Raw genomic sequence first — 113,821 nt, 5'->3', positions numbered from 1 at the left:
CCGGCATGCCCAACTGGGGCACGTCAGGCGAGCTCAGCGACGGCGAGATCGACATGATGGCCCGCTATGTCATGCACGAGCCACCAGTGCCCCCGGAGTATGGCCTGCAGGACATGAAGGACACCTGGACGGTATTAGTCGCACCGGAAGATCGTCCCACCGAGCAGCTGAACGACCTGAACCTCGAAAATCTGTTCTCGGTCACCCTGCGTGATGCCGGCCAGATCGCCCTGATCGACGGTGACAGCAAGGAGATCGTCAAGGTCATCGATACCGGCTATGCGGTGCACATTTCCAGGATCTCTGCCTCGGGGCGCTACCTGTTCGTGATCGGCCGGGATGCCAAGGTCGACATGATCGACCTGTGGATGGAAGAGCCCACCACCGTTGCCGAAATCAAGGTGGGCCTGGAAGCCCGGTCGGTGGAGACCTCCAAGTTCGAAGGCTTCGAAGACCGCTACGCCATCGCCGGCACCTACTGGCCGCCCCAGTACGTGATCATGGACGGCGAGACCCTGGAACCGATGAAGATCGTCAGTACCCGGGGCATGACCGTGGGTACCCAGGAGTACCATCCGGAGCCTCGTGTTGCCGCCATCGTCGCCTCCCATCAGCACCCGGAGTTCATCGTCAACGTCAAGGAAACCGGCAAGGTTCGCCTGGTCAACTACGAGAATCTGGACGCCCTTTCCAGTGTCGAGATCGAGACCTCTCGCTTCCTGCACGATGGGGGCTGGGACAGCACCGGTCGTTACTTCCTGACCGCCGCCAACCAATCCAACCAGATCGTGGTGATCGACGCCAAGGAGCGCGAGCTTGAAGCCATCGTCGACGTGGGCAAGACCCCGCATCCAGGACGCGGTGCCAACTTTGTCGACCCCGAGTTCGGGCCGGTGTGGGCGACCAGCCACCTGGGCGACAACACCATCTCGCTGATCGGCACCGACCCGGAGGGTCACCCTGATCAGGCCTGGCAGGTGGTGCGCACCCTGGAAGGACAGGGCGGTGGTTCACTGTTCATCAAGACCCATCCTGAGTCCGAGCATCTGTATGTGGACACCGCGCTGAACCCGGCCGAAGCGATCAGCCAGAGCGTTGCCGTGTATGACGTCAATGCGCTGGAGGAGGGCTTTAGCGTGCTGCCCATCGCCGAATGGGCCGATCTGGGTGAGGGGCCCAAGCGGGTAGTTCAGCCGGAATACAACCGCGCTGGCGACGAGGTCTGGTTCTCGGTGTGGAACACCGCCGATCAGACCTCCGCCCTGGTGGTGGTGGACGATGAAACGCTTGAGCTTGAGGCGGTCATCAAGGACGAGCGACTGGTCACGCCGACCGGCAAGTTCAACGTCTACAACACCCAGCACGACGTCTACTGACGTCAGGGTGGGCCGCCGTGATGGCGGCCCGCCTGTCATTGAGCCTAGCTCGGGAGGTGACCATGACATCCGACGGCCTGGTGGCATGTCTGGACGACGTCGATCGCCGACTGCTTGATCGTTATCAACGCGGGCTGCCCCTGGTGGAGCGACCCTATGCGGCCATGGCCGAGTCCCTGGGGGTGACGGAACAGGCGCTGATCGAGCGTCTGGCCCGGCTGACCGAGATGGGCATCATCGGACGCGTAGGAGCGGTATTCAATCACCGTCAGGCCGGTGCCAGTGAGCTGGTGGCCGTGGCCGTGCCAGACCATCGCCGCGAGGCGGTGGCCGCCATCATCAGCGCCTGCCCCGGGGTCAACCACAACTACTGGCGCGAGCACCGCTACAACCTGTGGTTCGTGGTCACCGCACCGGATGACACCAGCCTCGAGCTCAGACTGACGCGGCTCGAGGCCCAGCTGCACACGCCGCTGCTGCGCTTACCCATGGTGCAGAGCTTTCATATCGATCTGGCGTTTGCTCTGCCCTGGACAGAACTGGAGGACGCATGACGGAGGTCACCGCAGGGCGATTCCAGGGGCTGTCTCAAGGGCTATCCCAAGGGCTATCCCAAGGGCTGTCCCGAGAACTGCTGGAAGGGCTAAGCGAACATGCCCTGGCGGGGGCGCCACACGAGCAGGACTGGCGTCACACCAGGCTGCGAGCCTGTCTGGAGCAGGGCCTGCCGCTGGTGCCTGAGCCGTTCAAGGCGCTGGCCGAGGAAACGGGGCTGAGCGTCGGGGAAGTGCGCGCGCTGATCGGCTATTGGCAGCACAGTGGCCTGATCAAGCGTGTCGGCCTGGTGGTGCGCCACCGCAGCCTGGGCCTCACCGCCAATGCCATGGTGGTGTGGAATCTGCCGGACGAGCGCGTCAATGAGGTAGGTCGCCGCCTGGCCAGTGAGCCCCAGGTCACGCTGTGTTACCAGCGCCTGCGCCGTCCCGACTGGCCCTACAACCTGTACTGCATGCTTCACGGGGTCCGTCGCGAGCGCGTCGAGGCCCAGATTTCAGCTCTGATCCAGCGCCACGCGCTCGAGCACGTCGAACACCAGGTACTTTTTAGCCGCCGTGCCTATTGTCAGCGTGGCGGTCGCTTTACCCCCGAGATGCCCTGAGCGGTATCGCCCCATCCACTACCGGAGGAGCCATGAAGATGACTGCCTCGAATCACGGCTCCACGGACGGAACCACCAGTGCCCACGTTGATGTGGTAGCCAAGCTGACCCAGCAAGAGCGCGACATCATCAACCGCCTGCAGCGGGGCGTACCGCTGACGCCAGACCCCTACGGTGACCTGGCCCAGGAGCTTGGCATCACCTCTCGGCAACTGCTTGACAGCCTGCGCGACTTGCTCGAACGCGGCGTGCTCAGTCGTTTCGGGCCGATGTTTCAGGCTGAACGCATGGGCGGCGCGCTGAGCTTGGCCGCCATGGCGGTGCCCGAGCACGATGTCGAGCGGGTGGCAGCGATCGTCAATGCCTGCCCCGAGGTGGCGCACAACTACCAGCGCGAACACCGCTTCAACCTGTGGTTCGTGATCGCCAGTGATGAGCCCAGGCGTACCGCCGAGGTGATCACGGAGATCGAAGGTGCCAGCGGTTACGAGGTCATTCATCTGCCCAAGGAGGAGGAGTTCCATGTCCATCTCCATCTACCGGTCTGAGGATCGCACGGCGGCCAGCACAGGCCGGCGTCTGGACGATGCTGACCTTGCTCTGATCGAGGCGACCCAGGACGGCTTGCCCCTGGTGGCGGATCCCTGGACCGCAGTCGGCGAGCGTATCGGCATGTGTGGCGAGGAAGTGCTGGCGCGCTTCCAGCGACTGCTGCTCACGGGAGTGCTGCGGCGCATGGCGGCGGTGCCCAACCACTACCGACTGGGCTACCTGGCCAACGGCATGACGGTGTGGGACATCGATGACGCGCGGATCGGTGATATCGGTCGTCGTCTGGCGCAGTGGCCCGGCGTCAGCCACTGCTACCGTCGACCCCGCCGCGGCCCCGACTGGCCCTACAACCTGTTCGTGATGCTGCATGGCCATCAGCGTGAAGAGGTCGAGCGCCAGGCCGAGCAACTGCGCGAGCTGATGGGAGATGCCTGCCGTGACCATCAGATCCTGTTCAGCACCCGCATTCTCAAGAAGACGGGACTGAGGCTGACGCGTCGGCAGCGGGAGGCATCATGTTCCGAGTAACCCGCTACATCGACAGCCTGCTGCATCCGGCACCGTTGCCTCCCGCGCGCAAGCCGCCGGGGCCGGTGGTGATCTGGAATCTGATTCGCCGCTGCAACCTGACCTGTCGCCACTGCTACACCGTGTCGGCGGATATCGACTTCGCCGGCGAGCTGACCACCGACGAGGCGCTGGGGGTGCTCGATGACCTCAAGGCGTTCCATGTGCCCGCGCTGATTCTGTCCGGGGGCGAGCCGTTGATGCGGCCGGATATCTTCACCCTGTCCCGCCATGCCAAGGCGTTGGGGCTCTATATCGGGCTATCCACCAACGGCACCCTGATCACCCAAGACAATATCGACGCCATCCAGGATGCCGGCTACGACTACGTCGGCATCAGCATCGATGGGCTTGAGGCGACCCACGACCAGATTCGCCAGCGCAAGGGCGCCTTCCGCGATTCCCTGGCCGCGGTGCGGCTGTGCAAGGATCGCGGCATCAAGGTGGGGCTGCGCTTCACCCTGACCCGGGACAACCATGCCCAGTTCGATGACATTCTGGCGCTGACCGCCGATCACGATGTGGACAAGTTCTACCTGTCCCACCTCAACTACGGGGGCCGCGGGCATCGTCATCGCAAGCACGATGCCTGGCACGACATGACCCGGGATGCCATGACGCGGCTGTTCGAGCGCTGCCGGGATGAGCTGGTCGCCGGTATCACCCGCGAGTACGTCACTGGCAACAACGATGCCGATGGGCCCTTCCTGCTGCGCTGGGCCAGCCAGCACTACCCGGACCGAGTGGCCGATCTCGAGGCGCGTCTGCGCGCCTGGGGCGGCAATGCCAGTGGTGAATACATCGCCAATATCGACAACCTCGGCAATGTTCATCCTGACTCCTTCTGGTGGGATCACCACCTCGGCAATGTCCGCAGCCGTCCCTTCTCCGAGATATGGCGCCAGGCCGACGACCCCTTGATGCTGGGGTTCCGCACCCGACCAAGGCCGCTCAAGGGACGTTGCGGTGCTTGCCGTTACCTGGCGATCTGCAATGGCAACACGCGGGTACGTGCCTTCAAGACCCAGGGGGATGCCTGGGCCGAGGATCCGGGCTGCTACCTCAGCAACGAAGAGATCGGCGTGGCTGACGCCTCTTCCTCGATGATTCTGACGTCCGCCTGAACGGGAGACCACCATGTTTATCCAAGCCCTCAAGGAGCAACTCGGTGAAGCGTCACTCTCCCCGGGAGAAGTCGCTATCGTGGGCGCAGGCCCCGGCGACCCTGGGCTTCTCACCCTGCGAGCTCTTTGCCTGCTCAACCAGGCCGACTGCCTGGTCTACGACCGCCTGGTGTCACCCGACATCATGACCTTGGCGCCGCAGGCGGCCCAGCGCTTCTATGTCGGCAAGGCGTCGCGCTGTCATGCCCTGACCCAGGACGAGACCAACCAGCTGCTGGTACGCCTGGCGGTGACCGGCAAGCGCGTGGTGCGTCTCAAGGGTGGCGACCCCTTCATCTTCGGTCGCGGCGGTGAAGAGGCCGAGATGCTGGTGGACAACGGTATTCCGTTTCGCGTCGTGCCGGGCATCACTTCGGCCCAGGGCTGCAGTGCCTACGCGGGCTTTCCATTGACCCATCGCGACTACGCGCAGGGTGTGACCTTTGTCACTGGGCATGCCCGTGCCGATGGCAGCCTGCACCTGGACTGGCCCGCGCTGGCCAGGCGTCGGCATACCCTGGTGTTCTATATGGGGCTGACCAATGCCGAGCTGATTCGCCAAGAGCTGCTGGCCAACGGCATGCCGTCACGGCTCCCGGTGGCGTTGATCGAACGCGGCACCACGCCCCAGCAGCGACGGATCATCACGACCCTGGACCGCCTGCCGGATACTATCCGCGACGAGTCGCTGACGCCGCCTACGCTGATCGTGGTGGGTGAAGTGGTGTCACTGGCTGCACGCCTCGACGCAGGCTGTCTGACGGAGGCGGTGGCATGAAGCTTGCCGGGTTGCTCGGTGTGGCGCTCATGGGTGTGATGCCTGGGCTGGCCATGGCGGCGACCACCGCCGGCAGTGTGGCACCGTCGCCGCTCTATCAGGAACACTGTGCCAGTTGCCATGGGGCCGACCGCCTGGGTGCCATGGGGCCGGCGCTATTGCCTCAGAACCTGGGGCGGATCAAGCCCGAGGAAGTGCGGCAGGTGATTGCCGATGGACGCCCGGCCACCCAGATGCCGGGGTTTGCCGATGTTCTGGACGCCGTACAGGTCGATACCCTGAGCGACTGGGTACTCAGTGATCCGCCGGTAACGCCGGACTGGACGCTGGACGACATCCGTGCCAGTCAGGTGGTGACGCAGCCCTTGGGGAGCCTCGACGACAGCCCCGAGTTCGATGCTGATCCCCAGAATCTGTTTGTGGTGGTGGAGACCGGCGATCACCATGCCAGCGTGCTGGACGGTGACAGCTTTGAACGTCTGGCCCGCTTTCCTACCCGCTTTGCCCTGCACGGCGGCCCCAAGTACAGCCCGGATGGTCGCTATGTCTATTTCGGCTCTCGCGATGGCTGGATCACCAAGTTCGACCTCTACCACTTTGAGGTGGTGGCAGAAGTGCGCGCAGGCATCAATATGCGCAATATCGCGGTATCTGCCGACGGCCTTTATGTGATGGCCGCCAACACCCTGCCGGGCAATCTGGTGCTGTTCGATGCCCACGAGCTTGACCCGTTGCGGGTCTATCCCGCCGTCGATAGCGAGGGTCATGGCTCCCGGGTCAGCGCCGTCTACGCTGCACCGCCTCGTCATAGTTTCATCGCCGCGCTCAAGGACGTGAAGGAAGCCTGGGAAATCCCCTGGCCGGTCGCTCCGGAGCCGGTGGTGGCTACCGGCCATATGGCCGAACCGCTCAGTGATGCTGGCCTACCCGAGACGGACAGCTTCGAGGTGCGCCGGATTCCCGTGCCGGACTACCTGGACGACTTCTTCTTTGACCCTGAGTATCGGCGCCTGATTGGTGCCTCCCGGGGCGGCAGCGGCGCCATGGTCATCGATCTGAACAGTGGCGCCAAGCTCGCCGACCTGCCGCTGTCAGGGATGCCGCACCTGGGCTCCGGGATTACCTGGGAGACCGGCGGTCGCCGGGTGATGGCGATTCCCCACCTGGCCAAGGCAGAAGTGTCGATCATTGATATGGACGACTACTCCCTGGTGAAGACGCTGCATACCGACGGCCCCGGCTTTTTCATGCGCAGTCACGCCAACTCCCGCTACGCCTGGACCGATGTCTTCTTTGGCCCGAACCGGGACCGCGTCCACGTGATCGACAAGGATCGCCTCGAGATCGTCGAGACGCTGATCCCTGAGCCCGGCAAGACCTCTGCCCACGTGGAATTCGACCGCAACGGCGAGACGCTGCTGCTGAGCCTGTGGGAGCGCGATGGCGCGGTGATCGCCTACGACGCCGACACCCTGGAGGAAATCACCCGCATTCCCATGGACAAGCCATCGGGCAAGTACAACGTGTGGAACAAGACCCACTACGAAGAGGGCACCTCGCATTGACTGGCCAGGCCCTCCGCCGGCGCCAGGCGGCGCCGCTGGGCCGGCGATCGGATGGCTGACAGGCTTGGCCGAAAGGCGCCTGCTTCAATCCAACGTTTAAAACAATCGTCGCAGTCAGGATTGACCCGCCAGGGTCGGGCTCGGATAGTGGAAAGGTGCATTACGCCCACACGGAGACCCCGCGTGACCAGTGCATCGGCTCACGCCGGGCTTCCATACACCTCTGGAGCTGAATCCATGCGACACAATAACAAGACGTTGCTGAACCTCTCTCTTGCTGCAGCTGCTGCAATGGCGCTTGGCGCTGCCAGCAGTGCCTCTGCGGCCACCCTGGACGACGTGTCCTCTCGCGGTGAGCTGCACTGTGGCGTCAACGTGGGCCTGTCGGGTTTTTCCTCGCCGGATGAAAACGGCAAGTGGCAGGGTCTCGACGTAGAAACCTGCCGAGCGATTTCCGCTGCGGTATTCGGTGACGCCGACAAGGTGGTCTACACCCCGCTGACTGCCAAGGAGCGCTTTACCGCGCTGCAGTCCGGCGAAATCGATGTGCTCTCGCGCAATACCACCTGGACCGCGACCCGTGACAACTCGCTGGGACTCAATTTCACCACCACCACCTTCTATGACGGTCAGGGCTTCATGGTGGCCAAGGATCTGGGTATCAGCAGCCTCGAGGACCTGAACGGCGCCTCTATCTGCATCCAGTCCGGCACCACCCACGAGCTCAACCTGGCGGATTACTTCCCGGCCAAGGGCATCGACATCAACACCGTGACCTTCGATACCCCGGACCAGACCGCGTCGGGCTTTGCCAGCGGCCGCTGTGACGTGCTCACTTCGGACACCTCTCAGCTCAGCGCCCTGCGCCTGCAGCTGCCGGAGCCTGACAGCGTCGAAATTCTGACCGAGCTGATCTCCAAGGAACCGCTGGGCCCGGTTGTCGCCCAGGGTGACGATCAGTGGTTCGATATCGTCAAGTGGACGGTCTTCGCCATGGTCAATGCCGAGGAGCTGGGGATCACCCGCGACAACGTCGAGCAAATGAAAAATGATCCGCCCAACCCCCAGGTGGCGCGTCTGCTCGGCGTTGATGGCACCTACGGTGAGCAGCTTGGCCTGTCCAATGACTGGGCCTACAACATCGTGTCTCAGGTCGGGAACTACGGTGAAGTGTTTGCCGATACCGTCGGCGAGAACTCTCCGTTGGGCATCAGCCGTGGCATGAATGCGCTGTGGAACGAGGGTGGCATCCTCTACGCGCCGCCGATCCGCTGAGACCAGGGCGGGCCTGACCAGGCCCGTCTTGACCCAGCGGGGTTGCTAGCGCCCTGAGCGAGGGCGGTGAACGGCCTCGCTCAGCCCCCCGTACGACGCGGCCCTGGCGAGTGCCGGGGCCGTCCGAGTTCCTGCGGATCGAGTGATGCCACCATGTCCACCCCCCCTATTGAACGGACGCCGCTGTGGCGGCGCCCCGCCTTTCGTGCGCTGATCATTCAGGCGCTGCTGCTGGCAGGCCTTGTGGCACTGATCGCGATGATGATTGGCAACGCCCTGACCAATCTGGAGGCCAGGGGTATCACCACTGGCTTTGCGTTTCTTGGCGAGCGCTCCGGCTTCTCGATTCCCCAGACGCTGATCGACTATTCCGGCGACAGCAGCTATGCCCGTACCTTCGTGGTGGGGCTTTTGAATACGCTGCTGGTGTCGGCGCTCGGGATCATTGCGGCCACCCTTATCGGCTTTGCCGTGGGCATCGCCAGGCTGTCGCCCAATTGGCTTTTGGCCCGTCTGGCCGCTGCCTTTGTCGAGATCTTTCGTAACATCCCCCTGCTGGTACAGATCCTGTTCTGGTACTTCGCGGTGCTTCAGGCCTTGCCCAGCCCACGTCAAAGCCTGTCGCTGTTCGAGGCCTTCTTTCTCAACGTGAGAGGGCTGATCGTGCCGGCACCGGTGCCGGAGCCGGGCTTTGGACTGACCCAGCTGGCTGTGCTGGTGGCAGTGGTTGCGGTCGTGGTGCTGGGACGCTACGCCAAACGCCTGCAGCAGCGCACCGGCAAGGCTCTGCCCGTCTACTGGCTCGGTGCCGGGTTGATCATCGGCCTGCCTCTGGTGGTATTTGTCGCCAGCGGTATGCCGCTCGGCTGGGAGACGCCTGCTCTCAAGGGCTTCAACTTCGCCGGTGGTGTCACCATCATTCCTGAGTTGATGGCGCTGTGGCTGGCACTATCGATCTACACCGCATCGTTCATCGCGGAAATCGTGCGTTCCGGCATCCAGTCGGTACCCAAGGGGCAGGTCGAGGCGTCCCGGGCCATCGGCCTGCCAGGCAATATCACCCTGCGCAAGGTGGTGATTCCCCAGGCCATGCGGGTGATCGTGCCGCAGTTGACCAGTCAGTACCTGAACCTGATCAAGAACTCGTCGCTGGCCACCGCCATCGGCTATCCCGACCTGGTGGCAGTGTTCGCCGGGACCAGCCTGAACCAGACCGGCCAGGCCATCGAGATCATTGCCATGACCATGGCGGTCTACCTGACCATCAGCCTGGTGGTGTCGGCGTTGATGAACGTCTACAACGCCCGCACCCTGTTGAAGGAGCGCTAAGATGACGGACCACCCCAAGCCTCCTTCCCAGTCGCCGATCCATCCGCCGAGCGACGATTCGCTCGTGCCGGGAGCGCTCTCCACCGAGCACACCATGATCGCGGCCCGGCCAGCCCCCGTGTCGCGGCACGGTGTCAGCGGTTGGCTGCGCAGTCGGCTGTTCTCCACGCCGCTGAATTCCGTCGTCTCGCTGATCACCCTGGTGGTGATGCTGTGGGCACTGGCGCCGCTGGTGCAGTGGGCCATCATCGACGCCGACTGGATCGGCACTACCCGCGACGCCTGTACCGGTGAGGGCGCCTGCTGGGTCTTCATCAGCGCTCGCTTCGAGACCATCGTCTATGGGTTCTATCCCGTGGCGGAACGTTATCGGGTGGATATCACCCTGGCGCTGCTGGTGGCGACCATTGCTTGGCTTGTGATCCCGCGGATGCCGGCCAAGCGCTGGGTCGTGATCTTTGCCCTGGTCGGCTTTCCGTTGGTCGCCTGGGTGCTGCTGCTGGGCGGCAGCTTCGGTCTGCCTGCCGTCCCTACCCGGCAGTGGGGCGGCCTGATGCTGACCCTGACGGTGGCCATCGTGGGGATTGTCGGCTCCTTGCCCCTGGGCGTGATCCTGGCGCTTGGGCGTCGCTCGCAGATGCCTCTGGTGCGCAGCCTGTCGGTGGTGTTCATCGAGTTCTGGCGAGGCGTGCCGTTGATCACCGTACTGTTCATGGCCTCGGTGATGTTGCCGCTGTTCGTGCCCAGCGAGGTGGAGTTCGACAAGCTGCTGCGGGCGCTGATCGGCATCATGTTCTTCTGGAGCGCCTACATGGCCGAGGTGGTGCGAGGTGGCCTGCAGGCCATTCCACGCGGCCAGGAAGAGGCGGCCAAGGCGCTGGGGCTTGGCTACTGGCGGCGGATGGGGCTGATCATCCTGCCCCAGGCGCTGAAGCTGGTGATTCCCGGCATCGTCAACACCTTCATCGCCCTGTTCAAGGACACGTCCCTGGTGTTGATCATCGGTTTGTTCGACCTGCTCGCGATCATTCGCGCCGGGCTCACCGATACCAACTGGCTGGGTTTTGCCACCGAAGGCTATGTGTTCGCTGCGTTGATGTTCTGGATCTTCTGCTTCGGCATGTCCAGGTACAGCCAGTACATCGAACGTCGCCTGCATACCGGGCACTGACAACAGCGGGCCGGAGGCACCGTGTGGGGTGTCTCCTGGCCGATACCAAGACAAGTGACAGGGGGACGCCGCCATGACGGCCCAAGCGACCAGTGCAGCCACCAACGATGCGCCGATGATCGAGATCAGCGGACTCAACAAGTGGTATGGAGATTTTCACGTGCTCAGGGATATCGACCTGAGCGTCAAACCCGGTGAGCGCATCGTGATCTGCGGCCCTTCCGGGTCCGGCAAGTCGACGTTGATTCGCTGCATCAATCATCTGGAGGAGCACCAGCAGGGCAGCATCACGGTGGGTGGGGTTCACATGACCCAGGACGTCAAGCGTATCGAGCAGATTCGCCGCCACGTGGGCATGGTGTTCCAGCACTTCAATCTGTTTCCCCATTTGTCGGTGCTCGACAACTGCTGCATCGCTCAGACCTGGGTACAGAAGAAACCCCGGCGCGAGGCCGAGGCGACCGCGATGGAGTTTCTCGAACGGGTGCAGATCGCCAACCAGGCCCACAAGTATCCCGGTCAGCTGTCCGGCGGCCAGCAGCAGCGCGTTGCCATCGCCCGTGCCCTGTGCCTGCGCCCGGAGGTGATGCTGTTTGATGAGCCCACCTCGGCGCTGGACCCGGAGATGATCAAGGAAGTGCTGGATGTGATGATCGAGCTGGCCCGGGAGGGCATGACCATGCTCTGCGTGACCCACGAGATGGGATTCGCCAAGACCGTGGCGGATCGGGTCATCTTCATGGATCAGGGGCAGATCATCGAACAGGCACCTCCCGAGGAGTTCTTCAACAACCCCCGGTCGGAGCGCACCCAGCTGTTTCTCAGCCAGATTCTGGGTCACTGACGGGGTCGCCCACCGCGTGGTCCTGGCGGCCGCCGGCGGCGGTCGTCAGGTGCTCGATGAAGCACCGAACGCGGGCCAGTTCGCCCAGTGGTTCCGGCGTCACCAGGTAGTAGGCGTCGGCACTGCTCATGACCCGTGGCGAGGCGAGGGCGAGGCGTCCATCGGCGAGCTCCGGCTCGATCAAGAGGCGTGGAATAAGCGCCAGGCCCGCGCCCTCGATGGCCAACCGAATCAAGGTATGAAAGGTGTCGACGCGTACGCCGTGGTAGCTGCGCTGACGGTGGATGCCCTGGTCAGCGAACCAGCGATGCCAGGCGTCAGGCCGCGTCGTCAGGTGCAACAGCCGAGCCTGATCCAGCTGTGGGGTACGCGGCAAGCGCGATGGTGCCCCAACCGCTACCACCTCCTCATCGCAGAGCCAGTGGCAGTCCAGCCCCGGCCAGCGCCCGTGGCCGTGAAACACGGCCACATCGATACCGTCGCCGGTCAGGTCGAAGGCTTCGCTACGGTCGCTCAGATGCAGGGTGATGTCGGGATGAGCCTGTAGAAAGTCAGGTAATCTCGGCGCCAGCCAGCGACTGCCGAAGGTGGGCAGGGTCGCGACTTTCAGCACGTCACCGGCACCGTGGTAGGTCAGGATGGTGTTGGTCGACATTTCCATCTGCGCCAGGATCTTGCGCACCTCTGAGAGGTACAGCGAGCCCTCCGGCGTCAGCACCAGCTGACGTCGCAGACGGCGGAACAGGGCGTGCTGTAACAGGGTTTCCAGCTGGGCGACCTGTTTGCTCACGGCGCTCTGGGTCATCGCCAGCTCCTGGGCTGCCCGGGTAAAGCTCAGATGGCGGGCCGCCGCTTCAAAGCACAGCAGGGTCGTGGTAGAGGGAAGGTGTCTGGGTTTCATAAGTTTCTGGACTGACAAGGCCGAGCATGACGATGGCCGCGGTCGATATGGCCCGCCAACTGCCCTGTCAGGGGTTCGGCGCGGTTTTTCGCATTCCTTTTTTTCATGCTAGCAGCGTTTTTTTTCGTTTGTCGCGGCTATTTGTCTCTGGTCTCATCGCAGGGTCCATCGCTCTAGTCAGGAGACTTGCCGGAATGTCAGCCGATATCGTGACCGCCAACGAGATTCGCCAGCGCTTTGCCAGCGCCATGTCGGACATGTATCAGGCAGAGGTACCACAGTATGGCGCCCTGCTGACCCTGGTGGCCGAGGTGAACCGGGACACCCTGGCCGCCGACCCGGCACTGGCCGCAAGACTTGAGGCCAGCGGTGAGCTGTCGCGCCTGGACGTGGAGCGGCATGGCGCCATTCGGGTGGGTACCGCCGAGGAACTGGCAACGTTGAGGCGGCTTTTCGCGGTGATGGGCATGTTCCCGGTGGGCTACTACGATCTGTCCGAGGCCGGGGTGCCGGTACATTCCACCGCTTTCCGGCCGATTGACGAATCCGCCCTGAGCCACAACCCGTTTCGCTTGTTCACCTCGCTGCTGCGCCTGGATCTGATCGAAGACGCCGAACTGAGGGACTTGGCCAGCGATATCCTGAGCCAGCGAGATATCTTCACCCCTGGCGTGCGTGAGCTGATCGCCATCCACGAGGCCGAGGGCGGGCTGACCGATGCCCAGGCTGACCGCTTCGTGGCTGAGGCGCTGGAGACGTTTCGTTGGCATCATGACGCGACGGTGGATCGCGCTACCTATGATCGCCTGCACGCGGCACATCGTCTGATCGCAGACGTGGTGTGTTTCCGCGGCCCGCACATCAACCATCTGACGCCCCGCACCCTGGATATCGATGAGGCGCAGCGGCGGATGCCCGCCCATGGCATGACACCCAAGGCGGTGATCGAGGGACCGCCTCGGCGCCAGGTGCCGATCCTGCTGCGCCAGACCAGTTTCAAGGCGCTGGAGGAAACCACGCACTTTCTCGGCGCTGATCAAGGGGCGCATACGGCGCGGTTTGGCGAGATCGAGCAGCGAGGCATTGCCCTGACGCCAAAGGGCAGGGCGCTCTACGACCGGCTGTTGGCCGAGTCTCGCGAGGCCACAAAGGGATTGGACAACGAGGCCCACCAGCGTCGCCTTGCCGAGGTCTTTGCGGACTTCCCCGACGATGACAGCGTGCTGCGCCGGGAGGGGCTGGCCTACTTTCACTACCGTGCCGTGGCGGAGCTTGACGACGGAGCCGGTCTCGAGCAGTGGATCGCTGCCGGCAAGGTCATGGCCGACCCCTTGACCTACGAGGACTTCCTGCCGGTGTCGGCGGCCGGCATCTTCCAGTCCAACCTGGGCGGTGAAGCTAGCGCCGTGACCCAGGGCAATGCCAATCGCGAGGCGTTCGAGTTGGCGCTGGGGGCATCGGTCATCGATGAGCTCGACCAGTATGCTCGCCGGGAGCGTGCGTCCTTGGCTGCCCTGGGCGTTGATGCCTGAGCGATCGATATCTGGCCGTTTGATGTGCCTGCACGATGTCTGTTCGATGTATGGGCGTGCCGTGAGCTGACTCGCGAGGCTTGCGCCACGACCCTGCGATATAAGGTAGGCTAAGGGACCCTGCCTCATCTTGCTGGAGTCCCTTGCCATGGATTGGCTTGCCGTCCTGTCGCCCTTGCCGCCGCTCGTCAGCCTGGGGCTGATTCTGCTGTCAGGGTTCACTTCGCTGATCAGCGCCTCCCTCGGGGTAGGCGGAGGCACGCTGCTGATCGTGACCATGGCGCAGGTGATGCCGGCAGATGCGCTGATTCCCGTCCACGGCATGGTCCAGCTCGGTTCCAATGGGGGGCGCCTGGTCATGAGCTGGCGTCACCTCCACTGGCCGCTGCTGCTGGCGTTTCTCCCGGGTGCGGTGGTGGGGGCCCTGGTCGCGAGCTGGCTGCTGATTCGCTTGCCGACAGGCCTGCTGGAACTGACCATCGCCGCCTTCGTCCTTTACACCCTGTGGGGGCCCGGCCTGCCCAAGCGGGCGCTAGGGCGCTGGGGTACCGGCATCGCTGGCGCTGTTACGACCTTGTTGTCCAGCTTTGTCGGCGCCAGCGGCCCCATGGTGGCGGCCTTCATCAAGCAGCATGGCAATCCTCGCCAGACCACCGTGGCCACCTTTGCGGCCTGCATGACCTTCCAGCATCTCACCAAGGCATTCGTCTTCGGGGCGGCCGGCTTTCTGTTTGCCGATTGGCTGGCGTTGATCGTCGCGATGGTTGCCATGGGCGTGGTCGGTACCTGGCTGGGACTGCGCCTGCTCAACCGCCTCTCTGAGCATCGCTTCGATCATGGCTTTCGACTGGTGCTGACGGCGCTGTCTCTGCGCCTGGTGTGGTTAGGTCTGTCACGCCTGCTGGCGTGAGCGATGAAGGCGCCCAGGGGCCCTTGGGGCGCTCTGTCCCAGTGCCTGCAAGGACAAAAGAAGCGAGCGATATACCGCCGAGTAGGTAGTCTCTCCAGGCCCCCAGGACGGCGAATTGGCATAGAGTGATAGATTCCTGTCACCCAGCCACAGCCTCTTTCGAGTCGTCTTGATGCGCCTGCCTTTCCATCGAGAACAGCCCATACAGCTACTGATCGCTGCCTCCATCGTCGGCATGATGCTGGTGCTGGCGGGGCTGTTGCTGTGGCAGTCGTGGTACCAGGCGAGAGCCTCGCTGGTGCAGTCGCTGGAGCGGACCAGTCAGCAGCTGTCGACGATGGTGGAAGTGCGAACCCAGGCTCTGCTGGAGCCCGCTCGCGCCATGCTCGGGGTGCTGGTCAGCGAAGCGGACGTGGACAAGTTCCACAGCACCAGCGGCGCCAATATGCTGCAGCTGCTGGCGGCCGCGGTAGGGGCCCAGGAGGTACTTGGCAGCGCCTACATCGGCAGCGACACCGGCGACTTCCTGATGGTGCGGCTGATCGAGCGTATTTCTCCCACGGCCATTCCTGCCGAGGTTGACCTGACCGGCGGTATCTACCTGACCCTGGTCCTGCACGGCGACTCCGGGGCCCCGCAGGGCTTGGCCAGTCGCCGGCAGGAGGAGGGCTACTGGCAGGTGCTGGATGGCCAGCTGCGCGAGATGCGTCGGTATCCGGTGGTCGACTACGGCTTCGACCCGAGGACGCGCCCCTGGTATCGCGACGCGGAAACCGATTTTCTGCCGCACCTGTCGGACCCTTATACCTTCTTCACCAACGGCGAGCAGGGAGTCACCCTGTCGCAACGTTCCCACAGTGGCCGGGCCGTGCTGGGTATCGACATGACCTCAGAGGACCTGGGCCGCGAGATTCAGCGATTTTCCACCGAGCCCGGGTCTCGTCTGGCCATCACCACGCCGGATGGGCTCTTGTTGGCGCATGACATCGACCAGGGCCAGGCGCCGCTGCCGGGTACCACGCTCAGCGATCTTGGCGATACCCCGCTGGTGACGCTGAGAGCGCTGAATGTCATTGAGCGGCCAGTGCGCTTTGCTCACGGCGACCAGCAGTGGTGGGGGCTGGCGCTGTCATTCGACATGCTGGGCAGTCGCCTGGCCTGGCTGCTGGTGGCCACTCCAGAGGCCGAGTTGATGGCCAGCATGCGGGAATCACTGTGGCATCGACTGTTGCTGTCACTCGGTCTGGTCTCGCTGATGGTGCCGATGGGCATCCTGTTGGCCCATCGCCTGGGACGACCGCTACGGGCCCTGGCCCAGCAGGTGCGCACTATCTCGGATTTCAACCTGGAGGCCTATCGTGGCGTGGAGTCATGGGTGAGTGAGGTATCGCACCTGTCCCGGGCTCTGGACACCCTGGTGCACCGGGCCGGCAAGTTTCAGCAGATCAACCGGATACTGGGGCGCGAGCAAGGCCTTGATGCCATGCTCGAGGCGATACTCGGGGAGCTGCTCAGCGTGACCGGTAGTCACCATGGCATGATCTATCTGGCCGACGAGGTACGGGCTGATCGCTTCGTGGCTACCGCCGAAGCAGGATGCGCTGACGCATCGGAGCCGCTGCCCGAGGTCCTCGAGATTGCCACGGCCAGTGGCCCACTGGCCGAGGTGCGCGAACAGCTGGAGGCGAGAGGGTATCTGGTGCAGTCGCTGCGTGATCGTGCCGACAAGCGCCTGGGCGTGCTGTTGCTGGCTCGCCCACGGCGCGATCACAATGATGGTCGCTGGCGCAACTTTGTCGCCGAAGTCTCCTCGGTTGCGGCGGTGGCGATCGATATGCGGCGCCTGCTGGAAGCTGAGGCTCGCCTGTTGGATGCGATGATCCAGCTGGTGGCCAAGGCCACGGATGCCAAGTCTCCCCATACGGGAGGCCACTGTTCACGAGTGCCGCAGCTGGCCGAGATGCTGATCGACGAGGTGGACAAGGCTACCCAGGGGCCTTTCGCCGCCATCAGTCTGAGCGATGACCAGCGGGCGACCTTTCATCTGGCCGCCTGGCTGCATGACTGTGGCAAGCTGACCACCCCTGACCACATCATGGAAAAAGCCACCAAGCTGGAGACCCGCTATAACCGGATTCATGAAGTGCGGACCCGCTTTGAAGTGCTGTGGCGGGACGCCGATGTGGACTATTGGCGGGGGCTGGCCGAGGGCCGTGATGCGACAACCCTGGCAGCGACGCGTTTACAGCGCCGCCAGGAGCTTAGCGATGCCTTCGCCTGTGTCGCCAGGGCCAACCAGGGCGGCGAGACGATGGGAGAAGCGCTGCAGCAGCGCCTGGTGGAGATCGGCAGCTGGTGCTGGCAGCGGCATTTCGATGATCGACTGGGGCTGTCCAAGGCCGAGCTGGCCCAGCTGGTCGATGAGCCGGTGCACCCGCTGCCAGCCCAGGAGCAGCTGCTCGCTGATCAGCCTCGTCATCGCCTGGCCTGGCAGCGCGCCTGTCCGCCGGTGCACCCGGAAGATCCCCTCAACCGCTGGGGCTTTGCCATGCAGCCCCCAGCCCTGGCCGAGCACCAGGGCGAGTTATACAACCTGAGCGTGCCTCGCGGCACCCTCAATGATGTCGAACGCTTTCGCATGCAGGAGCATGTGATCCAGACCATCATCATGCTCGAGTCGCTGCCGTGGCCGGCCCACCTGCGGCGGGTGCCGGAAATCGCCGGCAATCATCATGAGCGCATGGACGGCCGCGGCTACCCGCGCCAGGTCAAGCTCAGCGAGGCCAGCATTGAAGAGCGCGTCATGGCGCTGGCCGACGTGTTCGAGGCGCTGACCGCCTCTGATCGTCCCTACAAGGTCGGGCTTTCCCTGTCCCGCGCGCTGGAGATCCTGGCGGACATGGTCAGCGAGGGACACCTGGATGCCCAGCTCTTCCTGCTGCTGCTGGATAGCGGCGTATGGCGTCGCTACGCCGACAGCTTTGTCGCCAGCCGACAGCGCGATGATGTCGATCTGGCGGCGATCAAGGCGCGTGCCACACGGTCGGCGTCCTCCCACCTGGGGTGCTGACCCCCTAGCCTCCCCTTCATGGCGGTGTAAGCAGGCAAAAAGTATCGATGCTGCATATAGTTGTAGGAGCCCGTTGCGCCCTTGCGCGCGAGGATTCCCCCTAGGCAGCCGCCCCGGCGTACATACGAGGCTCGATCATGCACCGTCAGCGTTTCGTCGTCTCGATGCAGTGGCTGATCGGCGTCGTCATCGCGGCCGTCATGACGGTCATGGCGGTCGCGCTGCTGTGGTTTTCCTGGCATCAGTCCCAGCGCACCCTGGGCGCGACCCTGGAAGAAACGTCGCATCAGCTGGTCAGCACCCTGGAGGCACATACCCAGGCGCTGGTCAGGCCGTCCCAGGTCGCCATCGACATGCTGGCAAGTGGTACCACCGGTAGCGCCAGCGACTGGCTGGAGCAACGTCCGCTGATGGCGTCTGCGCTGGCCGCCCACCGCCTGATTGACGCCGTCTACATGGCCAATGGTGACGGCGATTTCGTGATGTTTCGGTCCGTGGAGCGGATGATGGAGAGCGTGCGGCCGGAGCTTGCCCATCACCCCGACGCCGCTTACCTGGCGTTGGTCGTGCCGGGGGATGCCAGCGCCGCGGACGCCAGCGAATGGCGACTGTACGATCAGCGGCTGAGTCCGCTTGGGCGAGAGCCTCTGGCTCAGTACTTCTTTGATCCGCGTACACGTCCCTGGTTTCAGCGGGCCAGCAGGGAAGGTACGTCTTACCTGACGGCGCCCTACGCGTTCTACTACACCGGCGAGATCGGCATCAGCATGGCACGACGTCATGCCGAGGTGGTGGTGGGGCTCGATGTGGCCTCCCAGGACCTCGGCCTGGGAATGGACAGCCTGCGGCTGACTCCGGGCACCCGCATGGCGATCGTGACGGACACGGGGCAGGCGCTGGCGACCACCACCAACAGCGCTGAAGACGACACTCTCAGTGCCTCAGCCAGCAACCCTGCCAGCAACCCAGCCAACTCCTCCTCCAGCGCATCCACGACCTCCAGCTCGCCCTTGAACGCGACGCCTGGCATTGCCCTGCTCGATCAGCCAGGGTCGAGCAGGGCGGTCACGGATGGCCGCCTGGCATCGATCGACGAGCTGAATTTTCCCGTGCTACGAAAGTTGAGAGCGCTGGAACACACGAGAGAGCACCTACCGTCGGGCGAGCAAAGCCCTGTGCGACTAGAGCACGAAGGGCGTCATTGGTGGGGGCTGGTGCTGCCGTTTGCGCGTCTGGGGGACCAGCCCACCCAGCTATTGGCGGTGGTGCCTGAGGATGAGCTCTCCGCCGGTGCGGGGCAGATGATCATCGAAAGCTCGGTACTGGCCGGCATGGTGACGCTAGCGCTACTGCCGCTGGGGCTGGTCCTGGGACGGCGTCTTGGGCGGCCGCTGCAGCGGTTGTCCGAGCAGGTGGAAGCGCTGGGCCGCTACGACTTCGCCGGTTGCCACGGAGTGAGCTCGCGAGTGTCGGAGGTCAGGGGGCTGAGTCTGGCCCTGGGGCGCTTGTCCCGGGGCGTGGAAGGGTTTGGGCGCATCACCCGCGTACTCAACAGCGAGCCGCAGCTGGCACCGATGCTGACCAGTATCCTCGAAGACTTGCTGCAGGGTGCTGGCAGCCGCTCCGGCGCCATCTATCTGGCCGATGAACATAACGAGAGGCGCTTTGAGCGCGTGGCGCAGTCGGGTGAGGCCCGTGACCCGGACAGCGACCCCAGGGCACCTGCGCTGGCACTTGAAGGGTCTCCCGAAGGTGCCCTGGCGCGGCTTGAGGCTGACTTTGATCAGCACGGCTATCTGCTGCAGCCGCTGTGCAATCGAGAGGGGGCGATTCTGGGACTGCTGGCGGTGGCCTTGCGTTCGACCGACGACGATGACCTGCACTGGCGTGCCTTTGTGAAGGAGGTGTCGTCCGCGGCGGCGGTGGCCATCGACCTGCGCAGGTTGCTCCAGGGCGAGGCGCGTCTGCTGGACGGCATCGTCAAGCTGGTGGCCCGTGCCATCGATGCCAAGTCACCGCATACCGGCAGTCATTGCTCGCGGGTCCCCGCCCTGGCGGAGTTGATCGTCAATGCCATAGAGCGAGCGGATTCGGGGGCCTTTGCCGAGGTCCACTTTGATCAGCGCCAGCGCAGTGCCTTTCATCTGGCCGCATGGCTGCATGATTGCGGCAAGCTGGCCATTCCCGACGAGGTGATGGAAAAGGCCACCAAGCTGGAAGCCCGACATGATCGCATTCATGAAATCCGCACTCGCTTCGACGTGTTGTGGCGAGATGCCGACGTGGCCTATTGGCAGGGCCGGGCTCACGGTGGTGATCCGGTCATTCTCGAACGGCGGCGGCATGCCCGCCAGCAAGAGCTCACCGCCGCCTTCGAGTGCGTAGCCGAGGCCAATCGTGGCGGCGAAGCCATCAGTGACGCCTTGCTCGAGCAACTGGCCACGATCGCCGAGTGGCGCTGGTGGCGCCACTTTGACGATCGCCTGGGGCTGTCTCGGGATGAGCTGGCACGCATGGCGCGGGAGCCTGTACGTCGTCTGCCCGCTGAGGAGCGCTTGCTCGCTGATCTGCCGCGCCACGAGATTCCCTGGCATCGCTCGCGGCCCGCGGTGGAACGCGGCGATCCGGACAATCGTTGGCAGTTTGACATGTCACCCTGTCCGCTGGCGGGTCATCACGGCGAGCTTTACAACCTGTCGGTTCGCCGCGGTACGCTCAATGATGTCGAACGCTTTCGCATTCAGGAGCATGTGATCCAGACGATCATGATGCTCGAGGCGCTGCCATGGCCGGCGCATCTGCGCCAGGTGCCCTCGATTGCCGGCAATCATCATGAGCGCATGGATGGTACGGGGTATCCTCGGCGCCTGAAGCTGAAGGAAGCGAGCCTCGAGGAAAAAGTGATGGTGATGGCCGATGTGTTCGAGGCGCTGACCGCTGCAGACCGTCCCTACAAGGCCGCCATGACGCTGTCGCGGGCGTTGGCGCTGCTGGCGGACATGGTGCGCGATGGCCATCTGGACCCCGACCTGTACCGGCTGCTGCTGGAGCAGCGAGTCTATCGGGATTTTGCCAAGCGTTTCCTCAAGCCGGGGCAGTGGGACAAGGTGGATCCACAGGCGCTGCTGGTGCGCGCGGGCCTCGAGGGAGACGCTGCGGATTGAGGGCTGGCGAAGGCGCCTGCACAAAATAGGCAATGTCATACCGCTATTGATGGCAAAGCCACGTTAATTGGGCCTGTACAGTCGGTGTAAGTGGGTCATAATGCCGTCAGTGCAGTCGGATAAATCGCAGGGGTTTTGGATAATGGTGACCACAAGGTATTCCGTGTGGCGGTCGCTGACCATGCTGATAGCGCTGGTGGTGACGTGCCTGATGGTACAGTCGGCTCACGCCGGCAATCCGCGCTACGCCGGTATCGTGGTAGACGCCGAGACGCATGAGATCCTCTATGCAGAACATGCCGACGAGTCGCGTTACCCCGCCTCGCTGACCAAGATGATGACGCTCTACATGCTGTTCGAGTCGCTCGAGGGGCGGTCCATGAGTCTGGGGCAACCGCTGCCCGTGTCGTCCCATGCGGCGTCAATGCCAGCGACCAAGCTATGGCTCAAGCCCGGGGATACCATTCCCGTGGAAAAGGCCATCCAGGCGCTGATCGTGCGCTCGGCCAATGACGTGGCCGTGGTGGTGGCGGAGTCGCTGGGCGGCACCGAGTCCCACTTTGCGGAAATGATGACGCGCAAGGCGCGTAGTCTCGGGATGAACAACACCACCTTCCGCAACGCCTCGGGCCTGCCGGATTCAGGGCAGGTGACTACCGCCCGGGACATGGTGATCCTGGCCCGGCGCTTGATGCTGGACTTCCCCCAGTACTACCCCTACTTCTCGCTGACGGAATTTACCTGGCGCGGCACACGGCATACCGGCCATAACCGGCTGTTGACCAAGTACCCCGGAACCGATGGCCTGAAGACCGGTTTCATCCGTGCGTCAGGCTTCAATGTGGCGACGTCGGCGACCCGCAACGGACGCCGCATGGTGGCCGTAGTCATGGGGGGGTATACCGCCGCGTCCCGGGATGAACAGATGATGAGTGTGCTGGATCGTGGCTTTCTGCGCGCTTCCCTGTCGGATGGCCGCGGCTTTCTTGCCAGCACCGATGTATCTGGCGGCGAGTTGATGGCACCACGTCAGCGCGGATTGATCTCAGCCCCTGTGCCAACGTCATCACGCCTGGCCCAGACCTCGTCCAATGTGGTGCAGCCGTCGCGGGTCGAGACCATCGTGCCGCCTGCCCAGGTTGCCAGTCGCCAGAGTGCAGGGACGCCCGTGCGCTTCGAGTCGTCGACGCCGGTGATCTCTGGCACCCGGCCCCAGACGGACCCGCTGCGTCGACTGATGGATGATGCCCCTAGCTCGGCCCCTGCGGTGGCGTCCATTCCTGTCGCCGCCTCGGTGCCGACCGCGACTCGCCCAGAGCCCAGGGCGACGGCGTCGTCGGCACCCAGCGTTGCGCAGACCGGCGACTGGGGGGTTCAGGTGGGCGCGTTCAGCGACATGGACAGCGCCCGCAGCCAGGCCAGCCAGGCGGCCAATCGCCTGGCAAGCGAGATGTCCCATGCTCGCGTGGCTGTCGCCAGGGCGGATAACGCCAACATCTATCGCGCGCAGGTCCTGGACCTTCAGGAGGGGCAGGCGCGTTCGGCCTGCCGTCGCCTGATGGAGCAGGGCATGGACTGTATGGTGGTGCAGGCGAGTCTGTAAGCACCTTGGTGCCAGCCCCGCCTGTCCTGTGAGGCCCGCTTCGGCGGGCCTTTTGCATGGCGCGTGACCCCGGTGTCTACGTACTTGCACAGTCATGGTGCAAGATGCTTGCCTCAAAAGCGTTATCCCCCTAACGTTATTGAGCACTGCCTGAACGGCGTTACGTACTGTTGTCCGTTCTTCTACCCGTTCTTCCATAAGCACTCCGCCGGCCACCGGGTCGGGGGCCGCCGTAGTACCGGAAAGCCAGTACCGGAAAGTCAGCACCGGAAAGTCAGCACCGGAAAGCTAGTACCGGAAAGTCAGTACCGGAAAGTCAGCACCGGAAAGTGAGCACCGGACAGTGGGTGACGGACAGCGAGTGACTGGCGATGACTGACCGGCGGCTTGTGACGAGTGACGGGTGCTATCCAGGCGGGTATCCAAGCGTCGCATTTTCAGTCCAGCAGGGAGGTCGAATGGCATCGTCAGTGAAGGGAATCGGGTTCATGTGCCTGGGGGTATTGTGCCTGGCATTGGGGGATGCCATCTCGAAGTGGTTGGGAGAGGTGCATTCGCCGGTCCAGATCATCTTCTTCCGAACCCTGGTATCGCTGCCGATGATCATGCTGCTGGCGTGGAGGGGAAGCGGACTTCGCACGCTGGCCACCCGTCGCCCTGGTGTGCACCTGGTGCGAGGGCTGATCTATACCGGCACGATGGGTTGCTTTGTGCTGGGGCTGACCCTGATGCCGCTGGCGGAAGGTACCGCCATTGCCTTCGCGGCTCCGCTGTTCGTGAGTCTACTGTCGGTGCCGCTGCTGGGTGAGAAGGTCAGCATGCCCGTATTGTGTGCCTCTCTGGTGGGTTTTGTCGGCGTTCTGGTGGTGGTCCGGCCAGGTAGCGACGGCATCTCTCTGGGCGCGCTGGCCATGTTGGGGGCAGCGGTGTTCTACGCCCTGATGATGATCACCGCACGTCGCTACGGCGCTCGTGAGCATCTCTGGGCGATGGTGTTCTACATGACCCTGGTGCCTTTTGTGATCACCGGGCTCGCGTTGCCGTTGGTTTGGCAGGCGCCGGAAGCGGCGCACTGGCCGGCCTTTCTGATGGCGGGTGTGCTTGGGGTGGGTGCCACGGCGTTCATCACGCTGGCATTTCGTCACGCCCCTGCGGCCATCGCCGCGCCCTTCGACTACACCGCCATGCTATGGGCGGTGCTGCTGGGCTGGCTGTTCTGGGGAGAGCTGCCGGATTGGGGCGTATGGGTCGGCGGCACCTTGATCATCGCCAGCGGCCTGGCGATTGCCTACCAGGAAGGGCGCACCAGCCTCAAGCGCCGCCCAACGGCATAAAACGATCGGTAGCGACTCGTCTGCTCCCACTCGCGCGAGGGCGCACCGCGTAAGCGAGGCTTAAGGGTTGAATGCCAGCCTACTTCCGCGCGATGTCGCGTACCTTCGACGGGAGTAGCGAGATGACAACGGCAGCAAGGACCCCGACCCCACAGCGCATCATGGTGTGGGATCCGCTGGTGCGAGTCTTTCATTGGGCGCTGGTGCTCGGATTTGCGCTCAACTACGCAGAGATAGGCCCTCACCGCTATATCGGCTATACCCTGGTGGGGTTGATCGGCCTTCGTATCCTGTGGGGCCTGGTGGGCCCCTGGTCAGTGCGCTGGACGAGTTTCTGGCCGACGCCAGCGCGACTCAAGGCAGCGATTCGCGGTCACGCGGCAGAAGGCGGTCGCATCACCCACACGCCGCTGGGGGCGCTGATGATGATCAGCCTGCTCGCCTTGCTGCTGGGGCTAGGAACGACGGGCATGCTGATGGTGCACACCGAACGCTTCCACGACCTGCATTGGATGGAGGAGCTGCATGAAGGGCTGGCGACCGCCGTTCTCTGCCTGGTGCCCGTGCATGTGCTTGGTGCGGTGCTGGAAGGCCGCAAACAAGGCGATAACCTGATCGCGGCGATGGTCCATGGGCGTCGGCGACCGCAACCTTAGTGGTTGCGGCGTGCCGGATCCCTGGGCGACTTACCCTTCCCAGGCCGCCAGCAGGTCCTGGGCGGCCTGGCTCGGGTCGGGTTGGCCGCAGATGGCGGAGACCACGGCCATGCCATCGGCACCGCTTGCCCGTATGGCGGCGGCATGTTCTCGCTTCAGCCCGCCAATCGCCACGCTGGGCAGCGGGCTGGCCGCCACCAGCGAGGACAGGCCATCAACGCCTAGCGGGGTCGCGTGGTCGCGCTTTGTGGAGGTAGCGAATACCGGGCCCAGGCCGAGATAGTCCAGCGCCCGCACGTCCAGCTGTGTCAGCTGTTCGGGACGCTGAACCGACAGCCCAATGATCGCCTCGTCGCCCAGCAGGCGGCGAGCCTCGCTCACGTCGCCATCGTCCTGGCCAAGGTGTACGCCGTCGACCTTGGCGGCCACGGCGACCTGAACCCGATCATTGATGACCAGGGGGATGCGGTGCTCGGCAAGCAGCGGTTTCAAGCGCAGTGCCAGGGCTACCAGTTCCTCATCGCTGGCCCCCTTGTCGCGAAGCTGGACCAGGGTCACGCCGCCGTTGACAGCCTGGATCACGGTGTCCTCGATTCCCCTCTCAGCGCACAGCTCGGGGTCTGTCACCAGATAGAGGCGCAGGGCCTGTCGGTCGAATCGGCGGGGAGATCGCGTCACGTGCAGCATCCTTGAAAAGAGTGAAGTGGCAGGCGGGAACAGCGGGTCATGGGAGAGTGCTGATCTCCAGGGGCGTGCGGTTGGCCAGAGCATCGGCAGACAGCTGGTGCAGCGCGTCAATGAAGGCCACCGCAAAACTACCAGGCCCCGACGGCGTCTGCCCGGCCTGAGCACCCGCCTCAGCGTAGCAGGTGAGGGCGCAGGCCGTAGCCAATAGTGGGTCCTTCTCACAGGCCGCGAAGGCCGCTACCACTCCGGAAAGAGCGCAGCCAAGGGCCGTGACTCGCGGCATCAGGGCATGACCTCCTGCAATGCGGACACATCGCCGGCCATCCGTGACCAGGTCGACCTCGCCGGTGACGGCGACCACTGTCTGCTGACGTCTGGCCAGGGCCACCGCCGCCGTGAGCGCCTCGTCACTGGCTGCGGTGGAATCGACGCCTCGGCCGCCCAGGGCGTCGCCGGCGAGGGCGATGATCTCTGAGGCGTTGCCGCGGATGATGGTCGGAGAAAACTCGAGCAGGCGGGCACAGGCGTCACGTCGAAAGCGTGTAGCGCCAATCGCCACAGGATCCAGCACCCAGGGGGTCTGTTGTTGTTGAGCGGACTCGGCAGCGCTCAACATGGCATCGACCCAGGGGGCAGAAAGGGTACCGATGTTGATGACCAGAGCATCGGCGAGCGCCGCGAACTCGGCCGCCTCCTCGGCGGCGTGCACCATGGCGGGCGATGCGCCCAGGGCCAGCAGCACATTGGCGGCGGGGTTCATGGCCACGTAGTTGGTAATGCTATGTACCAGTGGCGTGGACTGGCGCAGTCGCGTCAGCGTGGCGCCAATATCGGCGCCGGCAAGGGCGGATGTCATGTGAGGCCTTTGTCTCGGCTGCGCAGCGGATGCAGGGCATGCTGCGGCAATCAGATAACCAGGGCCTCATGATCCGGGCATGGCGCGCAGCTGTAAAGCCACGATGTTCTTACGCCGCTGGATGGAGCGTCATCAGGCCAGCAGTTGCAGGGCGACCAGTACACCCACCGCCGCGAGGGCCAGGTGCGTCAGCGAGAATGCTGTCTTGGCGTGGGCTGTCTCGGCAACGTGAGCCTCACGATCCAGGTCTGCCTCTGTGTGGGCGGCGCTGGAACGCGGCCACAGCGCCATGCTGCCCAGAATCAGGCTGAGCGTGCCAAGCGACAGGCTGATCGGCGACCAGAATGCCATCAGGGCCATGCCGCCGAGTATGGCAACGCTGACCGACAGCCATCCGCGCAGGGAGAGACGGGCGTGGGATCTGCTGACCTGTTGCAGGAAAGGCATGAAGACGGTTCCTTATCGTTGCTGGGTAAAGGGTCGATGCCATCGTAGCGGCGCCACCTTAACGAGTGCTTAAGCTTTGTTGACGACTATGTGACATCTTCTGATGCTCGAAACAGCATAGCGTTCATTCGTCTTGATGCGACCTTGGTCGATAAAGTCGGATGGTGGCGCATGCAACAGGGCGGCGGACGGCGCAGAACGCAAGAACGCAAGAACGCAAGAACGCAAGAACGCAAGAACGCGAGAAGGAGAGAAAGAGAGAAAGAGAGAAAGAGAGAAAGAGAGAAAGAGAGAAAGAGAGAGGTCAGCGCTGAGCCCCGTTCAAGGCGCGGCGGCGGCGGCGCCGACGAAACGCTCTTGCCAGTAGTCGAGGGTCAGCGATGTCGTGGTGACCTGGCGGCCCCGGCCCGGTGCATGAATCATGACGTCGTTACCGGCGAAGATGCCGACATGGCTGACCTCGGAGCCCTTGCCGGTGGCGAAGAACAGCAGGTCGCCCGGGCGTGGCTGGTCAATCGCCGGCAATTGGTGATATTGCTCCCGTGAGGACCGGGGGACACTGATGCCGGCCCGGGAGTAAGCCATCTGCACCAGGCCGGAACAGTCGAGTCCGCGTGGGTCATTGCCGCCAAAGCGATAGGGGGTGCCCAGGGAGCCCCTGGCTTCCGACAGGATCAGGGCACGCTCCATGGACAGCCCCTTGTTGCCGCCGCTGGTATCCAGCTGTGGCGACGCACAGCCGGCCAGTATCAATAGCAGCGTGCACATCAGGGACCATCTGGCCAGGTAAGGCGTCAATGTGCTCATTGCGGCGTGCTCTGCACAGACATGATGAGGCTTACGGTACTCTGTCATGACGTGCAGGCCAATAGTCCAGGGCTGGTCTGAAAAGGGCCTGCGCCTGGTGATACGGCGTTTAATATCGGCTTAACGTGCTCATTAGCCTAGCGTAAGCTGCTATTTCTCAACGATTTTTGCCTTGCCTCACCATCGCTCTTCGACGTCTCGGACAACGCCTCGCCTCAGCGGAAGGCAATACGAGTGCCGTTGGCCAGCATCTCATCCGGTGTCATGGCCTTGCCTTCCACCCCGATCATTTCATCGCCGCATTGATCCGACCAGGTCAGCACGCCGTGGGTAAGGCCGACGCCGCCCAGCAGCTCACGAATTTCTCCGGTGCCGAGGAAGGTGCGTGTGCGGCCCTTGTCGTCGGCCAGCTCCGATGCTCCGTTGGCATGGTGGAAGCGCACCGTGTAGATGCCATCCATGGACTCGACTTCGACGATCGGAGAAAAACCGTGGGCCAGCGCCCTGGCTAGCGCCTTGATGGTGATCTGGCGCTCGAGAGTGTAGTCGATATCAGCCATCTACTTGCCTCCTCCCACGGGGGGATATAGGGGACCGGAGGGGCTCTTGGTGAGGGGCGTTTCACCAGTGTGCCGTTTCCTCTTAAGACTGGATCAGCCCGGCATTCTTGGCAAACTCCAGCAAAGGAGCCGTTGAAGGCGCCGCCTTGAGGCACAGCGCTGAGAGGGTATGGTAGAGACCTCTATCGCAATCTACAGGTGCTTCATGCCGTACTACACGATGTCTGCTGCTGTGCTGGCTGCCTTGATGGCCGCTACACCATTGGCCGCCCAGGCGGAAGCAGAGCGCTCGACTCAGGAAGATGCCCAGGTTCGTTTTTCCGTTCCCGCCTGGCCGGGAGTGACGGTCAAGACGGCCCTGGCATCCACCCTGCTGGAGACGCTCGGCTATCAACCCGTACAGGAAGAGCTTGGCTCTACCATTACCTACCAGGCCCTGCGCCAAGGCGAGCTGGATGCCTTTCTGGCGGCCTGGCTGCCTGCCCAGCAGGGCATGTACGACGCCAGCTTCGAGGGCGACGAGCCCACCCTTGAGGATCTCGGCAACAACGTTGATGGCGCCCGGCTGGGGTTCGCCGTTCCTGCGTATGTGTACGACGCGGGTCTGACATCGGCAGAAGACCTGGACAAGGAAGAGTTTGCCGAGCGTCTGGATCGCACGATCTACTCTATCGAGGTCGGGTCCGGCATGAGCGACTCGCTGAATGCCGCAGTGGACGACGACAGCTATGGTCTGGGCGACTGGGAGCTGTCGGAAACCTCCACCCCCGGCATGCTCAGTGCCGTGGATGCGGCCATCGATCGTGAAGAGTGGATTGTGTTCGCGGGCTGGACGCCGCACTGGATGAACATTGAGTTCGACGTTCGCTACCTCGATGATCCGAACGACATGTGGGGGCCGGAGGGCGGTCGCAGCGACGTGCGGACACTGGTCCGCCGCGAGTTCGCGCAGAGCCATCCCAATGCCACACGCCTGCTGGACCAACTGGTCTTCAGCGCCGATGACCAGAGCGCGATGATTCGTGGATTCAGCTACGAAGAGCGTGAGCCGGAGCAGGTGGCGCTGGAGTGGCTACAGCAACATCCCGAGCAGACCCGGTCGTTCGTCGAGGGAGTGACCACGCGAGATGGCGAAGAAGCCTGGCCGGTGATTCAGCAGGCGCTGGAGATTCCTGACGCCTGATAGCGCTGGCTGGACTGCGGGCGCCTGGCGTCTCGGCAAGCCCGGCTGATGTGTTCAGTGCCTCGCTAAAGGACCGCCCTCGGGCGGTCCTTTGCATGCTAGCGGATGCGCAAGAGTGATCAGTGCTGATGGTCGTCATGCGCTGCATGATCATGATCATGATCGTGGTCATGGTCTGATGATTCGGAGGCATCCTGGTGCAGCAGGCCTTGGTGCAGCACCTCGGCGTTGTGCAGGATCATCCCCACGTAGTGGGAGGTCATGCCGTTTTCCGACAGCGCTCCGTTATACAGCGTACCGGCGATGGGCACCCCCGTTTCCTCGGACAGCTGTTCCATCAGCACCGGACTGGACATGTTTTCAATGAACAGCGCGGGGATCTGGCGCTCGCGAATGATGTCCACCATTTGGGCGATATCGGCGGCTGATGGTTCCGCTTCGGTGGAAAGGCCCACCGGCGACAGGAAGTCGATCCCGTAGGCACGCGAAAAGTGACCGAAGGCGTCGTGGCCGACAATGACCTGAGCATGGTCTGGCAGGTCGTCCAGCAGCGTCAGCACCTGTTGGTGAGCCGCCTTGATGTCCGCCATGTAGCTATCGGCCCTGGCGGTGTAGTGGGCGCTGTTGTCGGGATCTACGGCGATCAGGCCATCGCGGATATTGGCGACGTAGATCAGCCCTGCCGACAAGTCGAGCCAGGCGTGGGGATCATACTGTCCATGGTCGTGGCCAGCGTGGCCGTCATGATCCGCGTGATCATGCTCGTCGTGGCTGTCATGGCCAGCGTGGTCGTCGTGATCCGCGTGATCATGCTCGTCGTGGCTGTCATGGCCAGCGTGGTCGTCGTGATCCGCGTGGTCATGCTCGTCGTGGCTGTCATGGCCAGCGTGCTCTGCATGGTCATGCTCGTCATGGCCTGCATGCTCAGCGTGGTCGTCATGACCCTGGTGTTCGCTGTGGTCGCTCTGTTGATGCAGCGACTGGCCGCCATAGGCCAGCACTGGTACGCCCTCAGTGGCGACAACGGTCGTGCCTTGGTAGCCACTGGCGTCCAGCAGGCGTGTCATCCAACCCTCGAACTGCAGGCCGTTGAGCACCACAAGGTCGGCCTCTGCCAGGGCTCTGGCATCGGTGGGGCGAGGAGAGTAGACGTGGGGGTCGCTATCTGTCCCGACCAGGGAGGTGACCTCAACCCTGTCACCACCGACGTTGCGAACCATATCGGCCAGTACACTGAAGCTGGTGACCACCTGCGTAGGTTCGGCCGCCAAGGCCTGGGGGCCGAGGACGAGTCCCGCCAACGCCATCCAGGCGTGGCGTTTGATGAGAGCGTGAGGCAGTGACAGGGGCATGAGTGTCGTTCTCCGGTGGCGGTTGGATGGGCGTGGTCAGGTCAGGCGCGTTCGTCGGCACCCAGCGGCATGGCGCGGCGTCGCAGTCGCGCGGCAAGGCTGTGCTGGCGTCCAAACACCGCAGACAGCAGGTAGGCGACCCCCGCCAGTAGTATGATGGCAGGGCCTGAAGGTAGGCTGAGGTGGTACGACAGCAGCAATCCACCAAGGCTTGCACCCAGTGCAATGATCACCGACAGGCCCATCAGGCCTTCCAGGCGAGTGCTCCAGAAGCGCGCCGTGGTGGCCGGCAGCATCATCAGGCCAACCGCCATCAGGGTGCCCAGGGTCTGGAACCCGGCGGTGAGATTGAGCACCACCAGGCCCAGGAAGATCCCGTGCACCAGGCCGCCCTTGACTCCCTGGCTGCGTAGAAACAGCGGGTCGAGGCATTCCACCACCAGCGCACGAAAGATGACGGCCAGGGTGATCACGATCAGGCTGCTGATACTGGCGATCAGCACCAGAGCGGTGGTGTCCACCGCCAGGATGGAGCCGAACAGTACATGGGTGAGGTCGACGCTGCTGCCGCCCAGGGCGACCAGCATGACCCCTGCTGCCAGGGAGATAAGGAAGAAACTGGCCATGGCCGAGTCTTCGCGATGGCCGGTCAATTGAGACACGCTGCCCGCCAGCAGTGCTATCAACAATCCTGACAGCATGCCGCCAAGGCTCATGATCGGCAGCGAGAAACCCGCCAAGAGAAAGCCCAGGGCAACGCCGGGAAGAATGGCGTGGGACATGGCGTCGCCGATCAGGCTCATGCCCCGCAGCATCAGGAAGACCCCCAGTGGCGGTGCGGCTAGCGACAGGGCCAGGCTGGCGACCAAGGCGCGGCCCATAAAGGCATAGTCAAAAGGCGCAATCAGCCAGGTGTGCAGGGTCGATACAAGTGCGTCAAACATTCAGACAGATCCAGGAAACGTCAGGGGCAGGCGCGGTGGGCGCGTCAGCTGGCCGGTGTGGCGCTCGACCAGAGCGTCGGGGGTGGCCCAGCGGCCATGTCCCTCGGTCAGCACCAGCACGTCATCGGCCAGGCGCGATAGCTGCGTCATGTCGTGAAGGACGATGACTAGCGTGGCTCCCGCGTCGGCCATTTCGCGAAGCACCGTCATCAGCATTTCCACGGTGTCGACGTCGACGTTGGCAAACGGCTCGTCGAGCAGCAGCAGCTCGGCTTCCTGCATCAGCGTGCGCCCGATCAAGGCGCGCTGGCGCTGACCGCCGGATAGCTCGCCGAGGGGACGGTGTGCGAGGTGAGAGATGCCCAGTCGCTCCATGATGTCCCGGCCCCTGCGGTAGTGCGCACCACAGTAGCCCTTGAAGGCCCCGTGGCTCGGCCAGGTGCCGGTCATGATCAGTTCTTCGACACTCATCGGGAAGCTGAGGTCCAGTGCCAGCTGCTGGGGCAGCCAGGCGCGCCGGGCGGCGGGCACGTCACATTCCACTCGTCCGGCGACCGGCGTCAGTGTGCCCATGATGGCCTGAATCAGGGTGCTCTTGCCGGCACCGTTGGCGCCTATCAGCGCGGTGATGGCACCGTCTTGGAAGCGGCCTTCCAGGTGCTCGAGCACCGTTCGGCCGCCGCGTGCCAGCTGCAGGTCATGGAGGGTCAGGCGCGACATCAGTGCCACCACCCTGCTGACCAGCTAACGGCCAGCCACAGCGGCAGCAAGGGGATGGCGACCAGGCCGAGGCGACGCTTCATGGACAGCGACATCAATGAGAAATGGCAAGGCCCCTCGGGACGATGGCGATGGGACATGCGGAACTCCGGAGTGGTGACGGGCGTGCGGAATCGGCTGGAGGGTATAACATAACACTACCGCGGTTTCCATGACTTCACCGCGTTGGATCGCCGGATGCCGGCACATAGACGACACCCGCGCAGGGAACTTTCCCTGAATCGATACTGCAAAGAATGTCGTCTCACGATAAACTTGTACAAGGTGTCATGTGCGAGAAACCTCGCACAAAGGACGCACTGCAGACCTGGTCGAGCACGCACGCGCTGTGCTCCTGGGGTGGCGAGGGTTCCAGGGAGTGTATGACATGTCACGGATCATGCGGCGAATGATGCTGGCAGGGGTGGTCATGGGACTGGCACTGATGGCATCGACTCACTGTGTAGCGGGCGGCAGTACAGGCCTCTACGTGGGGATAGGTGCAGGCCAGATTCAGGGCGACGATGATTTTGACGATGAAGCGTCAGCGGCAAAGGTATTTGCGGGCTACAACTTTGGCTGGCTGCCTTTCCTGGACCTTGGTGCGGAGCTGTCGTACCTGAACGGCAGCGAGCTCGACGGCGATGTCGATGGCACCTCCGCCACGTTGGATATTGAAAGCCTGCAGGCCATGGGTATCGCAGGCTTCAGCTTTGGCCCCTTCGGCGTCTACGGCAAGGCAGGCATGGCCGACTGGGATGCCGACCGTAATGGCCGCGGAGTGAGCAAGGATTACTCCGGTACTGACCCTGTGTATGGGTTTGGCGCCAGGGTTCAACTGTTCGATGTGACCGGTCGACTCGAGGTGGAACGCATCGACGCGGATCGTATCGGGCATGTGGATACGCTGACCGGAAGCGTGGTCTACACGTTCTGACAGACACATCTTGTCTGCCTGGCGAGCGGTAAATTGACGAAGGGCCGGCGCGAAAGCGTCGGCCCTTCGCCGTAGTTGGTCGTCACTGCGGGCCCTGTACGGCGTAGCAAGAGCGTTGGGGAAGCAGCGAGCAGCAAAAAATCTTGATCTGGATCAAGCTGACAGCCGCGTAGGTGATCGCGCACAAATGTCTAAGTCAAAAGGGGTAGGTAGCGTTCAGTATACAGTGTGTATCTCGTCACACTTGGTGTCCTTATGGCTAGCCTGCTCCTTGTCTCACCCTCTTCCTTTACTGGGGCGCCTCGGCTGCGCGCCGTCTGTGTGCGGGTGGCTCTCGGCGCTCTCTTGCTGCTGGCGATCATCGGTCTGATCCCCCATGGAGAGGTCGTCGATGTGGCGATCTGGGTAGGGATGTGCAATGCCATGCTGCTGTTCGGCATGGATGCGGTGCTGGGGCTGTTGCTGGAGAGCCTGGGTATCTCGTCGGCGGTGACGGAACGGTCATGGCTACGGACCTTGCTGGCGGTGATGGTAGCCGTGGTCATGTGGGTATTTGCCATCTTCCTGCTGCCACTGGCGCTGGCCTGCCGCCACTTGCGCGGTCAGTCCTGCCACAAGGGCTACTGAGATCGGCACATCGTCGTTACCATAGGGCAATGTCGTGACGTCACCCGAGGTAGCCCATGAGCCCTGCACCCTTTGACCTAGCCTGTTCCAGACTCGATGCCATGCATGCCGATGATCCTCGCCGCATCGAGGTCGACGGTCAGCAGCAGCCGCAGGAGCTGTGGCACGCCGGTCGCATGTCGGCGTGGCTCGAGCGCCTCGATCCCAAAGCCCCCGAGCTGGTCCGGCTAGCGGTTCGCAACCAGCACCTCAAACGCTGGGAAGTCCCGCGCAGCGACTACGAAGAAGGTCGTATCGGCTACCTGACCTGGCGCCGCGACCAGGGCAAGCGTGCAGGTCTGCTGGCGGCCGAGGTTATGCGCAGCAGTGGCTACAGCGACGCCGATGCCGACGAAGTGGCGCGGATGATCCGCAAGCAGGGGCTGGGACGTGATCCTGGTACCCAGGCAGTAGAGGACTGCGCCTGCCTGGTCTTTCTCGAGAATTACTTCGCAGACTTTTCCCGCCAGGTCGACCACGACCACCTGATCCGCATCGTCCAGATGACCTGGAAGAAGATGTCCCCCGCCGCCCATCAGCTGGCGCTGGGCCTGCCCATGAGCGACGAAGCCCGCGCCATCGTCGAGGAAGCGCTAGGCTAAGAGGCGGATGACTCGTGCCGACGTGCGGCAGCGGTGACAGGCCCCGGGAGCGCATCTACACGCCCAGGGCTGTTGCTTCGCGTCCCCCTCAAAACCCCTTGGCCTGGCCTCTGGGGCGCGCCGGGGTGGGGGTGTCGCAGCGCAGGAACTCGCCGCCATCCGGTGGGCCGCAGGGTTTGCCATCGCGGGCTACGATCCGGCCTCGGTTCAATGTCATGACGACCTTGCCGGTGAGCTCGAGCCCTTCGTAAGGGGTGTAGTCCACGGCGTGGTGCAGGTCGGCGTTGCGAACGGTGACGCGGGCATCGGGATCCCACAGGGTCAGGTCGGCGTCACTGCCCACGGCGATGGTGCCCTTGCGCGGATACAGTCCATAGATCTTGGCCGGGTTGGTGGCGGTCAGCGCGACGAAGCGGGTGGCGTCGATGCGCTGCTTGATGACGCCCTCGGAAAACAGGATAGACAGGCGCGTCTCGAGCCCGGGAATACCGTTGGGGATGCAGGAAAAGCTGGCATCCTCGCCGTTCAGCTTCTTGCCTTTGTCGTCTTCGTAGCGGAAGGGCGCGTGGTCCGAGGAAAAGACCTGAAAGACCCCGCTTTCCAGCGCCTCCCACACCGCCTGCTGTGCGGCTGGGTCGCGCGGTGGTGGGCTGCACACGCACTTGGCGCCCTCGAAGCCATCCTGGTCCAGGTCGTCGGCGGTCAACATCAGATACTGGGGGCAGGTCTCGCCATAGACCCTGAGGCCTCGGCTCTGGGCCCAGCGGATCTGCTCGATGGCCTGGGGGCCGGAGACGTGCACGATCAGCACCGGGACGTCGATCAGCTCCGCCAGGGAAATCGCACGGTGGGTGGCCTCACGCTCGGCAATGGAAGAGTGGGCCTCGGCATGATAGCGCGGGGCGGTGTGGCCCTGGGTCTCCAGCAGCTCGGTCAGATAGGCGATGCAGTCGGCATTCTCGGCATGCACCATCACCATGGCGCCCTCGCGACGGGCCAGCGCCAGCACTTCCAGCACTTCGCGGTCGTTGAGCTTCAGATCATCGTAGGTCAGGTAGATCTTGAAGGAGCTGTAGCCTTCCTTGATCAGCGCCGGCAGCTCGTCGCGCAGTACTGTCTCGCTGGGGTCGGTGACGATCATGTGAAAGGCGTAGTCGATCATCGCCTGGCCATCGCTCTCTCGGTGATAGTCGTCCACCGCGGCACGCAGCGACTGGCCCTTGAACTGGGCGGCGAAGGGAATCACCGTGGTGGTCCCGCCCGCCGCGGCCGAGCGAGTTCCCGACGCGAAGCCATCGGCCATTACCGCGCCGTCGCCCAGGGGCTGGGCCAGGTGGCAGTGGGCGTCGATGCCGCCAGGCATGACCCACAGCCCGGCAGCATCGATGGTGTCACCGGTCACCTCAGCGGTGGCGGCGAGCCCTTCGCCCAGGGCGACGATGCGTCCGTCGCGAATGCCGATATCGGCGCTGAAACGGTCGGCGGCGGTGATCACGTTGGCATTGGTGATCAAGGTATCGAGGCGTTGCATCTTGCGTTCTCCCGAGGCCGACGGGGTCGGCAAAGGTCATTGTTGTTGGTGTAAATCGCTACCCCATTACCCCTGGCAACCACAGTACGATGGCCGGCCAGGCGGTGATCAGGGCAACAAAGCTGAGCATGACGGCCAGGAAGGGCAGGCTGCCCAGCATCACGTCGACGATGGAGCCGCGCCCGCGTACTCCCTGCACCACGTAGAGGTTCATGCCGATGGGCGGAGTGATCAGCGAGATTTCCATCATGATCACCAGAAAGACGCCAAACCACACCGGGTCGATCCCGAACTGCACCACCATGGGCACCACGATGGGCACGGTGGCGATCATCATCGATAGCGTCTCGAGGAAGCAGCCCAGTACCAGGTAGAACACCACCAGGGCCAGGATCAGCCCCAGCGAGGTCAGACCTAGCTCAGACACCCATTGGGTCAGGGCGAAGGGAATGCCCAGGATGCCGACGATGTAGTTGAGAAAGAAGGCCGCAGCGATGATCAGCATGATCATGGCGGTGGTACGGGCCATCGAGAGAAAGCACTCGTGCAGCATGGTGAGCGATAGCTTGCGATTGATCGCTGCCAGTACGAGGGCCGCGATGACCCCCAGGGCGGCCGCCTCGGTGGGGGTCGCCCAGCCGCTGTAGATGCTGCCGATGACGATGGCAAAGACGAAGGCCGGCGGCAGTAGGTCGACCAGCGAGCGTAGCCGCTGGGCCAGCGGCACCCGTTCTTCGCGGCTGCCTGCCACGCCAGGACGCAGCAGGCTGATGGCCATGATCACCAGCATGAAGGCGGCGGCCAGGGCGAGTCCCGGCACGATACCAGCAATGAACAGGGCGCCGATGGAGGTATTGGTGATGGCCCCGTAGATGATCATGTTGATGCTGGGAGGAATCAGGATGCCCAGCGTTGCCCCGGCCGCCAGGGTGCCCAGCGCCAGTCGCTCGCTGTAGCCGCGCTCATTGAAGGCCGGTAGCGCCACGGTGCCGATGGTGGCTGCGGTGGCCACCGACGAGCCGGACATCGCGGCAAACACGGAAGAGGCGCCGATATTGGTGTGGAGCAGGCCTCCGGGCAGACGATTGAGCCATACCGACAAGGCCGAGTACATGCGTTCGGTAATGCCCGCACGCAACAACAGTTCTCCCAGCAGGATGAACAGCGGAATCGCGGTAAGAATAAAGTCGTTGAGGGTGCCCCAGAGCAGGTCGCCGAAGGAATAGAGTAACGGGGTGCCCAGGTAGAGCAGGGCACCGAGGGCAGCGGTGACAAAGATGGCCACGGCGACATGGATACCTACTGCCATCATGGTGATCATCAGGGCAAAGCCCAGCAGCACTTCGGTGATGGATATCATGACGGTGTCCCCCGGTCATGGATCTGGGGGGAATGCCCTTTGTGCCGAGCCTGTCCTGCTGCGGCGACACTGCGTGCGGACCCAGCGTCCACGTAGTGGCGCTTCGCCTGGTCGAGCTCGTCATCGGCGCTGGGCGGGTCGCAGTCCGCATTCAGCTGAGAGAAGCGTCCGCGACACAGCTGGGACAGCGCCTTTCCGGCGGCGCGCAGCGTGACCAGGGCGAAGATCGAGAGCCCGATGAGCCACAGCGACTGCGGAATCCACAGCGGCGTCTGCAGCGGTGTACTGGCGAGGCTCGAGAACTCGATGGTTTCGCCCAGGGTAGCGGCCCCGCGCCACAGCATGAACAGCGAAAAGCCACATAACAGCAGCTGCGCGACGGCGTTGAGCAGCGCCCGCATGCCCTGGGGCAGCCGGGTCAACAGCACGTCGACCCGGGTGTGAGCACGCTGAGTCAGGGCAAAGGCGAAACTGGCGGCGACGCCGATGGCCAGCACATAGCCGCCTATCTCATCGACCCCTTGTAGCGAGAAGGCGAAGAACTTGCGGGCCAGCACCTCGAAGGTGATCAGTCCGGATAACACCAAGGCACCGTATCCGGCCGCCAGGGCGGCACCACGAGACAGGCGGACAAGGCGTGCATCGAGGCCCTGGGACCTGTCCGACGCTGGCGCATCAGCATGACGAAGGTGAGGCATGGGAGCTCCTTGGGGGCCGCCAGGCGGCCCCACCACCAGGAAAGGACAATGACGAGACGGCGTCAGGGGGCTTCAGCGGTCAGTCCGGTGACCTCGCCAACGCTTGCGTTCCAGAGCGCAGTACATTCGGGGTAGCGCGCATCACAGGTGTCCGCCCACACCGGCAGTACCGCCTCGGTGGTGATCTGCTCGATACGCGTGCGGGAGTCCTCGTCGATCTCCACCAGGGTCATGTCGTAGGCGGTGTGATTCTCGCAGCTCGGCTGGCCGGTGTTGCAGGCGATGGCATCGTCATTGACGCTATAGGCCAGCTCCCACATCTGGTCCTCCAGGCGGGCGAAGGCCTCGGTCAGGGAAGCCTGCTGCTCGGCGTCGAAGCCGTTCCAGGTATCCAGGTTCATGAAGTGCCCCTGGACCGAGTAGGACAGCGGCAGCGGCACGAAGTGGTCGGTCACCTCTGGCCATTTGCCGTTGCTGCCGGCGGAGGGTGCGGTGACGCCACAGTCGGCCACGCCGCGCTGGAGGGCCAGGTAGACCTCGCTGAATTGCAGCGTCACCGGCACCGCGCCGAGCCCTTCCACCAGGCGTGACATCGACGGGGTGAATACCCGCACCTTCTTGCCAGCCAGGTCGTCGGCGCTGTCGATGTCGCCATTGCAGAACATCATCTGCGGACCGAATGGCCACAATGTCATCAGCTTGGCGTTGAAGCGTTCCTGCAGGCGGGCGTCGAAGTCGGCACGGAAGGCGTCCACCGCCTCGCGTTGCTGGTCCAGATCGGCGGTGACGCCGGCCAGGTCGATACCTTCGAAGAAAGGCTCGTCTCGTGAGGCCATGCCGATCTGCACCGACATCACGTCAAAGGCGCCTGAGCGGATGTTGCGCAGGGCGTCGGCGGCCTCCACTCCGATGGCATCCATCGGGTTGTAGCTGACCGTCAGGTCGTCACGCGCGTCCAGCTCGGCGAAGAAGGGGCGTTCCACGCTGTCGACGTGAAGCTTGTTGCCGGAAAAGTTGCCGGCGACACGCAGCAGGGTGTCGGCCTGAGCCTGACTGGTGGCGATCCATAGGGGGGCAGCGACGAGCGCACCAAGCGCCAACCGGCCGGTTCGTGTTGCCAGGGGAAACGTCATCATCGGAGCACCTCAATGTTGTTGTTGGATAGGGTGTTGGGTGGTTCGCAGGACGGGCGTCAGCGCAGTCGAGGGTCGTGGAACAGCTGGCCCCAGCCGCGGATGTCGGCGGGGTTGCGGCCAGCCAGCGCCAGGCATTTCCATACCGTGACGCTGACCGAGTCATAGATCGGAATGCCGATCTCGGCCTCCAGCGCTTCGACAATGCCGGCACCACGCAGATTGGTGCAGAGAATGGTGATGGCATCGGGCTTGGCCCTGGCGACGTCGCGCACCATGTCGGCAAGGGTGTCTTCGCTGTACTCGGAAAACGAGAAGTTGCCGCGATCGTTCAAGTGGCGCTCGGCGACCACCTCGATGCCTTCCTGCCGATAGTTGGCGACGATCGCCGCCTGGATATCGTCCAGGTAGGGGGTGACGAGGCCTAGCCGCGTGACGCCGGTGCGCTGGAGCACCTCGTTGAGTGCCAGCACGCTGCTCGTTGCCGCAACGCCGGTGGCATGGGTGATGGCCTCGCATAGCCGACGATCGGCGTCGAAGCCCAGCCAGCTCGATGACGTGCCGTTCCAGGCGATGACGTCCATGTGGGCGTCATGCAGAAGGCGGGCGGCGTCCAGCTGCGGCTGTGGGTCGAACTGAGCGAGGGCCGCTTCGCTCAGCGAGATTTCCTTGACCGTGAAGCGCTGAAAGTGCGCGCTGACATGGGGCATCAGGTCGTGAAGAATCGCGCTGGTATAGGGTTCCAGTACGGTATTCGACGACGGGGTCAGCATCCCCAGGAGTGTGCGGTGCATGGGCGGTGGTTCCTTGCCGGGAGTGGCGATTGCCAGGTGTTGTTATTGTCGTGCAGCAGCGGATGCGGTCTGGCATCTGGCGTTGCGCTCCCGTCAGGACGCGACATGCTACACTCAGAGTCATTAAGGAATTCGGAATTCCAAATTTCTACGACCTTTTCAGCATTGCACAACGCCAAGTTTTTGCAAGTACACTGCGATGTCCTGGCGTAAGTGATGTGTGACGTCGACCGCTGTCAATGCAAGGAGTAAGCATGAACGAGCCCGCGAAAAAGGAGGTGCTGTCGGCGCCAAGAGCCGCACCACTCAAGCGTTCCAGCCTGTACGAGGCCGTTGCAGAACGCCTGCGTGACATGGTCATGGAAGGCGAGCTGGCGCCGGGCAGTCGCATTGCCGAGAAGTCCTTGTGCGAGGCGTTCGGGGTGTCGCCAACCCCACTGCGACAGGCGCTCAAGGTGCTGGCAAGTGAAGGACTGGTCGAGATGCTGCCCCATCGAGGCGCCCGGGTGACCACGGTGGACAGGGAGGAAGTGAGGGACCTGTTCGAAGTGATGGCGGCGCTGGAATCCCTGGCGGGCAACCTGCTGGTGGTGCGCGCCAGCGATATGGACATCGCACAGGTGCGTGCGCTGCATGATGAGATGATGGAACACTTCAACGCCAACCGTCGTCCGCAGTACTTTGCCCTGAACCAGCAGATCCACGCTCGCCTGGCCGAGCTGTCGGGTAACCGCGTGCTGAAGGATCTTGAGCAGTCGCTGACGCTGCGCATCACCCGCGCACGCTACGTGGCCAATCTGGATTCGGCCCGCTGGGAAGAATCCGCCAGGGAGCACACCTACTTTGTCGAGGCCCTTGAAGCGCGGGACGCCCAGGCACTGTCGGAGGCGCTGAGCCTGCATATGCGCAAGACAGGCCAGGCCATCCTGCAAGGCCTGCCCGCCAGCCCCTGAGCGCGGTCGTCGCGCGTCCGCTTTTTTCTCGGCTCTTTCTGCTCCTCACGGCCAGCTCCTCACGGCTAGCTCCTCACGGCTAGCTCCGTTCGCCCCCTCCGTGTCTCCCTGCCTCCTGCAGACGGTCTCTTCGGTCTGCGGGATGGCGGCCCTTTGGCGTCCGTGAACCGGGTCGTTCTGTGTAGTGGTTAATTTTTTAAAACAGTAATTAATTGAAAAATATAGAAATATAAAAAAATAGTATTCAAGATTTGGAATTTTCAAAGACATTCGACTAAGGTCAAAGCATGGTCGCTCGGGAGGCTCCATGGTGGGCCTGCCTGGTGGCTCTGCTTCGCTAGCGTGCTTCTGCATGACGCCAATAACGCCAATAACGCCAATAAAAAGGATTGCCTGATGTCGATGATCTTCCGCTCCCCCCTGATGACCGCTGGCGCACTCGCGCTGGGACTGTGCACACCCTTGCTGGCCCAGGCCGACAACCTGCGTTTCGGCGGTAACTTTGCCACCGACCACTCCAGTAGCCGCGCCATGGAGCGCTTTGCCGAAAACCTGGCTGAGCAGAGCGATGGCGAATTGACGGCCCAGCTGTTTCCCAACATGCAGCTAGGGGGTGCCGGAGAGAACCTTGATCAGGTCAGCTCCGGCGCCATCATGGGCAGCTGGATCGGTATCTCGTATCTGTCGCGGACGGTGCCGGAACTTGAGGCCCTGAGCCTGCCCTTTGCCTTCGACAGCCGCGAGGATGCCTTCGCCCTGATCGACGGTGAGGTCGGAGACCTGCTCAACGAGAAGTTGGCTGAGGCGGGATTCGTGGCGCTGGGTTACATGGAGCTTGGTTTTCGCCATGTCACCAACAACGCGCACCCACTGACCTCCATCGATGACTTTTCCGAGCTGAAGATTCGCCTGCAGCCCAATCAGACGCATCTGGATACCTTCCGTGCTATCGGGGCCAACCCGGTGTCGATGGACATCAAGGAAGTCTACGGTGCCCTGCAGCAGGGCGTGCTCGACGGTCAGGAAAACCCCTACAGCATTATCGAGACCAAGCGTCTGGACGAGGTCCAGTCCTACCTGTCCGACACCGGACACTTCTATGACTACATCGTGGTGGTCGCCAACCGTGACAAGGTCGAGGGCCTCAGTGACGACCAGCGCGAGATGCTGATGAGCGCCATGGACGAGGCGGTCGCCTGGCAGCGTGAAACCGCCGCGGCAGAAGACGACCAGGCCCGTGAGACCTTGATCGAGCGGGGCATGCAGTTCACTCCCATCAGCGACGAGACCCGTGAGCAATTGCGCGAAGCGAGCCAGGGCGTGGTCGACGAGTTGAGAGACAAGATCGGCGCCGAGCTGGTCGACAAGGTCATCGAGGAGCTGGGGGCATGACACGGGCCTGGCAACGTCCGGAGGCCCACGCCCATGCATCCGGCCGTCGCCACTTGCTGCAACTGCTGGCCTGGATGGATCGGGGCTCCTACTACGCCATCCTGTTGACCATGGGGCTGATGACGATCCTGGTGTGTGCCCAGGTAGTGGCACGCTACCTGCTGGGCACCAGTATCGACTCCGCCGATGAACTGTCGCGACTGTGCTTTGTCTGGGCGATCTTTCTGGCCATACCCCATGGAATCCCGCGCGGCGTGCATGTCGGCATCGACGCCCTGGTCAGCCACCTCCCCACCGGCGCACAGCGCCGGCTGGGCCGGCTGATGGCCGCCCTCGGCGTGCTGCTGATGGTGGTGCTGGGGGTGGTCAGTCTGGGAGCCGTGATCGACAAGTGGCCTCAGCTGATGCCCACCATGCCGGTCACGGCAGCCGTGTTCTACGTCGCGGTGCTGGTCTCGGCGATCCACTGTGCCTTGCACCTGCTGGCTCAGGTACTGGAACTGACGCCCCTGCAGGCGCTGCCAGGGGAGTCGCCGGAGCAGCCCTCGCAGGTGATCGATGGGCAGCGCTCATCGGCTGATCCGAATCAGGAGACGCGCCCATGACGACAGCGATTCTGGTGAGTTTTGCGCTGCTCGCACTACTGCGGATGCCGCTGGCCTTTGCCCTGGGGCTGGCCTCGCTGGTGGGACTGCTGGTGGGCGGTATGGACCTGGCGGTGCTGCCCCAGCGCATGATGCATTCGGTGGACAGCTTTCCGCTGATGGCGATTCCGCTGTTCATGCTGGCAGGGGAGCTGATGGTTGCTGCAGGCATCCTCCAGCGCCTGGTCGATTTCGCCAACTCCCTGATCGGCCGGGTGCACGGCGGTCTGGCCCATGTGGCCATCGTGGCCGGTATGGTACTGGCAGCGGTCAGTGGCGCCGCGGTCGCCAGTGCCAGCGCCCTGGGCAGCTCGCTGGTGCCGTCCATGCGTCAGCAGTACGACACGGGCTACAGCAGTGCGGTGGTCGCCTCGGCGGCCAATCTCGGCGCCATCATTCCCCCCAGCAACGCGATGATCGTCTACGCCTTGATGGCGGGCTCCAGCGTCTCGGTGGGCGGGCTGTTCATGGCAGGTATCGTGCCTGGCGTCGTGCTGGCGCTGGGGTTCATGGGCCTGGCCAGCTGGCTGTCGATGCGACGGGGCTATCCGTTGGCGGGGGGAGTCATCGGCCTGCGACATGTGCTGGTGCAGACCTGGCGGGCGCTGCCCATCCTGTTGATGCCGATCGTGGTGGTGGGCGGCATCGTGGCCGGCGCCTTCACTCCCACCGAAGGAGCCGGCATTGCGGTGCTCTACGCTCTGCTCATCGGCTTCTTCGTCACCCGACAGCTACGCCTGTCGCATCTGCCCAAGGCCATGTTCAACGCCGCGGTAACGGCAGCCATGGTGGGAGCGCTGATCGCCTTTGCCTCGACCATGACCTTCGCCTTCACCATTGATCTGGTGCCGATGCGCCTGACCAGCGCGCTGCAGGGGCTGACCAGCGACCCGCTGATGTTCCTGCTGCTGGTGATGGGGCTCTTGATCCTGGTCGGCATGTTCGTCGAGTCCAACGCCGCCTACATCATGCTGGTACCGCTGCTGGCGCCCATCGCCCTGTCCTACGGTATCGACCCGCTGCTGTTCGGCTTTCTGTTCGTGATGAACCTGGTGGTAGGCATGATGACGCCACCGGTGGGCGTGCTGCTGTTCGTGATGTGCGGCATTTCCAAGATCAGTCTGCACGAGCTGATGAAGAGCGCCTGGCCTTTCATCGTCTTTCAATACGTCGTCCTGGTGGCCTGCATCGCCTTCCCCTCCCTGGTGACCTGGCTGCCGCGAACGCTGGGCTATTGACCGGCCTAGGGCCACGCTGGGTCACCCTTGCCGGTGTTCGCTGTGGCCATGGCCATGCGTGACAACAACAAGAGACTGCTATGAAACTGCTGGTCATCAACCCCAACATCTCCGAGAGCGTCACGACGCTGATCGAGCGAGAAGCACGCCTCAGCCTGCGGGCTGGCGCCCAGCTCAGCATGGCCACCGCGCCCTTTGGCGTGGCCTATATCGAAACCCGTGCAGAGGCCTTGATTGGCGGCTATGCGACCCTGGGAGTTGCCGCCGAGCGCTACCCTGGCCACGACGCCGTGGTGGTGGCGGCCTTTGGTGATCCGGGGCTTGCCGCCTTGCGTGAAGCGCTGCCCGTGCCCGTGGTGGGATTGACCGAGGCGGCATTGATGAGCGCCTGCCAGCTGGGGGGACGCTTCTCCATCATCGCCATTTCCCAGCGCATTCAGGCCTGGTATCGCGAGACCGTGGAGAGCCACGGCCTGTCTTCGCGGCTGGCCAGCATCCGCGCCCTGGACCAGCCGCTGCCGGATATCGGCAACGTGCAGCTGGATCAGGGCACGCGCCTGATCGAGCTGGCAGAACGGGCGGTCAGGGACGACGGTGCCGATGTCCTGATACTGGCGGGCGCCCCGCTGGCCGGACTGGCCCGCGACGTCGCCGACCGACTGCCTGTGCCGGCCCTGGATGGAGTGAGCTGTGCCATCGTCCAGGCCCAGGCGCTGGTCGAGCTTGGTCGGGGCAAGGGTGGTGTCGCCAAGGCAGGTAGCTATGCCCCGCCGCCGAGCAAGGCGAGCCTCGGGCTCGGTGACGCGATGACGGCTCTGATCGGACGGCAGCCGACGTGACAGCCCGACTGGGCGCGCAGCACTGCGGCTGCCTTCCAGCAGCCCCTCGGGCGTCCTGACGTCATTCGCCTTGGCGTCGGGTCGCTCGCTATACTCCTCGCTCGGCCAATCTCTCCACCTGCTTCGGACATCGGTCAATGGATGCGACCCAGGATGACAGCTCCACCGCGCCAGCACGCTCAAGCGCGCTTCACCGGCGCAGGATACAGGCGCCATCGTTGGCGGATGAAGCCTACGAACTGCTCAAGGGGCTGATTGTTCAGGGCGAGCTGGCGCCGGGTGAGCGCCTGCTGGAGCCTGCGCTGTGCCGTCGCCTGGGTATCTCGCGCACGCCGCTGCGCGATGCCTTGAACCAGCTGGCCGGTGAGGGACTGGTGACCTTGCGGCGTAATCGTAATGCGCTGGTGACCCGGCTGGACGGCGCCGAGTTACGTCATCTGTTCGAGGTCGAAGCCGGGCTTGAAGCCATGGCCGTCGAGCTGGCCGCCCTGCGCATGACGGCGACCGAGCTCAAGCGCCTGACCAACCTGCAGGAGCGTCTAGAGAAGCAGCATGCCAAGGGGGACCGGGACGGCTACTTCGCGACCAACACCCGCATCCATGCACTGCTGGTCGCGGCGGCGCGTAACCCGGTGCTGGTGGAGACCCATCAGCGCCTGCTCGGTCGCCTGGAGCGGGCGCGCTACCTCGCCCTGGATAAGCTTGGCCGCTGGCAGGAATCCACCGACGAGCACCGCGCGATCCTCGACGCGCTTCACGCACGTGATCCGGATCTTGCGCGACGGCGCATGCACGATCACGTGATGCATACCGGGGTGGCCATCAGCGCCCTGCTGGCTCCCTGAGTGCCGGGTGCAACGTCAGTGCTTGAGCGCCAGCCAGTGGCCCCCACTATGGTCCAGTTCATCCAGCTCGGCGTGGTAGAGCTCTGACAGGGCGTCTGCCCGCAACACCTCCGACGGTGCGCCACTGGCAATGCGAGTGCCCCTGTCCATCAGCCACACCCGGTCGGCGTAGGCATTGGCCAGGTTGAGGTCGTGCAGCACGCAGATCACTGCCAGGTCCTGCTGTTGCGTCAGCCGCTCCAGGCAGCGCATCAGCGCCTGGCTCTGGCCAATGTCCAATGCGCTGGTGGGTTCATCCAGCAGCAGGTAGCGAGTGCCCTGACTGGGGCCCGCCAACTGGCACAGGGCGCGGGCAATCATCACTCTCTGCCGCTCCCCGCCAGACAGCGTCTGCACATTGCGCTGTGCCAGGTCGCTCAGCTCGAGTCGTTCGAGCCATCGCGCGACCTCATCTTCGTCACATTGGGCGCCAAGGCCGGCCAGCTGATCTACCCGCCAGGCAAACACCGGGCTTTCCTGCTGGGCCACCAGGGCGCGACGCTGGGCCAAGTCGTGGGGGTGCCAGTCATCTAGCGGGCGCTGATCCAGTGTCACGCTGCCCTGGGCAGGCTTGCGAAAACCGCTTAACAGCCCCAGCAGGGTACTCTTGCCCGCGCCATTGGGCCCAAGAATGGCCAGAAAGTCACCGCTGGCGACGCTGTCACTGAGGCGTTCCACCAGTGGCGGTGTGGTCAGGCTGGCAGCATGCAGTGTCAGCATGAGGGGCGCTCCCGGATCAGTAGCCAGAGAAAGTAAGGGCCGCCGATCAGGCTGGTCAGCAGGCCTACCGGAATTTCGGCCGGATTGGCCAGTCCCCGCGCGAGTCCGTCGGACACGATAAGCAGCAGCGCGCCCCCCAGCATCGAGGCCGGAATCAACAGCCGGTGGCCTGGGCCCAGCCACAGCCGCAGGCAGTGGGGGATCAACAGGCCGATGAAGCCGATGATGCCGGCCAGCGCCACGCTGGCTCCGACGCCCAGCGCGGTGGCCACCACCACCCGCCGACGCAGGCGCGAACTGTCGAGTCCAGCGGCGTGGGCGGTGATATCCCCCAGCTGCAACAGGTCCAGATCACGGGCGCTTCTGAGAAGTATGATGATGACGACCGGCGCCACCAGCCACAGGCCAATGACCGCTGGCCACAGGGCATTGGCCAGACTGCCCATGCCCCACAGGCTCAACTGCCGAAGCTGTTCATCGTTGGCGATAAAGGCCAGCACGCCGCCTCCGGCGGCGGCCAGGGTGTTGATCGCCAGGCCCGCCAGCAGCAGGGTGAACAGGGCACTGCTGGAGGCCGCGCCCATCAACCCACGCTGACTGATGGCGAAGACCAGAAGGCCGACGGTGAAGGCACCGACAAAGCCCGCGATGCAATGGCCATAGAGGCCAAAGGGCGAGCCTTCAGCCTCCAGCAACACGATCCATAGCGACACCGCCAGCCCCGCGCCGCTGGCCATGCCGAGCAACGTCGGATCTGCCAAGGGGTTGCGAAACAGGCCCTGCATCGCCGCGCCGCTTCCCGCCAGCAGCATGCCCACCCCCAGCCCGAGCAGCAGCCGGGGTAGCCGTAGCTGCCACCAGATGGTCAGGGCCTGCTGATCGACGGCAGGTGTCAGCTGGTCCAGTGACAGCCCCAGTGGGCCGGTACAGGAGAAGATCACCAAGGCCAGCAGCACGGCCAGGGCCAGGCCGGTGATGGCCCGGTGCGGGTTTCTATGGGGTCCTGGTTGAGGCGCGCTGGCGGCCGGGGCCGGGGTGACGGCAGCGGTGCTCCTGGCCGATGTCACCGCTGACTTGCGATGACCACCGGTGACGGTACGCCAGGGTATGGATCTCATGGCTGGTGGTCTGGCGTGAGTGACTCAAGCGCGCCGTGCAGTTGCACTAGCGCCGCAGGGGTGCGCGGCCCCATCGACAGCAGCGCACTGCTGTCGATGGCGACGAGGTGGTGCTGACGCCCGGCCGGTGTCTGTGCGAGCCCCGGCAGTTGCCATAGTCCTTCGTCGCCGCCCAGCGCATCGAGCCCCGCCTGGGGCACGATGACCACATCCGGCGCGGCAGGGATGATGCCTTCCGCCGAGACTGGCTTGTAGCCGGACATGGCGGCGAAGGCATTGGTGGCGCCGAGTGCCTCGATCAGGGGCTGGGCCAGGGTATCGTGGCCACCGACCATGGGTGTCATGCCGCCGTGATGCAGTAGAAACATCACCTTGAGACCACTTAACGGCGGCAGCGACGCCAGTTGTTCAAGGTCCTTGTCGAGTTGCTGGGTCAGCTGTTGACCCTGCTCCTCCCGGGACAGCGCCGTGGCGATGGTGTCTACCTTGTGGGCGATACCGGCAAGTCCCTGCTCGCCGGGTACACGGATCAGTTCGACACCGCTGGCGTCGAGCTGAGCCAGGGCCTGCTCGGGGCCGGCGGCATGTGCCGCGATGATGCGCTGGGCGCCAAGACCGAGCACGCTCTCCGCCGATAGCCTGCGCAGGTAGCCCACCGATGGCAGGTCGGCGAGGGCGGGTGGGTAGCTGACAGTGTCGTCCCGAGCGATGATCGACGCCTCGGCGCCCAGCGCCGCCACGATCTCCGCCACGTCACCTCCCAGCACCAAGGTGGCGGGGGGCTCTGCCTTGGCCTGGCTGAAGGCGCCAAGCCAACACACCAGGGCTGCGCTCAACAGGGTGCAGAATCGCCGGGGCAGGACAAGCGTCAACATGATGCGCTCCTTCAGGCGGCCTGGTGATGGACAAGGCGATCGAGCAGGGTGCGCCACAGGCGAGATTCGGGCTCACCTTCACTGCGCTCGGCGTAGATCTGAAGGGCCAGCTCACCGTGCTGGTCAAAGGCTTCGAGACTCGTCACACCGCCGTCCCGGTTGGGCTTGTGCACCGTCCAGACCTGGTCGATGCAGGTGTCGTTCAGGTGCAGGGTGGCGTCATCCATGAACAGGTTCAGCCAGCCTCGCATGCGTTGGGGAGGCACAATATCCCCGGTGCGAATCTGCACACAGCCACGGCTGCTGACGAACAGCATGAGCGGCAGCGCTTCAGCCGCTGCCAGGTCGAGCAGGCTAGCGACGCTGGATGTTGGCAGCGCCTGGGTAAATTCCCCTTCCATCAGGCGGTTGGCATCAAGGCGGCTGAGGTGGTGACGACGCAACAAGGCAAAGAACTGGTGCACATCGGTCATGCTGCCCCAGTCCTGCTTGAGGCCCTCGCGCGCGGCCGCCGGGATCTCGCTCGCGCTGGGTGTCGCTTCGTCGACGAAGCAGGGAGCGTCGCTGGTGCCTTCTTCCCATATCTCCTGCCAGCGCGAGAGATGACGTTCGCTGACCGAGAAGGCCTTGTGCACGGCGTGGCCGGATTGGTCGAATACCTGCAGGCTCCAGCGCTCACCCTCCGGAAGTTCATCACGAATCAGGCAGGCCCAGTGCCAGCGGGAGAAGATCAAGCGCAGGTCGAGGCCACGCGGCGCCAACAGCACCCCCGCATGGGGGCCGCCCTGCAAGCGGGGGTACTCGCCGGTCTGTTCCAGTACCGCGAGACGCGAGCGGGTCAACGCCTTGACCGGGCCCAGGGTGTGCAGCATCCCGGCGATGGTGGTCGCAGCGTAGGGCAGGGTCATGACGTCCTCGCCCAGACGCGAGGCTTGCAGGGCGCCTTCGCTGACGCCGATACACTCCGCCATACTGATCGCCGGGGTGCGTGGGTTGGTCTCTCGCAGTGCGCGGAAGGCATCGAGAATGGCGTTGCGTTGATCATCACTCATGGCGCATCTCCTACCACTGATAGCTGATATTGGCGAGCAGGCTGCGGCCGTCGCCGAGACTGCCGTCGGGGCGATACCACTGCTGGTCGGCGACGTTGGCCAGACGCAGCGAGGTCGATATCGCGTGACTTGGCTGCCAGGCCAGCTGCAGGTCGTTGAGCCCATAGCCAGGCAGGCGACTGCCGTCTCCGGTGTCATCGAAGTCGCGGGCAAAGCGCCCTCGCCAGCCGACCGTCAGGTCAGCATCGGAAAAGTGCCAGTCGGCGCCGAGGGTGGCCTCCAGCGGCGTCTGGCGCTCCAGGTCTTCGCCGCTATCACGGTCCTTGCCCGAAACGCGTGATACCGACACAAAGGTGTCCAGGGGCGGCAGGGCGCTGGGCTGATAGCCCAGTCTCAGGTCGTAGCCCCACAGGTGCGCGCGGGAGACGTTGACGGCCTGGGTAGTCCCGGCGAACAGGTCGACGCTGGTATCGATGAAGTCGTCGGCCTTGATATCGAAATAGCTGCCGCGCACCGACCAGTCACCCTGCTGCCAGCCAAAGCCGGTCTCCCAGGTATCGCTGGTTTCAGGGTCCAGGTCGGGGTTGGGAATCCAGAAATTGTCGGGTACGCAGAAGAAAGGACCACCGCAAAAGCCCGCGAAGTGGCGATCGTTGGCATACAGCTCATTGAGTGTCGGGGCGCGGAAGGCCTCGGCATAGCCGGTATAGATCACCCAGGCGTCGGTCGGACGCCAGGACAGACGAACCTTGGGGGAAAGCTCGTCTTCGTCGCTATCTCGGCCAGCATTATCCTCGGCGTCATAGCTGTCGTAGCGCAGGCCCAGGCCCAGGTCGAACTGTCCTATGCCGCCGTCGTGCAAATAGCGCCCTACCGTCAAGGTATCGTCGAGATAGACCGACGACGTATCGATATCGGCATCGGGGAAGCCCGTCGCACCGCCTGACGGGTCCTGTTCGGCGCGCTCGAACTCGATGCCAAAGGCCAGGGTCTGATCGAGCCATCCATGGCTCAGGTGGTGCACGCCATCGCTCTGGATGCCATAGCGCTCAAGGGTACGATCACTTTCGTCATCGATGTCCTGGCGGCTGAGGCTGAGGCGTGTTTCGAGGAAGCTTGTCTCGCTGGGTGTCCAGCGGTGGGCCAGCTGGGCGTTGTCACTGGTGACCTCACGGTCGATCAGTGGATTGCTGGGGTCAGGATCGATGACCTGCGGATTCGATGGCTGGCGGCTGTCCTCGTCGTAATGCTGCCAGCTGGCGGACAGCTCCTGGTGGTCGGCAAACTGCCAACTGCCCTTGGCCAACAGGCTGGTCAAGTCGGCATCTTCTTCTGCCTGCTGGCCGCCGGCACGGCGAATGTCGCCAGAGTCGGAATAGCCGATGGCCACCAACCCCTGACGCGCTCCTGTACCACTACCCTGCCGTCCAAACAGGGTTACCTGAGAGCCCAGCTCATGGGCGGCCGTCGCGCCGGAGACCGACAGCCGAGCGCCGCTGTCCTCCCCTGGTGCGAGCAGGTCCTCGGCGTCGACGGTGGTGACGCTGACCACACCCCCCATGGCGTTGCCCCCATACAGGCTGGACAGAGAGCCACGGGCAATCTGTACCTGCTGGATCAGCCCGGGGTCGAGAAAGACGTTGCCAATATGGCCGGTGTCGATGTCCTGGCGCACCCCATCCAGCCGGATCTGCACGCCGTTTTCATCGAAGCCCCGCATGGTCAGAAACTGGCCGTTGCGGCGGCCGCTCCCGGCAACATGAACGCCCGGCTGCTGTGCAATGACGTCTTCCCAGCGGGTTGCCGTCGACAGTGCCGGGTCATCGCGCTCGATCACGTCAATGATCATCGGCGCCCGATGGACGTCGCCAGGCAGGCGCGTACCGGTGACTACCATGGGATCGAAGGCAGGGTGAACCGCCCCGCTGCCGCCCGTAGGGGAAACGAGAGGCTGAGCCGATAGCGGTGATCGGGTCGGCTTCGGTGAGTCGGCGCTGTCGGCAAGGGCAAGCGTAGGTGCCAGCAGTAGCACGGGCAGCCAGCCAGCGCCCGTCGAGACAAGTTTCATGGGCTTTCCTGGTCAGTTTGCTGGCTTGGGCGATGGCCCTGGCTGGCAGATAGCGGATAGAGAAATGGGTGAGTCGATGTGTGAACGGTATTACGCCGCCTTGGCGGCTTCGGTCGTTACAAGGTCAGGATCAACTTGTTGTTACGTGTCCTGGTGAGCTGGTAGTGGCGCCCGTCCAGAACGATAAACAACCGACCATCAGCACCAAGCAGGCGTTCAGCCGAGACACAGTCGTCGGTCACGGTCACCTGACGTGACGTGGCGGCAGACTCCCGGGCGGGGCTGGGCGTGGTACTGGGTCTCAAGGGGTGTTTCATCATTTCATTCGTTGTAAATGATAATTCTTCGCATAAGATATCAATGCTCATTCCCTTGCACAAGCCTATCTCCCTTGCCTGTTAGCTGGCAGCGGGTTCAGCACAGCTGGAGTGGGCGATGGCAGAGCCGGGGAGAGATCCAGGATGGCGGCGCTAGATGACGTTGTCCTTGGATGGCGTTGACTTTGGATGGTGGGGCCATCAGCAGCGAAGGGGGTTGTGATGGCTCACTGCTGGCGGTGGGCAGGACGGAGATCAGGGCTTTCTTGACAGTCTTTAAGAACACGACCATATTGCAAACGGTAATGATTCTCATTGTTTTGAGTTGTCCGTCTGCAGGAGGTCGTCATGTCCTATCGCATCAAGACTGCACTTCACGGCGCCAATCCGACGCTGGAAATCTTCGACGTCAGCTCCGGCTCCATGCGTATGGCCTGGGAGTACCCCAAGGAGATGGCGAACGCAGACACCGATCCAGAGCTCGCCGCCATGCGTCGCGAAGAGGCCATTCACGAGCTGTTTCGGCGACTGTTTCTGCTGACCACCGAACAGTATCTGAAGGGGGAGCTTGGCAAGGGGGCATCTGGTAAGTGAGGTGTCTGTTTCGTGAGGTGTCTGCCCGGCGAAGTATCGCAGCGGCTCAGTGCGAATGAGGTGCCAACTGCATGGACGCCAGCGGCTGACATGGCTTGCCATGACGAAGCCACAGCACCTTGTCGGTTAGGTCCATGACCACGCTGAACAGGGTTTCCATTCGCTCGGCCTCGGGCACGCTGGGGTCGAAGTGGCGACACAGGCTTTCTTCCCCCGGGGAGTGGTCGCCCAGCAGGTCAAACAGACGATCGGGATCGAGCCCTGTCGCATCGTCATCGGCAGACGGCGGCGCTGCTACCAGGTGATCGATCTGCTGATCAAGACGGGTCAAGCGGGACCAGGAGTCGGGCTTGGGAAAGTCCTCGACCCAGTGGGTTGCGGCATCGCTGACCAGGTGATTGGTGTGGGTGATGGCACCGCGGCGAGGGGACAGCTGCCCCGGCGGGCCCGGATGAACTTCAAGCCCCAGGGCGCGACCATCGCCGTCGGCCAGCAGCAGGTGAGCCGGGGCGCAGACGCCGTCCTGGGCAACGGCCAGGGCATTGTCGAAGTCTTCGCTCTCGAGCATCTTGCGCAGCGCCAGGTGGATGGGCAGTCCCTCGCCACAGGTGGCTGAGCGAATGGCATTGAGGCCGACGCCGATGCCCTGAGTGTTGAGACCGATCTTGGCGACCATGCCAGCTTCACCAATGCTGATGAAGGCAGGTACCCCCGGCGCCTGAACATCCAGCACGACCAGGTGGTCGAGTTGGTCAGCGCGCCAGTCCCAGTTCTGGGCCAGCCATTGATGTCCCCCCCGGGCCAGGCTGAAGGCCGAACAGCCGCCGCTGGCACGGGTCAGCGAAATCTCGCTGCGACAGTTGAGGGTCAGGACATCCGTCAGCTCTCCCCCGATCCCCTGGGCAATGCCATCCATTTCCTCGAGGATCGCGGGAAAGCGTGACTCGATCATCGGCATGAAGCGCTCGGCATCGCGCCGGGCTTCATGCCATCTCAGTCCTGCCAGATCGTGGAACAGGCGATCATACACATCGATACTGGCGAGGATCGCCTCGCGATGCTGACGGCCATGTTCTCGCCCGATCTCGAGCCGACTGCCGGATAGTCGAGTGAGCTGCATCGTCCCTGTCCTGCCGCTGTGTGGTTACTGTCAGCGTAGCAGGTTATGGCGACGCTCAGGTCTTGTTGGCGGCGTTGTAGACGTCCTCGTCGAGCTCGCCTTCGCTCTTGCCGACCAGGGTGGTGACCATCAGGTCCCCCGCCACATTGACGCTGGTACGGGCCATGTCGAGGATTCGGTCGACGCCTGCCACCACTGCCAGAGCCTCCAGGGGCAGGCCGATCTGGGCCATGACGATGGACAGCATGACCAGGCCTGCGCCAGGCACGCCGGCGGTGCCAATGGAGGCCAGGGTGCCGGTGACGATGATCATGCCGTAGTCTGCCAGGCTCAAGTCCACGCCGATCAGCTGAGCGATGAACACCGCGACCACCCCTTGATAGATGGCGGTACCGTCCATGTTGATGGTCGCGCCCACCGGCAGTACGAAGCCGGCAACCCCCTCCGAGACCCCCAGGTTCTTGGTCGCACAGCGCAGCGACACCGGCAGCGTGCCGGAAGAAGACGCCGAGGAATAGGCCACCACCAGGGCGTCGAGTATGCCCTGCAGATAGCGCATCGGGTTGAGACGGCCCAGCAGCGACAGCAGTCCCGAGTAGACCACCAGCACATGGACCACGCTGGCAAGGTAAGCCACGCCGATCACCTTGACCAGCGGCAGCAGGACCTCAGCGCCGTAGCTGCCGGCGACGTGGGCGATCAGGCCGAACACGCCGAAGGGCGCCAGCGCCATCACCAGGCTGGTCAGCTTGACCATGGCCTCGGCGAAGCTTTCGAACACCTTGACCACCGGCTCGCCTTTTTCGCCGATCAGGGTCAGCGACACACCGAGGCCGATGGCAAATACGATGATCTGCAGAATATTGCCGCTGGCCAGGGCGTCAACGGGATTCTGGGGCACCAGACCGACCAGAATCTGGATCAGGCTGGGCGCTTCCTTGGCCGCTTCAGGATTCGCCTCGAAGGACATGTCCAGGCCGACCCCTGGCTCGAACAGCCAGGAGGCAGCCAGTCCGATGGCGATGGCGAAGGCCGTCGTCAGCAGATACAGGCCAATGGTCCGGGCGCCAATGCGTCCCATCTTCTGGGGATCACGCATGGCGGTGATCCCGACCACCAGGGTGGAGAACACCAGCGGAACGATCAGCATCTTGATGGCGCTGATGAAGATATCGCCGATGGGCTTGAACACGCTGGCACTTTCGCCCATCAGGGTGCCGACGAGGACGCCCAGGGCGAGACCAACAAGGATCTTCTGCCACAGCGGAATGCGCCGCCAGAGGCCGGGGGAGCTGCTGGTGTGGGACATGAAACGTCTCCAGGGAAGGGGGAGGCGACACCCGCCTGCCTCCTCAAGGTGAATCGAGCATCGGCGCCCGGAACGGCCTAGCAAGATAGTCTCGTTGGGCCGTTCCTATCAGGCGATCGACATGATGGATGCGGATTCTATCGAAAAAACGTCTGCCGCGTTTTCATCCCTGGGACCCCAAGCGCTCGGCGACGTGAATTGGGCAGCCCCGTTTTTCGCTGCTGAACCTTACCGTGTGCGCCTTACCCTTCGCTGTTGCCTTGGCCATTGCTCAATGTCCGCGAGAGCAGGTCGTGGAAGGCGGCCCAGGATGCCTCGTCAGCCCGCTGCTGGTAACGCTCGCTGTCGAACACGGTGAAGGCATGGGGGGCACCGGAATACACCTGAATCTCGTAAGGGGCGCCGGCGGCTTCCAGTTCCTGTGATAGGGCGGCCACCTGATCCATGCTGATGGAGGTATCGGCGCCGCCATGGGCGATCAGCAGCGGCGGGGTGTCGGCGGAGTAGCCCTGGCCCTCGGGGGTGTCGAGACCGCCATGAAAGCTGGCAAAACCGTGAATGGCGTCATCGGGATTAGCGCGGGCCATCTCGAGCACCACGGCACCACCGAAGCAGTAGCCCATGACCACGGTATCGGTTGCCGCACCTTCGTCCCGCGCCTTGGCCAGCCCCGCCAGGGTCAGGCCCCGCATGCGCTCGCGGTCGTCATACAGCGCTGCCATCTCGGCCTTGCGGGCGTCGATCTCGGCGGGACGGTTGCCCTTGCCGTAAAGGTCGATGGCGAAGGCGTCATAGCCGTCCTCGGCCAGCATGTCGGCGCGGCGCTTCTCATAGTCGGTCAGGCCATCCCAGTCGTGGATGATCAGCACGCTGCCCTTGGCGCTGGACGAGTCAGGGCTGGCGGGGGCGAAGTACCCCTGAAAGGACTCTCCGTCGACCTGATAGTCAACGTTTTCCCCCGCGACAACTGACGTCGCCGCCAGGAGCATGGAAACGCTGATCAAGGGTGGGGTGAGACGGGAAATTCGAGGCATGACGGACTCCTTGTGGTCGGAATAGCGCGCCTGGCTGCGTGCTTGGTGCCTGTCGAGCCTAGGGCGCACGACTCATGAGTATAGAAGTGATCGCCAAGATGCCAGTGTGGTGACGCTGGCTGGGTCGTCATCCATCCACAGCGTTGGCAAGGCAGACTTGAGTTTTTAATGCCTTCCTTCCAGATTGGAGGTATGAAGACTCTGGGGCCAGGCGTGCAATCCATGTCGCTGCGCTTCCAGCTTCATCTCAGGACAACCAGAGCGAGACCAACAATCATGAAAAAGCGCGTACTGGCGACCGCGGTGGCCGCTACCACCCTGGCGGTCGGTTCCATGGCCCACGCAGAGGTAAAGATCGGATTTCTCGGTGGTTTCACCGGCGGTATCGAGAGTCTGACGCCCCCCATCTATGACGGCGCCCAGCTCGCCGTGGACCACATCAACAACCAGGGCGGCATCCTCGATGGCCAGGAAGTGGTCATGCCGACCGGTGATACCACCTGTGGTGATGCATCGGCCGCCTCCAACGCAGCGGACCGCATGGTCAACACCGAACAGGTGACCGCCATTGTCGGTGCTCTGTGCACCGGGGCGACGATTGCCGCGGCCAATAATGCCGGTATCCCCGGCGGGGTGACCATGGTGTCGCCGGCCTCCACGGCGCCAGCAGTCACCGACCTGGACGACAACGACCTGGTGTTCCGCACCGTGCCGTCCGATGCCTTCCAGGGAGAAATGCTGGCCAAGCTGCTGCTCGACAAGGGAATCGAGGAAGTAGCGGTCACCTACGTCAACAACGACTACGGTCGTGGTCTTTCCGATGCGTTCAGCTCCGCATTTGAAGATGGCGGCGGCAGCGTGCTGGAAAACCTGGCCCATGAAGACAACCGGGCAGACTATCGCAGCGAACTGGGCACGCTGTCGGCGACAGGTGCACAGACTCTGGTCGTGCTGGCCTACGCCGATACGTCGGGTCAGACCGTGGTGCGTCAGGCCTACGAGAGCGGCATGTTCACACAGTACGTCGGGGCCGACGGCATGGTGGGCGACAGCCTGGTCGAGGCCATCGGTGCCGACGTACTCGACGGCATGATCGCGACGCGGCCAGGAAGTCCTGACCTGCCTGGCACCGAGATCTTCACCGAATTGGCCAATAACGCCGGCATTGACCCCACCGCGGTATTTGCCGCCCAGGCCTATGACGCCGCCTTCCTGCTGGGACTTGCGATTCAGCAGAATGGCAGCGCCGAGCGCGAGGGCGTATCGGCCGCGCTGCGCAGCGTGTCGTCGCCTCCGGGCGAAGTCATCCTGCCGGGTGAGTGGGAGAAAGCGGTGGAGCTGATCGCCGCCGGCACCGAGATCAACTATGAAGGTGCTTCTGGCACCCAGGACTTTGACGATAACGGTGACGTGCCAGGCGTGGTCCAGGAAATGACCGTGGAAAACGGGACTTTCACCGGCAAGGGCTTTGTTCAGTAGCCGCCTTGACGTAAAGTAAGGCGAGTCGTCGACGGACGACGCTGCATCCGGGCGGTCGCCTCCGCCCTATGACCGCGCCAATGCTCGCAACTGAGGCGCTTAAGGAAAGCCCCCGGCCATCTGGTTGGGGGCTTTATCATTATGGGGCGTTAGCCTCCTGGGCCCGCATGGTCTCCTGTAGCAGTGTGGTGGGAGCCTCCTCCTTCAGGGACCGTCACCTGCCAGCGAAACAGATAACACGACAAGGGCGGCCCGCAGGCCGCCCTTGTCAGATGCTGTAACGCGAAGCTGTCGTCGTGGTGCTATCAGTCGTGGTGCTTGACCTTCTCGGGCAGCAGGCCTTTCGGGGCCACCCGCAGCACGATGGTGATAAGCAGCCCTATGACGAACACTCGTGCCTGCAGGGCGCGACTTTCGAGGCTACTGGGGACCTCCCAGCCGAAGCTGGCCTGACCGAAATGCGCGGCAAGCTCCATCACGTAGAGCGCCAGCGGCTCCGACATGATCCAGATGATGTAGACCGCCACCGCCCCAAACAGCGTTCCCAGGTTGTTGCCCGGCCCACCAAGAATGACCATGACCAGCACCAGGAAGGTATGGTTGAGCGGCAGGTAGCCGTTGGGGTCAAAGATGCTGTTGAAGCTGCCCAGCGCCGCCCCCCCGATACCCATCAGCACACAGCCGAGCACGAAGATCTCGAGGCGGCGGCGGTTGATGTCCTTGCCCATGGCCGCAGACGATACCTCGTTGTCCCGAATGGCGCGGATCATGCGGCCCCAGGGGGCGTTGTAGGCGCGGTTGAGCAGAAAGAAGATGGCCAGGATCATCACCGCGGTGACCGACAGGTACATCGCCCTGGCCAGGGTGAAGCCGACCTCGCCTGGGGCTGGCACCGGCCAGGGCAGCGGCGACACAGTGGCGGTGCCTCGGGTCAGCCAGTCGGAGTTCTTCAGGAATGCCTTGATGATCTCGGCGATCCCTAGCGTCGCGATGGCCAGGTAGTCACTGCGCAGGCCGAGGCAGACGTGGCCAATGAAATAGCCCACCCCACCGGCCAGCGCGCCGCCGACGATCCAGCCGACCCAGACCGGCAGGCCCAGTCCGCCGACAAAGCCCATCTGGCTCTCGATGGCGTCGGTGACCTCGCGGAATTCGCTGATGACCACCATGTAGACGACCACACCGACCACCAGGGTGATCACGGTCCTGAGCCAGGAGGGCAAGCCCAGTCGGGTCAGGCGCGACAGGCCGAACACCAGGGCAATGCCGGCGACCACATAGGCCAGTACTCGCGCCAGTTCTCCCGGCAGGGAGCTGTCCCAGAAGGCGGGATTGACCGGCACGCTGAAGGTCATTGCGCAGAAGCCGCCAAGAGCCACGAAACCCATCACGCCAGCGTTGAACTGGCCCGCGTAGCCCCACTGAATGGTCAGCCCCAGGGCCAGGATGGCATAGCAGCTGGCCTCGACCAGCATGCGTGTCGAGTAAGCGGAGCCCATGACCATGAACACCGCGCTCACGGCAATGGCCAGCACCACCAGCAGGCTGAGCTCGCGTACCGGAAAGCGGCTCTGGGGCGCGCTATTGGTGTCATCACGATGATGAAAGTCGTTGGTCGTCATCAGATCACCTTGCCCTTGAAGATGCCGGTAGGACGCCATACCAGGATGGCAACGAGGATGAAGAAGGGCACCACGATCTTGTATTCAGTGCCGACGAAGGCCAGGTTGTTCGGCAACTCCAGCCACTCGGGAAGGCTGTCGCGGAAGGGTCTGAGCAGCACGTTCCAGTTGAATACCGCCAGGGTTTCGGCGAACCCCACCACGAAACCGCCTGCGATCGCGCCGAAGGGGTGGCCCACGCCGCCGACGATGGCTGCGGCAAAGATGGGCAGCAGCAGATGGAAACTCAGATCAGGCTTGAAGGTGACGTCCATCGACAAAAGCGTGCCGGCGATGGCCGCCAGACCACCGGCGATGACCCAGGTCACGGCCACGATGGTGTTGGTATTGATGCCAGAGGCGCGGGCCAGGTCGGGGTTGTCTGACATCGCGCGCATGGCCTTGCCCAGGCGAGTACGCGACAGAAACAGCTGCAGGCCAATGACCGCGACCAGGGTCAGCACAAACAGGTAGATCTGGGGTTCGGTGATCACCACCGGCACTCGCACGCCTTCTATCGGCAGGGCCAGGCGGAAGATTTCCTTGCGGTCATCGACGTAGAGGCTCTGTCCGCCGGTGCCGGAAAACAGGCGAATCAGCCCCTGCAGCATCAGCGTCACGCCCAGGGAGCCAATGACCATGACGATGGGTTTGACGCCATGGGCGCGCAGCGGCTTGTAAAAGGCCTTGTCGATGCCGACCGCCAGGGCCGCGGTCAAGACCATGGCAAGCGGCAGCATGACGATGGCCGTCGGCACCCCCAGTGCCGCGCCGGCATTGGGGAACAGCGTTGCCAGCAACAGCACCATGAAGGCACCGAAGGTCATCATGTCGGCGTGGGCGAAGTGGGCAAAGCGCATGATGCTGAAGACCAGCGTCACCCCAACCGCGCCAATGGCGTAGATCGACCCGGTGACGCTGCCAGCGATCAGCACGTTGTTGATGAAGAACACGAATTCGTTCAAGGCGATATCTCCGCACTGGTGTCTGGCGTCAGCCGCCGAGGAAGCTCTTGGCCACGTCGGGATCGGCCAGCAAGGCCTGTCCCGAGTCGGTGAAGCGATTCTGGCCGGCGGCCAGCACGAAGCCCTTGTCGGCGATGGCAAGCGCCTGCTTGGCGTTCTGTTCCACCATCAGGATGCCGACGCCTGCCGCGTTGACCTCCTTTACCCTGTCGAAGATTTCGTACATGTACTTGGGCGAGAGGCCTGCCGTGGGTTCGTCCAGCAGCAGCAGTTCGGGTTCCGCCATCAGTGCCCGGCCCATGGCGACCATCTGGCGCTGTCCTCCTGACAGCTCGCCGGCGGGCTGGTGTCGCTTGTCATAGAGCGGGGGGAAGAACTCATAGGCCTTGGCCAGCATGCGCTTGATATTGCCGGGCTTGAGAAACGCGCCCATTTCGAGGTTTTCCTTGACCGTCAGGCTCGGGAAGACGTTGTGTTCCTGAGGTACAAAGCCCATGCCCAGCTCCACCAGACGATTGGTCGGCAGGTTGTGGATAGGTTCTCCGCGCAGCAGAATATCGCCCTGAGTCACGTTGAGCTGGCCGAAAATGGCCTTGAGCATGGTGGATTTGCCGGCGCCGTTGGGGCCGACGATGACGCCGATTTCATCGGCTTCGATGGTCATGTCCACCCCGTTGAGGATGTTCATCCCGCCGTAGCCACCGTGCACCTGGCGTGCGTCGAGTAGAGGCATAGTCCTGTTCTCTGCATGGGGCGCTCAGTGCGCCTCGGTCGTTGTTATTGCCCCCCTTGCGCGCAAGGAGGAGGAGGTCAGGCCGCGCCTGCACCGAAGTAGGCCTCGATGACCTCCGGATTGTTCTGAATCTCTTCGATCGACCCTTCCACCATCACCGAGCCCTGGGCCAGTACGATGACCGGGTCGCAAAGTCGGGCAATCATGTCCATGTCGTGCTCGATGACCAGGAAGGTGTAGCCGAACTCACGGTTCATGCGTTCGATATTGCCGATCAGGTCGCCCAGCAACGTTCGGTTGACCCCGGCGGCGATCTCATCGAGCAGTACCACGCGGGCGTCGGTCATCATGGTGCGGCCCAGTTCCAGCAGTTTCTTCTGGCCGCCAGACAGGTTGCCCGCCAGCTCGTTGCGCACGTGATTGAGCCCGATGAACTCGATGACTTCCTGAGCCCGACGCTTGATCTCGGCCTCATGCTCGCGCACCGCGCGCGGCGCGAACCAGGCCTTGGCCAGAGATTCGCCGGGCTGTGCGGGCGGAACCATCATCAGGTTCTCCAGCGCTGTCAGCTGGGAAAACTCGTGAGCGATCTGGAAGGTGCGCAAGAGCCCCTTGTGGAACAGTTCGTTGGCAGGCCGATTGGTGATGTCTTCACCGCTTAACAGGATCTGCCCCGAGTCCAGCGGCAGCGCGCCGGCAATGATATTGAACAGCGTCGACTTGCCGGCGCCGTTGGGGCCGATCAGGCCCGTGACCGAGCCTTCTTCGACCTGAATGGAGCAGTCGTTGATGACCCGCAGGCCGCCGAAGGCCTTGTTGACGTGACGCACATCGATGATGGCTGACATCCTGATACCTGCTGTGTTCGTTGTCGTTATTGTCGTGATGGGCGCCGCCCAGGCGGCGATCAACCGCCGTGATGTCCCTCGTGCTCGCCCAGCGTGCGGTAGGCGGCAAAGGCGCCTACCGTGACGATCGCGACGATGGCCGGTAGCCAGTAGCCCTCGACGTAAGGCAGAGCACGGAGGAACACGAAGGCCACCCCGGTGGGCGCGATGAAGCGCACCAGAAAGCGCCACAGGCTGAGCCAGCCAGCGCGCGTGTGCATCTCTTTCATGGATTCGGTCTGGGTCAGTGACCAACCGGCAAAGAGCGCAATCAGCAGGCCGCAGAAGGGCAGCGTGATATGCGTTGTCAGTTCCAGCACCTCGAAGGCGCTGCGACCGAAAAGATCATGGAAGGGGCTCTGTTCGGCCCAAAGATTGAAGCTGGCGACGGTCGTCAGTCCCAGCGCCCAGGCAACCCCCACGACGACCAGGACCGCCGTCACCCGGCTCAGCGAAAAGCGTTCTACCAGATATGCCGCTACCGGCTCGATCAGCGATATGGCAGAGCTGACGGCAGCCCCCAGCACCAGCACGAAGAAGATGGCGCCGATCAGCGCGCCGGAAGGCATGGCCGTGAAGGCTAGCGGCAGCGACACAAACATGAGTCCAGGGCCTTCATCGGGAGACAGGCCTGCTCCGAAGACCAGCGCGAAGATGGCCAGCCCCGCCAGAATGGCGACCAGGGTATCGATCAGGGCCACGGTAAAGGCCGTGAGGGTCAACGACGTCTCGCTTGGCATATAGGCGCCGTAGGCCATGATCGCCCCCATGCCGAGGCTCAGGGTGAAGAAGGACTGGCCCAGGGCAACCAGCCAGCCTTCCAGGCTCAGATCGGAGAGCGAGAACGATAGCAGGAAGTCGCTGGCAGCGAGCATGTCGCCTGCGGCCGCTGCATAGAACAGCACGACCAGCAGGATCACCAGCAAGGTAGGCATCAGCAGGCGCAGGCCGCTTTCGAGGCCGCGGTGGACGCCGCGCGCCACGATGTACGCGCAGATCACCAGGAATAGCGTGTGATAGAGCGTCAGCTTGACCGGTGAGCTGATCAGGCTGGCAAAGTCACTGGCGAGGGTGGCTGCGTCGGCACCTCGTAGCGAGCCCGTCAGCATCTCTCCCAGATAGTGGATCGCCCAGCCACTGATGACGGAGTAGAAGCTGAGGATCAGCAGCGCCGAGAGTCCCCCCAGCCAACCGATGATTTCCCAGGCCCTCGAGGTCTTGTGACAGCGTGTCAGGAAGCGCATGCCCATGATCGGGCAGCGCCGGCTGTTGCGGCCCAGCATGATCTCGGCGATCAGAATCGGCACGCCGATGGCAAACACACACAGCGCGTACACCAACAGGAAGGCACCACCGCCATGCTCGCCCACCAGATAAGGGAAGCGCCAGAGGTTGCCAAGCCCCACTGCTGAGCCAACCGCGGCCAGCAGGAAGGTGCCTTTGTGGGTCCAGATGTTGTCGCTGCTCATGGGGCATCCGTCGACATGTCAGACTTGTCAGTCGGACTGACCGGGCGATGGCCCGGTCTCACATGCCAACTTTGCGATACAAACGTATGCCTGACTAGAGGGGGTGCGTTTAGCAGGCGTTGGTGGGGCGTGATAGTGGCGGGCTTTTCATCTTGTCGACGATAGCCGTCGGGGCCTTAGCTGCCGACTCGCGGCGCCAGCGAGCGGTGGTCGTCGCCCAGGCGTACCGTATCACCGACCGACAGGTCGCCGATGGACTGAGTGCGCTCCCCGGTTCTGACCGAGATAAGTGCCACCACGTCGCCAATGCTCGCGGTATCGTCATCGACCCGAGCTTCCACTTTTACCCTGACCGAGTATCCGTGATAGCGGCCGGCAATGATGCTGCCGATGTGGGCGGTGGGGTACTCGTCAGGCTTGTCGGCAAAATAGCGTTGTACGCTGTCGGCGCCGGGATCATCCCATTCGACATGCTTGTGCATTCGCGTGGCTCCTCGTTCGCGAAAGATGATGTTCTGTCCTTAGCATAGACCTGTCGGGGCAGGGTCGCCGACGGACCCCTTACTCCGAAGCCATACTCCTGTGGCAGCTTATGGGCGGAGAAGTTCCTTTATCAAGCCCAGGCTGATAAATGCTCCATGGGGGGCGAGTCGGCCAATATGGCGGATGTCCCGCTGCAAACGACGATGCCCGCCAGAAGGCGGGCATCGAGGCAACGGAAAGCGGCGCGATTACTTCTTGCTGGCGCGCTTGCGTTCGTTTTCTGTCAGGAACTTCTTGCGCAGACGGATATGGTTCGGGGTGATCTCGACCAGCTCGTCGTCATCGAGGAATTCGATGGCCTGTTCCAGGGTGAAGCGCACCGGCGGAGTCAGCACGATGTTCTCGTCGTTACCGGAGGCGCGCATGTTATCGAGCTTCTTGCCCTTGGTCGGGTTTACCACCATGTCGTTGGCACGGTTGTTGATGCCGACCAGCATGCCCTCATAGACCTCGGTGCCGTGGTCGATGATCAGCTTGCCGCGCTCCTGCAGCGCATACAGGGCATAGGCGAGGGCCTTGCCCGGTACCATGGACACCAGCACGCCGTTGCGACGCTCGATGGAGGCGTCGGGCTTGAGCGGGCCGTAATGATCGAAGCGGCTGGTCAGGATGCCGGTGCCTGACGTCAGGGTCAGGAATTGACCGCGGAAACCGATCAAGCCGCGCGCCGGAATGATGAAGTCAAGGCGCACGCGGCCCTTGCCATCCGGATTCATGTTCTTGAGCTCGCCCTTGCGGTAGCCGAGCTCTTCCATGATGGCGCCCTGATGCTGCTCTTCGCAGTCGATGATGACTTCTTCGTAGGGCTCCTGCTTTTCGCCATCGATCTCGCGGATGATGACTTCAGGACGACCGACGGCCAGCTCGAAGCCTTCGCGACGCATGCTCTCGATCAGCACCGACAGGTGCAGCTCGCCGCGACCGGAAACGATGAACTTCTCCGGTGATTCACCCTGCTCGACGCGCAGCGCGACGTTGTGGATCAGCTCCTGGTCCAGGCGATCCTTGATGTTGCGGCTGGTGACGAACTTGCCGTCCTTGCCGGCAAACGGTGAGTCGTTGACCTGGAAGGTCATGGAGACCGTCGGCTCGTCGACCGTCAGGGCCGGCAGTGCCTCGACCGCAGCCGCGTCACAGATGGTGTCGGAGATGGCCAGTTCGTCGATACCGGTGATGCAGACGATGTCGCCGGCGGTGGCCTGCTCGGTCTGGACACGCTCAAGGCCCAGGTGAGTCATGACCTGGCCAATCTTGCCCTTGCGGGTCTGGCCTTCCTTGTTGATCACCACCACCTGCTGGTTCGGTGACATGGCGCCGCGGGTGATGCGACCAAGGCCGATGACGCCGACGTAGCTGGAGTAGTCGAGGGCCGAAATCTGCATCTGCAGCGGGCCATCGAGTTCAACCTTGGGCGGCTCGACGATGTTGACGATGGACTGGAACATCGGCGTCATGTCCTCGGCCAGCTGGTCCGGTTCCGGACCGGCAATGCCGTTGAGCGCCGAGCAGTAGATGATCGGGAAGTCGAGCTGCTCGTCGCTGGCACCCAGGTTGTCGAACAGATCGAAGATCTGATCGATGACCCAGTCAGGACGTGCGCCGGGGCGGTCGATCTTGTTGACGACAACGATCGGCTTCAGGCCCTGGTCGAAGGCTTTCTGGGTGACGAAGCGAGTCTGCGGCATCGGGCCGTCAACGGCATCGACCAGCAGCAGGACCGAGTCCACCATGGACATGACGCGCTCGACTTCGCCGCCGAAGTCAGCGTGTCCAGGGGTGTCCACGATGTTGATGTGGTAGTCCTGTCCCTCGGGAGAGCTCCAGCGGATCGCCGTGTTCTTGGCCAGGATCGTGATGCCACGTTCCTTTTCCTGGTCATTGGAGTCCATGATGCGCTCCTGCCCCTCGGCCTTGCGGTCCAGAGTGCCGGACTGGCTGAGCAGCTTGTCGACCAGGGTGGTTTTGCCGTGGTCGACGTGAGCGATGATGGCGATGTTGCGAAGATTCTCGATCACGACGGGATCCTGCTGGAAAAAGTGGGGCCGCATTATAGGGCCTGGGTGATGACAACGACCAGCATTGTTGCGGTCAATCTATCCGTGAATTCTCAAGATACTGAACTTTCAAGCACCTGCGTGACGCTGACTTGACGCGTTAGGCCCCATTTTCAGGCGTTTTTGCGCGAGAAGGCGACAAGAAAGGAGTGGCTTGAGGTGCCATCTCTTGTGTGTCCGCCTGTTTGAGACGGCGTTTTTCGACGCCACGGCATAACAACGTCTACACGACAACGTCTATATGACTACGTCTTTGTGACGCCTTGATGAGAGGGCTCTCCACGACGGTGTTCTATCAACATGAGTATCAGCGTCATCCAGCGGGTCGCTGAGGGGCCTGCCCCTGGCTGGCGTTTGGCAGGAGTGTACGGGGCTGCTGCATGGGAGCCGCTGCATCAGGGCCGCTGCATCAGGGCCATGGCATGAGGGCCGCAGTAGAGGCATGCTCAGGATGGCATGGGCCAACTACGACATAACAGCCGTTGCTCGGCTGCGGCTGAGTAGGCTGTCCCTCAGGCGCGCTGCACCAGCGCATTGGCCCGACAGGCCTTGAGCCGCGTGGCCAGGTCTTCTACGGCGCTCAGGTCCAGCGATGGATCAAAGCCTCCCAGGCGCTCAAACCAGTTGCGCTCTACGCCCAGTGCCCGTGTGGGCGTCTGTCGCAGCAGTTGGAACAGGGCCAGCGGACAAGGCCGAGATGGCCTGACCATAGGGCGTGATTCGTCGGCAGCCGCGGCCATCATGCGTTCTACCCAGGCAGAGTCCAGTGGGCCCAGGCAGAAGCCGAGCATTCGCCCATTGCAGTGAGAGGCTGCCAGGTTGAAGCGTCTCCCCATCAGCGCCGGACGGACGCGCACCAGCCGATAGTCTTTCGCGTGTTCACCGAGCTGTTCAGAGGTGATGCCACCATCGTCGATGACTATGATCTCGCTGCGTCCCTGGAACAGGGCAATCTGCTGGCGTGCTTGCGTCAGCCGACAGGATAAATCCTTGCCGGTCAGGCGGGCATCGATGATCAGGCTGATATTCACGACGACACTCCGAGGCGGGTGACGACGACCGTGACACGACGGTCGGCGACAAACGTAAGGAAGTGTATCCGTGCGTTGCAGAAGGTTCCAGCGACCCCTTACCCCTAGCGATCGCCTCGGCAGACTTCAGTGCGGAGATGGTTGAGGGCTATTTTGGTGCATAAAAGTTTTTGGTGCTTCACGCTGGTGCATTGGTGAGTCTTTGTCGCGATCTCCGCGAGGCAATGCGCTATGCTGGAGCAGCCGTTGCGAGAACTTAAAATCGATGAAAAACATTGGGTTGAGATTTTTTTGATCAATGCTGGTGCAATGATGGCACGCAACCTGCATTGTTTCTGACAGTGTCATCGTGTCGAGCACGTCACCATGGGAACTGTCCCGGGAGCGTGCTACAAAGGATCCCGGTACCCCTTTTGCTCCCTGGATCATCCCCCAATTCGAAGTCGGTGACATGGGATTGGTGCCGTCGCCCCAATGCTCGAGTCACGAACAAGTTTCACTCTGGAGGACCACATGTCAGACAAGACTCTCGCCCTGATCAACGAACATGACGTCAAGTGGGTTGACCTGCGTTTCACCGACACCCGCGGCAAGGAACAGCACGTCACTATTCCGGCCTCCGAGGTCGACGAGGAATTCTTCGAGAACGGCCAGATGTTCGATGGCTCCTCCATCAACGGCTGGAAGGGCATCAACGAGTCCGACATGATTCTGCGTCCGGAAGACGGCACCGGCTTCCTCGACCCCTTCACCGAAGACGCGACCCTGATTCTGCGTTGCGACATCATCGAGCCGGCTACCATGCAGGGCTACGAGCGCGACCCGCGTTCCATCGCCAAGCGCGCTGAGGCCTACCTGCAGTCTTCCGGCCTGGGTGATACTGCATTCTTCGGCCCCGAGCCCGAGTTCTTCATCTTTGATGAAGTGCACTGGAAGGCCGACATCGAAGGTGCGATGTACAAGATTTCCTCCGAAGAGGGTGCCTGGTCAACGGACCGCGCCGTCGAAGGCGGCAACCTGGGCCACCGTCCTCGGGTCAAGGGCGGCTACTTCCCGGTTCCCCCGGTGGACAGCTTCCATGACATGCGCGGCGCCATGTGTAACACCCTGGAAGCCATCGGCCAGAAGGTCGAGGTGCACCACCATGAGGTGTCCAACGCCGGCCAGAACGAAATTGGCGTAGCCTTCAACACCCTGGTCAAGAAGGCCGACGAAGTTCAGGAAATGAAGTACGTGATCCACAATGTGGCCCACGCCTACGGCAAGACCGCCACCTTCATGCCGAAGCCCCTGGTCGGCGACAACGGCAGCGGCATGCACGTGCACCAGTCCTTCTGGAAGGACGGTCAGAACCAGTTTGCTGGCGACCAGTACGCTGGCCTGTCTGAAATGGCGCTGTTCTACATCGGTGGCATCATCAAGCACGCACGTGCGCTGAACGCCTTCACCAACGCTTCTACCAACTCCTACAAGCGTCTGGTGCCGGGCTTCGAAGCACCGGTCATGCTGGCCTACAGTGCCCGTAACCGCTCTGCGTCGATCCGTATTCCGTACACCGCCAGCCCCAAGGGCAAGCGTGTCGAGGCGCGTTTCCCTGACCCGACCGCCAACCCCTACCTGTGCTTCGCGGCCATGCTGATGGCGGGTATCGATGGCATCAAGAACAAGATCCATCCTGGCGATGCCATGGACAAGAACCTCTACGACCTGCCGCCGGAAGAAGGCAAGTCCATTCCGACCGTGGCGGAAAGCCTCGACCAGGCGCTGGCGGCTCTCGACGAAGACCGCAGCTTCCTGACCGAAGGTGGTGTCTTCACCGACGACATGATCGATGCCTACATCGAGCTCAAGAACGAAGACGTGGAGCGCCTGCGCATGACCACGCACCCGATCGAGTTCGACATGTACTACAGCTGCTGATCCAGCGACGACGACACCCCGTCGTATATCGGCCCCGCCTTGAGCGGGGCCGATTTTTTTGGCCTGGCCTTGCCCTCGAGCAAGCGATGCCCTTGGCCTGGCAGGACAGGCATCGCATGCTTGCCAGGACACCCCCAGCAAGGAGCCACCGTGAAGCTACCACCGCGCTGCCGGCAGGCCATGTCGCCACAGCCGTCGGGCCGCCTACCGGCTCGGCGATGCCGGTTGGAGCTGATGTGGCGGGGGTGGATATGGCGGGAGCGGATATGGCTTTGGCGAGTACCGAGAGGCCTGCTGCTGACGATACTGCTGCTGTATGGCACCCAGGGGAGTGCCGCCGATGCCCTCTATCGTCGCGTTGAACATCATGGCGGCGTCACCTATAGCGATCGGCCGCTGGAAGGTGGAGAGCGCTTCGTGCCAGGGGCGCTCTCCCATGTGCCGAGTGCTCCTCTGCCCCCGGCACTGTCCCAGCTGCCGGGGGATATCAGCGCTGCTGCGCCGGGCTACCTGGCACGGGAGGTACTGGCCATTGCCCGTCCGGCATCTGGCAGCGTGCTGCCCAGCGGCGCTGGCGGCAGCCTCGAGGTCGCGGCGGCCGTCAGCCCGCCTCTTGACGCCGGTTATGTGCTGGGGCTTGAGGTCGATGGCGTGCTGGTGACGACGGGGGATTCTCCACTGACCCTGACTCAGCTCGAGCGGGGAGAGCACCGCATCGTCCTGGTCGTGATCGACCCTGATCGCAAGGTTCGCCAGCGCAGCGACGCTGTCGTGCTGCACGTGCAGCGAGCCCGCGTTGCGGTGCCCGCGACTTCCCGCCATGGGCCGTCATCGTAGATAGCGAATGCTCCCTGTCTCCCTTGTTCCCGTTCCCCCCGGTCCCCCTGTCCCCCTGGCAGCTCAGACATCTGGCCAGAGTCACGTCGGTCCCGGGTGGCGCGCTGGCGTGGCCCCAATCCCATTCGGCATAAGCCCTAAACCAGTGCAGTGCACCAGCTTGGTGCAGTAGCATGTCCATGGGGAGGAGTGTCCAGGCTCCCCCGTGGGACGACAGCGGGTACACGGCGCACCACGGTGGTCATCGTCTGGGTGAAAGCGAGTCTGGCCCGCTTCTTGCTTGCATTAAGGAAGTGCACTCGCTGACGACGCCTGCTTCGGGATGGCGCCTTCAGCGCCTCGCAGGGGGTGCACCTCACGCTCGGCTGAACGACTTCATCTGCTCAGGATACGCTCATGGCGTCAGGCATCATCGAACACCTCACCACGGCGGTTGTACTGCTTGATGAGGACTTGCGTCCAACGTGGATGAATCCCGCAGCGGAAGCCCTGCTGGCTGTCAGCGCTGCCCGAGTGATCGGCGTACCGCTGGGAGATTGGGTCGGCGGAGAAGACGATATCGCCGACGTGCTGGCGCGTGCCAGAGACGGTTTGCACCCCTATACCCAGCGTGAGGCGCGGCTGACCCTCGGCGGTGGCGAACCCTTGACGGTGGACTACACGGTGACGCCGTTGTCCCGGGATAGCCTGCTGCTAGAGCTGGAGCCGCGGGACCGGCTGTTGCGGATCTCGCGAGAAGAGGCCCTGCAGTCGCGCCAGGAGACCATGAAGGTGCTGGCGCGAGGGTTGGCTCACGAGGTCAAGAACCCGCTGGGCGGCATACGTGGCGCCGCACAGCTGCTGGAGCGTGACCTCGAGCAGACACCCGCGCTCAAGGAATACACCCGCATCATCATCGAGGAAGTGGATCGACTCAGGGATCTGGTCGATTCCATGCTCGGGCCGAACCGCGTGAGCCGCCGGGAGCCTCTGAACATCCACCGGGTGCTGGAGCGTGTCCGGGCACTGCTGCTGGTAGAGCAGCCCCAGGTCCGCATCGAGCGAGACTACGATCCCAGCCTGCCCGAGCTGATCGGTGACGAAGCACAGCTTATCCAGGCCGTGCTCAATGTTGCGCGCAATGCAGTGCAGGCTCTGGTCGAGTCGGACACCCCAGACCCCGTGATCAGCCTGCGGACCCGGGCCAGACGCCAGTTCACCCTGGGGGCCCAGCGTCATCGCCTGGTCTGCGATGTCAGTGTGATCGACAACGGGCCAGGTATTCCCGACACCCTGCGTGACACCCTGTTCTATCCAATGGTATCCGGACGGGCCGAGGGCAGCGGCCTGGGGCTGTCGATTGCCCAGTCGGTGCTGCATCAGCACGACGGGCTGATCGAATGCGAGTCCGCCCCCGGACACACAGAATTTCGCTTGCTGATTCCCCTGGAGATGAGTCATGACTGATGCCGCTCGTATAATGATCGTCGATGACGATCGCGCCATTCGCTGGGTGCTGGAGCGGGCGCTGGCTCAGCCTGACTTGCAGGTGGAAGCGGTCGAGCGTGCCGATACGATTCTGGATCGTCTGCTCACCTCACCCCCGGATGTTCTGGTCACCGATATTCGTATGCCAGGCATCGATGGACTGGATCTGATGGCAAAGGTGCGTGAGGTGCACCCCGATCTTCCGGTTATCGTCATGACCGCTCACTCCGACCTGGACAGTGCGGTAGCCTCCTATCAGGGAGGCGCCTTCGAGTACCTGCCCAAGCCCTTCGATGTCGATGAGGCGCTTGCCCTGGTGCGCCGAGCGGTCGCCCACGTGCGAGAACGCCAACGGCCCGTCAGCGTTCCCGAAGGCCTGGATGCAGAGATCATTGGTGAAGCGCCGGCCATGCAGGAGGTCTTTCGTGCCATCGGCCGACTCGCCCACTCGCACATCACCGTGCTGATCAACGGCGAGTCAGGGACGGGCAAGGAACGGGTGGCACGCGCCCTGCACCAGCATAGCCCGCGCGCGGGCAATCCCTTTATCGCCCTCAACATGGCCGCCATTCCTCGGGATCTGATCGAATCCGAGCTGTTTGGTCACGAAAAGGGAGCCTTTACCGGTGCCAGTGCCAGTCGCCAGGGGCGCTTCGAACAAGCCAACGGCGGCACCCTGTTTCTCGACGAGATCGGCGACATGCCGTCGGAAACCCAGACTCGGCTGCTGCGGGTGCTGGCCGACGGCGAGTTCTATCGGGTCGGGGGACACACGCCGGTCAAGGTGGATGTGCGGATCATCGCCGCCACCCACCAGGACCTGGAGACACTGGTGGCCGATGGGCGTTTCCGTGAGGACCTGTTTCACCGCTTGAACGTAATCCGCGTTCATCTACCGCGGCTGTCCCAGCGGCGCGAGGATATTCCCCGGCTGGCCAGGCACTTCCTGGCCGAGGCCGCCAAGGAGCTATCCACCGACGTCAAGGTACTGACCCAGGACGCCGAGGAGTTTCTGACCCGGGTTGACTGGCCTGGCAACGTGCGCCAGCTGGAGAACACCTGCCGCTGGCTGACCGTGATGGCCTCCGGGCGCGAGGTGCTGGTCGAAGACCTGCCGCCGGAGCTGCGTGGGGGGGATGACGTGGCTGCCGGAGGGGACTGGCGTGAGGCGTTTCGCGCCTGGGCTGACGGTGCCTTGGCCGCTGGCCATACTCACTTGCTGGAAGAGGCCGTGCCTGATTTCGAGCGCATTCTGATCGAGACAGCGCTCAAGCACACCGCGGGACGCAAGGGCGAAGCGGCAGAGCTGCTTGGCTGGGGTCGCAACACGCTGACGCGCAAGCTGAAGGTGCTGCTGCCTTCGCTGGCCGAGGACCACGATTGAGCGTGGTGGCCGTAGCAAGGGCATAACCTCTCTGTTGAAATTGACCTACCTCAAGGGGCGTATCACAAACGGCCAATGAGTGATCTAGAGTGATGGCGGAATAGCATATTCTCTCCAAACATTGTTTGAGCCGCCACGCTCTTGTCACCACGTTTGCAGCTTCAGCAGTGCTGCTGCGCTTCTGAGAGGGTCTTTCCCATGTCTTTTTCGCGTATTGGCAGGTTTAGCCTGCTGAGCTTGTGTTTCTGTGTCTTGGCGACGGGCGCTTACGCCCAGGATTCCGGCCGTCCGGTCACGGTCCCCGCTCACAGCGAGCAGGCCCCAGCTGCTGGTGATGACCTCGCCGCCATTGCCAAGGAGACCACCAACCCGGTCGGCTCCGCCTGGATGCTGTGGATGCAGAACGACTACACCCATCTCGATGGTGATGACTTCGATGGTCGCTGGTCGAACTCCTTCAAGTTCCAGCCCGTCATGTCCTTCCCGTTCGAGCTGGCCGAGGATAACTGGAACCTGGTGGTGCGCCCCGTCTTCCAGTACAACTCCTCGCCCATGGACGAGAGCTTCGGGACCTTGGCTCGTGGTGGCAGTCCGCTGGACATCGACCCAGATGAATGGAGTCGCAATGCCCCCCATCGGGGCAGGACGGAGGGGCTCGGTGACACGGCGCTGGTCACCTTGGCCGGCCCGGCTCGCAGCGATGGCGTGATCTGGGGGCTGGGGATGACGCAGATTTTCCCGACCGCAGAGCACGATGTACTGGGGCAAGGGAAATTCCAGGCCGGTCCTGCGGCGCTGATTGCTCGCCTGGCGCCGAATCCTGGTGGCTGGAACATGGGCCTGCTGGCCCAGCATTGGTGGTCCTATGCCGGTGAAGATGATCGGGAGCACACCAGCCAGACCGACCTTCAGTACTTTCTCAACTATCGACTCAGTGGCACCGAATTGGTGGGCATGACCCCCAACGTGCGGATCAACTGGGAAGCGGACAGTGGAGAGAAGGTCAATTTCCCGATTGGCCTGGGGTACTCCAACGTGATCCGCATGGGCAATACGCCGGTTCGCCTGGCCGCCGAGATTCAGCGCAGCGTGATTCGCGGTGACGAGTGGGACGCCGACTGGAATCTGCGCTTCATGTTCATCCCGGTGGTCAAGAACCCCTTCCTGTAAGGACGTTGTCGCCTGCCATGAAACGACAGAAGGGCTCCGCCATGGCGGAGCCCTTCTTGGTTTGCTCTGACGCTAAGCTTGTCGGCGTGATCGCCGGCGAGGTTGCGATCAGGCCAGCGTCAGAGGCTCGGTGCGCGCCTCAAGCCAAGCCAGCGCCGGGCCATCGAGCAGAGGTGCCAGCCGGCGGCGGACCTCGGCATGATAGGCGTTGAGCCAGTCGAGCTCGGCCTGGTCAAGCATCAGCGGAGCCAGGCAGCGGCTATCAATGGGACACAGGGTCAGCGTCTCGAACTCCAGGAAGTGACCGAACTCACTCGCGGGAGCGGGGCGGTTGGCTACCAGGTTCTCGATCCGCACGCCCCACTGGCCAGGCCGATATACGCCAGGCTCGTTGGACGTGATCATGCCCGCACGCATGGCGGTATGCTCGGCGACGGACGCGCCGGAACTGATCACCTGAGGGCCCTCATGCACATTGAGGAAGTAGCCTACTCCATGGCCGGTGCCGTGACCGTAGTCACGCCCGGTGGCCCACAGCGGCGCCCGCGCCAGGGCGTCTAGCCGCGAGGCGGCGATACCCTCTGGAAAACGCGCTCGGGACAGCGCAATCATGCCCTTGAGCACCAGGGTGCAGTCTTCGCGCTGCGCCCGTGACACCTCGCCCACCGGTACCATGCGGGTGATGTCGGTCGTGCCGCCACGGTACTGGCCGCCGGAGTCGATCAGCAGTAGCCCGTCACCCTCTATCGTCGAGTAGGCCTCGGCGGTGGCGCGGTAGTGGGGCAGGGCACCGTTGGCATTGAAGGCGGCAATGGTGTTGAAGCTTTCGCAGACGAAGTCAGCGTGCTGGGCACGCTGTTCGCGCAGACGGGTTTCCACATCGAGCTCGCTGACCGGTTCCTGGCGGGACAGGCATTCCTCCAGCCAGGCAAAGAAACGGCACAGGGCTGCCCCATCTGCTTCCATGGTCTGGCGCACGAACGCCAGTTCATGATCCGTCTTGATGCCCTTGGCCAGGGTGCTGGGCTGAAACGCCTCGACCACGTTCATCTCCGCCGGCAACGCCTGACGGGTGCCGAGGGTCACGCGAGCCGGATCGATCAGTGCCGTCTCGTCCCGGGGCAGAGCCGCCAGGCGCGCTGCCCAGTCAGCATAGTCGGCGACCTCGATACCGTCTTCGGCGAGCGCCTGAGTCTGTTCGACGTCCAGCTTGCCGGGTGCGACAAACAGGGTGGCTGTCGCCCGGCCAACCAGCAGGTGGGCCAGAAACACGGGGTTGAAGCCCACGTCCGAGCCACGCAGGGTGGTCAGCCAGGCGATGTCGTCGAGGGTCGAGATCAAGTGCCAGTCGGCGGCGTGGTCGGCCATGGCCTCGCGCAGATGGGTCAGCCGTTCACCACGTGTCTGATCGAGATAGCGCGGGTCGTGGGGTTCGATGGGCTCCAGCGGCAGGCGTGGACGGTCGGCCCAGATCTCGTCGAGCAGGTCCTTGTCGCCACGCAGGTTCACTCCCTGCTGGCCAAGCAGTTCGTCCAGCTGGCGGCCGTGTGCCAGCGATACCACCTGGGCGTCATAGCCGAGCGTGTCGCCCGCGGCGAGCCGCTCACTGAGCCACTGCATCGGCGCGGCAGCCTGCCCCTGGGTCAGCTTCTGCATGGCAATGCCGCTGCCAGCGAGCTGGGCCTCGGCCTGCACAAAGTAGCGGCTATCGACCCACAGCCCCGCCTCGTCCTGGGTCACCACCAGGGTGCCGACAGAGCCATCGAAGCCGGAAAGCCACTCGCGCCCGGCCCAATGCTCGGGCAGGTATTCGCTGTTATGGGGATCGCTGGAGGGTAACCACCAGGCGTCTACCTGATGGCGACGCATCGCGTCACGCAGTTCGCTGAGACGTTGGCGAGCGGTCTCGGCGCTGGTTGAGGACATGCTCAGACTCCTGTTTTGACGATAGCTTCAGCGTCCGCGCGATGAGCGGACGCCGGATCGATGAGGCGGTGGTGCTTCAGCATGCGCTTGAACACGGGTACGAGCAACAGCAGCACGGCGGCGAAGATGACGAGGGCGATGGCCGAGCGTCCGAACAGCTCGGGTAGCTGCTGGATTTCTTCAGCATTGACGTGGCCGCCGATCAGTCCTGCCACCAGGTTGCCCAGCGCCACACCGGTGAACCACAGCCCCATCAGCTGGCCTTGGGTGCGTTGGGGAGAGAGCCCTGACATGGTCGACAGCCCCACCGGTGACAGGCACAGCTCGCCCAGGGTCAACAGCAGCATGCTGCTGACGATCCACAGGGGAGAGACCAGCCCAGGTCCACTGAGTACCTGCTGTGCAGCCAGCACCATCAGGCCAAAGCCCATGGCTGCCAGCAGCAATCCCAGGACGAACTTCATGGGGCTGCCGGGTTCAAGGTGACGGCGGCCGAGGGCCGGCCACAGCCAGCCGAACACCGGGCCCAGCAGCACGATGAAGACCGGGTTGAGGGACTGGAACCATAGGGTGGGGATGTCCCAGCCCAGCACATTGCGGTCGGTGTAGTTAGCGGCGAACAGGTTGTAAGAGGTGGGCTGCTGCTCGAAGGCCGCCCAGAAGAAGGCCGCGGCCACGATCAGCACGAAGCAGATGGTCACACGGATGCGCTCGTCACGGTTAAGGCCGGAGAACAGCATCAGGTATGCAAAGAACCCTACCGCAGCCACGATCAGGACGCTGGTCATGGCTTCTGCCACGGCGCGGGCATCGATGCTGATCACCCCAGTGGCGACCAGCGCGACCAGGGCGGCAAGGGCGGCCAGACACAGGCTGACGATGGCGCCCACATGCCGGCGTCGCTGGGCAGGAGCGTCCCAGGTGGAGGCCCGGCCACGCTCGGCATCGGCACGTTGCATGGCGGGCACCGCCCACAGGCGAAACAGCAGCAGGGCAATCAGCATGCCGACGCCCCCCATGGCAAAGCCCCAATGCCAGCCCATGGAGTCCATCAGCAGTCCGGTGAACAGCGGGGCAAACAGGCTGCCGATGTTGATGCCCATGTAGAAGATGGCAAAGCCTCCATCCCGGCGCACATCGCTCTCGTCATAGAGGCTGCCGACCATCACCGAGATGCAGGTCTTGAACAGGCCGGTCCCCAGCACGATGAAGATCAGCCCGACAAAGAAGGCAACCGCGCCGAACAGGGCGGACAGGGCGATGGACAGGTGGCCGAAGGCGATCAGGATGGAGCCGTACCAGACGGCACGGCGCTGGCCGAGCCAGTTGTCCGCCAGCCAGCCGCCGGGCAGCGCGGCAAGATAGATGGCGCCACCATAGATGCCCACGATGGCGGCGGCGGTCTTGGCGTCGAAGCCTAGACCGCCGTCAAACAGGGAGGCGGCGATGAACAGTACCAGCATCGGCCGGATGCCGTAGAACGAAAATCGCTCCCACATCTCGGTGAAAAACAGCGGGCCAAGGGCGCGTGGATGCCCAAAGAACCCCTTGTCGGCGTGGGAGCCGGGTGAGTGGGTGGATTGCATGAGACCAGACCTTTTCGGGGTGGGAAGGCGTGCTTACGCCTCTACTTCAAGCGCCTCGAGTCGAGAGGGCATTCGGGAAGATTGCGAGCAATGGACACAATAATGTGCCGATAGTCGTAAGAAATTGCTGTAGATCAGCATAAAGGCAGCGAATTTTAGGGAAATCGTCCCTCGAGGGAAATACCCCAGGCGGTCTGACTGGCGGCGTACCCCCTGTCATCTCAGCGAAAAGGCGTATGTCCAACATGCGGGGTCAGCCACTATATTGTCGAAATGTCGATGTTTCTCGGCAGAGCCCCTTCGCTGAACGGACAGGATGAGCGTCATGGAAGCACCCGTGCAGGACAGTACGCGATTGTCAGGGAGCCTGGCTGGCATCAGGGTCATCGACCTGACACGCGTGATCTCCGGCCCTTTTGCCAGCCAGATGCTGGGGGATCACGGGGCAGAGGTGATCAAGGTGGAAACACCGGGCGAAGGTGATGTGGTGCGCCAGCAGGGCAACATGGTCAACGGCTTCAGCGCCTACTTTGCCCAGTTCAACCGCAACAAGCGCTCCATGACCCTCAACCTGCGCACCGCTGAGGGGCGTCAGGTGCTTGACCGCCTGCTCGCGGATGCCGATGTCCTGGTGGAGAACTTCCGACCAGGGGTGCTGGCGAAGATGGGGCTTGATGATGACACCCTGAGGACACGTTTTCCTCGGCTGGTGGTCGGCCGTATCAATGGATTTGGTTCCACCGGACCCTACCGTGACCGGCCCGCCTATGACTTTGTGGCCCAGGCCATGAGTGGCTTCATGGGCGTCAATGGTGCCGAGGGCGGCGAGCCAATGCGAGCGGCGCCCCCCATCAGTGACATGGTCGCCAGTCTCAACTTGGCCTTCGGTGTCAGCGCCGCACTGGTAAGGCGTGAGCGAACCGGGCAAGGGGAGATTCTGGAAACGGCGCTGACCAATGGCCTGGTGGCAATGCTGGGGTATCTGGCGGCGGAGTTCTTTGCCACGGGCAAGGTCCCGACGCGGACCGGCAATGATCACCCGATGCTCTACCCCTACGGACTGTTCGAGGCTGCCGATGGCGAGGTGGCCATCGCCCCCAGCAGTGAAGTGATGGTGCGCAGGCTGCTGGAAGCCCTGGGACAGCATGCGCTGCTCGAGCAGCCCCGCTTTGCCGACAACCGCCAGCGCATGGCCAATCGCGACGCCCTTCGCGAGATACTCAATGAAGTCACGCGACAGCGCAGCGTGGCGGAGTGGATTGATCATCTCAATGCTGCAGGAGTGCCCTGCGGTCGCGTTCAAGATCTTCGCGAGACCTTCTCCGACCCTCAGATTCTGGATCAGCAGATGCGCCTGGAGCTGGATCAGGGCGAGGCGGGAACGATCGCAACGACCGGCTTCCCGATCAAGATGCGTGAGGCTCCGGCCGCGCTGCAGCGCCCGGCCCCTAAACTGGGCGAGCATACTGCCGAGGTGCTGGCGGAGCTGGGTTTTGACGCAACACAGTGCGAAGACCTGCGCCGTCGTGGCGTTGTCTAGCCTGGCCACGGAGTCGCCATGATCGGGGCCGTCGGCATGATCGGGGCCGTCGGCAGGCGAGCGCGAAAAGGAAAGGCGCTATAGGAAAAACGCGCAAGAACACGCGCAAGTCAACACGCTGCCGTGTAGAAGATGCCGATCCGCTCGGTAGCGGTCATCCGCAACAGCTGTCCAGGTGATGGGAGGACAGCAGCGACCCAGGTACCTGTCGCTTCACCGCAAGCAACGCTGACACCGGTGGCGGTGGCCACCACAACACGACATACCCCAATAATCAACAAATGCTGCAAGGAGCCCTGCTCATGCCATTCTCGCTCAAGCCTCGTATTGGACTGCCGCTGCTCGCGCTGGGTCTTGGTCTGTCCTCGACCGTCAACGCCGTGCCCATCGATGAGTGCATTGCCCCGGCAGACCCCGGCGGTGGCTGGGACTTTACCTGTCGTAGTGTCGGCAAGTTGCTGACCGACCTCGAACTGACGGACGGCACGGTACAAGTCACCAACATGCCGGGCGGTGTCGGTGCCGTGGCCTTCTCGAATGTGGCGGCCAAGCGCGCCGATGACAGTGATTTGATGGTGGCGACCAGCACGGTGGGCATGACTCAGATTGCCCAGGGCCGCTATCCCGGCGGTGCCGAGACCATGCGCTGGCTGGCGATGCTGGGTACCGATGTCGGGGTCATCCTGGTCGATGACGAAAGCGAATACGAAAGCCTCGAACAACTGCTCGAGGCCATCGTGGCGGACCCCTCTTCTGTGGCGGTAGCCGGCTCCAGCGGTGCGGGTGGATGGGACCACATCCGGGCCTTGATGCTGGCCAAGGCAGCGGGGCTGCCTGGGGACCAGGTAGGCGCCCTGCGTTGGGTGCAGTTCGATGGTGGCGGTCCCGCCGTGACCCAGATGATGGGCAACCATGTGGATGTGGTGTCGACAGACCTGGGCGAAGTGGCAGGTTTCATCGAATCGGGTGACGTGCGTGTGCTGGGGGTGCTGTCAGAAGATCCGCTGCCGGCGCCCTTCGACCAGCTGCCCACCGCCGTCAGCCAGGGTTACGACGTGACCGGCTATAACTGGCGCGGTTTCTACACCGGTGGCGACGTCTCCGACGACGACTATGCCAGCATGGTAGAGGACCTCGAAACCCTGTACGCCAGCGACCAATGGAAAGAGGTCGCTGCCCAGAATGGCCTGGTTCCGCTGTGGCGCGGTGGCGATGAGTTCTCCTCCTTCGTGGTCGAGTCCATCGAGCGGGTCGAGGCGATCTCTCGGGAGATCGGGGTTATTCAATGAGTCACACCGATGACCTCGAGCTGAATCATGATCGCCGGCCGGCACCGGTCGGTGATCGTATCGCGGGGGCGGTGTTGCTGCTGCTGGCGCTGGGCGCCTGGTGGCATTCGCACAGCTTCGTCACTGGCTTCATGCAGCCGGTAGGGCCGGGGGCTTTCCCCCGGCTGGTCAGTCTGCCGCTAGGCCTATTGTCGGCGTATCTGCTGTTTCGGCCGGGCTTTAACGAGCGCTGGCCGGACCGTGCTGGGCTTGCACGTCAGCTGGCAGTGTTGCTGTTGCTGGCTGCCTATGCGGGCGTGCTGGAAGCGCTGGGCTTCCTGCCTGCCACGCTGGTCGGTGCCGTCCTGCTGACGCGGCTGTTTGGTGCCCGTTGGCAGCAGGCCATGGTGGCCGGGACCGGACTGGCGGTGGGGCTCTATGTGCTGTTCGAGTTTGGCCTCGGCATGCCGTTGCCGAACGTACCCTGGTGGGGAGCTGCCTGACATGGATACCTTAGCGTTTCTTGCCCAGGGCTTCGCGGTCGCGACTCAGCCGGAATTTCTGCTGCTGGCGCTGATCGGTTGTGCGGTGGGCACCCTGATCGGCGCCTTGCCGGGACTCGGGCCGGTCAACGGGGTGGCCCTGATGATCCCGTTGGCGTTCAACTTCGGACTGGAGCCCACGGCGGCCCTGATCCTGTTGGTCAGCGTCTACTACGGCTGCATGTATGGGGGGCGTATCAGCTCCATCGTGCTCAATATTCCCGGTGACGAGCCGGCCATGATGACGACCCTCGACGGCTATCCCATGGCGCTGAAAGGCCGCGGTGGTGAGGCCCTGGGGCTGTCGGCGGTGGCGTCCTTCGTAGGGGCAACCATCGCCACCATCGGCTTGACTCTGTTCGCCCCGCTGCTGGTCGATCTGGCCATCAAGTTTGGGCCAGCGGAATACTTCGCGCTGTTCCTGCTGGCGTTTGCCACCATCGGCGGCGTGACCAGCGGTAGCTTCACCAAGAGTTTCATTGCTGCGTGCCTGGGGCTGTTGCTGGGCACCGTGGGCATCGATCCGGTGTCCAGCGTCGCCAGATATACCTTTGGTACCTTCGAACTGTATGACGGCATCGATTTCATCGTAGCGCTGGTCGGCCTGTTTGCGATCTCCGAGTGTCTGGTGTTTCTGGAAAAACGCCACGATGCCGACAAGCCTCACGTCCAGCTGGGTTCCGCTTGGCCGGGCATGACGTCGTCGCTGTCCTGCAAGGGCAGCATTGGACGCGGCTCGCTGATCGGCTTCGTGTCGGGGGTGTTGCCCGGAGCCGGTGCCTCCTTGGGTAGCTTTCTCTCCTATATGCTGGAAAAGCGCTGGCTGGGGGCGAAAGGCGATTTCGGCAACGGCGACCCTCGCGGCGTCGCCGCACCGGAAGCCGGCAACAATGCCGCTGCCGGTGGTGCGTTGATTCCGATGCTGTCGCTGGGGATTCCTGGAAGCGGCACCACGGCGATTCTGCTGGCGCTGCTGCTGTCGATGAACATCACCCCGGGGCCGCTGCTGTTCGCGCAGCAGCCGGAGATGGTATGGGGGCTGGTGGCGGCGCTGTTTATCGGCAACATCATGCTGCTGATCCTCAATGTGCCGCTGGTCGGACTGTTTGCTCGTGTGCTGCAGGCGCCCAGCTGGCTTCTGATGCCGATGGTGGTGCTGATCGCCTTCGTGGGCGTCTATTCGCTCAACAATAGTCCCTTCGATCTGTACATGATGCTGGCGTTCGGGGTGCTCGGCTATGTCCTGCGCAAGCTGGAGATACCGACCGTGCCGGTGGTGCTGGGCTTGCTGCTGGGCGGTCAGATGGAGTTCAACCTGCGGCGTGCCATGTCGATCAGCGGTGGCGACTGGAGCATCCTGGTGAACAGCGGGATTTCCATCGGCATCTATGTCTTCGCGGTGACGTTGATCATCGCCGGGGCTGTCTACGCCATGTTACTCCGGCGCCGCCTCAAGTAAGCCAGGAAGGCGCCAGGGCTGATGAGCGGCGGTATGCCCTGGGAAATTGGCTGAGCTCTCGGTGAGCGTGGCCTTGATGAGGGTGCTGGTGTCAGAATGGCGGTTCACAAGGAGGGAGCCGCCATGAAAACCATGAACTGGGAACGCCTGCTGGATCCGGTCCGATTGCACGATCCACGTGGCAGCACCCACGATGAAGTGGGGCGCAGTCCCTTTCACAAGGACCATGACCGGATTGTCTTTGCGGGTTCCTTCCGTCGCCTGGGGCGCAAGACCCAGGTGCACCCGTTGACCGACAACGATCATATTCACACCCGCCTGACGCATTCGCTGGAGGTTGGCTGTGTAGGCCGCTCGCTGGGCATGAGCGTGGGCGAGCTGCTGCGTGATCGCCTGCCTGCATGGATCACCCCAGCGGATCTCGGCGTCATCATCCAGGCGGCGTGCCTGGGCCATGACATCGGCAACCCGCCCTTCGGTCATGCCGGCGAGTATGCCATCCGTGACTGGTTCAAGTGTGCCGAGAACAATGGCAGCGGCTTGCTCGACGGGCTGACGCCGCTGGAGCGTGAAGACCTGCTGACCTACGAAGGCAATGCTCAGGGCTTTCGTATCGTGACCCAGATCGAATACAACCAGTTTCGTGGTGGCATGCGCCTTACCGCGGCGACCCTGGGCACGCTGTTGAAGTACCCATGGACAGTGACCCACGGTGGCCAGGCCGGCAAGTTCGGCTGCTATCAGAGCGAGCTTCCCGCGCTGGCACAGGTGGCGGAGCACCTGGGCCTGATCCCCCAGGGCGAGCATCGCTGGTGCCGTCATCCTCTGGCCTGGCTGGTAGAGGCGGCAGACGACATCTGCTACGCCTTGCTGGATCTCGAGGACGGGGTGGAGATGGACATCCTGGACTTTGACGAGGTGGCGGAAATTCTCACCCAGATTGCCGGGGGAGAGCCAGCGGACTATGCCGAGATGTGTCGCAATGGCGTGTCTCAGCGACGCCGTATCGCGGCGCTGCGGGGGGCGGCCATGGAGCGGGCCGTCACCGATGTTGGCAAGGTCTTCGTCGAACACGAGCAGGAACTGCTGTCAGGCACGCTGCAGCAAGACCTGTTGGAGCTGTGCCACCCGGACCTTGACTGGGGGGTGAAGCTGGCCAAGCAGCTGGCGCGCAAGCGGATTTTCCAGAACACGCGCAAGGCCAAGCTGGAAATCGGCGCCTACACGACGTTGGGCATCCTGCTGGAGGCCTTTATCGGTGCGGCGCATGAGCTGCATCACACCGGGCATTCGAGCTTCAAGCATCAGCGGGTACTGGCGTTGATCGGCGAGAATACGCCGCTGCCGTCCTGGTCCTTGTATGACAGCTACCGTCGTATGCTGGACTTTATCGGCGGCATGACCGATCACTACGCGGTAGACCTGGCCCAGGAGATGGGCGGCAAGCTGCGCGGGGATTAGGCAGACTTGCGGAGCGGCTTGCTGTCGGTGCAGGGCACCGCGGCGTTGACGCAAGCGCAGGTAGCGTGGGCCACTGGAAGTATCGGCACGGTGGCGCCACGCGGTTTTCTCGTATACTGAGGGGGAAAAACATAACAAGGGATTGATTTGTGAAAACGCAGACGCCCCCCCAGAGCGATCATGGCTTTGACGTGATCGACAAACCGACCTTCTTCGGTTCGCTGTTTCTTCTTCTTGCCGTCACTGTGCCCCTGGTGATCTTCCCTGAGCAGGGCGCCACCTGGGTGTTGGCAGCCAAGAACTTCATCACCAATGAACTTGGCGTGCTCTATCTGGCGCTCGGGCTGGGCGCGAGCGGCTTCATGCTGTTTATCGTGTTCAGCGATATTGGGCAGATCAAGCTCGGGGACCCTGAAGAACAACCCGAGTTCTCGACGGTATCCTGGGCAGCGATGCTGTTCTGTGCAGGGATCGGAGCCTCGATCCTGTACTGGTCGATGATCGAGTGGATCTACTACTACCAGGCGCCACCGTTTCACGCCGAGCCTCTGTCGCCAGATGCCGCTCGGTGGGCGGCGGCCTACGGCATTTTTCACTGGGGCCCGGTGGCGTGGTCAATCTATCTGATTCCGGCCATCCCGATCGCCTACTTCTACTATGTGCGTAATCACAGCGTGCTCAAGATCAGCGAGGCCCTGATGCCCGTGCTGGGTGAGAGTCGCGCCCATCGCTGGCCAGGCAAACTGATCGATGTGCTGTTCGTGTTTGGCATGCTCGGCGGCGGGGCCACCACGCTGGGCTTGGCGGCCCCGCTGATCAATGAAGGGCTGTATGAGCTGTTTGGTGTGCCCAAGACCCTGGCCGCGCGAATCTTCGTGCTGATGCTGTGCACCGCGATCTTTGGCTACAGCGCCTTTGTGGGGCTCAAGAAGGGGATCAAGGTGCTCTCCGACATCAACTTCTGGTTGGCCACCGGGCTGCTGGTCTTCGTTTTCGTCGTGGGGCCCACCGAGTTCATGGCCAGCACCGGATTGGACGCCTTGGGGCGGGTTCTCAGCAACCTGGTGCACATGGGCACCTGGACCGAGCCCTTTGCGCGATTCGAGAATTTCCAGTCCACTCACTTCCCCCAGGACTGGACCATCTTCTACTGGGCCTGGTGGCTGGTGTTTGCGCCCAGCGTGGGGCTGTTCATTGCGCGCATCTCGCGTGGGCGGACCATTCGCTCCATGGTAGCGGGATCGATCTTCTTCGGCTCCCTCGGCTGTGCCCTGTTCTTTATCGTGCTGGGCAACTACGGCCTCTACCTGCACCTGTCCGGCACCCTGGACCTGGTCACTATCCTCAACGAAGAGAGCGCCACGGCGGCCATCTTTGCCACCCTGTCGACCCTGCCGCTGAGCTATCTGGTGATTTTCGCCTTCACCTTGCTGGCCCTGATCTTCACGGCCACCACCTTCGACTCCATTTCCTACATCCTGGCAGCAGTGGTGCAGAAGGAGGTCGATGAAGAGCCGATGCGATGGAACCGACTGTTCTGGGCCTTCGCGCTGTCGTTCATGCCCGCGGTACTGATGTTCATCGGAGGCCTGGAGACCCTGCAGACAGCATCCGTCGTGGGTGGGGTGCCGTTGCTGCTGGTGGCGCTGCTGCTGTGTATCTCGACGGTGCGAGCGGCGCACTACGACCTGCGCTATCAGCCTGACTATACCGACAAGGAAATCTATATCGAGGAGTTCCCGGAGGATGACCCCTGGACCGAGGAAGGCACCTGGGAGCTTCCGGAAGGTGAACATCATGGCGTCAGCCATGATGATCGTCCCCATGTGGAGGGTGACCCCGGCAGTCATCCTTCTCGCCTGTAGTGGACGCGGCGCGGCGGCCCTTGTTGCGAGGGTCGTCGTCAGGCTGCCTGCGGCAGTGAGGGGGCGCCCAGATGCTCGAGAATGGCGGTTGGGACGGTGGTTTCAGGCGCGTCGATGCCCTGATTTCCGAACAGTCGGTTGAATTCGAGTACCATGGGGCGCCCCTCGACCATGGCAATGTCGAAGCCCGCGTGGTCGATGCCCAGCCGTGACGACAGGCGCTTTACCAGCGCTAGCGCCGCATCGGGCACTGGGTCGTGGCGGATTTCTCCACCTTGCGCCACATTGGTGCGAAAGTCATCCAGCGGACTCTGGCGCCAGTAGGCGGCCAGAATACGCTTCCCTACCACCACGATACGCAGGTCCCGGTCGATCGGCAGATAGCGTTGGGCGTAGAGCAGGTTCTCACTGGACAGATAGTCGATCAGCGCTTGCCGAGAGCGAATCAGACACACACCCTGCCCCATGGCACTGCGCACCCGCTTGGCCACAAAGGGGTAGCCAAAGCGTGCCTCCACGTCGTGTATCGCCTGGGAATTGACGCCCAGGATGGCAGTGTCTGGCGTCGCTTCCGGACAGCAGGCGCGGAAGGCGCGCGTCTGCTCTATCTTGTCATGGCCCAGGTGATAGGTTGCCAGGCTAGGGAAGACTCGTTGGCCAAGGCCATAGGCCAGGGCGTTGATCTGCCAGTACTCGGGGAACAGCAGGGCGTCAGCTTCCGCCAATTCCTGGCGGTGCTCGTCCATGTGGTCAGGCTTGATATAGCGCGCCTGCGAGATCCCCAGGCTCCGTAACGGATCAAAGGTGATCAGCTTCATGAAACAGTTATCCAGAAAGACAACAGAGTGGAAATATCGAGGGCGCGCACCTTGCCAACTGTGGCGCGCCTTTGCAAGTCGCCTGCGGGGAGCTCGGATGACCTACGCGACGGTGGTGGCCGACAAGCCAGGTCAGCGTTGGGCGCTGTCCCTGGCCATGGCGCTGGCCTTGGCCCTGGCAATGTTGGGGAGCACGGTCGAGGCCCACGACGCGGAGGAGCAGCGCGCAGCGCTGCTGGATCTGGAGCAACCGCATTTTGACCATTATGTCCTGGCCTTGACCTGGCATCCCGGCTTTTGCGGCAGCCGTCGTCAGCCGCCGCGGGAATGTCGTGACCCCGCGTTGCTGGCGGGTACCGATGAGGGCTTTGTCTTGCACGGGCTATGGCCGTCTCGCCCAGATCGCTGGATCGCCCAGGGATTGAGTACGCAGGAATGGCAGCGGCAAGGGTGTTTCATCGAGCGTCCGAGACCGGCGGGAGACTTCTGTCAGGCGGGCCCCGCGATTTCACTGTCCGACAGTGCCCTGGAGCAGGAGCTGACGGCCGCCATGCCTGGTAGTGCCAGCTGTCTGGATCGCTACGAATACGCCAAGCACGGGGCCTGCATGGGGATGACGGATGACCAGTACTTTGATGGCTCGCTGGCCCTGGTGGAGATCGTCAACGGCAGTGCGCTGGGAGCATTCGTGCGAGCACAGCGAGGACGTACCGTGGCACGCCGCGATCTGATCGCTGCCTTCGAGGAAAGCTTTGGTCGGGGGAGCGGCCGTGCACTGGCGCTGGTGTGTGGTGGGCCAGGCAATCGCCTGCTGACGGAAATACGCGTCGGCATCGAAGCCGAGCACGTCGACGACTTCCCTGCCCGGCACAGCCTCGCGTCGGTGGCCTTCGGGCGCTGTCCGACCCGCATCGAGCTGCGCCGCAACAGCTAGCGTTGCTCCGGTTAGACAGAGGGGCCCTCCAGATGGCTCAGCTCTCGCGTCAGGGCACGTTTCTGGAGGACATCGATCACCCGGTCGTGGAGGACGGGGTCCATGGCCGTGTTAGCGGGGCGGGCGTCGGTCAGATGGGCTGCCAGGCCTTCGCCGCTGACGACCTGGAGGTCATCTGCGCTCACTTCACGCTCGATCTTCCAGCCTGGCAGCGCCAGGATCCCCTGTACCGGCACGGGCTGTCCCAGCTCACGGCACAGCCAGGATGCCACCCAGCGCGTGGCTTGCCGAGCCTTGCGCTGCGGACGGCGCTCTAGCCAGCCGGGAAAGCGCAGGCGCTCGTGCTCTACCACGACGGTATCCTGAACGTCGCCCGATGGACTGATACCCGGCGTACGTGCGCGCGTCTCGACCACGAAGACGCCGTAGGGAGTGATCGCGATATGGTCGATCAGAAAGGTGTCGGCCGGCACATCATGGAAGACGAAAAAGGGGTGAGCTTCAGGCCGGATAAGGCGTTCCAGCTCCTGCCCGACCGCCAGTTCACACGCCAGACCGAGCTTGATCCGGCGAATGCGTTGATAGTCACGCATCAAACGGAAACTGAATACGATGGCAAGCAGGGTGCACAGCACGCCGTAGAAGGCCCATTCCAGCCAGTTCTGGTGGCGTGAAAACAGCATGCGGCCCATGCCGTAGACGAGCGGAGTCAGCACCAGCACCGGCCCCAGGGCCGCATTCAAGAATAGACTGGCGAAGGCTCTGTCGAGGCGATCGCGCAGCAGCTGCCCTGGCTCTCGCAGGGGGTGTGCATCAAACGGGGAATGCACGCGCGGATCGTGCAAGCTGCGCAGTGCCACCACCACCGTCGCGGCGGCCGCCAGTGGAAACAGAAAGAACAGTGGCAGCAGGTAATCCAGCCAGGCCATCGGCACTCCTTGCCCGTAGCAGAATGTTGTCCATTGTAGACAATGAAGGGGCATCCGGGCCATGCGACCCTTGGACATGTAAACTGGTGGCGCCGGATAGCCAGGCAGATCCGGCCTTTGTTGTCTCTGATGAGGAGCCATCATGCCGGACGCTATCCGCCCGACATTGCTGCCAGCAGCTTTATCACCCAGCGCCCTGGTCGACTTCTGTCACCGTCATCGGCGCATTGCCGTGCTCAGTGGTGCGGGTATCAGCACGCCCAGCGGGATCCCCGACTATCGCGATGCCAAGGGGGACTGGAAACGCTCCCCGCCGATCGATCATCGTGACTTCATGGCCCACCATGGTGCAAGGCAGCGGTACTGGGCGCGGGCGCTGATCGGTTTTCGCGTGCTCAACGACGCCAAGCCTAACCTCGCCCATCGTGCCCTGGCCGAACTGGAGCGGCTCGGCAAGGTGTCCGGCATCATCACCCAGAACGTCGATGGCCTGCATCAGCGCAGTGGCTCCCGGCGTGTGATCGACCTGCATGGCCGCGCCGATCAGGTAGTCTGCATGCAGTGTGGTGCCCGCCAGATGCGGCATGCACTGCATACTGAGCTGGCGCGCCGTAACCCTGACTGGACCTTCGACCACTCCGGGATCGCGGCCGCCCCTGACGGAGATGCGGATCTGGAAGCCGACTTTTCACGCTTCGATGTGCCTGCCTGTGGGCGCTGCGGTGACGGTATCTGGAAGCCAGACGTCGTGTTCTTCGGTGACAATGTGCCTGCGGCTGTTGTGGCTGACGCCCGTGCCCTGCTCGATGACAGCGACGCCTTGCTGGTGGTGGGGTCGTCGCTGATGGTGTTTTCTGGTTTTCGCTTCGTGCGCGAGAGCGTCAAGGCCGGAAAGCCCGTCGCCTGCATCAACCTGGGCAAGACCCGTGCCGATGACCTGTTTACCCTGAAGCTTGATGGGGCCGTCGATCAGGTATTGCCGGCATTGGCAAGCCAGCTGGGTTCTGGCTAGCCGCGGTCTGGTTTTCAGGGCTGTGGTCACCAGGGCTCAGGCTATCAGGGCTTAGGCTATCAGGGCTGTCGCCAGCAGCGTGGTGCATCGTCAGAGGGGCGCCCAGGCTGCCACCTCTTTCTGCCTCTGCTCGCGGCTACCTCTCGCCGCGCGCCAGGGGCCCTTAGCCACCGGCCAGCTTGACCTTGAAGCCTTTTTTCTCGAGGGCTTCCTTCAGCACCTGACGATGATCGCCCTGGATCTCGATGATGCCATCCTTCAGGGCGCCCCCGGTACCGCAGCGCTTCTTCAGCTCCTTGGCCAGTGCCTTCAGTTCCTTTTCGGCCAGTGGCACACCGCTGATGGTGGTGACGCCCTTGCCCTTGCGACCGCTGGTTTCCCGGCGGATGCGCACGATCCCGTCCAGCTCTTCAAGGCGTGCCTGGTCAGCGATCTCATCACAGCGGCAAGCCTCCTTGGGCGCTCGACACTGGGGACAGATATCACCGTGCTCGGTGGAATAGACGAGCGATCCAAGTTGGTCCTTGAGCGATGGCATATGGACTCCTAGCGCGGCAGTGTCACAAACAGGTTGTCGATCAAGCGTGTGGCGCCGAGCCGAGCGGCCACCAGCAGAACGGCCTCGCGGGTATCGGCAGCCACGTGACCCAGATCACGACGGCGTAGCTCCAGATAGTCGGGCCTGAAGCCCAGTGACTCAAGGCGAGTCTTGCCGTGTTGCAGGGTGCGAGCGACGTCTTCGCCCTGCTGCAGCGCCTGTTTCAGCTGCACCAGAGTGCCCTGCAGCTCAGCCGCGGTGGCGTGCTCGGCAGCGCTGAGATAACCATTTCGCGAAGACATCGCGAGGCCCGACGCCTCGCGTACGGTGGGGACGGCGACAATCTCGATGGGCAGGTGGAGATCGCTAACCATGCGCTGGATCACCGCGAGCTGCTGATAATCCTTCTCGCCGAAGCAGGCGACATCGGGCTGGACGATGTGAAACAGCATGCTGACCACGGTCGATACGCCGTCGAAGTGCCCGGGGCGGGAACCTCCGCACAGACCTTCGCTGACCCCGGGTACGCGAACCAGCGTCTGGCCTTCGAGTCCCTCGGGATACATGATCGCCGGCGTCGGGGTGAACACCATATCGCAGCCCGCCGCTTCCAGCTTGGCCAGATCGGCTTCCATGGTGCGCGGGTAGTTGTCCAGGTCCTCACTCGGGCCGAACTGCAGCGGGTTGACGAAGATCGAGGCGACGACCAGGTCACAGCGCTCTCGCGCTGCCTCGACCAGGGCCAGGTGGCCTTGATGCAGGTTGCCCATGGTCGGTACCAGGCCGATTCTGGCACCGGCCAAGCGATGAGGTCGCAGCGCCTCGCGCAGGTCCGCGATGGCGGGGTGGACGTGCATGCTACTCTCCTAGAAACAGTGCTCTGCAGCGGGGAATTCGCGGCTGAGCACCGCTTCGTGGTAGCGCCGGAAGGCACCCTCGATATCTTCAGCCTCGGCCAGGAAGTTCTTGACGAAGCGCGGCGTGCGCCCGTGAGTGACCCCGAGGATATCGTGCATCACCAGGATCTGGCCGTCGGTGTCTGGGCCCGCGCCTATACCGATAACCGGGACCTCCAGGGCCTCGCTGACCGCGCGGCCCAGGCTGGCTGGCACGCATTCGAGCAGAATGACGGAAGCGCCGGCGTCGACCAACAGACGCGCGTCTTCCAGAATACGGGTGGCGGCTTCTGCTTCGCGGCCTTGAACCTTGTACCCGCCCAGTTGGTGCACGGTTTGCGGAGTGAGGCCGAGATGGGCGCATACCGGCACGCCACGTCGGGTCAGCTCGCGGATATCGTCCGCCATCCAACCCTCGCCCTCGACCTTGACCAGCTCTGCACCGGCGCGCATCAGCGCGGCGGCATTGTCGAGCAGGCGCTCGCGGCTCGGATTGCCCATGAACGGTAGGTCGACCATCAGCAGGCTGTCACCCTTGCCGCGTGCGACGCAGCGAGTGTGGTAGAGGATGTCGTCCATGGTGACGGGCAGGGTACTGTCGTGTCCCTGCAGTACCATGCCCAGGGAATCCCCGACCAGCAGCACGTCGATACCGGCGCGGCCGGCGCTGGCGGCGAAGGACGCATCGTAGGCGGTCAGGCAGCTGAAGGGTTCACCGGCGCGCTTGCGAGCCTTCAGCGAGCTCAGGGTGACAGAAGTCATGGCGTGTTCTCGTGTTGGCAACAGGGCGTGCATCGTGGCCGCCCCTGAGTGATTACCGCGGATTGTTACCGATGGGTGAATCTGTGTCGATAGGTAACATTGACCAAGCGGGGGAGAGTCTTCAACTGTGTCTTTGTGAACCGGCTTCACCTGTGTCTTGGTGAACCGGCGTCAACCGTCTACCGGTGAAGCCGTCAGCAGTTGCAGGTCGCCGCGGTGCAGAGCCTCCTCCATCTGCTGAGCAAGGCTGTCGAGGGCCCGCCCATCTGCCAGGGACAGCGCGGGATCGAGTTCGGCCAGCGGCAGGACGACAAAGGCACGGTGGGCGAGCTCTGGGTGGGGCAATGTCAGCCGCGGGAGGGCAAGCGTGATGTTCGCCATCCACAATAGATCCAGGTCCAGCGTGCGAGGCCCCCAGTGGCGCTCTCTTCTGCGTCGATGGCGCTGTTCCAGCGCTTGCAGTTGATCCAGCAGTGCCAGCGGCGACAGCGCGGTCTCAAGCGTAGCAACGGCGTTGACGAAATCCGGCTGATCCTGGGGGCCGACAGGCCGGCTGGCGTACAGGCGCGAGGCCGCCACGCGCCGGGTAAGCGGCAGGCCGTCGAGTTCAGCCAGTGCTGTCTCAACCTGCCTGCGCGGGTTTTCCAGGTTGCTGCCGAGGCCGATATGAGCGATGAAGCGTGCTGCCATCGGGCTCACTCATCCGAAGAAGGCGGGGTGCTGCGCGGCTTGCGACGGCGACGTCTGCGCTTGCGCGGTGCTGCGGTGCCAGCAGGGTCGGCTCCCACCTTGCCAAGCAGTCGGCGTTGTTCGTGCTCGTCGGCCTCCTGGAAGGCCGTCCACCAGTCACCCAGGCCCGGTGCGATCTCACCCGCGGCCTCGCGCAGCAGCAGGAAGTCGTAGGCCGCACGAAAGCGTGGGTGGTCGCGGGTCTGAAAGGCACGCTTGCCGCGACGCATGGGCAGCCGTTGCTGCAGATCCCAGATGTCTCGCATGGGCATGCTGAAGCGCTTGGGCAGGGACACATGCTGAAGCTCGCGGCTGATGACTTGCTGGGCAGCGGCCTGCAAGGCGGGCACGGGCGGCATGCCTTCGGCTTCAAGGTCTCGCTGGCGGCAGTGAACCGGCCCCCACATAAAGGCAGCGAGCAGGAAGGCGGGCGTGACGGGACGGTCATCGCGAATGCGGCGGTCGGTACTTTCCAGTGCCTGTTCGATCAGCGCCTCAGCCCAAGGCAGCTCTTCCATGCACTCATCGGCCTCGGGGAACAGCATGGCGAACAGGCCGTAATCTCGAAGTAGCCGGAAGGTAGCGAGCCCCTCTCCTGAGAGGAACAGCTTCAAGATCTCGTCGAACAGGCGCGCGGGCGGAATCTGCAGCAACAGCGGTGCCATCTCGGCGATGGGCGCTTCGGTGTCCGGCGCGATATCGAAGTCGAGCTTTGCCGCGAAGCGAATGGCGCGCAGCATGCGCACCGGATCTTCACGGTAGCGTGTTTCGGGGTCGCCAATCAGGCGCAGCGTGCGCGAGGCGATGTCATCGACGCCGCCGGCAAAGTCATGCAGCGTGAAGTCGGCAATGTTGTAGTACAGCGCGTTCACGGTGAAGTCGCGGCGCAGGGCGTCTTCCTCGATATTGCCCCACACATTATCGCGCAACAGCAGACCATCATCGGATTGTGAGGCGAGGTGGTCGCCATGGTCATCACGCGGCTTGCCACGGAACGTGGTGACTTCGATGACCTCACGGCCAAATCGCACATGCACGATGCGAAAGCGGCGTCCGATGATGCGTGAGTTGCGAAACAGCTGCTTCACCTGCTCGGGAGTGGCATCGGTGGCGACGTCGAAGTCCTTGGGGTCGATGCCCAACAAGGAGTCACGCAGACAGCCACCTACCAGGTAGGCTTCATAGCCTGCGTTGTGCAACCGGTACAGTACCTTGAGGGAGGCTTCGCTGAACTGGCGACGGGACACGGGGTGTTCGTCACGAGTGAGTACGCGTGGCATCGGCGGTCCTGCGACGGCTTCCTGAGCTCCAAACAGGGACTTCAAGTGTTCTCCTGGGCTCTGCAGAAAGCGGGTAAATCCTTTGATCATGCGGCGATATGGACTCGCGGGGGTCTGAAAGGTGTTGAGTGTAGCGGACGCTTTCTGCCTTGCAAAGCGCGGTCGCCTCAACGTCATGAGTCAGCCATAAGGGGCTGGCGCCGAAGTGGGCTGCCCAGCAGGCATGACGGTGGTGATTGCCGGATAGCAGAAGGGGAGGCCAAGGGCCTCCCCATCAAAGCAGGATGCAGCGTCCGTGCTGCTGATTCTTCTTCGTGATGGCGCATCGCCTTGAATACGCACCACAGTCACCAAGGAGGTTCAGGCAAGCAATGATATTGTTGTTATTGGCGCTCCTGACGGCGACCGCCTCGTATTCAAAACAATAATCCAACCACGACGGCATATGATGCCTCCCCTCGGCTTATTGTCATTGTTGCCGAGAGTGCGCTCTGACGACCTTGTTGCTTTTGTTGGTCGGTCGTCTGTGGCGCGTCGCGTCCTGGTACTCCGGGCTTCGTCGTATTGTTGTTGTTCGACGAATGTGCGCTGCGCTGGTCCCGTGTTGTTCTTGTTGTGGGGCCGCGTCGCCTAGTGCCCAATCCGCCTGCTTCATCATGAAGCGTTGTTGTTGTTAGGGCGGCGGATCTGATCGTGTTCTGACAGATTGTTGTTGTTGGCTGTCCACGATCGCCGGAATTTGTTGTTCTTGCCCAGACTTACTGCAGTTGTCGTGCCTACTTTGATTTTTTTCTTTTTAAACAGCGGCTTGTCTCTTTGTAGTTGGTTCGAGGCAAGCCGCCGGGTTGTTTGTGTTACCTCGGGCTACCCATTTTGGCGCACTCTTTTGGGTTGGATGGTAACAACCGGTGCATCAAGAGGTAGCTGGCGTGCAGGGCCTACAATGCCTGTATTGATCGCTACAGACACTTGCACCATGGTCGAATGAACCAAAGCAGGGGGCATGACAGGAGATCAGCGACATGCTGGCAGTGGAGTGTCTGGCGCCGATGAAAGCCCATTAGGCGCGGCATCGCGCGCCGGGTAGAGAGCGTCGGGCGCCAGGAAGAGGGAGGCGCAGCATCGGGCGCCAAGTAGAGAACGGCGCGGCGTCGGGCGCCAGGAAGAGAGCGGCGCGGCATCGGGCGCCAAGAAGAGAACGCCACGGCGTTGCCTCCAGCGCTGAAGGAAGGCGTCACCTGGAGCGTACGCTGGTCATCACTGGCGTCGAGCAGGGCGCTTTCGAGGTATACCGAGCCGTTGACGCCTTTCCCACAGGCATTTGCGAGAGATGCCCAGCTTGTTGGCGAGCTCGGTCTCGTTCATCTGGTCCTGGTGCTCCAGCACAAAGTGCTGAAAGTAGTTTTCCAGCGACAGGTCGTCGGCGTCACTCTGGGCGTCGCTGCGCGCGACGTCATGCTCCGCCAGGTTGGCCGCCGTCGGCAGGGGATCGGCAAGCGAGCGGGGTGTGACGGGCATGGCAAGGCCCAGGTCATCTGGATGGATCAGCTGGCCCTCGGCCAAGATGACCCCTCTTTCCAGGGCGTTTTCCAGTTCCCTGACATTGCCTGGCCAGGGGTAGTCCGCGATATCCCGGCGTGCGGCACGCGATAATCTCAGCTCCTCCCTCGCATGACGCTTGCAGGTCTTCGCCAGCAGGGCATCGGCGATCTCGAGGATATCGTCCTCGCGCTCCCTCAGCGGAGGAAGGTCGATCTGCATCACATTGAGGCGGTAGTACAGGTCGAGCCGGAAGTCACCGCTTCGCGACAGCGCCCGCAGGTCGCGATGGGTCGCTGCGACAAGCCGCACGTCCACGTGCCGGGTCTCCACCGAACCGATGCGGCGAATCTCTCCTTCTTGCAGCACCCTGAGCAGGCGCGCCTGGGCATCCAGGGGCAGCTCGCCAATCTCGTCCAGAAACAGGGTGCCGCCATGGGCGGCTTCAACCAGGCCGGTGCGGGCTGCGCTGGCGCCGGTAAAGGCCCCTTTTTCGTGGCCAAACAGCTCCGACTCGATCAGCGTTTCAGGAATCGCTGCGCAGTTGACGCAGATGAGCGGCGCGTTGGCACGCCGGCTCTGCTGGTGCAGTGCCCGGGCGACCAATTCCTTGCCGGTCCCGGATTCGCCCAGGATCAGTACCGTGACGTCCGCTGGTGCGGTCTTGCGGATACGGGTATAGACCGTCTGCATGGCAGGGCAGTTGCCGATCATGGTGCGCCGCTGGCCCGCCTCGTCGGCAACCGCGGGCGGACTGCTGCGCTGGCTGGACTGGCGGTGGAGGATGCGGGCAACGGTTTCCAGCAGCTCATCATGATCGAACGGCTTGGCCACGTAGTCGACAGCGCCTTGTTTCAGGGCCTCCACGGCGGAGCGCATGCTGGCGTAGCTGGTCATGATCAGCACCGGGCATGGCGAGGCCAGGGCAATCAGCTCGGTGCCGGGGGCTCCAGGCAGGCGCAGGTCGCTGATGATCAGGTCATAGGCCTGCAAGTCGCGCTGCTGGGCCTGTTCGACCGAGTCGGACTCCTCGACGTGGTGGTCATGTCGCTCCAGCAGGCGATGCAGAGCGGAGCGGATGATGGCTTCGTCTTCAACGATCAGGATTCGGCTCATGGGGTGCGGCGTCCTGGGCGGATCGATGGACAACGGGTGAACACAACCATACCTGAATTCGGGTCCCTCTGGCCTGCCCTGGCAGAGGCGATATGACCTCTACCTTGCCGTCATGTTCGGCGACGATGCTGACGACCAGCGCAAGCCCCAGGCCGGTCCCCTGGCCGGGAGGCTTGGTGGTGGCGAACGGTTCGAACAGGCGTGCGCGGATCTTCGGATCGATCCCTGGTCCGGCGTCGGTCACGCTCAGCCACGGACCTTCTTCACCCTGGCCTGCATCGATGAAGATGCTGTCGGTGGTGGGGCAGGCATCGCAGGCATTGGTGAGCAGGTTGACCAATACCTGTAACAGGCGTTGCTGGTCGCCATACACCTCGACGTGCGGGGCGCAACGATTGGCGTGCGCCAGGGTGGCGTCGGGGCGGGACAGGCGAAGCAGGTGCAGCGCCTGGTCGGCCAACTCCCTGGCTGACACCGTAGTGAATGCGTTGCCGCCGACATGTCTGCCGCCGTGGGCAAACCCCACCAGCGAGCCGACGATTCGCGAGACGCGTTCGGTCAGCACCTGAATCTGTTGGGCCGTCTCCAGCACGTGAGGGTCCGAGGTGTCGTAGCGCAAATTCTGTGCCAGTGAGGAAATTCCGGTGATTGGATTGCCGATCTCGTGGGCGACCCCCGCGGACATCTGCCCGATGGACGCCAGACGGGCGGCATGGATCAGCTCGTTTTCCAGCCATTTCATCTCGCTGTGGTCTTCTACCAGAATGACGGTGCCACCGGCGCTATCCGCGGGAGCCTCGGTATCCAGACGGGCCCGAAGCAGGCTGATGTAGCGTTCGCCCTGGGGCAGCGTCATGGCGTGGTGATAGACCCGTTCACGCTGTCCTGCCAGCACGTCCCCAAGCAGCGTGTTCCAGGGTGTCGGCAGGGCTGCCCGGTGCGCCCCGACCACCTCTTCTCCTGCAATGCCGGTGAGCTCGCTGAGGGCGTCGTTCCACATCAGGATCTCGTCATCGTCGCCGAAGGCGCACAGACCAACCGGAAGTCGGGCCAGCATGTGGCGGTGATGACGACGCAGCTCGTCCAGCTCACGGGCCATGCCGGTAAGGCGCGAACGGTAGGCCTCCAGCCGGTGTTCGACGAAGTGGATATCCTCCCGGGCCGGGGGGCCATCATGGCGGTAGGGAAGGTAGTGATCGACGATATCCTGGGCAATCGATGGCCCCATCAGGCCCGAGAGATTGGCCTGGATCCGCTCGCGCAGTCGTCTCAGGGCGTAGGGCCTGGCGTCATTGGCCGACAGACGCAGGCTGGCCAGGGCCTGGTTGACCTCGCGCTCGGCGACGTCTTCACCCAGGGCGCTAGCCAGGCGCTTCTTGGCGTCATCACCATCGGCGATGGACAGCGGCAGCCGCTTGTGGCGAATGACCGCATCGACCGAGCAGGCTTCGGCAGCGGCACGCTCCTGTGGGGACGTGGACGAGGCCAGGGACACCAGAATCAGGCTCAGGGCATTGAGCCCCAGCGAGGTCAGCGATACCTGATACCAATCGGGTAGAGGGGCAAGGCTGTCGCTACCCAGCAGACTCAGCAGGAGGTCAAGCGGTGCCAGCAAGGGGGGCAGCGGGGTAATCAAGGGCAGCCATAGCCCCAGGCACCATACCAGGGTACCCAGCCCGAGCCCCGTCATCACACCCTTGCGGTTGGCTCCCGGCCAGTACAGCAGCGCCAGCAGACCAGGCAGGCATTGGGCCATACCAATCACCGAGACCAGGCCCAGACGTGTCAGTTCGGTGGAGGCATCGACCGCCTGAGAGAAGCCCCACCCTGCGAGAATCACGGTGGCAATCAGGGCGCGTCTTAACCATCGCAGGCGACGGTAGAGATCGGGCTGTTCCACCGGGGGGTGGGCGATCAAGGCCAGATGGTTGAGCATCATTCCGGCCAGGGCCAGTGCGGTGAGAATCAGCGTGCCGCAGGTAGCGGCCAGCAATGCAATGAACGCTATCGCCTGCACGCTCGGTGATGTGGACAGTGCGAAGATGGCGTAGGTGGCGGTCTGAGCGCTATCGGCGACTCCCAGCCGCTGTGCGCCCCACAGGATCAGTGGCACCGGCAGGGCCAGCAGCAGTAGCAGCAGTGGCACTCCCCAGCCTGCCGCCAGCAGAGTGCGGCGACTCAGCGGCCGAGCGAAGCTGATATGGAACATGTGGGGCATCAACAGGGCGGAGCCAAAGAACAGCAGCAGCAGGGTTCGCCACTGGGCAGCATCCAGCTGGTGCGCCTGCTGCAGGTCGGCAGCCGGGCCTGATAGCCACTGTTCCAGCTCCCCTGGACCGGAAAAAATGGTATACAGCGCATAGGCCCCGAGCGCGAGGAAGGCGGCCAGCTTGATCAGCGATTCGACCGCCATGGCAGCGGTGAGACCATCGTATCTGCGGTGCGCGTGGGTGTGACGGGCACCGAAAAGAATCGCGAACAGCGTGATAATCGCGCAAAAGCACAGTGAGAGTAGCCAGGCGGGGGCCGCTGCGGTGACATGCTGGATGGCTTGTCCCATGGCCTGCGCCTGCATGGCCACCAACGGCATGGCGGCGGTCAGGCTTAATAGCGTGACGCTGGTACCGACCCAGCGTGAGCGAAAGCGAAAGGCAAACAGGTCGGCCAGGGACGACAACTGATGGGTGCGTGCCAGGCGCTGCAGCGGGACCAGCAGCACAGGGGCGAGCAGAAAGCTGCCGGCGGCCCCAAGCGAATATGCCAGATAGCCGTAGCCCCACTGCCAGGCGACACCGATGCTTCCCGCCAAGGCCCAGGCATTGGCGTAGACCCCCAGGGCGAGAATGCCGACGAGGGGGCTTCGACTCCAGCCGGCGGGAACCCAGTGGCGTTCTACTGCGGTAGCGACGGCAAACAGCACCACCAGATAGCCGAGACCCAGTAGCGTGACGGCGGCAGCTTCAGCGTTCATCCAGGGCCCGTTTCTGCTCCAGCCACAGGGTCAAGGCGATCAGCACACCCCAGATGAGAAACGGGCGGTACCAGGCACTGCCCTGTTGGCCCCAGCCGGTCATTAGCAAAGGGGACAGCAAATAGCCACAAAACACCAGCAACAGCATGACGCGATAGACGTACACGTTAGTCTCTCCGTCCCGGCAATGGGCGATGCGCTGCACGGATCAGGCCCATAGCGCCGAGCCCTGAACCCTGAGCACTCTCTTCTGAGCACTCTCCTCTGAGCACTCGCCTTCAGGTCCAGGGTGTGCCCGTCCCCGTGCCCGCGCGTGGCCACCGTTACTCGGACGCTGTCACACCCAGCAGATCAGCGGATATGGCATGCGTCACCATGGCGTCAGGGCGCCATGCCCTGCAGGCGCTGACGAGCTGTTCGGCCACCGGCGCTGAGCGTGAGGCCGGGTCAGGGCGTTGGCCCAGGCAGGCCAGGGTGGCGTACAGCAGCTGGCGAATCTCGCGCTCAGTATCAGGTAGCGGCTTGGCCAGGTTCTGTTTGGACAGCTTCTGCCCATCCTGCCCCATTACCAGCGGCAGGTGAAGATAGCTCGGCGGCTCAACCCCCAGAGCCAGATAGAGCTGGAGCTGCCACGGGGTGTTGTCCAGCAGGTCCAGGCCGCGCACCACGTCGCTGATGCCTTGGTCGATATCATCCACTACCACCGCGAGCTGGTAGGCCCACAGGCCATCCTTGCGCTTGAGCACCACATCGCCCAGCGCTGCGGGGTCGAAGCGCTGATAGCCCTGAACACGGTCCTGCCAGCTGACAGGGCGCGCGCCCAGATCACTGCGCAGCCGCCAGGCACAGGCGATGTCGGGGCGTCGAGTGCCTTGGCGGCACCAGCCTGGGTAGATCCCGTAATCTCGCCATTGGCGACGCGAACAGCTGCAGCGGTAGGCCATGCCCTGCTGGGTAAGTCTGGCAAGCGCGGCCTCATAGGCGTGATCACGCTGGCTCTGATAGCGAACCTCGCCGTCCCACTCGAGGCCAAAGGCTTCCAGCTGCCTGAGGATGGTGTCGGCAGCGCCAGCCGGACAGCGCGGTGGGTCAACGTCCTCGATCCGCAGACTCCAGCGCCCTGCCTGATGACGTGCATCCAGGTAGCTGGCGACGGCTGCGACGAGTGAGCCCGCATGCAGTGGGCCTGAAGGTGTGGGGGCAAAGCGACCGTGGACGTGGGGCATGGAGCATTAACCCTGGTCGAGTGAAGGGCGAGAGGGATAGCGTGAGCGCGGCACGTCGCGTTCGGCAGATACGCAAGCGGGCACCCGCAGGTGCCCGCTTGGCGAAGGGACCGGCCCGGGTAGGGTCAGCCGCCGAGCTGTTTTTCCTTGAGCTCGGCCAGTGTCTTGCAGTCGACGCACAGGGTGGCGGTCGGACGGGCCTCGAGGCGGCGGATGCCGATTTCGACGCCGCAGGCCTCACAGAAGCCGTAGTCGTCCTCGTCGATCGCTTCGAGGGTTTCGTTGATTTTCTTCAGCAGCTTGCGCTCGCGGTCGCGGGTACGGAGTTCAAGGCTGAAGCCTTCCTCCTGGGTAGCCCGGTCGGCAGGATCGGCGTAATTGTTGGCTTCTTCCTGCAGATGACGAACGGTGCGATCAACCTCTTCCATCAGCTCCTGCTTCCAGCCCAGCAGGATCTGTCGGAAGTGCTCGAGCTGCTTCTCGTTCATGTACTCTTCGCCCGCGGCCGGCTCGTACGGGATGAACTTCTTGGGCGCTTCCGGCTTCTTCTGTGCAACTGGCATGGGATTGCCTCATTACTTTAGTGACTGCTGATCAATACCCCACGCAAGGCTAAGGTATCTCACGCCAAAGGGAAGGTTGTTTAGCTGATATTTAGCCTGAGTGCAACACTTTTGAGCGCTGTCCGCCGGTTTTGTGCCCAAAGTCTTAGGGGTTTCTCGATCAGGACAAGGAAGCCCTGTTTTTTGGCGGTGGGGAGGTGGCGACGGACGGCGCCGTGATTCCATGTTTCAATATGTGAGTTGGACCATGGGAAGTTGCCCAGGTTCGCCAGCAACCCCCTTGTTGGAGACGTCATAATGAGCTGGAATGCCCGGGTCGAGGGTGTAGCGCCGTTTCGCGTGATGCGTTTGCTTGAGTTGGCACAGCAGCGTGAAGCCGCCGGAGAGGATGTGATTCACCTTGAGGTCGGTGAGCCGGATTTCGAGACGCCTGCGCCGATACGCGAGGCCGGCGCCCGAGCGCTCGAGCAAGGCCATACCCGCTACACCCCTGCCACCGGCATTCCCGCCCTGCGGGAGGCGATCGCCCAGCACTATGCCGAGCAGTTTGCGGCCGAGGTCTCACCGCAGCGCATCATTGTGACCCCGGGGGCTTCCGGGGCCCTGCTGCTGGCCAGTCAGCTGCTGGCGGGGGCTGGAGATCGGGTGTTGATGGCAGACCCTAACTATCCCTGCAACCGGCACTTCATGGCGTTGGCTGGCGCAGAGGTCGATGCGGTGCCTGTAGGCCCCGATAGCGCGTGGCAGCTGAATGCCGCTCTGGTAGAGCGCCATTGGCAGACGTCGACGCGGCTGGCCATGCTGGCATCCCCCTCCAATCCTACTGGCCACGTGCTTGATCGGCAGGCGCTGGCGGACGTGGTGAGCTGCGTTGCCGAGCGGGGCGGGGAGCTGTTGGTCGATGAGATCTACCAGGGGCTCAACTATGGCGTAGCGCCGCAATCGGTGACCTCGCTGACGGATCGAGCCTTCGTGGTCAACAGCTTCTCCAAGTACTTCGGCATGACCGGCTGGCGCCTGGGGTGGTTGGTCGCGCCTGAGTCGGCCGTGGAGCCGCTGACACGATTGGCGCAGAATGTCTTTCTGGCGGCGTCTACGCCGGCACAACATGCTGCGCTGGCGGCCTTCACACCGTCCTGTCTGGCATTGCTCGAGGAGCGTCGGCGCGAGCTTGGCGAACGGCGTGATGCCTTGCTCAAGGGACTGGCGACGCTTGGGCTGGCACCCTCTTTGCCTCCCCAGGGGGCGTTTTATCTGTGGCTGGATATTTCCGCCTACAGTCACGACAGTGAAGCCTTCTGCCGGCGTCTGCTGGAGGAGGAAAATGTCGCCATTACCCCAGGCACCGACTTTGCCCTGAGCGGGGGGGAGCATCATGTCAGAATCGCTTTCACCACGGGGATTCCGCGCCTGCATGAGGCGGTCGAGAGGCTGTCGCGCTTTCTGGCGAGGCACGGCTGATGGACTATCCGCCGCTGGTGGGGGGCACCCTGCTTCGACGCTACAAGCGTTTTCTGGCCGATGTGCGTCTCGATGATGGCCGAGAGGTGGTGGCGCATTGTCCCAACACCGGGTCGATGCGCGCCGTGAACGTTCCTGGGGCTCGGGTGTGGCTGTCGGCCAGCGACAATCCGGCGCGCAAGCTGGCCTGGACCTGGGAGCTGATCGAACTGCCTGATGGTGACGGCGGCTCAGGAGTGTCACTGGCCTCGGTCCATACCGGGCGCGCCAACCGGATCGTCGAGGAGGCATTGGTCGAGGAGAAGGTGGTCGAGCTGAGGGGCTATGCCCAGTTGAAGCGTGAGGCCAAGATCGAGGATGCCCGCCTGGATTTCAGGCTGGATGACCCGGCTCGCCCACGCTGCTACGTCGAGGTCAAGCAGGTCACGCTGCGCGAGGATGATGGGCATGGTTACTTTCCCGACGCCGTCAGCGAGCGCGGACGCAAGCACCTTGAGACCCTGGCGCGGCTGGCCTCCCAGGGAGAACGGGCGGTGCTGCTGTTCCTGGTGGCCCATGAAGGCATCGATGACGTGGCGCCGGCACAACACCTGGACCCAGGCTACGCCAGCACCCTGCAACGGGTGACAGGCACTGGCGTCGAAGTGCTGGCCTATCGGATCTGTGCCTCACGGGATGAGCAGGGGAGGCCTCTGGCGCTGTCGCTGGACACGTCGTTGCCGGTGCGTGTCGACGGTCGCTACCCGCAATCCCGTTAGGCGACGCTGGGGCGTCTCGCTGGCGTCATGGTGACGGAGCCGGCTGGCACTCTGGCAGGGCCGCCAGAAAGCGTTCTATCGCAGAGGACCCGCGGGCATCGCCTGTGACCTGCTGCCACCAGTGACGGTGAACGCCCCTGATTCTGACCTGTACCTCAGGTATGCCGATGACCTGCGCCATGGCCATGCGATGCAGGCCCTTGTTGATCTTGACCAGATGCCCGTGGCGGTTGATGGCCGCCCCCAGCCGGTCTTTGCCCAGCCCCGCGTCAAAGCCAAAGCAGGCCATGGCCTCCATATACAGCAGGTAGCGGCGCAGGTAGGCCAGAATTCTCTCCGGGCGATCCAGCACCATGCCATCCGAGTGAGAGGCGACCGGTTTGCCGCGTGCCAGGCGCTCGGCCAATTGGTGGTAGCTGCGGCTGCCGCTGGGGGCGCGGCGGTGTTCCCAGATATCGGCGATAAAGTGCATGCGTCGGCTCGACAACGCATGGGTGGTGGGAATATCCCAGTCCCCATCCCATAGCAGCTGGTCGCTGATGCGATGGCGTTGACGTCGGTCGGGGAAGGACCGCGGATAGTGCACGTGCTGCAGCAGCCGGCGAGGATCCACGTTGACATCCAGGGCATCGGCGTAGCGAGCTTCGATGCCGCGACGGGGCAAGCCCCGCTGCTCTATACGTTGGCTGCCGGGTGCCTGGTTGAGCCAGGCGCTCAGCGCTAGCTGCTCCATCGGCAGCGTCAGCGAGCGGTTGACGACAACCTTGGCACGTTGCGCCAGCCTGGACAGACTCATGCGTGGGCCGAGGCTGGGGTCGAACAGGCTGGGGTCTGCCGGTTCGCCGCTGGGTGTAAGAGGCATGTCCCGCCCCGCATTCAGCAGGCTGATGGCCGTGCAAAGCCGCGCTTTCAGTGCGCTATCCACCGCTACCGGGGGAAGCTGCTGATACAGCGCCAGCAGGCTCTCAGGCGACGGCGATGGCGGCCGGCTCAGGGCCACCGGCAGGCTCACTTGATCCACATCCAGCTGCCATTGGGTGAGCGTGGGTGGCGCCGCGATGGCTTGGCATTGACTGGCAAGGCGCGAGGCGAAAATCTTGAGCAGCCACTGGTGAGGCGACTCGAGAGAAGGCTCGAACCGCCAGACGTTATGCCAGGCAATGACCAGGGTGTCATGAATGACGTCTTCCACGTCCTGGGCGGTCTCGAGAAACTGCTGGGACACGGCGCTGAGGTGAGGAACGACCAGGCACGCCAGGGACTCGAGGCCCTGCGTAGCGCCTGCAGCGCACTCATTCAGGGCATCGCCTAACGCTGTTGTTACGGGCGGCGCAGGTTGCTTGTCAGTATCACTGGTCACGATAGAACCGTTGTACAAAGCTCAGGGTTTCAGGAGCGGCGTTGCGATCCAGCTGGAGCAGCAGGCGAAAACGCATGGGGGCGCTGGTGTCGATGCTGAAGGTGGCGTAGCGCGAGATACCGTTACCTTCGCGCAGGGTACGAAAGGCCAGAGGGGTGTCATGGCTGGTGCCGACCACCGAGACGCTACCTTCCGTCGCGACGTTCAGCGCCTCGCCATCAGCGTCTCTCACACTCAGGGTAATCAAGCCCTGGTGAGGAGAGCGCTGGATACCGAGACGCCGTGACACTTCCTCGGGCAGGGCATTGCTGGCCATCACCCCGTAGTGAGCCTCGACATCGCCAAAACGCTCGAACTGCTGAGCGCTTGCCGTGGTGGTCAGGATCAACAACAGTGCCAGGGTTGCCGCGTAACGCCAGCCTCTGCCCTTCATGCTTGCCTCCTTATGTCGCAGTGGCTCCGTGTCGCGCTAGCTCAGTGCCGCACGAGCCCAGTGCCACAGTAGCCCAGTGCCACAGTAGCCCAGTACCGCGATGGCTCAGTCGTTGCGAGTCACGCGGAAAATGGCAATCTCTCCGAACAGGTTGGGCCACAGCCGCGACAGGCGTCTACCCTCGTGATCCTTGATGCCGACCGCGCGATCGATAATGGTTAGTCCCTTGTCCCGGCACAGCGCTTCGAAGTCGTTGAAGGTGGACAGGTGAATGTTGGGCGTGTCGTACCAGGCGTGGGGCAGCGACTTCGATACCGGCATGTAGCCGCGAAGCCCCAGGTGCACGCGATGGCGCCAGTAGGCGAAGTTGGGGAAGGTAATGATGCACTCTCGAGCCACACGCATCATCTCATCCAGCATCAGGTCAGGCCGCCGCAGGGCCTGCAGTGCCTGGGTCATGATGACTAGGTCGCAGGCATCATCTTCGAAGTTGGCCAAGCCATCGTCCAGGTTCTGTTCGATGACGTTGACGCCCTTCTCGACGCAGGAGGTGATGCCGTCCGGGTCAATCTCCAGGCCGTAGCCGGAGACGCCTTTGTCACGCGCCAGGGCGTGGAGCAGCGTGCCATCACCGCAAGCCAGGTCGAGCACATGAGCCCCTTCGGGGACCCAGCCGTGGATCAAGGTCAGGTCAGAGCGCATTGTCGTTCTCCTGGCGGGAGGTCAGTCCAAGGTCGTTGGCGACACGCTGCATGAACCCGGCGAAGACCGCCTGATAGCGGGGTTCCGGCATCAGGAAGGCATCGTGACCGTGGGGTGAGTCGATATTGGCAAAGCTGACCGATTTGCCGGCCCGAATCAGGGCGTTGACCAGCTCCTTCGACCGCGACGGCGGGAAGCGCCAGTCGGTGGTGAAGCTGACCACCAGAAAGGGACATTGAGCCGGGGCCAGCGCCTTGGCCAATTCGCCCTGGTGGGGGGCGGCGGGATCAAAGTAATCCAGGGCCTTGGTCATCAGCAGGTAGGTGTTGGCGTCAAACGAGGTGGAAAAGGCGTCGCCCTGATAGCGCAGGTAGGACTCCACCTGAAACTCGACGTCGAAGCCGAAATTGAGATCATCGCTGCGCAGGTCTCGACCGAACTTCGAGCCCATGGCGTCTTCCGACAGGTAGGTGATATGTCCCACCATGCGCGCCAGCTTCAAGCCGCGGCGTGGCAGCGTGTCATGATCAGCGTAGTGGCCGTCATGAAAGTCCGGGTCAGAGCGGATGGCCTGCCGGGCCACCTCGTTGAAGGCGATATTCTGTGCCGACAGTTTCGGTGTAGCGGCGATGACGACCGCATTGGCGATACGCTCTGGATAGGCGAGCGACCATTGCAGTACCTGCATGCCGCCCAGGCTACCCCCTACCACGGCTGCGAAGCGGGTGATACCGAGGCGGTCGGCAAGGCGTGCCTGGCTGTCGACCCAGTCGCATACCGTGACCATGGGAAAGTCGGGGCCCCAGCGTTGACCGGTTTCCGGATTGATGCTGGAAGGACCGGTGGAGCCATGGCAGCCGCCGAGATTGTTCAGCGAAATCACGAAGAAACGGTCGGTATCGATGGACTTGCCGGGGCCAATGTGGGCATCCCACCATCCTGGCTTGCGGTCGCTGTCGTCGTGGTATCCCGCTGCGTGGTGGTGACCTGACAGGGCATGGCAGATGAGGACCGCATTGCTGCGGTCTTCATTGAGCGTGCCGTAGGTCTCGTAGATCAGATCATAGGTCGTGAGCGTCTTGCCGCAGACCAGCGGCAGTGGGTCGTCGAAGTGCGCCATTTGCGGCGTCACCAGTCCGACCGAATCGCGAGTAGGCTCGGGCATCAGTCGTATGTGTCCAGTGCAAGTTGGTGTTGTCGTGGGCCTGACGTCTGCGGTACTACAGACCGACCAGCATGCCGGAAATACCGGCAGCGCGAACCAGCGAGCCCACCACGATCCCATCGATCAGATTGATGCCGATGAAGACCACAATGGGTGACAGGTCCAGCATTCCCAGTGGCGGAATGACGCGACGGACCGGTGACATGATCGGCTCGACCAGTTGCATCACCAGTAGCGCGCCGGGGTGGCTGGCGTTAGGCGCGACCCAGCTTAGAATGATCATCACGATCAGCGCGAAGAAATAGATCTTCAGAATGGCGCTGGCCAAGGCGGCAACGCCGGCAATGGCAAGTCCGTCCAGGTTGGGCATGCCCACGCCAGCCAACTGCAGCAGAATGACGATACTGATCACCTTGACCAGAAAGCCTGCCGCCAGCGTCGCCAGGTCAAAGCGCCCCATCACCGGCCCAAGAACGCTTTGAAAGGGGCGGACGACGGGCTGGGTGATCTTGACCACCGACTGGCTCAGCGGGTTGTAGTAGTCGGCCCGTGATGCCTGCAGCAGAAAGCGCAGCATCAGCAGGAACATGAAGATGTTGATCAGGGTGTTGACCAGCAGCAGGCCGGCATTTCCCAGTTGACTGCCCATGTGGGCTCCTCCGTCTTGGTTTAACTCTTGCCGAGTTCGGCGGACATTTCCTTGGCACGCTGGGCGCAGGCCTGCATGGCGCCATCGACCGCTTGCCGCAGTCCTGCCTGTTCGAGATGCTCTATGGCCTTTTCTGTGGTGCCGCCCGGCGACATCACGTTGCGCTTGAGCTCACCCGGGGGCTTGTCACTGCTCATGCCCATCGCGGCAGCACCGTAGGCGGTCTGCATGGCGAGTCGGCGTGCAGCATCGGCATTGAGCCCCAGCTTGATGGCCGCTTCTTCCATCGCCTCGAACATCAGGAAGAAGTACGCAGGAGCGCTGCCAGATACCGCCGTGACGGCTTCCAGTAGCGACTCCTCATCGACCCACTCGACGATACCAACAGCGCTCATCAAGTCACTGACCGCGTCGCGTTGTTCGTCGGTGACGCGCGAGTTGGCATAAAGCCCCGAGGCGCCCTTGCCGACCAGCGACGGAGTGTTGGGCATGCAGCGCACGACAGGCAGGTCGCCACCCAGCCATTGTTCCAAGGTCTCGGCGCTGAGGCCAGCGGCGACCGACATGATCAGCGGCTTTTTCGCTTGAATGCCGTCTTTCAGAGTCTCGCATACCTGTCGCATGATCTGTGGCTTGACCGAAAGCACCACCACATCGGCATCCGCGATGGCGGCCATGTTATCGGTGGTGGTGCGAATGCCCAGGGTGTCGGCGAGGGGGGCAAGCGTACTCTCCCGTGTGGCGGTGGCGGTGATGGCGTCGGCGGGATAGCCGCTGTGGACCATTCCGCCGAAGATCGCGCTTGCCATGTTGCCGGCGCCGATGAAGGTCACGTTACGGGCCATGCGGTGCTCCTTGGATGTTGAGCCGATGTTTGTGCCGGTGTTGAAACCGGTGTGGGAACCGCTGTCGACACCTCGAGCGATGCAGATGCCGTGCCGCAGTCCAGGGGCTGAGACCTGTGCTGCTGTTCGCTACTGGCGCGAGCCAAAGATGGCTGTGCCCAGCCTGACCATGGTGGCGCCTTCTGCGATGGCGGCCTCCAGGTCTGCGCTCATTCCCATGGACAAGGTATCAAGTGGCGCTTGCGGCAGCTGTTCGCGCAACGTAGCGAGTGCCGATGCCAGCTGTCGAAAGGGCTGGCGCTGGGCCTTGGTGTCGTCGCAGGGGGCCGGTATGGTCATCAGCCCGCGTAGCTGTAGGCCGGGCAGGGCGGCGACCTGCGCCGCCAGCTCGGGAAGATCCTCAAGGCCTACGCCGGACTTGGACGGCTCGTTGCTGACGTTGACCTGCAAGCAGATGTTCAGGGGCGGCAGGTGTGCAGGGCGCTGCTCGCTCAAGCGTCTGGCGATCTTGACGCGGTCAACGCTGTGAACCCAGGCAAAGTGCTCGGCAACGTCACGTGTCTTGTTGGACTGCAGCGGCCCGATGAAATGCCAGCAGATAGCGTCACAGTCTTCCAGCGCCTTCTGCTTCTCCAGCGCTTCCTGCAGATAGTTCTCGCCGAAATCGCGCTGTCCCTGCTCATAGGCCTCGCGGATCATGCTGGCGGGCTTGGTCTTGCTGACAGCCAGCAACAGGGCATCGTCAGGCCCGCGCTGAGCCGCTTCAAGCGCCCGCAACATGCGTGTTTGGGCTGAGATCAAGGATTCAGTGATCGTCGTGGTCATCGGCCTGGGTCTGTCCTATGGTGGGGCTCCCTGCCCTGGATCAGGGCGTAAAGCCTGGTAAGCCCATGGATATTACCGAACTGCTGGCACTCTCGGCAAAGCAGGGCGCCTCGGATCTGCACCTGTCCGCGGGGTTGCCGCCCATGATGCGGGTCCATGGTGTCCTGAGTCGTTTGCCCGGCCCGCCTCTTGACGATGCGCTGGTCAGGTCCCTGTTGGATGCGGTCATGGCAAGCGACGTGCGCGACCAGTTCGCACGCACCCAGGAGGCGGACTTCTCTCATCATATTCCGGGCCTGTCGCGCTATCGTGTTAACGCTTTTGTGCATCAGCGAGGGGCTGCTGCGGTACTGAGGGCGATTCCTGATCGAGTTCCCTGCTTGAGTGACCTGGGGATGGGGGAGGTCTTCGAGCGATTGGCCGCGCTGCCACGAGGCCTGGTACTGGTGACAGGCCCCACCGGCTCCGGCAAGAGCACGACCCTGGCGGCCATGATTGATCACATCAATCGACATCGCCACGACCACATCCTGACCATCGAAGACCCTATCGAGTTTATCCACCAGAGCCAGCTTTCGTTGGTGTCACAGAGGGAAGTACACCGTCATACCCAGAGCTTTGCGGTGGCGCTGCGCAGTGCTCTCAGAGAAGACCCCGATGTGATTCTGGTGGGAGAAATTCGCGACCGAGAAACAGCGCATCTGGCGCTGACCGCTGCCGAGACGGGCCACTTGGTGTTTGCCACCTTGCATACGGCGTCGGCGGTGAAGACGATCGACCGTCTTATCGACACCTTTCCAGGCGACGAAAAGGATGCCGTACGTGCCATGCTGTCGGAGTCATTGCAGGCCGTCATTTCCCAAGCCTTGTTGCCAGGCACCCAGGGAGGGCGAGTCGCCGCGCGAGAGATCCTGCTGGTCAACCAGGCCATCCGCCATTTGATTCGTGAAGGCAAGCTGGCACAGGTGTATTCGGCCATGCAGACCGGCGGACAGGCCGGCATGCAAACCCTGGATGCCGACCTGGCGACACTGGTGGCGAAGGGCAATGTGTCTCGGGAGGTGGCGCAGCGTTTGTCGCGTGAGTCGCTAGCACCCCAGGGCGACTCAGCTGGCAGTTGGGGTGAGCCGCGGGGCGGATGGTCCTGAGTCCGCCTGAGGGGCGGGACGAGGCATTCCTTGTTGCTGCGGAAATGCCCTCGTCCTCGGAGCGGTATGACGTCAGCGTGAGTAGATGCCGCCCAGCACCCGCGCTCCGCTGGCGCCGGTGACAGAGGGCAAGTTACCGGCCAGGTGTTCAATCCTGGCATAGGCTAGCCAAGCGAAGGCTGCGGCCTCGAGCCAGTCGGCGGGCCATCCCAGGGCGTCGCTGTCGAGGACCCTGGCCTGCGGTAGACGCCGTTCAATTCTGGTCATCAGGTCGGTGTTGCGCGCGCCACCTCCGCAGGGGATGAGGTCGATATCACGAGGAGCATTGAGCTGCTGGCATGCCATCTCGATGCCCATGGCCACACTGGCGGCGGTCAGTTCAGCCAGCGTGGCTTGAACGTCCTGGGCAGTTTCACGGCCGCTGAGACGAGACTCGGCCCAGTCCAGATGGAACAGCTCGCGACCGGTGCTTCTGGGAGGCGCCAGATGGAAGTAAGGCTCCGCCAGCCAGCGCTCCAGCAGCTCTGTGTCTACCGTCCCACCAGCCGCCCAGCATCCTTGGGCGTCGAACGGCTGCTGGTGGTGGCGTTCGTGCCAGGCATCGAGCAAGGCGTTGGCGGGACCTGTGTCAAAGCCCAAGGGGGCGTCCTGCAACGTCAGCGGGGGAAGCAGGGTCAGGTTGGCGATGCCGCCAAGGTTCAGCACCAGGCGCCAGCGCTCGTCATGGCGAAAGACCTGCTGGTGAAAGATGGGCGCAAGGGGAGCGGCCTGACCGCCAGCGGCAAGGTCGCGGCGACGAAAATCGGCGACAACACTACATTGGGTCAGCTCGGCCAGGCGGCTGGGATTGTCGAGCTGCAGCGTGTAGGGCGGGGCGCCGCTAACGTGGCCGTAGGGTGCGTGTTCGATCGTCTGGCCGTGGCTGCCTATTGCGGTAATATCGGTGGCGACCAAGCCTTGCTGCTTGAGTAGCGCGCTGACGGCGGCGGCCTGACACTGGCAGAACGCTTCCTCGGCAGCGGCCAGGTCGGCGAAGGCGACGCAGTCGGCATGGGCCAATTGCCACAGTTGACGGCGTAAAGCATCTGGCATGGGGTGGCCCAGGCTTCCTTCCAGAGAAGGCTCGCCTTGGTCATCTATGTGCACCATGGCGGCATCTATACCGTCCATGCTGGTACCTGACATCAGTCCGATGAAGCGTTGCATGGTGTCGTCGTCTCAACCGCTGGAAAGGTTCATGGTAACATCGCCGCCACTATTGAAACCTGGTGCTGGCGCAACCTGCTGTTGGCGTCGCGCCGCTGTTTGGTCATGAATGAAGGGCCCCGCTGACACAAGGGGGTGGCCGACATAGCTGAAGTGAGGAGTGGAGTGGATACCATGAGCGAAGTGGACGAGGCCCTGGCGCTGATACAGCGCGGCACCCACGAGATTCTTCTGGAAGACGAGCTGAAGAAAAAGCTCGCCTCCGGTCGCAAGTTGCGGATCAAGGCGGGCTTCGATCCTACTGCGCCTGACCTTCACCTTGGTCATAGCGTGCTGCTGACCAAGATGCGCCAATTCCAGGACCTGGGCCACGAGGTCATTTTCCTGATTGGTGACTTCACTGGACGTATCGGTGATCCGACCGGCAAGAACGTGACGCGCAAGCCTCTCACTGAAGATGAGGTCAAGGCTAACGCTCAGACCTATAAAGAGCAGGTCTTCAAGATTCTCGACCCCGAGAAGACGGAAGTGCGCTTCAATGCCGAGTGGTTCTCCCAGATGAGTGCAGCCGACATGATCGAGCTGGCCGGGCAGACCACGGTGGCGCGTATGCTCGAGCGAGACGACTTCGAGAAGCGCTACAAGGGTGGGCAGGCGATTTCCGTGCACGAGTTTCTGTATCCGCTGGTACAGGGCTACGACTCGGTCGCGCTGAAGGCGGATATCGAGCTCGGTGGGACAGACCAGAAGTTCAACCTGCTGATGGGGCGCGAGGTCCAGAAGCATTTTGGACTTGAGCCTCAAGTCGTGATCACCATGCCGCTGCTGGAAGGGCTGGATGGTGTGCAGAAGATGTCCAAGTCACTGGGTAACTATGTTGGCGTGGATGAGGCTCCCGGGGCGATGTTCAACAAGCTGGTGTCGATGCCTGACAGCTTGATGTGGCGCTATTTCGAGCTACTGTCGCTCAAGGACAACGCTGCGATTGAAGACTTGCGTCAGCGTATCGAGCGCGGAGACAACCCTCGTGACATCAAGATGGAGCTGGCTCGCGAACTGATCGCTCGCTATCACGGCGAAGAAGCCGCTGCCAACGCGCACAGAAGTGCCGGCAATCAGTTGGCAGAAGGTGAGTTGCCTGAAGACCTGCCTGAAGTCGAGGTGAGCTTCGAGGACAGCGAGCAGGCGCCTATCGCCGCGGTACTGAACCGTTCAGGTCTGGCCAACAACAGTGCCCAGGCGAAGGACATGCTGGGCAATGGCCGCGTCAAAGTCGACGGTGACGTGGTGGCCAAGGACACCATGCTGGCGGTCGGCAAGAGCTATGTCATTCAGGCTGGCAAGAAGCGTTACGCCAAGGTGAACTTGACGCGCTGAACACACACTGTGTGACTGTGGATGTACACGACGCTCGCCGATGGCGAGCGTCGTGCGTTGGTAGCTTTTGCAGAGTACGCCTTGCGCCACCGACGCTATGGACCTGCCTGATATGGCCAGATGTCATTTCGGCCTGCCGGCCGGAGTGCGAGGCGCCGGGGCCACCGCTCCGAAGGTCTCGTAAGGCAGAGTGAAGACGTTCGACCAACGCTCCTGTAGCGGTAGATAGTGTCTGGTGGTTCTTCCGCTTAGGCTGTTCTTCCGCCTGGGTAGTTCATCCACAGGGAGTGAGCAAGACCTGGGTGTGGATAAGTTGCCAGGGAGGGCTGTTCACTTTTTTTACGTCAGGCTATTGCCAAGCTGCCTCGAGATCCGTAAAGTACGCATCCGCTGCCGGCGACGAGCAAACGTCACAGGCGGTGAAGAGTGGTAAAAGTAGTTGATTTGAAAAGGCTTTCTGAAGCTTCTCGGAAAAATCACTGCTTGACGAGTAACGAGAAATCGGTAAAATGCTCGCCACTTGATCGGGGTCGCCGACAGGGCATCGTTGGATGCGCTGAGGCACGCTTCGCTCTCTTTTGAAGTCTGCGAGCATCGCTTGCAGGACGCAAAAGAAAGCGCTTGACGAAACGCTTCGATTCTGTAGAATACGCCTTCCTCGCAGGGCGCTGAGCAAAGCGCTCGGCAACAGCGAGACGCTCATTGAGCTCACTAGAGCCAAGAGCACGCTCTTTAAAAATTGATCAGGTAATTCATGTGGGCGCTTGCCGATGAGTCAGTGACAATGTCACTGAAATATCAAGGCAAGCGACTCGTCAAACGAGACGTTTGAACCTTGAGCCAAGTTTGGTCCGCTTAACGGACTATCAGACTTTAAACTGAAGAGTTTGATCATGGCTCAGATTGAACG

At 63.2% G+C, this 113,821-nt stretch carries 102 protein-coding genes (1 of these 102 cut by a window edge); 48 read left to right on the top strand and 54 right to left on the bottom strand.

Annotated elements, in window-relative coordinates:
* From KUV86_RS05715 to KUV86_RS05660, 12 genes are all read left to right on the top strand, one after another.
* A protein-coding gene (locus KUV86_RS05715; protein ID WP_222483996.1) for a nitrite reductase crosses the window boundary here: on the top strand, positions 1-1,376 show its 3' portion. Its footprint begins 349 nt before the window's first position; only the last 1,376 of its 1,725 coding nucleotides appear in the window; its start codon lies beyond the left edge, outside the window; its stop codon occupies positions 1,374-1,376.
* A gap of 62 nt (positions 1,377-1,438) precedes the next feature.
* Complete coding sequence (locus tag KUV86_RS05710) at positions 1,439-1,930, top strand: Lrp/AsnC family transcriptional regulator (RefSeq protein WP_261397554.1); 492 nt, start codon at positions 1,439-1,441, stop codon at positions 1,928-1,930.
* A complete protein-coding gene (locus KUV86_RS05705) occupies positions 1,927-2,535 on the top strand; it encodes an AsnC family protein (protein WP_222483995.1) in 609 nt (202 codons plus the stop codon). Before KUV86_RS05710 ends, KUV86_RS05705 begins: the two co-directional genes overlap by 4 nt.
* Before the next feature lie 32 nt (positions 2,536-2,567).
* Positions 2,568-3,083, top strand: coding sequence for an Lrp/AsnC family transcriptional regulator (locus KUV86_RS05700; RefSeq protein WP_261397553.1), 516 nt, complete (start codon positions 2,568-2,570; stop codon positions 3,081-3,083).
* Positions 3,058-3,615, top strand: coding sequence for an Lrp/AsnC family transcriptional regulator (locus tag KUV86_RS05695; RefSeq protein ID WP_222483994.1), 558 nt, complete (start codon positions 3,058-3,060; stop codon positions 3,613-3,615). The genes KUV86_RS05700 and KUV86_RS05695 overlap by 26 nt, the downstream gene beginning before the upstream one ends.
* Entirely contained in the window at positions 3,603-4,778 is a 1,176-nt protein-coding gene (gene nirJ / locus KUV86_RS05690) for a heme d1 biosynthesis radical SAM protein NirJ (protein ID WP_222483993.1), read from the top strand. Before KUV86_RS05695 ends, nirJ begins: the two co-directional genes overlap by 13 nt.
* Positions 4,779-4,791: 13 nt before the next feature.
* Complete coding sequence (gene cobA / locus KUV86_RS05685; RefSeq protein WP_222483992.1) at positions 4,792-5,595, top strand: uroporphyrinogen-III C-methyltransferase; 804 nt, start codon at positions 4,792-4,794, stop codon at positions 5,593-5,595.
* Positions 5,592-7,160, top strand: coding sequence for a nitrite reductase (locus tag KUV86_RS05680; RefSeq protein ID WP_261395917.1), 1,569 nt, complete (start codon positions 5,592-5,594; stop codon positions 7,158-7,160). The genes cobA and KUV86_RS05680 overlap by 4 nt, the downstream gene beginning before the upstream one ends.
* 237 nt (positions 7,161-7,397) lie before the next feature.
* Complete coding sequence (locus KUV86_RS05675) at positions 7,398-8,435, top strand: amino acid ABC transporter substrate-binding protein (RefSeq protein ID WP_222238975.1); 1,038 nt, start codon at positions 7,398-7,400, stop codon at positions 8,433-8,435.
* A gap of 153 nt (positions 8,436-8,588) precedes the next feature.
* On the top strand, positions 8,589-9,764 hold the full coding sequence (locus KUV86_RS05670) for an amino acid ABC transporter permease (RefSeq protein ID WP_206943792.1): 1,176 nt from the start codon (positions 8,589-8,591) through the stop codon (positions 9,762-9,764).
* A 94-nt stretch (positions 9,765-9,858) separates the two neighbouring features.
* Positions 9,859-10,935 carry an amino acid ABC transporter permease gene (locus KUV86_RS05665; protein ID WP_222162534.1) on the top strand — a complete coding sequence of 359 codons (1,077 nt, stop codon included), beginning with the start codon at positions 9,859-9,861 and terminating at the stop codon, positions 10,933-10,935.
* 115 nt (positions 10,936-11,050) lie between these two features.
* On the top strand, positions 11,051-11,779 hold the full coding sequence (locus tag KUV86_RS05660; protein WP_206943953.1) for an amino acid ABC transporter ATP-binding protein: 729 nt from the start codon (positions 11,051-11,053) through the stop codon (positions 11,777-11,779).
* Here KUV86_RS05660 and KUV86_RS05655 read toward each other — a convergent pair.
* Positions 11,757-12,680: a LysR substrate-binding domain-containing protein gene (locus KUV86_RS05655; RefSeq protein ID WP_222483990.1), complete on the bottom strand. Its 924-nt coding sequence runs from the start codon at positions 12,678-12,680 to the stop codon at positions 11,757-11,759. The two genes, KUV86_RS05660 and KUV86_RS05655, sit on opposite strands and share 23 nt — an antisense overlap.
* A 194-nt stretch (positions 12,681-12,874) precedes the next feature.
* Here KUV86_RS05655 and KUV86_RS05650 point away from each other — a divergent pair, with 194 nt between their 5' ends.
* From KUV86_RS05650 to KUV86_RS05620, 7 genes are all read left to right on the top strand, one after another.
* On the top strand, positions 12,875-14,212 hold the full coding sequence (locus KUV86_RS05650) for a VOC family protein (RefSeq protein ID WP_222483989.1): 1,338 nt from the start codon (positions 12,875-12,877) through the stop codon (positions 14,210-14,212).
* Between the two features lie 148 nt (positions 14,213-14,360).
* On the top strand, positions 14,361-15,122 hold the full coding sequence (locus tag KUV86_RS05645) for a sulfite exporter TauE/SafE family protein (RefSeq protein WP_222483988.1): 762 nt from the start codon (positions 14,361-14,363) through the stop codon (positions 15,120-15,122).
* Positions 15,123-15,294: 172 nt separating this feature from the next.
* A complete protein-coding gene (locus KUV86_RS05640) occupies positions 15,295-18,192 on the top strand; it encodes an HD domain-containing phosphohydrolase (protein ID WP_222483987.1) in 2,898 nt (965 codons plus the stop codon).
* A 137-nt stretch (positions 18,193-18,329) separates the two neighbouring features.
* The gene (locus KUV86_RS19905; protein ID WP_261397552.1) at positions 18,330-21,356 is read left to right on the top strand and encodes an HD domain-containing phosphohydrolase; all 3,027 of its coding nucleotides are present in this window, start codon (positions 18,330-18,332) and stop codon (positions 21,354-21,356) included.
* A 142-nt stretch (positions 21,357-21,498) separates the two neighbouring features.
* Positions 21,499-22,959 carry a serine hydrolase gene (locus tag KUV86_RS05630; protein ID WP_222483986.1) on the top strand — a complete coding sequence of 487 codons (1,461 nt, stop codon included), beginning with the start codon at positions 21,499-21,501 and terminating at the stop codon, positions 22,957-22,959.
* 458 nt (positions 22,960-23,417) lie between these two features.
* Positions 23,418-24,293, top strand: coding sequence for a DMT family transporter (locus tag KUV86_RS05625; RefSeq protein ID WP_206943799.1), 876 nt, complete (start codon positions 23,418-23,420; stop codon positions 24,291-24,293).
* Between the two features lie 122 nt (positions 24,294-24,415).
* Positions 24,416-24,949 carry a cytochrome b/b6 domain-containing protein gene (locus tag KUV86_RS05620; protein ID WP_222162440.1) on the top strand — a complete coding sequence of 178 codons (534 nt, stop codon included), beginning with the start codon at positions 24,416-24,418 and terminating at the stop codon, positions 24,947-24,949.
* Between the two features lie 30 nt (positions 24,950-24,979).
* On the opposite strand, the gene thiE is transcribed toward KUV86_RS05620, so the two are convergent.
* The 5 genes from thiE to KUV86_RS05595 all read right to left on the bottom strand — a co-directional run bounded on the left by thiE (position 24,980) and on the right by KUV86_RS05595 (position 28,306).
* A complete protein-coding gene (thiE, locus tag KUV86_RS05615; RefSeq protein ID WP_315900546.1) occupies positions 24,980-25,627 on the bottom strand; it encodes a thiamine phosphate synthase in 648 nt (215 codons plus the stop codon).
* Positions 25,628-25,673: 46 nt separating this feature from the next.
* Positions 25,674-26,492, bottom strand: coding sequence for a hydroxyethylthiazole kinase (thiM, locus tag KUV86_RS05610; protein WP_222483984.1), 819 nt, complete (start codon positions 26,490-26,492; stop codon positions 25,674-25,676).
* Positions 26,493-26,624: 132 nt separating this feature from the next.
* On the bottom strand, positions 26,625-26,939 hold the full coding sequence (locus KUV86_RS05605; RefSeq protein ID WP_222483982.1) for a hypothetical protein: 315 nt from the start codon (positions 26,937-26,939) through the stop codon (positions 26,625-26,627).
* Between the two features lie 321 nt (positions 26,940-27,260).
* Positions 27,261-27,746, bottom strand: coding sequence for a C40 family peptidase (locus KUV86_RS05600; RefSeq protein ID WP_222162444.1), 486 nt, complete (start codon positions 27,744-27,746; stop codon positions 27,261-27,263).
* Between the two features lie 215 nt (positions 27,747-27,961).
* Complete coding sequence (locus KUV86_RS05595; protein WP_206943808.1) at positions 27,962-28,306, bottom strand: hypothetical protein; 345 nt, start codon at positions 28,304-28,306, stop codon at positions 27,962-27,964.
* Positions 28,307-28,511: 205 nt separating this feature from the next.
* On the opposite strand from KUV86_RS05595, the gene KUV86_RS05590 reads away from it, so the two are divergent.
* Positions 28,512-29,489: an ABC transporter substrate-binding protein gene (locus KUV86_RS05590; protein WP_206943810.1), complete on the top strand. Its 978-nt coding sequence runs from the start codon at positions 28,512-28,514 to the stop codon at positions 29,487-29,489.
* 119 nt (positions 29,490-29,608) lie between these two features.
* On the opposite strand, the gene KUV86_RS05585 is transcribed toward KUV86_RS05590, so the two are convergent.
* From KUV86_RS05585 to KUV86_RS05570, 4 genes are read right to left on the bottom strand one after another with little or no spacing between them, the layout of a single operon-like run.
* Entirely contained in the window at positions 29,609-30,841 is a 1,233-nt protein-coding gene (locus KUV86_RS05585; RefSeq protein ID WP_222483981.1) for a metal ABC transporter solute-binding protein, Zn/Mn family, read from the bottom strand.
* A gap of 41 nt (positions 30,842-30,882) precedes the next feature.
* On the bottom strand, positions 30,883-31,785 hold the full coding sequence (locus KUV86_RS05580; protein WP_222483979.1) for a metal ABC transporter permease: 903 nt from the start codon (positions 31,783-31,785) through the stop codon (positions 30,883-30,885).
* A complete protein-coding gene (locus KUV86_RS05575; RefSeq protein WP_206943816.1) occupies positions 31,786-32,505 on the bottom strand; it encodes a metal ABC transporter ATP-binding protein in 720 nt (239 codons plus the stop codon). It abuts the gene before it with no gap.
* Positions 32,505-32,645, bottom strand: coding sequence for a hypothetical protein (locus KUV86_RS05570; RefSeq protein WP_206943818.1), 141 nt, complete (start codon positions 32,643-32,645; stop codon positions 32,505-32,507). The genes KUV86_RS05575 and KUV86_RS05570 overlap by 1 nt, the downstream gene beginning before the upstream one ends.
* A gap of 287 nt (positions 32,646-32,932) precedes the next feature.
* Here KUV86_RS05570 and KUV86_RS05565 point away from each other — a divergent pair, with 287 nt between their 5' ends.
* The 3 genes from KUV86_RS05565 to KUV86_RS05555 all read left to right on the top strand — a co-directional run bounded on the left by KUV86_RS05565 (position 32,933) and on the right by KUV86_RS05555 (position 34,749).
* Entirely contained in the window at positions 32,933-33,481 is a 549-nt protein-coding gene (locus tag KUV86_RS05565; RefSeq protein ID WP_206943820.1) for a porin family protein, read from the top strand.
* Positions 33,482-33,736: 255 nt separating this feature from the next.
* Positions 33,737-34,108 (top strand): hypothetical protein, encoded by a 372-nt coding sequence (locus tag KUV86_RS05560; RefSeq protein WP_222483975.1) that lies wholly within the window; start codon positions 33,737-33,739, stop codon positions 34,106-34,108.
* A 56-nt stretch (positions 34,109-34,164) separates the two neighbouring features.
* Positions 34,165-34,749 (top strand): DUF4202 domain-containing protein, encoded by a 585-nt coding sequence (locus KUV86_RS05555; protein ID WP_222162449.1) that lies wholly within the window; start codon positions 34,165-34,167, stop codon positions 34,747-34,749.
* 88 nt (positions 34,750-34,837) lie between these two features.
* Here the strand turns inward: KUV86_RS05555 and hydA are convergent, their stop codons facing one another.
* The 5 genes from hydA to KUV86_RS05530 all read right to left on the bottom strand — a co-directional run bounded on the left by hydA (position 34,838) and on the right by KUV86_RS05530 (position 40,265).
* Positions 34,838-36,280: a dihydropyrimidinase gene (hydA, locus tag KUV86_RS05550; protein WP_206943826.1), complete on the bottom strand. Its 1,443-nt coding sequence runs from the start codon at positions 36,278-36,280 to the stop codon at positions 34,838-34,840.
* A 58-nt stretch (positions 36,281-36,338) separates the two neighbouring features.
* Positions 36,339-37,640 carry a TRAP transporter large permease gene (locus KUV86_RS05545; RefSeq protein ID WP_222483974.1) on the bottom strand — a complete coding sequence of 434 codons (1,302 nt, stop codon included), beginning with the start codon at positions 37,638-37,640 and terminating at the stop codon, positions 36,339-36,341.
* Positions 37,637-38,338: a TRAP transporter small permease subunit gene (locus tag KUV86_RS05540; RefSeq protein WP_222483973.1), complete on the bottom strand. Its 702-nt coding sequence runs from the start codon at positions 38,336-38,338 to the stop codon at positions 37,637-37,639. The genes KUV86_RS05545 and KUV86_RS05540 overlap by 4 nt, the downstream gene beginning before the upstream one ends.
* A gap of 62 nt (positions 38,339-38,400) precedes the next feature.
* The gene (locus KUV86_RS05535; RefSeq protein ID WP_206943831.1) at positions 38,401-39,474 is read right to left on the bottom strand and encodes a TRAP transporter substrate-binding protein; all 1,074 of its coding nucleotides are present in this window, start codon (positions 39,472-39,474) and stop codon (positions 38,401-38,403) included.
* 56 nt (positions 39,475-39,530) lie between these two features.
* A complete protein-coding gene (locus KUV86_RS05530) occupies positions 39,531-40,265 on the bottom strand; it encodes an aspartate/glutamate racemase family protein (RefSeq protein WP_222162453.1) in 735 nt (244 codons plus the stop codon).
* A 254-nt stretch (positions 40,266-40,519) separates the two neighbouring features.
* Between KUV86_RS05530 and KUV86_RS05525 the strand changes: the two genes are divergently transcribed.
* From KUV86_RS05525 to KUV86_RS05500, 6 genes are all read left to right on the top strand, one after another.
* Positions 40,520-41,218: a GntR family transcriptional regulator gene (locus tag KUV86_RS05525; RefSeq protein WP_222483972.1), complete on the top strand. Its 699-nt coding sequence runs from the start codon at positions 40,520-40,522 to the stop codon at positions 41,216-41,218.
* 396 nt (positions 41,219-41,614) lie between these two features.
* Positions 41,615-42,610: a TRAP transporter substrate-binding protein gene (locus KUV86_RS05520; protein WP_222483970.1), complete on the top strand. Its 996-nt coding sequence runs from the start codon at positions 41,615-41,617 to the stop codon at positions 42,608-42,610.
* Positions 42,607-43,215, top strand: coding sequence for a TRAP transporter small permease (locus KUV86_RS05515; protein ID WP_206943836.1), 609 nt, complete (start codon positions 42,607-42,609; stop codon positions 43,213-43,215). The genes KUV86_RS05520 and KUV86_RS05515 overlap by 4 nt, the downstream gene beginning before the upstream one ends.
* A complete protein-coding gene (locus KUV86_RS05510; RefSeq protein ID WP_206943837.1) occupies positions 43,212-44,492 on the top strand; it encodes a TRAP transporter large permease in 1,281 nt (426 codons plus the stop codon). The genes KUV86_RS05515 and KUV86_RS05510 overlap by 4 nt, the downstream gene beginning before the upstream one ends.
* A gap of 80 nt (positions 44,493-44,572) precedes the next feature.
* Positions 44,573-45,331: an aspartate/glutamate racemase family protein gene (locus KUV86_RS05505; protein ID WP_206943838.1), complete on the top strand. Its 759-nt coding sequence runs from the start codon at positions 44,573-44,575 to the stop codon at positions 45,329-45,331.
* Positions 45,332-45,468: 137 nt separating this feature from the next.
* On the top strand, positions 45,469-46,176 hold the full coding sequence (locus KUV86_RS05500; RefSeq protein WP_222483968.1) for a GntR family transcriptional regulator: 708 nt from the start codon (positions 45,469-45,471) through the stop codon (positions 46,174-46,176).
* Between the two features lie 15 nt (positions 46,177-46,191).
* Here the strand turns inward: KUV86_RS05500 and KUV86_RS05495 are convergent, their stop codons facing one another.
* The 6 genes from KUV86_RS05495 to hemP form a co-directional block, all read right to left on the bottom strand.
* Entirely contained in the window at positions 46,192-46,935 is a 744-nt protein-coding gene (locus tag KUV86_RS05495; protein ID WP_222483966.1) for an ABC transporter ATP-binding protein, read from the bottom strand.
* Positions 46,929-48,053 carry a FecCD family ABC transporter permease gene (locus tag KUV86_RS05490; protein ID WP_222483964.1) on the bottom strand — a complete coding sequence of 375 codons (1,125 nt, stop codon included), beginning with the start codon at positions 48,051-48,053 and terminating at the stop codon, positions 46,929-46,931. The genes KUV86_RS05495 and KUV86_RS05490 overlap by 7 nt, the downstream gene beginning before the upstream one ends.
* Positions 48,050-48,928, bottom strand: coding sequence for a hemin ABC transporter substrate-binding protein (locus KUV86_RS05485; protein ID WP_222483962.1), 879 nt, complete (start codon positions 48,926-48,928; stop codon positions 48,050-48,052). The genes KUV86_RS05490 and KUV86_RS05485 overlap by 4 nt, the downstream gene beginning before the upstream one ends.
* Before the next feature lie 11 nt (positions 48,929-48,939).
* Positions 48,940-49,980, bottom strand: a complete 1,041-nt coding sequence (locus KUV86_RS05480; RefSeq protein ID WP_222483956.1) for a ChuX/HutX family heme-like substrate-binding protein — start codon at positions 49,978-49,980, stop codon at positions 48,940-48,942.
* Between the two features lie 10 nt (positions 49,981-49,990).
* A complete protein-coding gene (locus KUV86_RS05475) occupies positions 49,991-52,048 on the bottom strand; it encodes a TonB-dependent receptor domain-containing protein (protein WP_261397551.1) in 2,058 nt (685 codons plus the stop codon).
* A gap of 116 nt (positions 52,049-52,164) precedes the next feature.
* Positions 52,165-52,365: a hemin uptake protein HemP gene (gene hemP, locus KUV86_RS05470; RefSeq protein ID WP_222162461.1), complete on the bottom strand. Its 201-nt coding sequence runs from the start codon at positions 52,363-52,365 to the stop codon at positions 52,165-52,167.
* Positions 52,366-52,713: 348 nt separating this feature from the next.
* Between hemP and KUV86_RS05465 the strand changes: the two genes are divergently transcribed.
* Positions 52,714-52,959, top strand: coding sequence for a hypothetical protein (locus KUV86_RS05465; protein WP_206943848.1), 246 nt, complete (start codon positions 52,714-52,716; stop codon positions 52,957-52,959).
* 46 nt (positions 52,960-53,005) lie between these two features.
* Here the strand turns inward: KUV86_RS05465 and KUV86_RS05460 are convergent, their stop codons facing one another.
* The 3 genes from KUV86_RS05460 to KUV86_RS05450 form a co-directional block, all read right to left on the bottom strand.
* Positions 53,006-54,079, bottom strand: a complete 1,074-nt coding sequence (locus tag KUV86_RS05460; RefSeq protein WP_222483955.1) for a C45 family autoproteolytic acyltransferase/hydolase — start codon at positions 54,077-54,079, stop codon at positions 53,006-53,008.
* A gap of 55 nt (positions 54,080-54,134) precedes the next feature.
* Complete coding sequence (locus KUV86_RS05455; protein ID WP_206943851.1) at positions 54,135-55,388, bottom strand: dicarboxylate/amino acid:cation symporter; 1,254 nt, start codon at positions 55,386-55,388, stop codon at positions 54,135-54,137.
* A gap of 242 nt (positions 55,389-55,630) precedes the next feature.
* Positions 55,631-56,422, bottom strand: coding sequence for a dienelactone hydrolase family protein (locus tag KUV86_RS05450; RefSeq protein WP_222238951.1), 792 nt, complete (start codon positions 56,420-56,422; stop codon positions 55,631-55,633).
* A 273-nt stretch (positions 56,423-56,695) separates the two neighbouring features.
* On the opposite strand from KUV86_RS05450, the gene KUV86_RS05445 reads away from it, so the two are divergent.
* Positions 56,696-57,901, top strand: a complete 1,206-nt coding sequence (locus tag KUV86_RS05445; RefSeq protein ID WP_206943959.1) for an ABC transporter substrate-binding protein — start codon at positions 56,696-56,698, stop codon at positions 57,899-57,901.
* A 305-nt stretch (positions 57,902-58,206) separates the two neighbouring features.
* Here the strand turns inward: KUV86_RS05445 and KUV86_RS05440 are convergent, their stop codons facing one another.
* The 8 genes from KUV86_RS05440 to KUV86_RS05405 form a co-directional block, all read right to left on the bottom strand.
* Positions 58,207-59,523, bottom strand: a complete 1,317-nt coding sequence (locus KUV86_RS05440; RefSeq protein WP_222162464.1) for a branched-chain amino acid ABC transporter permease — start codon at positions 59,521-59,523, stop codon at positions 58,207-58,209.
* On the bottom strand, positions 59,523-60,527 hold the full coding sequence (locus tag KUV86_RS05435) for a branched-chain amino acid ABC transporter permease (protein WP_206943855.1): 1,005 nt from the start codon (positions 60,525-60,527) through the stop codon (positions 59,523-59,525). The genes KUV86_RS05440 and KUV86_RS05435 overlap by 1 nt, the downstream gene beginning before the upstream one ends.
* A 28-nt stretch (positions 60,528-60,555) precedes the next feature.
* On the bottom strand, positions 60,556-61,260 hold the full coding sequence (locus KUV86_RS05430) for an ABC transporter ATP-binding protein (protein WP_206943856.1): 705 nt from the start codon (positions 61,258-61,260) through the stop codon (positions 60,556-60,558).
* A gap of 77 nt (positions 61,261-61,337) precedes the next feature.
* Positions 61,338-62,108, bottom strand: a complete 771-nt coding sequence (locus KUV86_RS05425; protein WP_206943857.1) for an ABC transporter ATP-binding protein — start codon at positions 62,106-62,108, stop codon at positions 61,338-61,340.
* A gap of 59 nt (positions 62,109-62,167) precedes the next feature.
* A complete protein-coding gene (locus KUV86_RS05420; RefSeq protein ID WP_222483954.1) occupies positions 62,168-63,616 on the bottom strand; it encodes a sodium-dependent transporter in 1,449 nt (482 codons plus the stop codon).
* 176 nt (positions 63,617-63,792) lie between these two features.
* Positions 63,793-64,098, bottom strand: a complete 306-nt coding sequence (locus tag KUV86_RS05415; protein WP_206943859.1) for a hypothetical protein — start codon at positions 64,096-64,098, stop codon at positions 63,793-63,795.
* A gap of 249 nt (positions 64,099-64,347) precedes the next feature.
* Positions 64,348-66,174 carry a translational GTPase TypA gene (gene typA, locus KUV86_RS05410; protein WP_206943861.1) on the bottom strand — a complete coding sequence of 609 codons (1,827 nt, stop codon included), beginning with the start codon at positions 66,172-66,174 and terminating at the stop codon, positions 64,348-64,350.
* Between the two features lie 551 nt (positions 66,175-66,725).
* Positions 66,726-67,244, bottom strand: coding sequence for a glycosyltransferase family 2 protein (locus KUV86_RS05405; RefSeq protein ID WP_222483953.1), 519 nt, complete (start codon positions 67,242-67,244; stop codon positions 66,726-66,728).
* A 513-nt stretch (positions 67,245-67,757) separates the two neighbouring features.
* On the opposite strand from KUV86_RS05405, the gene glnA reads away from it, so the two are divergent.
* The 5 genes from glnA to KUV86_RS05380 all read left to right on the top strand — a co-directional run bounded on the left by glnA (position 67,758) and on the right by KUV86_RS05380 (position 74,022).
* The gene (gene glnA, locus KUV86_RS05400) at positions 67,758-69,164 is read left to right on the top strand and encodes a glutamate--ammonia ligase (RefSeq protein WP_222162466.1); all 1,407 of its coding nucleotides are present in this window, start codon (positions 67,758-67,760) and stop codon (positions 69,162-69,164) included.
* A gap of 150 nt (positions 69,165-69,314) precedes the next feature.
* Positions 69,315-70,001, top strand: coding sequence for a hypothetical protein (locus tag KUV86_RS05395; RefSeq protein WP_222483952.1), 687 nt, complete (start codon positions 69,315-69,317; stop codon positions 69,999-70,001).
* Between the two features lie 396 nt (positions 70,002-70,397).
* Positions 70,398-71,447, top strand: coding sequence for a nitrogen regulation protein NR(II) (glnL, locus tag KUV86_RS05390; RefSeq protein ID WP_222483951.1), 1,050 nt, complete (start codon positions 70,398-70,400; stop codon positions 71,445-71,447).
* Positions 71,440-72,852 carry a nitrogen regulation protein NR(I) gene (ntrC, locus tag KUV86_RS05385; RefSeq protein WP_222483950.1) on the top strand — a complete coding sequence of 471 codons (1,413 nt, stop codon included), beginning with the start codon at positions 71,440-71,442 and terminating at the stop codon, positions 72,850-72,852. Before glnL ends, ntrC begins: the two co-directional genes overlap by 8 nt.
* Before the next feature lie 198 nt (positions 72,853-73,050).
* On the top strand, positions 73,051-74,022 hold the full coding sequence (locus KUV86_RS05380; protein ID WP_222483949.1) for a hypothetical protein: 972 nt from the start codon (positions 73,051-73,053) through the stop codon (positions 74,020-74,022).
* A gap of 108 nt (positions 74,023-74,130) precedes the next feature.
* Here KUV86_RS05380 and KUV86_RS05375 read toward each other — a convergent pair whose 3' ends face one another.
* Both KUV86_RS05375 and KUV86_RS05370 read right to left on the bottom strand, forming a co-directional pair.
* Positions 74,131-75,948, bottom strand: coding sequence for an aminopeptidase P family protein (locus tag KUV86_RS05375; protein ID WP_222483943.1), 1,818 nt, complete (start codon positions 75,946-75,948; stop codon positions 74,131-74,133).
* A 2-nt stretch (positions 75,949-75,950) separates the two neighbouring features.
* Positions 75,951-77,534, bottom strand: a complete 1,584-nt coding sequence (locus KUV86_RS05370) for a peptide MFS transporter (RefSeq protein WP_222483942.1) — start codon at positions 77,532-77,534, stop codon at positions 75,951-75,953.
* Positions 77,535-77,859: 325 nt separating this feature from the next.
* Here KUV86_RS05370 and KUV86_RS05365 point away from each other — a divergent pair, with 325 nt between their 5' ends.
* The 6 genes from KUV86_RS05365 to KUV86_RS05340 all read left to right on the top strand — a co-directional run bounded on the left by KUV86_RS05365 (position 77,860) and on the right by KUV86_RS05340 (position 85,669).
* Entirely contained in the window at positions 77,860-79,074 is a 1,215-nt protein-coding gene (locus KUV86_RS05365; protein WP_222483941.1) for a CaiB/BaiF CoA transferase family protein, read from the top strand.
* Positions 79,075-79,376: 302 nt separating this feature from the next.
* Positions 79,377-80,363 carry a Bug family tripartite tricarboxylate transporter substrate binding protein gene (locus KUV86_RS05360; RefSeq protein WP_206943879.1) on the top strand — a complete coding sequence of 329 codons (987 nt, stop codon included), beginning with the start codon at positions 79,377-79,379 and terminating at the stop codon, positions 80,361-80,363.
* Positions 80,360-80,845, top strand: a complete 486-nt coding sequence (locus tag KUV86_RS05355) for a tripartite tricarboxylate transporter TctB family protein (RefSeq protein ID WP_222483940.1) — start codon at positions 80,360-80,362, stop codon at positions 80,843-80,845. Before KUV86_RS05360 ends, KUV86_RS05355 begins: the two co-directional genes overlap by 4 nt.
* A 1-nt stretch (position 80,846) precedes the next feature.
* On the top strand, positions 80,847-82,343 hold the full coding sequence (locus KUV86_RS05350) for a tripartite tricarboxylate transporter permease (protein ID WP_206943883.1): 1,497 nt from the start codon (positions 80,847-80,849) through the stop codon (positions 82,341-82,343).
* 123 nt (positions 82,344-82,466) lie between these two features.
* Entirely contained in the window at positions 82,467-83,804 is a 1,338-nt protein-coding gene (locus KUV86_RS05345) for a deoxyguanosinetriphosphate triphosphohydrolase (RefSeq protein ID WP_222238945.1), read from the top strand.
* A 149-nt stretch (positions 83,805-83,953) separates the two neighbouring features.
* Positions 83,954-85,669, top strand: a complete 1,716-nt coding sequence (locus tag KUV86_RS05340; RefSeq protein ID WP_222483939.1) for a BCCT family transporter — start codon at positions 83,954-83,956, stop codon at positions 85,667-85,669.
* Between the two features lie 38 nt (positions 85,670-85,707).
* On the opposite strand, the gene KUV86_RS05335 is transcribed toward KUV86_RS05340, so the two are convergent.
* Entirely contained in the window at positions 85,708-86,487 is a 780-nt protein-coding gene (locus KUV86_RS05335; protein WP_206943889.1) for a RimK family alpha-L-glutamate ligase, read from the bottom strand.
* A gap of 97 nt (positions 86,488-86,584) precedes the next feature.
* On the opposite strand from KUV86_RS05335, the gene KUV86_RS05330 reads away from it, so the two are divergent.
* The gene (locus KUV86_RS05330; RefSeq protein ID WP_222483938.1) at positions 86,585-87,421 is read left to right on the top strand and encodes a ribonuclease T2 family protein; all 837 of its coding nucleotides are present in this window, start codon (positions 86,585-86,587) and stop codon (positions 87,419-87,421) included.
* Between the two features lie 11 nt (positions 87,422-87,432).
* Here the strand turns inward: KUV86_RS05330 and KUV86_RS05325 are convergent, their stop codons facing one another.
* A complete protein-coding gene (locus KUV86_RS05325) occupies positions 87,433-88,350 on the bottom strand; it encodes a nuclease-related domain-containing protein (RefSeq protein WP_222483937.1) in 918 nt (305 codons plus the stop codon).
* 142 nt (positions 88,351-88,492) lie between these two features.
* Between KUV86_RS05325 and KUV86_RS05320 the strand changes: the two genes are divergently transcribed.
* Positions 88,493-89,362, top strand: coding sequence for an NAD-dependent protein deacetylase (locus KUV86_RS05320; protein WP_222162477.1), 870 nt, complete (start codon positions 88,493-88,495; stop codon positions 89,360-89,362).
* A gap of 163 nt (positions 89,363-89,525) precedes the next feature.
* On the opposite strand, the gene KUV86_RS05315 is transcribed toward KUV86_RS05320, so the two are convergent.
* The 10 genes from KUV86_RS05315 to dksA all read right to left on the bottom strand — a co-directional run bounded on the left by KUV86_RS05315 (position 89,526) and on the right by dksA (position 100,982).
* Positions 89,526-89,900, bottom strand: a complete 375-nt coding sequence (locus KUV86_RS05315; protein WP_222238941.1) for a translation initiation factor Sui1 — start codon at positions 89,898-89,900, stop codon at positions 89,526-89,528.
* Between the two features lie 8 nt (positions 89,901-89,908).
* Positions 89,909-90,757, bottom strand: a complete 849-nt coding sequence (gene panC, locus KUV86_RS05310; protein ID WP_206943898.1) for a pantoate--beta-alanine ligase — start codon at positions 90,755-90,757, stop codon at positions 89,909-89,911.
* Between the two features lie 9 nt (positions 90,758-90,766).
* Entirely contained in the window at positions 90,767-91,558 is a 792-nt protein-coding gene (panB, locus tag KUV86_RS05305) for a 3-methyl-2-oxobutanoate hydroxymethyltransferase (RefSeq protein ID WP_206943900.1), read from the bottom strand.
* Positions 91,559-91,729: 171 nt separating this feature from the next.
* The gene (gene folK, locus KUV86_RS05300) at positions 91,730-92,248 is read right to left on the bottom strand and encodes a 2-amino-4-hydroxy-6-hydroxymethyldihydropteridine diphosphokinase (protein ID WP_222483936.1); all 519 of its coding nucleotides are present in this window, start codon (positions 92,246-92,248) and stop codon (positions 91,730-91,732) included.
* Between the two features lie 5 nt (positions 92,249-92,253).
* Complete coding sequence (pcnB, locus tag KUV86_RS05295; RefSeq protein WP_222483935.1) at positions 92,254-93,657, bottom strand: polynucleotide adenylyltransferase PcnB; 1,404 nt, start codon at positions 93,655-93,657, stop codon at positions 92,254-92,256.
* A gap of 1,167 nt (positions 93,658-94,824) precedes the next feature.
* A complete protein-coding gene (locus KUV86_RS05290; protein WP_206943906.1) occupies positions 94,825-96,222 on the bottom strand; it encodes a sigma-54-dependent transcriptional regulator in 1,398 nt (465 codons plus the stop codon).
* A complete protein-coding gene (locus KUV86_RS05285; RefSeq protein ID WP_222483931.1) occupies positions 96,200-99,193 on the bottom strand; it encodes an ATP-binding protein in 2,994 nt (997 codons plus the stop codon). Before KUV86_RS05285 ends, KUV86_RS05290 begins: the two co-directional genes overlap by 23 nt.
* Positions 99,183-99,359, bottom strand: a complete 177-nt coding sequence (locus KUV86_RS05280) for a hypothetical protein (RefSeq protein ID WP_206943910.1) — start codon at positions 99,357-99,359, stop codon at positions 99,183-99,185. Before KUV86_RS05280 ends, KUV86_RS05285 begins: the two co-directional genes overlap by 11 nt.
* 157 nt (positions 99,360-99,516) lie before the next feature.
* Positions 99,517-100,419: a tRNA glutamyl-Q(34) synthetase GluQRS gene (gene gluQRS, locus KUV86_RS05275; RefSeq protein WP_206943912.1), complete on the bottom strand. Its 903-nt coding sequence runs from the start codon at positions 100,417-100,419 to the stop codon at positions 99,517-99,519.
* Positions 100,420-100,544: 125 nt separating this feature from the next.
* Positions 100,545-100,982: an RNA polymerase-binding protein DksA gene (dksA, locus tag KUV86_RS05270; RefSeq protein WP_206943914.1), complete on the bottom strand. Its 438-nt coding sequence runs from the start codon at positions 100,980-100,982 to the stop codon at positions 100,545-100,547.
* Between the two features lie 297 nt (positions 100,983-101,279).
* On the opposite strand from dksA, the gene KUV86_RS05265 reads away from it, so the two are divergent.
* Both KUV86_RS05265 and sfsA read left to right on the top strand, forming a co-directional pair.
* Positions 101,280-102,443, top strand: coding sequence for a pyridoxal phosphate-dependent aminotransferase (locus KUV86_RS05265; RefSeq protein WP_222162485.1), 1,164 nt, complete (start codon positions 101,280-101,282; stop codon positions 102,441-102,443).
* Positions 102,443-103,201, top strand: a complete 759-nt coding sequence (sfsA, locus tag KUV86_RS05260) for a DNA/RNA nuclease SfsA (protein WP_206943916.1) — start codon at positions 102,443-102,445, stop codon at positions 103,199-103,201. The genes KUV86_RS05265 and sfsA overlap by 1 nt, the downstream gene beginning before the upstream one ends.
* Positions 103,202-103,226: 25 nt before the next feature.
* On the opposite strand, the gene KUV86_RS05255 is transcribed toward sfsA, so the two are convergent.
* From KUV86_RS05255 to KUV86_RS05225, 7 genes are all read right to left on the bottom strand, one after another.
* A complete protein-coding gene (locus KUV86_RS05255) occupies positions 103,227-104,561 on the bottom strand; it encodes a sigma factor (protein ID WP_222483930.1) in 1,335 nt (444 codons plus the stop codon).
* Positions 104,551-104,994 carry a DUF4426 domain-containing protein gene (locus KUV86_RS05250; protein WP_206943921.1) on the bottom strand — a complete coding sequence of 148 codons (444 nt, stop codon included), beginning with the start codon at positions 104,992-104,994 and terminating at the stop codon, positions 104,551-104,553. The genes KUV86_RS05255 and KUV86_RS05250 overlap by 11 nt, the downstream gene beginning before the upstream one ends.
* 105 nt (positions 104,995-105,099) lie before the next feature.
* Positions 105,100-105,696, bottom strand: a complete 597-nt coding sequence (gene metW / locus KUV86_RS05245; RefSeq protein ID WP_206943922.1) for a methionine biosynthesis protein MetW — start codon at positions 105,694-105,696, stop codon at positions 105,100-105,102.
* The gene (locus KUV86_RS05240) at positions 105,686-106,861 is read right to left on the bottom strand and encodes a homoserine O-acetyltransferase (protein WP_222483928.1); all 1,176 of its coding nucleotides are present in this window, start codon (positions 106,859-106,861) and stop codon (positions 105,686-105,688) included. The genes metW and KUV86_RS05240 overlap by 11 nt, the downstream gene beginning before the upstream one ends.
* Before the next feature lie 55 nt (positions 106,862-106,916).
* Positions 106,917-107,510 carry a YggT family protein gene (locus tag KUV86_RS05235; protein ID WP_206943924.1) on the bottom strand — a complete coding sequence of 198 codons (594 nt, stop codon included), beginning with the start codon at positions 107,508-107,510 and terminating at the stop codon, positions 106,917-106,919.
* Positions 107,511-107,530: 20 nt separating this feature from the next.
* The gene (gene proC, locus KUV86_RS05230; RefSeq protein WP_222483926.1) at positions 107,531-108,355 is read right to left on the bottom strand and encodes a pyrroline-5-carboxylate reductase; all 825 of its coding nucleotides are present in this window, start codon (positions 108,353-108,355) and stop codon (positions 107,531-107,533) included.
* A gap of 129 nt (positions 108,356-108,484) precedes the next feature.
* Positions 108,485-109,180, bottom strand: a complete 696-nt coding sequence (locus KUV86_RS05225; protein WP_222483920.1) for a YggS family pyridoxal phosphate-dependent enzyme — start codon at positions 109,178-109,180, stop codon at positions 108,485-108,487.
* 65 nt (positions 109,181-109,245) lie between these two features.
* On the opposite strand from KUV86_RS05225, the gene KUV86_RS05220 reads away from it, so the two are divergent.
* Positions 109,246-110,328: a type IV pilus twitching motility protein PilT gene (locus tag KUV86_RS05220; protein ID WP_206943927.1), complete on the top strand. Its 1,083-nt coding sequence runs from the start codon at positions 109,246-109,248 to the stop codon at positions 110,326-110,328.
* 72 nt (positions 110,329-110,400) lie between these two features.
* Here the strand turns inward: KUV86_RS05220 and KUV86_RS05215 are convergent, their stop codons facing one another.
* Positions 110,401-111,534 (bottom strand): anhydro-N-acetylmuramic acid kinase, encoded by a 1,134-nt coding sequence (locus KUV86_RS05215; RefSeq protein WP_222238930.1) that lies wholly within the window; start codon positions 111,532-111,534, stop codon positions 110,401-110,403.
* 174 nt (positions 111,535-111,708) lie between these two features.
* Between KUV86_RS05215 and tyrS the strand changes: the two genes are divergently transcribed.
* A complete protein-coding gene (gene tyrS, locus KUV86_RS05210; RefSeq protein WP_222162491.1) occupies positions 111,709-112,911 on the top strand; it encodes a tyrosine--tRNA ligase in 1,203 nt (400 codons plus the stop codon).
* The last annotated feature ends 910 nt before the right edge of the window (positions 112,912-113,821 follow it).

It is taken from the genome of Halomonas sp. DP8Y7-3, from assembly GCF_019801675.1.
GTDB lineage: Bacteria > Pseudomonadota > Gammaproteobacteria > Pseudomonadales > Halomonadaceae > Halomonas > Halomonas litopenaei_A.
This window is presented reverse-complemented; position numbering and strand designations above follow the sequence as displayed.

Bases quoted from the DNA above. Each gene is read 5' to 3' on its own strand.
- KUV86_RS05710 (WP_261397554.1), top strand. From the start codon at position 1,439: ATGACATCCGACGGCCTGGTGGCATGTCTGGACGACGTCGATCGCCGA.
- KUV86_RS05705 (WP_222483995.1), top strand. From the start codon at position 1,927: ATGACGGAGGTCACCGCAGGGCGATTCCAGGGGCTGTCTCAAGGGCTA.
- KUV86_RS05700 (WP_261397553.1), top strand. From the start codon at position 2,568: ATGAAGATGACTGCCTCGAATCACGGCTCCACGGACGGAACCACCAGT.
- KUV86_RS05695 (WP_222483994.1), top strand. From the start codon at position 3,058: ATGTCCATCTCCATCTACCGGTCTGAGGATCGCACGGCGGCCAGCACA.
- nirJ (WP_222483993.1), top strand. From the start codon at position 3,603: ATGTTCCGAGTAACCCGCTACATCGACAGCCTGCTGCATCCGGCACCG.
- cobA (WP_222483992.1), top strand. From the start codon at position 4,792: ATGTTTATCCAAGCCCTCAAGGAGCAACTCGGTGAAGCGTCACTCTCC.
- KUV86_RS05680 (WP_261395917.1), top strand. From the start codon at position 5,592: ATGAAGCTTGCCGGGTTGCTCGGTGTGGCGCTCATGGGTGTGATGCCT.
- KUV86_RS05675 (WP_222238975.1), top strand. From the start codon at position 7,398: ATGCGACACAATAACAAGACGTTGCTGAACCTCTCTCTTGCTGCAGCT.
- KUV86_RS05670 (WP_206943792.1), top strand. From the start codon at position 8,589: ATGTCCACCCCCCCTATTGAACGGACGCCGCTGTGGCGGCGCCCCGCC.
- KUV86_RS05665 (WP_222162534.1), top strand. From the start codon at position 9,859: ATGATCGCGGCCCGGCCAGCCCCCGTGTCGCGGCACGGTGTCAGCGGT.
- KUV86_RS05660 (WP_206943953.1), top strand. From the start codon at position 11,051: ATGATCGAGATCAGCGGACTCAACAAGTGGTATGGAGATTTTCACGTG.
- KUV86_RS05655 (WP_222483990.1), bottom strand. From the start codon at position 12,680: ATGAAACCCAGACACCTTCCCTCTACCACGACCCTGCTGTGCTTTGAA.
- KUV86_RS05650 (WP_222483989.1), top strand. From the start codon at position 12,875: ATGTCAGCCGATATCGTGACCGCCAACGAGATTCGCCAGCGCTTTGCC.
- KUV86_RS05645 (WP_222483988.1), top strand. From the start codon at position 14,361: ATGGATTGGCTTGCCGTCCTGTCGCCCTTGCCGCCGCTCGTCAGCCTG.
- KUV86_RS05640 (WP_222483987.1), top strand. From the start codon at position 15,295: ATGCGCCTGCCTTTCCATCGAGAACAGCCCATACAGCTACTGATCGCT.
- KUV86_RS19905 (WP_261397552.1), top strand. From the start codon at position 18,330: ATGCACCGTCAGCGTTTCGTCGTCTCGATGCAGTGGCTGATCGGCGTC.
- KUV86_RS05630 (WP_222483986.1), top strand. From the start codon at position 21,499: ATGGTGACCACAAGGTATTCCGTGTGGCGGTCGCTGACCATGCTGATA.
- KUV86_RS05625 (WP_206943799.1), top strand. From the start codon at position 23,418: ATGGCATCGTCAGTGAAGGGAATCGGGTTCATGTGCCTGGGGGTATTG.
- KUV86_RS05620 (WP_222162440.1), top strand. From the start codon at position 24,416: ATGACAACGGCAGCAAGGACCCCGACCCCACAGCGCATCATGGTGTGG.
- thiM (WP_222483984.1), bottom strand. From the start codon at position 26,492: ATGACATCCGCCCTTGCCGGCGCCGATATTGGCGCCACGCTGACGCGA.
- KUV86_RS05605 (WP_222483982.1), bottom strand. From the start codon at position 26,939: ATGCCTTTCCTGCAACAGGTCAGCAGATCCCACGCCCGTCTCTCCCTG.
- KUV86_RS05600 (WP_222162444.1), bottom strand. From the start codon at position 27,746: ATGAGCACATTGACGCCTTACCTGGCCAGATGGTCCCTGATGTGCACG.
- KUV86_RS05595 (WP_206943808.1), bottom strand. From the start codon at position 28,306: ATGGCTGATATCGACTACACTCTCGAGCGCCAGATCACCATCAAGGCG.
- KUV86_RS05590 (WP_206943810.1), top strand. From the start codon at position 28,512: ATGCCGTACTACACGATGTCTGCTGCTGTGCTGGCTGCCTTGATGGCC.
- KUV86_RS05585 (WP_222483981.1), bottom strand. From the start codon at position 30,841: ATGCCCCTGTCACTGCCTCACGCTCTCATCAAACGCCACGCCTGGATG.
- KUV86_RS05580 (WP_222483979.1), bottom strand. From the start codon at position 31,785: ATGTTTGACGCACTTGTATCGACCCTGCACACCTGGCTGATTGCGCCT.
- KUV86_RS05575 (WP_206943816.1), bottom strand. From the start codon at position 32,505: ATGTCGCGCCTGACCCTCCATGACCTGCAGCTGGCACGCGGCGGCCGA.
- KUV86_RS05570 (WP_206943818.1), bottom strand. From the start codon at position 32,645: ATGTCCCATCGCCATCGTCCCGAGGGGCCTTGCCATTTCTCATTGATG.
- KUV86_RS05565 (WP_206943820.1), top strand. From the start codon at position 32,933: ATGTCACGGATCATGCGGCGAATGATGCTGGCAGGGGTGGTCATGGGA.
- KUV86_RS05560 (WP_222483975.1), top strand. From the start codon at position 33,737: ATGGCTAGCCTGCTCCTTGTCTCACCCTCTTCCTTTACTGGGGCGCCT.
- KUV86_RS05555 (WP_222162449.1), top strand. From the start codon at position 34,165: ATGAGCCCTGCACCCTTTGACCTAGCCTGTTCCAGACTCGATGCCATG.
- hydA (WP_206943826.1), bottom strand. From the start codon at position 36,280: ATGCAACGCCTCGATACCTTGATCACCAATGCCAACGTGATCACCGCC.
- KUV86_RS05545 (WP_222483974.1), bottom strand. From the start codon at position 37,640: ATGATATCCATCACCGAAGTGCTGCTGGGCTTTGCCCTGATGATCACC.
- KUV86_RS05540 (WP_222483973.1), bottom strand. From the start codon at position 38,338: ATGCCTCACCTTCGTCATGCTGATGCGCCAGCGTCGGACAGGTCCCAG.
- KUV86_RS05535 (WP_206943831.1), bottom strand. From the start codon at position 39,474: ATGATGACGTTTCCCCTGGCAACACGAACCGGCCGGTTGGCGCTTGGT.
- KUV86_RS05530 (WP_222162453.1), bottom strand. From the start codon at position 40,265: ATGCACCGCACACTCCTGGGGATGCTGACCCCGTCGTCGAATACCGTA.
- KUV86_RS05525 (WP_222483972.1), top strand. From the start codon at position 40,520: ATGAACGAGCCCGCGAAAAAGGAGGTGCTGTCGGCGCCAAGAGCCGCA.
- KUV86_RS05520 (WP_222483970.1), top strand. From the start codon at position 41,615: ATGTCGATGATCTTCCGCTCCCCCCTGATGACCGCTGGCGCACTCGCG.
- KUV86_RS05515 (WP_206943836.1), top strand. From the start codon at position 42,607: ATGACACGGGCCTGGCAACGTCCGGAGGCCCACGCCCATGCATCCGGC.
- KUV86_RS05510 (WP_206943837.1), top strand. From the start codon at position 43,212: ATGACGACAGCGATTCTGGTGAGTTTTGCGCTGCTCGCACTACTGCGG.
- KUV86_RS05505 (WP_206943838.1), top strand. From the start codon at position 44,573: ATGAAACTGCTGGTCATCAACCCCAACATCTCCGAGAGCGTCACGACG.
- KUV86_RS05500 (WP_222483968.1), top strand. From the start codon at position 45,469: ATGGATGCGACCCAGGATGACAGCTCCACCGCGCCAGCACGCTCAAGC.
- KUV86_RS05495 (WP_222483966.1), bottom strand. From the start codon at position 46,935: ATGCTGACACTGCATGCTGCCAGCCTGACCACACCGCCACTGGTGGAA.
- KUV86_RS05490 (WP_222483964.1), bottom strand. From the start codon at position 48,053: ATGAGATCCATACCCTGGCGTACCGTCACCGGTGGTCATCGCAAGTCA.
- KUV86_RS05485 (WP_222483962.1), bottom strand. From the start codon at position 48,928: ATGTTGACGCTTGTCCTGCCCCGGCGATTCTGCACCCTGTTGAGCGCA.
- KUV86_RS05480 (WP_222483956.1), bottom strand. From the start codon at position 49,980: ATGAGTGATGATCAACGCAACGCCATTCTCGATGCCTTCCGCGCACTG.
- KUV86_RS05475 (WP_261397551.1), bottom strand. From the start codon at position 52,048: ATGAAACTTGTCTCGACGGGCGCTGGCTGGCTGCCCGTGCTACTGCTG.
- hemP (WP_222162461.1), bottom strand. From the start codon at position 52,365: ATGAAACACCCCTTGAGACCCAGTACCACGCCCAGCCCCGCCCGGGAG.
- KUV86_RS05465 (WP_206943848.1), top strand. From the start codon at position 52,714: ATGTCCTATCGCATCAAGACTGCACTTCACGGCGCCAATCCGACGCTG.
- KUV86_RS05460 (WP_222483955.1), bottom strand. From the start codon at position 54,079: ATGCAGCTCACTCGACTATCCGGCAGTCGGCTCGAGATCGGGCGAGAA.
- KUV86_RS05455 (WP_206943851.1), bottom strand. From the start codon at position 55,388: ATGTCCCACACCAGCAGCTCCCCCGGCCTCTGGCGGCGCATTCCGCTG.
- KUV86_RS05450 (WP_222238951.1), bottom strand. From the start codon at position 56,422: ATGCCTCGAATTTCCCGTCTCACCCCACCCTTGATCAGCGTTTCCATG.
- KUV86_RS05440 (WP_222162464.1), bottom strand. From the start codon at position 59,523: ATGACGACCAACGACTTTCATCATCGTGATGACACCAATAGCGCGCCC.
- KUV86_RS05430 (WP_206943856.1), bottom strand. From the start codon at position 61,260: ATGCCTCTACTCGACGCACGCCAGGTGCACGGTGGCTACGGCGGGATG.
- KUV86_RS05425 (WP_206943857.1), bottom strand. From the start codon at position 62,108: ATGTCAGCCATCATCGATGTGCGTCACGTCAACAAGGCCTTCGGCGGC.
- KUV86_RS05420 (WP_222483954.1), bottom strand. From the start codon at position 63,616: ATGAGCAGCGACAACATCTGGACCCACAAAGGCACCTTCCTGCTGGCC.
- KUV86_RS05415 (WP_206943859.1), bottom strand. From the start codon at position 64,098: ATGCACAAGCATGTCGAATGGGATGATCCCGGCGCCGACAGCGTACAA.
- glnA (WP_222162466.1), top strand. From the start codon at position 67,758: ATGTCAGACAAGACTCTCGCCCTGATCAACGAACATGACGTCAAGTGG.
- glnL (WP_222483951.1), top strand. From the start codon at position 70,398: ATGGCGTCAGGCATCATCGAACACCTCACCACGGCGGTTGTACTGCTT.
- ntrC (WP_222483950.1), top strand. From the start codon at position 71,440: ATGACTGATGCCGCTCGTATAATGATCGTCGATGACGATCGCGCCATT.
- KUV86_RS05380 (WP_222483949.1), top strand. From the start codon at position 73,051: ATGTCTTTTTCGCGTATTGGCAGGTTTAGCCTGCTGAGCTTGTGTTTC.
- KUV86_RS05375 (WP_222483943.1), bottom strand. From the start codon at position 75,948: ATGTCCTCAACCAGCGCCGAGACCGCTCGCCAACGTCTCAGCGAACTG.
- KUV86_RS05370 (WP_222483942.1), bottom strand. From the start codon at position 77,534: ATGCAATCCACCCACTCACCCGGCTCCCACGCCGACAAGGGGTTCTTT.
- KUV86_RS05365 (WP_222483941.1), top strand. From the start codon at position 77,860: ATGGAAGCACCCGTGCAGGACAGTACGCGATTGTCAGGGAGCCTGGCT.
- KUV86_RS05360 (WP_206943879.1), top strand. From the start codon at position 79,377: ATGCCATTCTCGCTCAAGCCTCGTATTGGACTGCCGCTGCTCGCGCTG.
- KUV86_RS05355 (WP_222483940.1), top strand. From the start codon at position 80,360: ATGAGTCACACCGATGACCTCGAGCTGAATCATGATCGCCGGCCGGCA.
- KUV86_RS05350 (WP_206943883.1), top strand. From the start codon at position 80,847: ATGGATACCTTAGCGTTTCTTGCCCAGGGCTTCGCGGTCGCGACTCAG.
- KUV86_RS05345 (WP_222238945.1), top strand. From the start codon at position 82,467: ATGAAAACCATGAACTGGGAACGCCTGCTGGATCCGGTCCGATTGCAC.
- KUV86_RS05335 (WP_206943889.1), bottom strand. From the start codon at position 86,487: ATGAAGCTGATCACCTTTGATCCGTTACGGAGCCTGGGGATCTCGCAG.
- KUV86_RS05330 (WP_222483938.1), top strand. From the start codon at position 86,585: ATGACCTACGCGACGGTGGTGGCCGACAAGCCAGGTCAGCGTTGGGCG.
- KUV86_RS05325 (WP_222483937.1), bottom strand. From the start codon at position 88,350: ATGGCCTGGCTGGATTACCTGCTGCCACTGTTCTTTCTGTTTCCACTG.
- KUV86_RS05320 (WP_222162477.1), top strand. From the start codon at position 88,493: ATGCCGGACGCTATCCGCCCGACATTGCTGCCAGCAGCTTTATCACCC.
- KUV86_RS05315 (WP_222238941.1), bottom strand. From the start codon at position 89,900: ATGCCATCGCTCAAGGACCAACTTGGATCGCTCGTCTATTCCACCGAG.
- panC (WP_206943898.1), bottom strand. From the start codon at position 90,757: ATGCACGTCCACCCCGCCATCGCGGACCTGCGCGAGGCGCTGCGACCT.
- panB (WP_206943900.1), bottom strand. From the start codon at position 91,558: ATGACTTCTGTCACCCTGAGCTCGCTGAAGGCTCGCAAGCGCGCCGGT.
- folK (WP_222483936.1), bottom strand. From the start codon at position 92,248: ATGGCAGCACGCTTCATCGCTCATATCGGCCTCGGCAGCAACCTGGAA.
- pcnB (WP_222483935.1), bottom strand. From the start codon at position 93,657: ATGATCAAAGGATTTACCCGCTTTCTGCAGAGCCCAGGAGAACACTTG.
- KUV86_RS05290 (WP_206943906.1), bottom strand. From the start codon at position 96,222: ATGAGCCGAATCCTGATCGTTGAAGACGAAGCCATCATCCGCTCCGCT.
- KUV86_RS05285 (WP_222483931.1), bottom strand. From the start codon at position 99,193: ATGAACGCTGAAGCTGCCGCCGTCACGCTACTGGGTCTCGGCTATCTG.
- gluQRS (WP_206943912.1), bottom strand. From the start codon at position 100,419: ATGCCCCACGTCCACGGTCGCTTTGCCCCCACACCTTCAGGCCCACTG.
- dksA (WP_206943914.1), bottom strand. From the start codon at position 100,982: ATGCCAGTTGCACAGAAGAAGCCGGAAGCGCCCAAGAAGTTCATCCCG.
- KUV86_RS05265 (WP_222162485.1), top strand. From the start codon at position 101,280: ATGAGCTGGAATGCCCGGGTCGAGGGTGTAGCGCCGTTTCGCGTGATG.
- sfsA (WP_206943916.1), top strand. From the start codon at position 102,443: ATGGACTATCCGCCGCTGGTGGGGGGCACCCTGCTTCGACGCTACAAG.
- KUV86_RS05250 (WP_206943921.1), bottom strand. From the start codon at position 104,994: ATGAAGGGCAGAGGCTGGCGTTACGCGGCAACCCTGGCACTGTTGTTG.
- metW (WP_206943922.1), bottom strand. From the start codon at position 105,696: ATGCGCTCTGACCTGACCTTGATCCACGGCTGGGTCCCCGAAGGGGCT.
- KUV86_RS05240 (WP_222483928.1), bottom strand. From the start codon at position 106,861: ATGCCCGAGCCTACTCGCGATTCGGTCGGACTGGTGACGCCGCAAATG.
- KUV86_RS05235 (WP_206943924.1), bottom strand. From the start codon at position 107,510: ATGGGCAGTCAACTGGGAAATGCCGGCCTGCTGCTGGTCAACACCCTG.
- proC (WP_222483926.1), bottom strand. From the start codon at position 108,355: ATGGCCCGTAACGTGACCTTCATCGGCGCCGGCAACATGGCAAGCGCG.
- KUV86_RS05225 (WP_222483920.1), bottom strand. From the start codon at position 109,180: ATGACCACGACGATCACTGAATCCTTGATCTCAGCCCAAACACGCATG.
- KUV86_RS05220 (WP_206943927.1), top strand. From the start codon at position 109,246: ATGGATATTACCGAACTGCTGGCACTCTCGGCAAAGCAGGGCGCCTCG.
- KUV86_RS05215 (WP_222238930.1), bottom strand. From the start codon at position 111,534: ATGCAACGCTTCATCGGACTGATGTCAGGTACCAGCATGGACGGTATA.
- tyrS (WP_222162491.1), top strand. From the start codon at position 111,709: ATGAGCGAAGTGGACGAGGCCCTGGCGCTGATACAGCGCGGCACCCAC.